Source organism: Actinoplanes sp. NPDC021490 (assembly GCF_055562135.1).
The window spans coordinates 1-114784 of the sequence record NZ_JBVHFW010000013.1; the positions used below are offsets into that span (position 1 = coordinate 1).

Annotated in this window: 94 protein-coding genes, 2 pseudogenes and 1 riboswitch (1 of these 97 cut by a window edge); of the genes and pseudogenes, 51 read left to right on the top strand and 45 right to left on the bottom strand. The window is 71.3% G+C overall.

Annotated features, from left to right (window positions below; genetic code table 11):
• Positions 1 to 1324: 1324 nt before the first annotated feature.
• On the bottom strand, positions 1325 to 1786 hold the full coding sequence (locus tag ACZ3I4_RS30010) for a GNAT family N-acetyltransferase (RefSeq protein ID WP_465385388.1): 462 nt from the start codon (positions 1784 to 1786) through the stop codon (positions 1325 to 1327).
• 48 nt (positions 1787 to 1834) lie between these two features.
• Here ACZ3I4_RS30010 and ACZ3I4_RS30015 point away from each other — a divergent pair, with 48 nt between their 5' ends.
• The 3 genes from ACZ3I4_RS30015 to ACZ3I4_RS30025 all read left to right on the top strand — a co-directional run bounded on the left by ACZ3I4_RS30015 (position 1835) and on the right by ACZ3I4_RS30025 (position 4328).
• Positions 1835 to 2386 carry a hypothetical protein gene (locus tag ACZ3I4_RS30015; RefSeq protein WP_465385389.1) on the top strand — a complete coding sequence of 184 codons (552 nt, stop codon included), beginning with the start codon at positions 1835 to 1837 and terminating at the stop codon, positions 2384 to 2386.
• Positions 2387 to 2554: 168 nt separating this feature from the next.
• Entirely contained in the window at positions 2555 to 3424 is an 870-nt protein-coding gene (locus ACZ3I4_RS30020) for a PAC2 family protein (RefSeq protein WP_465385390.1), read from the top strand.
• Positions 3425 to 3533: 109 nt separating this feature from the next.
• Complete coding sequence (locus tag ACZ3I4_RS30025) at positions 3534 to 4328, top strand: GntR family transcriptional regulator (protein WP_465385391.1); 795 nt, start codon at positions 3534 to 3536, stop codon at positions 4326 to 4328.
• 85 nt (positions 4329 to 4413) lie between these two features.
• Here ACZ3I4_RS30025 and ACZ3I4_RS30030 read toward each other — a convergent pair whose 3' ends face one another.
• The 6 genes from ACZ3I4_RS30030 to ACZ3I4_RS30055 all read right to left on the bottom strand — a co-directional run bounded on the left by ACZ3I4_RS30030 (position 4414) and on the right by ACZ3I4_RS30055 (position 9409).
• Entirely contained in the window at positions 4414 to 4698 is a 285-nt protein-coding gene (locus ACZ3I4_RS30030; protein WP_465385392.1) for a hypothetical protein, read from the bottom strand.
• Positions 4699 to 4860: 162 nt separating this feature from the next.
• A complete protein-coding gene (gene mshC, locus ACZ3I4_RS30035) occupies positions 4861 to 6099 on the bottom strand; it encodes a cysteine--1-D-myo-inosityl 2-amino-2-deoxy-alpha-D-glucopyranoside ligase (protein ID WP_465385393.1) in 1239 nt (412 codons plus the stop codon).
• A 52-nt stretch (positions 6100 to 6151) separates the two neighbouring features.
• Complete coding sequence (locus ACZ3I4_RS30040; RefSeq protein ID WP_465385394.1) at positions 6152 to 6967, bottom strand: SCO1664 family protein; 816 nt, start codon at positions 6965 to 6967, stop codon at positions 6152 to 6154.
• A complete protein-coding gene (locus ACZ3I4_RS30045; protein ID WP_465385395.1) occupies positions 6964 to 7563 on the bottom strand; it encodes a DUF3090 domain-containing protein in 600 nt (199 codons plus the stop codon). The genes ACZ3I4_RS30040 and ACZ3I4_RS30045 overlap by 4 nt, the downstream gene beginning before the upstream one ends.
• A gap of 110 nt (positions 7564 to 7673) precedes the next feature.
• Positions 7674 to 8357, bottom strand: coding sequence for a histidine phosphatase family protein (locus ACZ3I4_RS30050; RefSeq protein ID WP_465385396.1), 684 nt, complete (start codon positions 8355 to 8357; stop codon positions 7674 to 7676).
• Complete coding sequence (locus ACZ3I4_RS30055) at positions 8357 to 9409, bottom strand: LLM class F420-dependent oxidoreductase (protein WP_465385397.1); 1053 nt, start codon at positions 9407 to 9409, stop codon at positions 8357 to 8359. Before ACZ3I4_RS30055 ends, ACZ3I4_RS30050 begins: the two co-directional genes overlap by 1 nt.
• Before the next feature lie 110 nt (positions 9410 to 9519).
• Between ACZ3I4_RS30055 and ACZ3I4_RS30060 the strand changes: the two genes are divergently transcribed.
• From ACZ3I4_RS30060 to ACZ3I4_RS30080, 5 genes are all read left to right on the top strand, one after another.
• Positions 9520 to 10515: an aldo/keto reductase gene (locus ACZ3I4_RS30060; RefSeq protein ID WP_465385398.1), complete on the top strand. Its 996-nt coding sequence runs from the start codon at positions 9520 to 9522 to the stop codon at positions 10513 to 10515.
• 1 nt (position 10516) lies between these two features.
• Positions 10517 to 11689, top strand: a complete 1173-nt coding sequence (locus ACZ3I4_RS30065) for a sensor histidine kinase (protein ID WP_465385399.1) — start codon at positions 10517 to 10519, stop codon at positions 11687 to 11689.
• Positions 11686 to 12327 (top strand): response regulator transcription factor, encoded by a 642-nt coding sequence (locus tag ACZ3I4_RS30070; RefSeq protein ID WP_465385400.1) that lies wholly within the window; start codon positions 11686 to 11688, stop codon positions 12325 to 12327. The genes ACZ3I4_RS30065 and ACZ3I4_RS30070 overlap by 4 nt, the downstream gene beginning before the upstream one ends.
• Positions 12328 to 12390: 63 nt before the next feature.
• Positions 12391 to 13488: a hypothetical protein gene (locus ACZ3I4_RS30075; protein ID WP_465385401.1), complete on the top strand. Its 1098-nt coding sequence runs from the start codon at positions 12391 to 12393 to the stop codon at positions 13486 to 13488.
• Positions 13489 to 13740: 252 nt separating this feature from the next.
• Entirely contained in the window at positions 13741 to 13932 is a 192-nt protein-coding gene (locus ACZ3I4_RS30080) for a DUF5703 family protein (protein ID WP_267563659.1), read from the top strand.
• A gap of 46 nt (positions 13933 to 13978) precedes the next feature.
• Here the strand turns inward: ACZ3I4_RS30080 and ACZ3I4_RS30085 are convergent, their stop codons facing one another.
• Together ACZ3I4_RS30085 and ACZ3I4_RS30090 are read right to left on the bottom strand one after the other, a co-directional pair.
• Complete coding sequence (locus ACZ3I4_RS30085; RefSeq protein ID WP_465385402.1) at positions 13979 to 14653, bottom strand: hypothetical protein; 675 nt, start codon at positions 14651 to 14653, stop codon at positions 13979 to 13981.
• A gap of 22 nt (positions 14654 to 14675) precedes the next feature.
• A complete protein-coding gene (locus tag ACZ3I4_RS30090; RefSeq protein WP_465385403.1) occupies positions 14676 to 15983 on the bottom strand; it encodes a M20/M25/M40 family metallo-hydrolase in 1308 nt (435 codons plus the stop codon).
• A 77-nt stretch (positions 15984 to 16060) separates the two neighbouring features.
• On the opposite strand from ACZ3I4_RS30090, the gene ACZ3I4_RS30095 reads away from it, so the two are divergent.
• On the top strand, positions 16061 to 16639 hold the full coding sequence (locus tag ACZ3I4_RS30095; RefSeq protein ID WP_465385635.1) for a hemerythrin domain-containing protein: 579 nt from the start codon (positions 16061 to 16063) through the stop codon (positions 16637 to 16639).
• Between the two features lie 100 nt (positions 16640 to 16739).
• Complete coding sequence (locus ACZ3I4_RS30100; protein WP_465385404.1) at positions 16740 to 17729, top strand: LysR family transcriptional regulator; 990 nt, start codon at positions 16740 to 16742, stop codon at positions 17727 to 17729.
• Between the two features lie 41 nt (positions 17730 to 17770).
• On the opposite strand, the gene ACZ3I4_RS30105 is transcribed toward ACZ3I4_RS30100, so the two are convergent.
• Positions 17771 to 20314 (bottom strand): ATP-dependent Clp protease ATP-binding subunit, encoded by a 2544-nt coding sequence (locus ACZ3I4_RS30105; protein WP_465385405.1) that lies wholly within the window; start codon positions 20312 to 20314, stop codon positions 17771 to 17773.
• Between the two features lie 131 nt (positions 20315 to 20445).
• On the opposite strand from ACZ3I4_RS30105, the gene ACZ3I4_RS30110 reads away from it, so the two are divergent.
• From ACZ3I4_RS30110 to ACZ3I4_RS30135, 6 genes are all read left to right on the top strand, one after another.
• Positions 20446 to 20826, top strand: a complete 381-nt coding sequence (locus ACZ3I4_RS30110) for a hypothetical protein (RefSeq protein WP_465385406.1) — start codon at positions 20446 to 20448, stop codon at positions 20824 to 20826.
• A 438-nt stretch (positions 20827 to 21264) separates the two neighbouring features.
• Entirely contained in the window at positions 21265 to 22452 is a 1188-nt protein-coding gene (locus tag ACZ3I4_RS30115; RefSeq protein ID WP_465385407.1) for an MFS transporter, read from the top strand.
• A 272-nt stretch (positions 22453 to 22724) separates the two neighbouring features.
• Positions 22725 to 22985 (top strand): hypothetical protein, encoded by a 261-nt coding sequence (locus ACZ3I4_RS30120; protein ID WP_465385408.1) that lies wholly within the window; start codon positions 22725 to 22727, stop codon positions 22983 to 22985.
• A gap of 4 nt (positions 22986 to 22989) precedes the next feature.
• Entirely contained in the window at positions 22990 to 23871 is an 882-nt protein-coding gene (locus ACZ3I4_RS30125; protein WP_465385409.1) for a hypothetical protein, read from the top strand.
• Positions 23864 to 26497 (top strand): FtsK/SpoIIIE domain-containing protein, encoded by a 2634-nt coding sequence (locus ACZ3I4_RS30130; protein ID WP_465385410.1) that lies wholly within the window; start codon positions 23864 to 23866, stop codon positions 26495 to 26497. Before ACZ3I4_RS30125 ends, ACZ3I4_RS30130 begins: the two co-directional genes overlap by 8 nt.
• Positions 26494 to 27204, top strand: coding sequence for a hypothetical protein (locus ACZ3I4_RS30135; RefSeq protein ID WP_465385411.1), 711 nt, complete (start codon positions 26494 to 26496; stop codon positions 27202 to 27204). Before ACZ3I4_RS30130 ends, ACZ3I4_RS30135 begins: the two co-directional genes overlap by 4 nt.
• A gap of 3 nt (positions 27205 to 27207) precedes the next feature.
• Here the strand turns inward: ACZ3I4_RS30135 and ACZ3I4_RS30140 are convergent, their stop codons facing one another.
• Positions 27208 to 28455, bottom strand: a complete 1248-nt coding sequence (locus ACZ3I4_RS30140) for a cupin domain-containing protein (protein ID WP_465385412.1) — start codon at positions 28453 to 28455, stop codon at positions 27208 to 27210.
• Positions 28456 to 28457: 2 nt separating this feature from the next.
• On the bottom strand, positions 28458 to 28709 hold the full coding sequence (locus ACZ3I4_RS30145; protein WP_465385413.1) for a hypothetical protein: 252 nt from the start codon (positions 28707 to 28709) through the stop codon (positions 28458 to 28460).
• Between the two features lie 92 nt (positions 28710 to 28801).
• Between ACZ3I4_RS30145 and ACZ3I4_RS30150 the strand changes: the two genes are divergently transcribed.
• Positions 28802 to 29548: a DUF72 domain-containing protein gene (locus ACZ3I4_RS30150; RefSeq protein ID WP_465385414.1), complete on the top strand. Its 747-nt coding sequence runs from the start codon at positions 28802 to 28804 to the stop codon at positions 29546 to 29548.
• Positions 29530 to 30321, top strand: coding sequence for an aminotransferase class IV (locus tag ACZ3I4_RS30155; RefSeq protein ID WP_465385415.1), 792 nt, complete (start codon positions 29530 to 29532; stop codon positions 30319 to 30321). The genes ACZ3I4_RS30150 and ACZ3I4_RS30155 overlap by 19 nt, the downstream gene beginning before the upstream one ends.
• Here ACZ3I4_RS30155 and ACZ3I4_RS30160 read toward each other — a convergent pair.
• From ACZ3I4_RS30160 to secA2, 5 genes are all read right to left on the bottom strand, one after another.
• A complete protein-coding gene (locus tag ACZ3I4_RS30160; RefSeq protein WP_465385416.1) occupies positions 30298 to 31179 on the bottom strand; it encodes a DUF72 domain-containing protein in 882 nt (293 codons plus the stop codon). The genes ACZ3I4_RS30155 and ACZ3I4_RS30160 overlap by 24 nt on opposite strands.
• A gap of 68 nt (positions 31180 to 31247) precedes the next feature.
• Entirely contained in the window at positions 31248 to 31664 is a 417-nt protein-coding gene (locus tag ACZ3I4_RS30165; RefSeq protein WP_465385417.1) for a TraR/DksA family transcriptional regulator, read from the bottom strand.
• 165 nt (positions 31665 to 31829) lie between these two features.
• Positions 31830 to 32462 carry a nucleoside/nucleotide kinase family protein gene (locus ACZ3I4_RS30170; protein WP_465385418.1) on the bottom strand — a complete coding sequence of 211 codons (633 nt, stop codon included), beginning with the start codon at positions 32460 to 32462 and terminating at the stop codon, positions 31830 to 31832.
• A gap of 23 nt (positions 32463 to 32485) precedes the next feature.
• Entirely contained in the window at positions 32486 to 33055 is a 570-nt protein-coding gene (locus tag ACZ3I4_RS30175) for a winged helix-turn-helix domain-containing protein (RefSeq protein WP_465385419.1), read from the bottom strand.
• 407 nt (positions 33056 to 33462) lie between these two features.
• Complete coding sequence (gene secA2 / locus ACZ3I4_RS30180; RefSeq protein ID WP_465385420.1) at positions 33463 to 35760, bottom strand: accessory Sec system translocase SecA2; 2298 nt, start codon at positions 35758 to 35760, stop codon at positions 33463 to 33465.
• 112 nt (positions 35761 to 35872) lie between these two features.
• On the opposite strand from secA2, the gene ACZ3I4_RS30185 reads away from it, so the two are divergent.
• The 3 genes from ACZ3I4_RS30185 to ACZ3I4_RS30195 all read left to right on the top strand — a co-directional run bounded on the left by ACZ3I4_RS30185 (position 35873) and on the right by ACZ3I4_RS30195 (position 39331).
• Positions 35873 to 36613 carry an ATP-binding protein gene (locus tag ACZ3I4_RS30185; protein WP_465385421.1) on the top strand — a complete coding sequence of 247 codons (741 nt, stop codon included), beginning with the start codon at positions 35873 to 35875 and terminating at the stop codon, positions 36611 to 36613.
• Between the two features lie 66 nt (positions 36614 to 36679).
• Positions 36680 to 38530, top strand: coding sequence for a CheR family methyltransferase (locus tag ACZ3I4_RS30190; protein WP_465385422.1), 1851 nt, complete (start codon positions 36680 to 36682; stop codon positions 38528 to 38530).
• A gap of 66 nt (positions 38531 to 38596) precedes the next feature.
• A complete protein-coding gene (locus tag ACZ3I4_RS30195; protein ID WP_465385423.1) occupies positions 38597 to 39331 on the top strand; it encodes an ATP-binding protein in 735 nt (244 codons plus the stop codon).
• A gap of 3 nt (positions 39332 to 39334) precedes the next feature.
• Here ACZ3I4_RS30195 and ACZ3I4_RS30200 read toward each other — a convergent pair whose 3' ends face one another.
• Both ACZ3I4_RS30200 and ACZ3I4_RS30205 read right to left on the bottom strand, forming a co-directional pair.
• Entirely contained in the window at positions 39335 to 40504 is a 1170-nt protein-coding gene (locus tag ACZ3I4_RS30200; protein ID WP_465385424.1) for a SigB/SigF/SigG family RNA polymerase sigma factor, read from the bottom strand.
• 109 nt (positions 40505 to 40613) lie between these two features.
• Positions 40614 to 43202, bottom strand: coding sequence for a hypothetical protein (locus ACZ3I4_RS30205; protein ID WP_465385425.1), 2589 nt, complete (start codon positions 43200 to 43202; stop codon positions 40614 to 40616).
• A gap of 246 nt (positions 43203 to 43448) precedes the next feature.
• Between ACZ3I4_RS30205 and ACZ3I4_RS30210 the strand changes: the two genes are divergently transcribed.
• Positions 43449 to 43970 carry a hypothetical protein gene (locus ACZ3I4_RS30210; RefSeq protein ID WP_465385426.1) on the top strand — a complete coding sequence of 174 codons (522 nt, stop codon included), beginning with the start codon at positions 43449 to 43451 and terminating at the stop codon, positions 43968 to 43970.
• Between the two features lie 23 nt (positions 43971 to 43993).
• Here the strand turns inward: ACZ3I4_RS30210 and ACZ3I4_RS30215 are convergent, their stop codons facing one another.
• Positions 43994 to 45325: an SGNH/GDSL hydrolase family protein gene (locus ACZ3I4_RS30215; protein WP_465385427.1), complete on the bottom strand. Its 1332-nt coding sequence runs from the start codon at positions 45323 to 45325 to the stop codon at positions 43994 to 43996.
• A gap of 243 nt (positions 45326 to 45568) precedes the next feature.
• Between ACZ3I4_RS30215 and ACZ3I4_RS30220 the strand changes: the two genes are divergently transcribed.
• Entirely contained in the window at positions 45569 to 47047 is a 1479-nt protein-coding gene (locus ACZ3I4_RS30220; RefSeq protein WP_465385428.1) for a glutamate-cysteine ligase family protein, read from the top strand.
• Between the two features lie 7 nt (positions 47048 to 47054).
• Here the strand turns inward: ACZ3I4_RS30220 and ACZ3I4_RS30225 are convergent, their stop codons facing one another.
• A complete protein-coding gene (locus tag ACZ3I4_RS30225) occupies positions 47055 to 57581 on the bottom strand; it encodes a hypothetical protein (protein ID WP_465385429.1) in 10527 nt (3508 codons plus the stop codon).
• 385 nt (positions 57582 to 57966) lie between these two features.
• Between ACZ3I4_RS30225 and ACZ3I4_RS30230 the strand changes: the two genes are divergently transcribed.
• Positions 57967 to 60375 carry a GH92 family glycosyl hydrolase gene (locus ACZ3I4_RS30230; protein WP_465385430.1) on the top strand — a complete coding sequence of 803 codons (2409 nt, stop codon included), beginning with the start codon at positions 57967 to 57969 and terminating at the stop codon, positions 60373 to 60375.
• Positions 60376 to 60519: 144 nt separating this feature from the next.
• On the opposite strand, the gene ACZ3I4_RS30235 is transcribed toward ACZ3I4_RS30230, so the two are convergent.
• The 10 genes from ACZ3I4_RS30235 to ACZ3I4_RS30280 all read right to left on the bottom strand — a co-directional run bounded on the left by ACZ3I4_RS30235 (position 60520) and on the right by ACZ3I4_RS30280 (position 70422).
• Complete coding sequence (locus ACZ3I4_RS30235) at positions 60520 to 61314, bottom strand: alpha/beta fold hydrolase (RefSeq protein WP_465385431.1); 795 nt, start codon at positions 61312 to 61314, stop codon at positions 60520 to 60522.
• Positions 61315 to 61346: 32 nt separating this feature from the next.
• The gene (locus tag ACZ3I4_RS30240; RefSeq protein WP_465385432.1) at positions 61347 to 61739 is read right to left on the bottom strand and encodes a cobalamin biosynthesis protein; all 393 of its coding nucleotides are present in this window, start codon (positions 61737 to 61739) and stop codon (positions 61347 to 61349) included.
• Positions 61740 to 61869: 130 nt separating this feature from the next.
• The gene (locus tag ACZ3I4_RS30245) at positions 61870 to 63219 is read right to left on the bottom strand and encodes a cobyrinate a,c-diamide synthase (RefSeq protein ID WP_465385433.1); all 1350 of its coding nucleotides are present in this window, start codon (positions 63217 to 63219) and stop codon (positions 61870 to 61872) included.
• Complete coding sequence (cobO, locus tag ACZ3I4_RS30250) at positions 63213 to 63812, bottom strand: cob(I)yrinic acid a,c-diamide adenosyltransferase (RefSeq protein ID WP_465385434.1); 600 nt, start codon at positions 63810 to 63812, stop codon at positions 63213 to 63215. Before cobO ends, ACZ3I4_RS30245 begins: the two co-directional genes overlap by 7 nt.
• Positions 63812 to 65929 carry a VWA domain-containing protein gene (locus ACZ3I4_RS30255; protein WP_465385435.1) on the bottom strand — a complete coding sequence of 706 codons (2118 nt, stop codon included), beginning with the start codon at positions 65927 to 65929 and terminating at the stop codon, positions 63812 to 63814. The genes cobO and ACZ3I4_RS30255 overlap by 1 nt, the downstream gene beginning before the upstream one ends.
• A 9-nt stretch (positions 65930 to 65938) precedes the next feature.
• A riboswitch (cobalamin riboswitch) is annotated at positions 65939 to 66061 on the bottom strand.
• Between the two features lie 140 nt (positions 66062 to 66201).
• Complete coding sequence (locus ACZ3I4_RS30260) at positions 66202 to 67776, bottom strand: gluconokinase (RefSeq protein ID WP_465385436.1); 1575 nt, start codon at positions 67774 to 67776, stop codon at positions 66202 to 66204.
• Between the two features lie 16 nt (positions 67777 to 67792).
• Positions 67793 to 69013: a hypothetical protein gene (locus ACZ3I4_RS30265; RefSeq protein WP_465385437.1), complete on the bottom strand. Its 1221-nt coding sequence runs from the start codon at positions 69011 to 69013 to the stop codon at positions 67793 to 67795.
• Positions 69010 to 69510 carry a SigE family RNA polymerase sigma factor gene (locus ACZ3I4_RS30270; RefSeq protein WP_465385438.1) on the bottom strand — a complete coding sequence of 167 codons (501 nt, stop codon included), beginning with the start codon at positions 69508 to 69510 and terminating at the stop codon, positions 69010 to 69012. The genes ACZ3I4_RS30265 and ACZ3I4_RS30270 overlap by 4 nt, the downstream gene beginning before the upstream one ends.
• 64 nt (positions 69511 to 69574) lie before the next feature.
• Entirely contained in the window at positions 69575 to 70090 is a 516-nt protein-coding gene (locus tag ACZ3I4_RS30275; RefSeq protein WP_465385439.1) for an SRPBCC domain-containing protein, read from the bottom strand.
• Positions 70091 to 70095: 5 nt separating this feature from the next.
• Complete coding sequence (locus ACZ3I4_RS30280; protein WP_465385440.1) at positions 70096 to 70422, bottom strand: ArsR/SmtB family transcription factor; 327 nt, start codon at positions 70420 to 70422, stop codon at positions 70096 to 70098.
• A gap of 121 nt (positions 70423 to 70543) precedes the next feature.
• On the opposite strand from ACZ3I4_RS30280, the pseudogene ACZ3I4_RS30285 reads away from it, so the two are divergent.
• The 3 genes and pseudogenes from ACZ3I4_RS30285 to ACZ3I4_RS30295 all read left to right on the top strand — a co-directional run.
• Positions 70544 to 71410 (top strand): annotated as a pseudogene (locus ACZ3I4_RS30285) (helix-turn-helix domain-containing protein); the annotation flags it as partial.
• Between the two features lie 189 nt (positions 71411 to 71599).
• Positions 71600 to 72973, top strand: a pseudogene (locus ACZ3I4_RS30290) (restriction endonuclease); the annotation flags it as partial.
• Positions 72963 to 73514, top strand: a complete 552-nt coding sequence (locus ACZ3I4_RS30295) for a hypothetical protein (RefSeq protein ID WP_465385441.1) — start codon at positions 72963 to 72965, stop codon at positions 73512 to 73514. The pseudogene ACZ3I4_RS30290 and the gene ACZ3I4_RS30295, both read left to right, overlap by 11 nt.
• 83 nt (positions 73515 to 73597) lie before the next feature.
• Here ACZ3I4_RS30295 and ACZ3I4_RS30300 read toward each other — a convergent pair whose 3' ends face one another.
• Positions 73598 to 73816 (bottom strand): hypothetical protein, encoded by a 219-nt coding sequence (locus ACZ3I4_RS30300; RefSeq protein WP_465385442.1) that lies wholly within the window; start codon positions 73814 to 73816, stop codon positions 73598 to 73600.
• Between the two features lie 138 nt (positions 73817 to 73954).
• Complete coding sequence (locus ACZ3I4_RS30305) at positions 73955 to 74719, bottom strand: alpha/beta hydrolase family protein (RefSeq protein ID WP_465385443.1); 765 nt, start codon at positions 74717 to 74719, stop codon at positions 73955 to 73957.
• 53 nt (positions 74720 to 74772) lie between these two features.
• On the opposite strand from ACZ3I4_RS30305, the gene ACZ3I4_RS30310 reads away from it, so the two are divergent.
• Together ACZ3I4_RS30310 and ACZ3I4_RS30315 are read left to right on the top strand one after the other, a co-directional pair.
• Positions 74773 to 75546, top strand: a complete 774-nt coding sequence (locus ACZ3I4_RS30310) for an alpha/beta hydrolase-fold protein (protein ID WP_465385444.1) — start codon at positions 74773 to 74775, stop codon at positions 75544 to 75546.
• Positions 75547 to 75603: 57 nt separating this feature from the next.
• Positions 75604 to 75966, top strand: coding sequence for a hypothetical protein (locus tag ACZ3I4_RS30315; protein WP_465385445.1), 363 nt, complete (start codon positions 75604 to 75606; stop codon positions 75964 to 75966).
• On the opposite strand, the gene ACZ3I4_RS30320 is transcribed toward ACZ3I4_RS30315, so the two are convergent.
• Positions 75956 to 76291, bottom strand: coding sequence for a hypothetical protein (locus tag ACZ3I4_RS30320; RefSeq protein ID WP_465385446.1), 336 nt, complete (start codon positions 76289 to 76291; stop codon positions 75956 to 75958). The genes ACZ3I4_RS30315 and ACZ3I4_RS30320 overlap by 11 nt on opposite strands.
• Before the next feature lie 112 nt (positions 76292 to 76403).
• Between ACZ3I4_RS30320 and ACZ3I4_RS30325 the strand changes: the two genes are divergently transcribed.
• The gene (locus ACZ3I4_RS30325) at positions 76404 to 77237 is read left to right on the top strand and encodes an alpha/beta fold hydrolase (RefSeq protein ID WP_465385447.1); all 834 of its coding nucleotides are present in this window, start codon (positions 76404 to 76406) and stop codon (positions 77235 to 77237) included.
• Between the two features lie 7 nt (positions 77238 to 77244).
• Here the strand turns inward: ACZ3I4_RS30325 and ACZ3I4_RS30330 are convergent, their stop codons facing one another.
• Positions 77245 to 77853, bottom strand: coding sequence for an HAAS signaling domain-containing protein (locus ACZ3I4_RS30330; protein ID WP_465385448.1), 609 nt, complete (start codon positions 77851 to 77853; stop codon positions 77245 to 77247).
• A 126-nt stretch (positions 77854 to 77979) separates the two neighbouring features.
• Here ACZ3I4_RS30330 and ACZ3I4_RS30335 point away from each other — a divergent pair, with 126 nt between their 5' ends.
• Positions 77980 to 78858: a cobalamin-binding protein gene (locus ACZ3I4_RS30335; protein ID WP_465385449.1), complete on the top strand. Its 879-nt coding sequence runs from the start codon at positions 77980 to 77982 to the stop codon at positions 78856 to 78858.
• Between the two features lie 148 nt (positions 78859 to 79006).
• Here ACZ3I4_RS30335 and ACZ3I4_RS30340 read toward each other — a convergent pair whose 3' ends face one another.
• On the bottom strand, positions 79007 to 79780 hold the full coding sequence (locus ACZ3I4_RS30340) for a CDP-alcohol phosphatidyltransferase family protein (protein ID WP_465385450.1): 774 nt from the start codon (positions 79778 to 79780) through the stop codon (positions 79007 to 79009).
• Positions 79781 to 79883: 103 nt separating this feature from the next.
• Here ACZ3I4_RS30340 and ACZ3I4_RS30345 point away from each other — a divergent pair, with 103 nt between their 5' ends.
• The 5 genes from ACZ3I4_RS30345 (at position 79884) to ACZ3I4_RS30365 (ending at position 84154) form a co-directional block, all read left to right on the top strand.
• Positions 79884 to 80858, top strand: a complete 975-nt coding sequence (locus ACZ3I4_RS30345) for a zinc-dependent alcohol dehydrogenase (RefSeq protein WP_465385451.1) — start codon at positions 79884 to 79886, stop codon at positions 80856 to 80858.
• Between the two features lie 3 nt (positions 80859 to 80861).
• Positions 80862 to 81260 (top strand): 6-pyruvoyl trahydropterin synthase family protein, encoded by a 399-nt coding sequence (locus ACZ3I4_RS30350; protein ID WP_465385452.1) that lies wholly within the window; start codon positions 80862 to 80864, stop codon positions 81258 to 81260.
• Entirely contained in the window at positions 81257 to 82276 is a 1020-nt protein-coding gene (locus ACZ3I4_RS30355; protein WP_465385453.1) for a glycosyltransferase family 4 protein, read from the top strand. Before ACZ3I4_RS30350 ends, ACZ3I4_RS30355 begins: the two co-directional genes overlap by 4 nt.
• Entirely contained in the window at positions 82273 to 83040 is a 768-nt protein-coding gene (locus tag ACZ3I4_RS30360; RefSeq protein WP_465385454.1) for a class I SAM-dependent methyltransferase, read from the top strand. The genes ACZ3I4_RS30355 and ACZ3I4_RS30360 overlap by 4 nt, the downstream gene beginning before the upstream one ends.
• 61 nt (positions 83041 to 83101) lie before the next feature.
• On the top strand, positions 83102 to 84154 hold the full coding sequence (locus ACZ3I4_RS30365) for a lysylphosphatidylglycerol synthase transmembrane domain-containing protein (protein WP_465385455.1): 1053 nt from the start codon (positions 83102 to 83104) through the stop codon (positions 84152 to 84154).
• A gap of 17 nt (positions 84155 to 84171) precedes the next feature.
• On the opposite strand, the gene ACZ3I4_RS30370 is transcribed toward ACZ3I4_RS30365, so the two are convergent.
• Positions 84172 to 84864: a RibD family protein gene (locus ACZ3I4_RS30370; RefSeq protein WP_465385456.1), complete on the bottom strand. Its 693-nt coding sequence runs from the start codon at positions 84862 to 84864 to the stop codon at positions 84172 to 84174.
• 157 nt (positions 84865 to 85021) lie between these two features.
• Between ACZ3I4_RS30370 and ACZ3I4_RS30375 the strand changes: the two genes are divergently transcribed.
• From ACZ3I4_RS30375 to ACZ3I4_RS30390, 4 genes are all read left to right on the top strand, one after another.
• Positions 85022 to 85663, top strand: coding sequence for a GTP cyclohydrolase II (locus tag ACZ3I4_RS30375; RefSeq protein WP_465385457.1), 642 nt, complete (start codon positions 85022 to 85024; stop codon positions 85661 to 85663).
• 34 nt (positions 85664 to 85697) lie between these two features.
• On the top strand, positions 85698 to 87623 hold the full coding sequence (locus ACZ3I4_RS30380; protein WP_465385458.1) for a SpoIIE family protein phosphatase: 1926 nt from the start codon (positions 85698 to 85700) through the stop codon (positions 87621 to 87623).
• Positions 87624 to 90220: 2597 nt separating this feature from the next.
• A complete protein-coding gene (recQ, locus tag ACZ3I4_RS30385; protein ID WP_465385459.1) occupies positions 90221 to 92245 on the top strand; it encodes a DNA helicase RecQ in 2025 nt (674 codons plus the stop codon).
• Between the two features lie 396 nt (positions 92246 to 92641).
• Positions 92642 to 93013, top strand: coding sequence for a hypothetical protein (locus ACZ3I4_RS30390; RefSeq protein ID WP_465385460.1), 372 nt, complete (start codon positions 92642 to 92644; stop codon positions 93011 to 93013).
• Between the two features lie 173 nt (positions 93014 to 93186).
• Here ACZ3I4_RS30390 and ACZ3I4_RS30395 read toward each other — a convergent pair whose 3' ends face one another.
• Together ACZ3I4_RS30395 and ppdK are read right to left on the bottom strand one after the other, a co-directional pair.
• On the bottom strand, positions 93187 to 93597 hold the full coding sequence (locus tag ACZ3I4_RS30395; RefSeq protein WP_465385461.1) for a VOC family protein: 411 nt from the start codon (positions 93595 to 93597) through the stop codon (positions 93187 to 93189).
• A 121-nt stretch (positions 93598 to 93718) separates the two neighbouring features.
• On the bottom strand, positions 93719 to 96400 hold the full coding sequence (ppdK, locus tag ACZ3I4_RS30400) for a pyruvate, phosphate dikinase (RefSeq protein ID WP_465385462.1): 2682 nt from the start codon (positions 96398 to 96400) through the stop codon (positions 93719 to 93721).
• Between the two features lie 190 nt (positions 96401 to 96590).
• Here ppdK and ACZ3I4_RS30405 point away from each other — a divergent pair, with 190 nt between their 5' ends.
• Together ACZ3I4_RS30405 and ACZ3I4_RS30410 are read left to right on the top strand one after the other, a co-directional pair.
• Positions 96591 to 97058, top strand: coding sequence for a hypothetical protein (locus ACZ3I4_RS30405; RefSeq protein ID WP_465385463.1), 468 nt, complete (start codon positions 96591 to 96593; stop codon positions 97056 to 97058).
• Positions 97058 to 98167 (top strand): MAB_1171c family putative transporter, encoded by a 1110-nt coding sequence (locus ACZ3I4_RS30410; protein WP_465385464.1) that lies wholly within the window; start codon positions 97058 to 97060, stop codon positions 98165 to 98167. The genes ACZ3I4_RS30405 and ACZ3I4_RS30410 overlap by 1 nt, the downstream gene beginning before the upstream one ends.
• On the opposite strand, the gene ACZ3I4_RS30415 is transcribed toward ACZ3I4_RS30410, so the two are convergent.
• Positions 98115 to 98510: a helix-turn-helix domain-containing protein gene (locus ACZ3I4_RS30415; protein ID WP_465385465.1), complete on the bottom strand. Its 396-nt coding sequence runs from the start codon at positions 98508 to 98510 to the stop codon at positions 98115 to 98117. The two genes, ACZ3I4_RS30410 and ACZ3I4_RS30415, sit on opposite strands and share 53 nt — an antisense overlap.
• 160 nt (positions 98511 to 98670) lie before the next feature.
• On the opposite strand from ACZ3I4_RS30415, the gene ACZ3I4_RS30420 reads away from it, so the two are divergent.
• Complete coding sequence (locus ACZ3I4_RS30420; RefSeq protein ID WP_465385466.1) at positions 98671 to 99876, top strand: cytochrome P450; 1206 nt, start codon at positions 98671 to 98673, stop codon at positions 99874 to 99876.
• Between the two features lie 116 nt (positions 99877 to 99992).
• Here ACZ3I4_RS30420 and ACZ3I4_RS30425 read toward each other — a convergent pair whose 3' ends face one another.
• Positions 99993 to 100670 (bottom strand): hypothetical protein, encoded by a 678-nt coding sequence (locus ACZ3I4_RS30425; protein ID WP_465385467.1) that lies wholly within the window; start codon positions 100668 to 100670, stop codon positions 99993 to 99995.
• Between the two features lie 120 nt (positions 100671 to 100790).
• Here ACZ3I4_RS30425 and ACZ3I4_RS30430 point away from each other — a divergent pair, with 120 nt between their 5' ends.
• Genes ACZ3I4_RS30430 through ACZ3I4_RS30440 form a run of 3 tightly spaced genes read left to right on the top strand, consistent with a single transcriptional unit; the run spans position 100791 to position 104712 of the window.
• Entirely contained in the window at positions 100791 to 102239 is a 1449-nt protein-coding gene (locus ACZ3I4_RS30430) for an FAD-linked oxidase C-terminal domain-containing protein (RefSeq protein WP_465385468.1), read from the top strand.
• Positions 102239 to 103357: an FAD-binding oxidoreductase gene (locus tag ACZ3I4_RS30435; protein ID WP_465385469.1), complete on the top strand. Its 1119-nt coding sequence runs from the start codon at positions 102239 to 102241 to the stop codon at positions 103355 to 103357. The genes ACZ3I4_RS30430 and ACZ3I4_RS30435 overlap by 1 nt, the downstream gene beginning before the upstream one ends.
• Positions 103357 to 104712 (top strand): (Fe-S)-binding protein, encoded by a 1356-nt coding sequence (locus ACZ3I4_RS30440; RefSeq protein WP_465385470.1) that lies wholly within the window; start codon positions 103357 to 103359, stop codon positions 104710 to 104712. Before ACZ3I4_RS30435 ends, ACZ3I4_RS30440 begins: the two co-directional genes overlap by 1 nt.
• Here ACZ3I4_RS30440 and ACZ3I4_RS30445 read toward each other — a convergent pair.
• Positions 104709 to 105083 (bottom strand): VOC family protein, encoded by a 375-nt coding sequence (locus tag ACZ3I4_RS30445; protein ID WP_465385471.1) that lies wholly within the window; start codon positions 105081 to 105083, stop codon positions 104709 to 104711. The genes ACZ3I4_RS30440 and ACZ3I4_RS30445 overlap by 4 nt on opposite strands.
• Positions 105084 to 105220: 137 nt before the next feature.
• On the opposite strand from ACZ3I4_RS30445, the gene ACZ3I4_RS30450 reads away from it, so the two are divergent.
• From ACZ3I4_RS30450 to ACZ3I4_RS30465, 4 genes are read left to right on the top strand one after another with little or no spacing between them, the layout of a single operon-like run.
• Positions 105221 to 107476: a CHAT domain-containing protein gene (locus ACZ3I4_RS30450; protein ID WP_465385472.1), complete on the top strand. Its 2256-nt coding sequence runs from the start codon at positions 105221 to 105223 to the stop codon at positions 107474 to 107476.
• Positions 107473 to 108783 carry a tetratricopeptide repeat protein gene (locus ACZ3I4_RS30455; RefSeq protein WP_465385473.1) on the top strand — a complete coding sequence of 437 codons (1311 nt, stop codon included), beginning with the start codon at positions 107473 to 107475 and terminating at the stop codon, positions 108781 to 108783. Before ACZ3I4_RS30450 ends, ACZ3I4_RS30455 begins: the two co-directional genes overlap by 4 nt.
• Entirely contained in the window at positions 108780 to 109961 is a 1182-nt protein-coding gene (locus ACZ3I4_RS30460) for a tetratricopeptide repeat protein (RefSeq protein WP_465385474.1), read from the top strand. The genes ACZ3I4_RS30455 and ACZ3I4_RS30460 overlap by 4 nt, the downstream gene beginning before the upstream one ends.
• Before the next feature lie 17 nt (positions 109962 to 109978).
• Complete coding sequence (locus ACZ3I4_RS30465; RefSeq protein WP_465385475.1) at positions 109979 to 110188, top strand: hypothetical protein; 210 nt, start codon at positions 109979 to 109981, stop codon at positions 110186 to 110188.
• A 100-nt stretch (positions 110189 to 110288) separates the two neighbouring features.
• On the opposite strand, the gene ACZ3I4_RS30470 is transcribed toward ACZ3I4_RS30465, so the two are convergent.
• Complete coding sequence (locus ACZ3I4_RS30470) at positions 110289 to 112430, bottom strand: rhamnogalacturonan lyase family protein (RefSeq protein WP_465385636.1); 2142 nt, start codon at positions 112428 to 112430, stop codon at positions 110289 to 110291.
• A gap of 204 nt (positions 112431 to 112634) precedes the next feature.
• On the opposite strand from ACZ3I4_RS30470, the gene ACZ3I4_RS30475 reads away from it, so the two are divergent.
• A complete protein-coding gene (locus tag ACZ3I4_RS30475) occupies positions 112635 to 113846 on the top strand; it encodes a cellulose binding domain-containing protein (protein WP_465385476.1) in 1212 nt (403 codons plus the stop codon).
• Between the two features lie 100 nt (positions 113847 to 113946).
• Here ACZ3I4_RS30475 and ACZ3I4_RS30480 read toward each other — a convergent pair whose 3' ends face one another.
• Together ACZ3I4_RS30480 and ACZ3I4_RS30485 are read right to left on the bottom strand one after the other, a co-directional pair.
• Positions 113947 to 114285: a hypothetical protein gene (locus ACZ3I4_RS30480; RefSeq protein ID WP_465385477.1), complete on the bottom strand. Its 339-nt coding sequence runs from the start codon at positions 114283 to 114285 to the stop codon at positions 113947 to 113949.
• 36 nt (positions 114286 to 114321) lie between these two features.
• Positions 114322 to 114784: the 3' end of a hypothetical protein gene (locus ACZ3I4_RS30485; protein ID WP_465385478.1), read on the bottom strand. The gene runs 1727 nt beyond the window's last position; only the last 463 of its 2190 coding nucleotides appear in the window; its start codon lies off the right edge, out of view — the gene reads right to left on this strand; the stop codon is at positions 114322 to 114324.

Sequence of the window (114784 nt, forward strand, 5' to 3'; positions counted from 1 at the left end):
CCGCGAAATCTTCACCCACATCCACACCGCACTACGACAACACGGACTACTCACCACACCACAGTTATCCACAACTTGACTCACAGGAGCTTCAGGCACCCCGCCCAAGATCTCCCAATCCTCCTAAAATGGCTGAGGGCGGGGGTCCCCCGGTTGGGGTGGGCCCTGTTTTCGAGGGGTTGCCTGCCTGCGGGATCCGCCTGACGTGCGCGGGCCCCTGACGTGCGCGGGCGCCTGACGTACCCGGGGCCCATGCCGTACGAGGGGCGCATGCCGTACGAGGGCCGCATGCCGTACGTGGGCCGCATGCCGTACGCGGGGCGCATGCCGTACGAGGGCCGCATGCCTGCGAGGTCCGCCTGCCGTGCCCGGGGGCGTCTGACGTGCGAGGACTGCCAGCCATGCGCGCGGCGCGCTTGCCGTGAGGACCGCCTGCCGTACGAGGACCGCCTGCCGTGCGAGGTCCGCCTGGCGTGCCGGGGCATCTGACGTGCCGGGGCGTCTGACGTGCGAGGACTGCCTGCCATGCGCGGGGGCGCTTGCCGCGCGAGGACTGCCTGCCATGCGCGGGGGCGCTTGCCGCGCGAGGACCGCCTACCGTGCGAGGTCCGCCTGCCGTGCCGGGGCGTCTGACGTGCGAGGACTGCCTGCCATGCGCGGGTGCGCTTGCCGCGCGAGGACAGCCTGCCGTACGAGGACCGCCTACCGTACGAAATCCGTTGCCGTGCGCGGGCCGCATGCCTGCGAGGACTACCTGCTATGCGCCTGATTGCCGGCCCGCCCAGAAGTTATGGGAGTGCTTGGCGTGGGCGCCGGGGTGACGCGCATCCCGAGGTGACTGGGCGCGCGGGCTATCTAGTCGGCCGGCTGAGGTTGTATGTGGCCCGACTGCGGGGCCGGCATGAGTGCGCATGTGGGATGCGGCCACTACCCAACGACCTTGAGCGCTCGGGGATTGCCTCCTTGCGCGGGGCCTGCGGAGTGACCTGCTCCAGGCAGGACCTTTAGGCGCCTAAATCCTGGCGACTTACGCAGATGCGCCGGGCGTTGATCGCCTCCTGCTGTTGACGCAACTCCGGCACTTTGGTTACGGAGCGTGCTGGTAGGCGAGCAGACGTTCCGGGAGTGGATTTGCGTCACCCGCTATCGACTGCGCTTGGCGTTACGTCACGCAGCGTGATTGTCCATTGGGGTACGGCGGAAGATTGCCGGGGACTTCGGATCCGCGCTGACCGCGGCGAGCCCACCAGGGACTCCTCGGGGGTCGTCGCACCCCAGAACTGGTTCGGCCGCTGAACGCCTCGAAGGACCCGGGCGCCGACGGTCAGAGGACGTTGTCCATGACGGTTACCTCGGGTATGGCGGTGAAGCCGATCCTCGCGTAGAGCTCGATCGCCCGGATGTTGGTCGACTCGGTCTGCAGGGAGAGCCGGTGGGCGCCGCTCGCGGTGGCGTCGTCGGTTACGGCCTCGAGCAGGGCTCGGGCCAAGCCGCGGCGGCGGGCGGCGGGGCGGACGTAGAGGTCGCGGACCAGCCATGCCGTGCGCAGGGTCAGGGCGGCCGGCACGGCGGCGACCGTGCAGATTCCGTCTACGCTCGTGCCGGTCTGGTCGGTGCTGGTTGCCACGTAGACGCGGGCGCGGGCGGCGTCCACCTGGTCGCGCAGCCAGGCTGCGGCCGCCTCGGGGGCGGGATTTGCGCCGTAGTGCTGGCGGTACTCGTCCAGGAGCCGGGCGGCGCTGTCCCAAGTTGCGGGGTCGTCGTCGGCCAGCCGGGTCACGGTCACCTACCCATAATCACCCCTATCTCGCTGTAAAGCGGGCATAATTCCATCGTGGCGCACATCGACGAGGTGCTCGGACCGGATGACGACACGGTCACCTTTCTGCAGTCCCGAGCCATGGTGTACGTCACGATGCTGTGGGTCATCGCGGCCGTGTGGGCCACGACTCTGGTGCTCTTCGTCATGCTTCGGCTGGCGCTGGGCGACACCCCGACCGCCGGGGACATCGTGCTCTACTGCGAGCTGGCTCTTGTCGTCCCGGTCGTGACGGCTGCCCTGGTGCTGCTGGTGGCCTGGAACCGGCTGGGCTGGCTGCACAGTTCGATGCGAGGGCTCGACTTCGCCGCCACCGGACGCCGGCCTGTGCACATTCCGTGGGCGGGCATCCAGGAGGTGTCCTTGCGCTATCGCGGGCCCTTCACGGAACTCCTCATCACCCCGGTCGACGCCGACTTCGTCGAGCCGGGCTCGGGACCCGGTCGTGCGCCCCGGATGCGCCGCCGCGCGGGCCGGACGGCCTACCTCGTCGACGTGGGCCTGATGTCGCCGGCCCCTGACGTGCTGCTGGCCGAACTGCACCGGCGACTGCCGACCAAAGTCTGACGCTCAAACAGCCGCCGGAGCCGCGAACCCCTCGGGGGTTTGCGGTAGGCGACGAGGCGTACGGGATGATGGTTTTTGTTGGTTTTGTGGGTTTATGCGGTCGGCGGCGTGAGCGGAGCGCGGCGCGGCCGCCGGGTGGTGTGGTCGGGGTGAACGTAGGCTGTCAGCATGACTGAGTTCGACGGCCTCCCGCTGCTCCGATCCCCCGTGGCCATCGCCGCCTTCGAGGGCTGGAACGATGCAGCGGACGCATCGACCGCGGCCGTGGAACACCTCGAGCAGGTGTGGCAGGCCCGGGAGATCACCACCATCGACCCGGAGGATTTCTACGACTTCCAGGTCAGCCGGCCGACGATCACGATGGCCGAGGGTGAGACTCGCAAGATCGAGTGGCCGACCACCCGGTTCACGGTGGCCAGCCCGCCGGGATCGGACCGCGACGTCGTGCTGATCCGCGGCATCGAGCCGAGCATGCGCTGGCGCACGTTCTGCGAGCAGGTTCTCGAGTTGTGCCACAGCCTCGAGGTCAACCGCATCGTGCTGCTGGGCGCCCTGCTCGCCGACGTGCCCTACACGCGCCCGCTGCCGATCAGCGGCTCGGCGTCCGACCGTGAGGCCGGCGAGAAGTACAACGTGGTCCCGACCCGCTACGACGGCCCGACCGGCATCGTCGGGGTGCTGCAGGAGGCGGCCGGGCGCGCCGACCTCGACGCGCTGTCGTTCTGGGTGCACGTGCCGCACTACGCGAACAACCCGCCCTGCCCCAAGGCAACGCTGGCCCTGCTGAGCCGGCTCGAGGACGTGCTCGACCTGCCGGTGCCGCTGGCCGACCTGGCCGAGGAGGCCGACGAGTGGGAGAAGCGCGTGCGGGCCGCGGCCGAGCAGGACGCCGAGCTGGGCGAATATGTGCGCGAGCTCGAGGAGCGCGTGGGTGACGAGGGCATTCAGCCGCTGACCGGGGACGAGATCGCCAGCGAGTTCGAGAAGTATCTGCGGCGGCGGGGCGGGTCGGCCGGTCCGACAGCCGGATCCTGGTAGCCACGTATCGAGAAGCCCGGTCCCCAAGGGGCCGGGCTTCTGCGTGTCGCAACCCGGAACGTCACACCGCCTGGGGCATCCTAGGAACCTAGGTGAGAGGAGGCCGACGATGACGATCAATCCGGGGGCGGCCGAGTTCCCGCATCGGCAGATCGCCGCCCAGCTGCGCGAACGCATCCGCCGCGGTGACTGGCAGCCCGGGGAGCGCCTGCCGTCCATTCCGGCGATGGCCGAGATGTTCGGGGTCGCCAAGCAGACCGTTCAGCGCACCGTCGACCAGCTCCGGGTCGAGGGCATTCTGATCACAAAACCGGGTTCCGGTACGTACGTCCGCGGCACCCGCCGCCGCCTGAACCGGCTGTCCCGCGGCCGTTACGGGGCGCACCGGGGCTATCACGCCGATCTCGCCGCCCGCTATCGCCAGCAACTGGTTTCCGTACGCCGTGAGCCCGCCCCGCCCGAGGTGGCCGACGCGTTCGGCGTCCGCGACGGCACGGAGATGCTGGCCCGGCGGCACCTGGTGAAGACCGACGAGGCCACGGTCGAGCTGGGCGCCTCCTGGTTCCGGGTGACCGACGTCAGCGGCACCTCGCTGGAACGGGCGGAGGCGTTCGGCCGGCCGCTCTATCAGGAGGCCGAGGAGGTGCTGGGCAAGCGTTACGCCTCGGCCACCGACACGATCACCGCCCGCCAGCCGAGCCGTGACGAGGCCGAGATCCTGCAGATTCGGCCGGACACCCCGGTTCTGCATCTGCTGCACGTGGCCTTCGACGAGACCCGCAAACCGATCGAGGTGGCCCAGGCGACGTGGCCGGGCCCGATGACGACGCTGACCGAGGAATACAAGATCCCGGCGCCGGCCCCGTCCGCGCCGGACACGGACCCGGGGCTGGCACTGGCCTGAAAACGGAAGACCCGAGGGGCCGGCGGCTCCTCGGGTCGACTGATCACGGGAGGGCTGGGGAACAGCCCTCCCGCGGCTACGGCACTCAGAAAATGTCGATGCCGATGCTGTTGCCGTTCAGGATGCCGTTGTTCACGGTGTAGCTGTAACGGTCGCCGCCGCCGAAGAAGTCGTAGCCGCCACCGTGACGGTGGTGGTGACGACGGTGGTGGTGGCTGTAGCCGTAGTAGTCGTCCTCGTCGCACCAGTAGTGGGAGGACGTCGACTTGGCGCCATCGTGGGCGACGGCGGCCTGGGCGGGGCCAGCGAGGGCGAGGCTCGCACCCGAGGCCAGCAGGAGACCGGCGAGGTACATGACCGGACGACGCATGATAATTACCCTTTCGGAAGAAAGTAGGACTTCCCAAAGTCTGGACCTTCGGCCCAACAAATGCGTCGTTTTCCGGCTAAGCCCATCCAATTCGGTCGTAAACTCTAGAACCCGTCCGTAACCTTTCGGCAGCAATTAGGGTCGCCCGTGGCACGGTCTGTGTCAGAGCCGGATTCCCAGCAGGGCGTCGACCGTGCGGGCCATGAGCGCCGGAGCCTGATCGTCGTCGCCCGCGTTCGACAGGGCCGCCTCGGCCCACGCGTCGACGACGGCCAGAGCCGAGGGCGAATCCAGGTCGTTGTGCAGGGCTTCCCGTACGGCCGAGAGCAGCCCCTCGCCCGAGGGCCCGGCCGGAGCGGCGGCGGCCGAACGCCAGCGGGACAGACGCTCCTCCCCCACCTTGAGCACGTCGTCGGTCCACTCGCGGTCGCTGCGGTAGTGCCCCGACAGCAACCCGAGGCGTACGGCCATCGGGTCGACGCCGTCGCCGCGCAGCCGGGACACGAAGACCAGGTTGCCCTTCGACTTCGACATCTTCTCGCCCTCGAGCCCGATCATGCCGGCGTGCACGTAGTGCGAGGCGAACGGCGCCCGGCCGGTCAGCGTCTCGGCGTGCGCGGCCGAGCACTCGTGATGCGGGTAGAGCAGGTCGCTGCCGCCGCCCTGCACGTCGATCGTCTCGCCCAGGCGGCCCAGGGCGATCGTCGCGCACTCGATGTGCCAGCCGGGACGGCCGGGGCCGAGGTCGCCACCGTCCCACGCGGGCTCGCCGTCGCGGGCGCCGCGCCACAGCAGCGGGTCGAGCGGGTCGCGCTTGCCCTCGCGGTCGGGGTCGCCGCCGCGCTCGGCCGAGAGCACCCGCATCTCGTCGCGGGACAGGTTCGACTCGTAGCCGAAGCGCGGAGCGGCCGCGATCGAGTAGTAGACGTCGCCGGTGCCGTCGTCGAGGGTGTACGCGGCGCCGGCCGCGATCAGCTCGCGGACGTGCTCGACGATCGCCGGGATCGACTCGACCGCGCCGACGTAGTGCGCCGGCGGGATGATGCGCAGCGCCTCCATGTCCTCGCGGAACAGGGCGGTCTCGCGCATGGCCAGCACGATCCAGTCCTCGCCGTCGCGGGCGGCCCGCTCGAGCAGCGGGTCGTCGATGTCGGTGACGTTCTGCACGTAGTTGACGTCGTGGCCGGCGTCGCGCCAGAGCCGGTTGACGAGATCGAACGAGATCATGGTGGCCGCGTGACCGAGGTGGGTCGCGTCGTACGGCGTGATGCCACAGACATACATGGTGGCGGTGGAACCGGGTGAGCTGTCGGCGACCTCGCGTCGGGCGGAGTCGAAGAGGCGCGGCGGCAGCGCCGTTCCCGGCAGGGTCGGCACGTCGTGCCCGGTCCAAGCGTCCATGGTCAGACCCTATCCAGGACCGGTCAGAGAAACCCCGGAGGCGTGGGCAAAACTACACCGGCGGCCAGGGGATGGCCGGCCAGTCCTGCGGCGGATCGGGGAACCGGGCGGACCGCAGCAGGCGCCGGGCCCGCAGCCGGATGTGCTGCACCTCGGTGATCGTCAGGTGGTCTTCCAGGGCCTCGCCCAGCGACGCGTCCAGCCGGGCCAGCAGGTCCTTCAGGACGTCGGTGGCCTCGGGCATCAGCGGCTTGCCGGTCCAGCCCCACAGCACCGTACGCAGCTTGTTCTCCACGTGGAAGCTGACACCGTGGTCGACGCCGTGCACCGAGCCGGTCGCCGGGTAGAGCACGTGCCCGCCCTTGCGGTCGGCGTTGTTGATGACCGCGTCGAAGACGGCCAGCCGGGCCAGCCGGGGGTCGTCGGCGTGGGCCAGCGCGTACGCCTCCCCGTCCTCGTCGCGAGCGTTGGCCACCGGCAGCCAGCCCTCGGGCACGTCCCACGCCGGCACGAACCCGATCAGTGACTCGGCCGTCTCGGGCTCGTCGATCCACAGCTGCAGGGCGCCCGCCCCGAGCGGCCCGTCGCGCAGGATCGTCGGCGGCACCAGATCCCAGCCGGTCGCCCGGGAGACCAGATAGGCCGACACCTCACGCCCGGCCAGCGTGCCGTCCGGGAAGTCCCACAGCGGGCGCTCGCCCTGCACGGGTTTGTAGACGCAGCGGCGGGTGAGCCCGTCGAGCGTGATCTCGGCCCGCAGCGTGGTGTTGGACGCGTCGACCAGCCGGCCCTCGATCTCGAGCCGGCCGCGGGTCAGCAGGTCGAGGGCGTCGGCCTCGGCCAGCGCCGAAGCGGGCTCGGTGGTCACCGGTGGTAGCCGTTGTGCCGGGGGCAGAGATGACCGGCCGGGTCGAGCGGCTGGCCGCAGAGCGGGCACGGCGGCCGGCCGGCGGCCACGACGCGCCGGGCGCGGTCGATGAACGCGCGGGTCGCCTCGGGGGTCAGCCGCACCCGGAGGCGGTCGAGGTCGTCGTCGGGCTCGTCATCGTCGTCGGGCTCGTCGTCATCGTCGGTGACGGCGGGCTCGTCGTCGCCCAGCTCGATCTCGACCTCGGCCTCACCGGCCTCGATCGCCTCGATCACCACGGTGCTCGTGTCGACGTCGAAGGCCAGGCCGAGCGTGCCGACCCGGAACTCCTCGTCGACGGGGGTGTCGAGCGGCTCGTTGTCGTGCGTGGCCAGCACCGGCGCCTCGGGCAGCGAGACACCGAAGCGCTTGTTGGCCTCGACGAGCAGTTCCTCGAGCTTTTCGGCGAGCAGCGACACCTGGACCTTCTCCAGCGCGACGCTGACCACCCGGCCGCCGCCGCGTGCCTGGAGGAAGAAAGTCCGCTCGCCCGGCTCGCCCACCGTCCCGGCGACGAACCGCTCCGGCGGCTCGAACGAATGCACCTGGTGGGTCATGCCGACAACCCTATCCACGACGGCACGGGCCCGCGCATCCCGACCGGTCCGGGTTCGCCGAGGGCGCAACGCACACCCACCAGCCGTAACACACCCGTCACACAGAGCAGTCAGACCCCGGCGCCGGCGCCTCCGCCCACGGCCGCGTCCGAGCGGGCGCCGTCCTGCGACGGCGGCGGGATCAGGGACGCCAGGTCGGACGTGTCGTTCAGGCGTACGAGGAAAGGCCTGGTCGGCGTGTAGCGGATGACGCTGATCGAGGCCGGGTCGGCCACGATGCGCTGGAACTGGTCGAGGTGCAGGCCCATGGCGTCGGCCACGATGGCCTTGATCACATCGCCGTGGCTGCACGCGAGCCACAGCGCGTCGGCCCCGTGCGACGCCGTGATCTGCTCGTCCCAGCGGCGGATGGTGGCCACCGCGCGGGCCGACATCGCGGCCATCGCCTCGCCGTTGGGGAAGACCGCGGCACTCGGGTGCTGCTGCACGACCGGCCAGAGCGGTTCCTTGGCCAGCTCCTTGAGCGGGCGGCCCTCCCAGTCGCCGTAGCCGCATTCGGTCAGGCCCTCGTCGGTCACCGCGGACGCGCCGGGCAGGGCCAGCTCGACGGTGGTCCGGCAGCGGATCAGCGGGCTCGTCACCACCGCGGCCAGCGGGAGCGGGCGCAACCGCTCGCCGGCCCGCGCCGCCTGGGCCCGCCCGGTGTCGTCGAGCTCCACGGGGCGGCGGCCGGCCAGCTCGCCGGTGGCGTTGGCCGTCGTCCGCCCGTGCCGGAGCAGCAGAACGGTGGCCACTACTCGGCCACGCCGGATTCTTCGTACGCCTCGGCGACGATCCGCAGCGTGTCCAGCCCGCTCTTCAGGTCGCCCACGTACGGGCTGATCGACAGCGTGCCGACCCCGGCCGCCGCGTACTGCCTGATCCGCTCCTTGATCTGGATCTTGTTGCCGAGGATCGAGGTGCGCTCGATGAACTCCTGCGGCACGGCCTCGGCCGCCTCCGCCTTCTTGCCGCTGAGATACAGGTCCTGCACCTTGGCCGCGGCGTCGGCGTAGCCCATGCGCACGGCCAGCTGGTTGTAGAAGTTCTGCTCGCGGCTGCCCATGCCGCCGACGTAGAGCGACGCGTAGGGCCGGATGACGTCGGCGCACCAGGCCACGTTGTCGCCCACGACCACCGGCACGCTGGGCGCCACGTCGAAGCCGGTCAGCCCGAGGCCCGACTTGGCCCGGCCGCGCTCGATGTGCTGCAGATATTCCCCGGCGGCGTCGGGCGCGAAGAAGATGGCCAGCCACCCGTCGGCGATCTCGCCCGCCAGCTCCAGGTTCTTGGGGCCGACGGCGGCCAGATAGATCGGGACGGCCTCGCGCGGCGGGTGGAAGCCCAGCCGCAACGCCTTGCCGGGACCGCCGGGCAGCGGCAGCGTGTGGTGCTCACCCTGATAGGACACCGGCTTCCGGGCGATCGCCATCTTGACGATCTCGACGTACTCCCGGGTGCGGGACAGGGGCTTGGCGAAACGCACGCCGTGCCAGCCCTCGGAGACCTGCGGGCCGGACACGCCCAGACCCAGCCGGAACCGCCCGCCGGAGAGTGTGTCGATCGTCGCCGCGGTCATGGCCGTCATCGCCGGGGTGCGGGCCGGGATCTGCATCACCGCGGCGCCGAGGTCGATCCGCTGGGTCTGGCCGGCGATCCAGGCCAGCATGCTGACCGTGTCCGACCCGTACGCCTCGGCCGCCCACACGACCGCATAACCCAGCCGATCGGCCTCCTGCGCCATCGCCAAGTGATCGGCGGGCGTGGTCCATGCCGCCTGATAGCCGAGATTGAGTCCGAGCCGCACGTTCTGCCTCCCAGGTACGCCGTCCACCGAAGCCTACTGACCCCCGCGACAGGCAAAGGGCGTGCGCCCGGAGGATTTCGCTCTTGACAATCTCTGAATAAGGTTCACTCATGCTGCAACGACCGCTCGGCCGTAGCGGGCTCGCGGTTTCGCGGCTCGGTCTCGGCACCATGACCTGGGGCCGCGACACCGACCCCGACGACGCGGCGGCGCAGCTCAAGCTCTTCCTCGAGGCCGGCGGCACGCTTCTGGACACCGCCGATGTGTACGGCGACGGCGATGCCGAGTCGGTGATCGGCTCGCTGCTCGACCACCTGGTGCCGCGCGACGAGGTGGTGATCGCCACCAAGGCCGGGCTGACGCCGCACGGATACCGCCGCCGCGACGGCTCGCGCGGGCACCTGTTGCGCTCGCTCGACACCTCGCTGCGCCGGCTCGGCACCGACTACGTCGACCTGTGGCAGGTGCACGGCAACGACCCGATGACCCCGCTCGACGAGACCCTGGCCGCCCTCGACCACGCCGTGAACAGCGGGCGGGTGCGTTACGTGGGCGTCTCCAACTTCGCGGCCTGGCAGACCGCCCGGGCCGCGACCTGGCAGACGGCGTACCCGGGACGGGCCCCGATCGTGGCCGCCCAGATGGAGTACTCGTTGCTCGAGCGCGGCATCGAACGGGAGCTGCTGCCCGCCTCGCAGGCCCTCGGCTTCGGCGTGCTGGCCTGGTCGCCGCTGGGCCGCGGCGTGCTGACCGGCAAATACCGCAACGGCCGCCCGCTCGACTCGCGGGCCGCCACCGAGCATCTCGCGCCGTTCGTGCAGACCTATCTCGAGCCGCGCAGCTCCAGCATCGTGCAGGCGGTGGCCACCGCGGCGGCCGGGCTGGGCGTCTCCCCGATCGAGGTGGCGCTGGCCTGGGTCCGCGACCGCCCGGGCGTGGCCGCCCCGATCCTCGGCGCCCGCACGGCCGGGCAGTTGCAGGGCGCGCTGCTGAGCGAGGAGCTGACCCTGCCCGGCGAGATCGCGAACGCGCTCGACGACGTGTCGGCGATCGACGTCGGCTATCCCGAACGCGAAGGGGTCGGCTACCCGGACGGCGAGGGCTGACTTGTTCCGCCCGCTGATCCGCGCCAAGACGTACCGGCGCGGGGTGTTCCTCCTGCTGGGCGCGGTCATCCTCCTCCCGTACGTCCTGATCGCCGTGCTTCTGGCCCAGGCGATCGCGGTCAGCGGGGACAACGTGGCCGGCGCCTTCGTCACCGCCGCCGTCGCGCTGGTCGTGGCCGTCATCCCGCCGTTCCTGGGCGGCACCCGCGAACTGGAGATCACCGCGGCCCGCGGCCTGCTCGGCTCCGACCTGCCCGACCACGAGCGCGGCCGCCCGCTGGTCCGCGAGGCCCGGCTCCGCTCGGCCCTGTGGTTCGGCCTGCACCTGCTGAGCGGCGCGGTGGTGGCCGTGCTGCTGCTGATCGCCATCCCGCTGGCCCTGCTGGCCTTCACAGAGCGGCTCGGCCTGACCGACGGCGCGCTGATCGGCACCGACGTCGGCCCGCTGCGCGCCGGGAACCTGTGGGGCTGGACCGCCGCGGGCGTGCTGCTGCTGATCGGCTCGGTCTATGTCACGGCCGGGCTGGGCTCGCTGGCCGCGACCATGGCCCCGGTGCTGCTCGGGCCGTCGGCCGCCGACCGGGTGGCCGCCCTCGAGGCCCGCGAGCGGCAGCTGGCCGAACGCAACCGGCTCGCCCGCGACCTGCACGACTCGGTCGGTCACGCCCTCACCGCGGTCACCCTGCAGGCGGGCGCGGCCCGGACGGTCTTCGACAGCGACCCGGCCTTCGCCCGGCGCGCCCTCGGATCCATCGAGGACCTCGGCCGCAACGCCTTGGAGGAACTGGACGCCGTGCTCGGGCTGCTGCGGGAGGACCCCGGCGGACCGACCCTGGCCGACCTCGACCGGCTGCTCACCGGCGAGGTCGACGCCCGGGTGGACGATGTGGACGTGCCGCCGGGAATCTCGCACGAGGCGTTCCGGATCGTGCAGGAGAGCCTGACGAACGCGGCCAAACACGGGTCGGGCCGGGCGACGCTGCGCATCACCGCCCCCGGCGACCTGCTCATCGAGGTCACCAATCCGGTCGGGTCGACCCGGGCCACGAGCGGGGGCCGGGGCCTGGCGGGCATGCGGGAACGCGTACGGCTGCTCGGGGGTGCTCTGACGGCCGGGGCGCAGGACGGGACGTGGCGGGTGGCCGCCCGGCTGCCGAGGGGGGACGACCGGTGATCCGGGTGCTGATCGTGGACGACGACGACCTGATCCGGGCCGGGCTGGCCGCGGTCCTCAACGCCGCCGGGGACATCACCGTGGTGGGCGAGGCGACCGATGGTGATCAGGCGGTCCCGCAGGCTTCCCGGCTCGCTCCGGAGGTGGTGCTGATGGACGTGCGGATGCCCCGCATCGACGGCATCCAGGCCACCCGCCTGCTGCTGGAGCGTCTGGCCGACCCGCCCCGGGTGCTCGTGCTGACCACCTTCGAGAACGACGATTACGTGTACGAGGCCCTGGCGGCCGGGGCGAGCGGCTTCCTGCTCAAGCGGGCACGACCGGAACGGATCGCCGAGGCGGTGCGGCTGGTGGCCCGCGGCGACTCGCTGCTGTTCCCCGAGGCCGTACGCCGCCTGGCCGCGGCCCACCACCGTCCGTCGGCCGGCCGCCTGCCCGGGGCGCCGCTGACCGAACGCGAGGCCGAGGTGCTGGCCCTGATGGCCGAGGGCCTGTCCAACGCCGAGATCGCCGGTCGTCTGGTGCTCGGCGTCGAGACGATCAAGTCGCATGTCGGCAGCATCCTGGGCAAGCTCGGGGTCCGCGACCGCACCCAGGCCGTCGTCGCCGCGTACCGGTCGGGGTTCATCTCCCCCTGACGAGGGAGCCGGTTCCCCCGCCGCCGGGATCCGGCCGGGCCCGGGGGCCGACATCGTCGGGGTATGACAACTGAGAATCCGAGGAACAGGGCACAGAAACTGGCGGCCGGATGGGCCGCCCTCTACGGCACCGTCGCGCTGGTCTGGACCGTTACCGGCAGCGGCTTTCCCTACGGGCCGCACGCCGACAACTCCCAGACCAGCCCGCTGCGCGCCGTCGGCCCGGACGCCGGCGCGCCCGTCTTCGCCGGGGTCCTGCTGCTCGCGGCCGTGGCCCTGCTGTTCATGAGCGGCCGCCGGTCCGCGCCCCGGCCGGTTCGGGTCGCGCTCCTGGCCTACGTCGGGACGGTCGCCGCGGCCCTGCTGGTGGTCGTGCCCGACACCCGCCTGCTGACCCTGCTGGGCTACACGCCGATCCTGATCGTCGGTCTGCCGTTCGGCTGGCCCCCGGTCGACTACTCCACCGTCTTCACCTGGACCCTGGCCAACCAGGCGTTCGCCGTGGCCGGCGGCGTGCTGCTGGCCCGGGCCGCGGTGCGCTGGCACTTCGGCACGTCCGGCGCGTGCGAGGACTGCGGCCGCGACGACCGGGCCGCGAGCTGGACGTCCCGCGACTCCGCCGCGGTGTGGGGCCGCCGCGTGACGTACGTGGCGGCGGCGATCCCCGTGCTCTACGCCCTGACCCGGTTCGCCTGGGCGCTCGGCATCCCGCTCGGCCTGACCACCAGCGCCCTCGACGACCTGCGGGACAGCGGCGCCGTCTGGGCCGGCGTCGGTCTGGGCTCGTTCGCGGTGGCCGGCGCGATCCTCACGCTGGGCCTGGTGCAGCGCTGGGGCGAGATCTTCCCGCGCTGGATGCCCGGCCTGGCCGGCAAGCGGGTGCCGATCCGCCTGGCCACCGTCCCGGCCACCCTGGTGTCGATCTTCGTGATGTCGGCCTCGGTGGCCTTCTACGCCGACCCGGTCTTCTTCGACAAGCTCACCAGCGACACCATGGCCGTCGCCCCCATGCTGGCCTGGCCGATCTGGTCGCTGACCCTGGCCGCGGCCACCCTCGCCTACTACCTCCGCCGCCGCCCGTCCTGCCCCGACTGCGGCCGCGGCCACGCCGCCGCGGGACTGGCGTCCGGGCAGGAAACGGGAGCGGTGGAAAGCCGTTGACCCGACCGGCGACAAAGGCGCCCCACCCGGACAGAGGGGTGGGGCGCTTCGTAACTGAGGGGGAGGCCGGACTTGTCGCCCTGATCACGGATGGTCCTGGACCGCTGCCGGAGCCTTCGTGCCCGGACGCAGTTTGACCAGCACAAGTCCTGTGACAGCCGCGCCAACGTGCACTTCTTGAACTGGCTCGGAGCGAGTTAGCGCAGGTCGCGGTTCTTGTCGGTGCCCGGCGGTTGGCGCATATTAGTTCGCATGGACTACGAATACGCGCCGCTGCGGTTGCCCTCGAATGTCGATCGGTTGACCGCCGCGGCGCAGCTCGCCATTCAGGCGGAGTTCTCGGGGTGGGAGCTGGCCCGCGTCCAGCTCTTCCGGGACGGCACCCGCAAGGTGATGCTCCGCCGCCGCATTCAGCCCAGCCCGCAGCCGGGGCTGAGCTACTGAAAAGGGCCCGTCCGGGTGGACGGGCCCTTTCGGTCACAACCGAAGATCAGTGCTGGTGGCCGGCGTGGTCGTGCTCGTCCTCGTCGGGCAGGAACGGGTGCTCGTCCAGGCGGCCGACCAGCAGGTCGCCCTCCTTGGGGGCGAACGGGCCCTCGCCGTCGGAGTCCTCGAACTCGTCGAGGTCGAGCGGCGCGGCGATCTCGCTGACGGTCAGCAGGCCGTCGAGCGGCTCCAGCTCGGGCACGTCCAGCGACGAGAGCGAACCGTCGCCGGCCTGCAGCAGCTCGAGCACGGCCTCGCCGACGCTCTCGACCGGGCCCGCGTCCTCGTCCTCGGGGACGGACTGACGGCGGGCGTCCTCGGCCCGGCGCAGCAGGGCGGACACGCTGGGCACCCGGTAGTCACGGCGCTGGCGCACCGAGAGCACCTGCGGGTACGGGTCGGTGGAGTCGCCCGGCTCGAAGCCGTTGACGCCCAGGCCGAAACGCTGGTCGGCCTCGTTCGGGTCGATCGACTCGACGTCCCACGGCGTGACTTCCCCGTACGCGTCGAGCAGCTTCTCGTCGTACGCGAAGGAAGCGTTGTTCAAATCGACGTAGGCCTGCCACACGCCGTCGTCGTCGACACGGCCCTCGGCCGCCTTGACCGCCGCGAGGTGCGCCCGGGAGGCCTCGATCACTCGCTCGAGGGCGGCGTCGAGATCGGCGTTCTGGTCGGTCATCGGTTTGGATCCTTCCAACAGGTCAGCTGTTCCGGAGCAGACGGTCGAGCACACGCACGCCGAACTTTAGTCCTTCGACCGGGACGCGCTCGTCGATGCCGTGGAACAGGGAGGCGAAGTTCAGGTCGGCGGGAAGCCGCAACGGGGCGAACCCGAAGCAACGGATGCCGAGCGTCGAGAAGGCCTTCGCGTCCGTGCCCCCGGACATCAGGTACGGCACAGTACGCGCCCCGGGATCCTCCGCGCGCAGCGCCGCCCCCATCGCGTCGACCAGCTCACCGCCGAACTCGGTCTCGACGGCCGGCTGCTGGTGAACGTGCTCGATCTCCACGTCGGGCCCGATCAGCTCGCGCAGCTCGGACAGGAACCGGTCGGCCTCACCCGGCAGCGTGCGGCAGTCGATCGTCGCCGACGCCCGGCCCGGGATGACGTTGTCCTTGTAACCGGCCTCGAGACGGGTGGGGTTGGCGGTGTTGCGGATCGTCGCGCCGATCAGGTTGGCGATCGGGCCGAGCTTGGCGATCGCCAACTCCGGGTTGTCCGGGTCGATGTCGATCTGCAGCGCGTCGCCGACCTGGTCCAGGAACGCCCGGACGGTCGGGGTGAGCACGGTCGGGAAACGGTGCCGGCCGACCCGGGCCACGGCCTCGGACAGGCTCGTGACCGCGTTGTCGTCGTGGATGAACGAGCCGTGGCCGGGGCGGCCGGTGGCGTGCAGGCGCAGCCAGTCGAGGCCCTTCTCGGCGGTCTGCACCAGATAGAGGCGCAGGTCGTCGTTCACCGTGTACGAATACCCGCCGACCTCGCCGATCGCCTCGGTGCACCCGTCGAACAGGTCGCGGTGGTTCTGCACCAGCCACTGCGAGCCATACTCCATGCCGGCCTCTTCGTCGGCCGTGTAGGCGAGCACGATGTCACGCGGGGGCACGTATCCCGTACGGGACCAGTCGCGGACGACGGCGAGCATCATCGCGTCGAAGTCCTTCATGTCGATCGCGCCGCGGCCCCACAGGTAGCCGCCCTTCTCCTCGCCCGAGAAGGGATCGACCGACCATTCGCTCGCGTCGGCCGGGACGACGTCGAGGTGGCCGTGCACGAGCAGCGCCCCGCGGCTGCGGTCGGCGCCGGGGATGCGGGCGACCAGGTTGGCCCGTTTCGGAGCCGACTCGTGCAGCTCGACCTCGATGCCGGCCTCGCCCAGCTTCTCGCCGACGTATTCGGCGGCGGCCCGCTCACCGACCGTGGTGCGCGGGTCGCCCGTGTTGGTGGTGTCGATGCGCAGCAGGTCGCGGCAGATGCCCACGACCTCGTCGGCAGCGGTGGTCTCCATTTGACCTTCTTACCAGCACGTTGTGAGGGAGGTTTGATCGGAGCCGACCCGGGGGTACCAAGCGCGCCGTGTCTTCCCTGAATCTTCCCCCGCTTCCGCCGCTGGGTGGCGAGACGACCGGGCGCAACGTCGTCGACGTGATCACCGAGGAGCACCGCGAGCTGCTCGAGCTGTGCGACCGGCTGAGCGCCGACCCCGCGGACAAGCGCCTGGCCGGTGTCGTGGTGGCCGAGCTGTCCCGGCATCTGAGCGCCGAGGAGCAATACCTCTATCCCGCCGTACGCCGCACCGTGCCCGGCGGCGAGGAACTGGCCGACCGCGAGCTGGCCGAGGACCGCCAGCTGTTGGTCACTCTGCAGCAACTCCAGAAGCAGCTCTCGGCCGAGACCATTCAGAACGTCGCCGAGGCCGTACGCCGCCACGTGGCCGCCGACGCCGAGGAGCTGCTGCCCGTCCTTGTGCAAATGGTGCCGATCGAGGATCTGATCCGCGTCGGCAACCGGTTCGAAACGGCCGAGGAGGCCGCGCCGACCCGTCCGCATCCGGGCACGCCGTCGACGCCGCCCTGGAACAAGGTGGTCGACCCGGCCGTCGCCGTCCTGGACAAATTGCGCGATGCTGTGACCGGCCGGACGACGTACGCGAAGGATTTGTAGGTAATTCACCAGATTCGTTAACCTATTTGTCACATGTGGGGGATCTTTCGATCGTCCGTAGGTCTAGCCTTCGATGTCCTCGTGGTCCTAACGTCACGTTATGAACCTGGAGCTGCGTCATCTCAAGGTGGTCTGCGCCATCGCGGAGACAGGCAGCGTGACCAAGGCGGCCTCGCAACTCGGACTGGCCCAGCCGGCCCTGACCGCGCAGCTGCAGCGCATCGAACGCACTCTGGGCGGCCCCCTGTTCGAGCGGGACCGTCGCGGCGCCCGGCCCACGGCACTCGGCGAGCTGGTTCTCGCCCGCGCCCGGGTGCTGCTCCCGGCGATGAAGGGCCTGCAGGACGAGGCAGCCCGGCTGGCCGGCGCCACCGGGGTCGGCACGATGAGCCGCTACCGGATCGGGGCACTGGGCGGCCCGATCATCGGCGGCATGGTGTCCCGGCTGGCTCAGGCCCAGCCCGATGCCCAGATCACCACCCACGCGTCGTACTACGTCGACGACCTGGCCAACATGGTGCTGGCCGGCAAGCTCGACTACGCGCAGGTCGGGGTCTGCGGCGACGCGTTCCCCTCGGCCGACTACGGCCTGGTCTGGCAGACCATCGCCATCGACGGCATCTGCGCGCTGATGCCCGAGGACCATCCGGGCAGCAAGGGCACCGACGTCGACCTGGCCGAGCTGGCCTCGGAGTCGTGGGTGGCGGCCACCGGCGACGGCTGCTTCGGGGACTGTTTCGCGGCGGCGTGCGCCCGGGCCGGTTTCACGCCGCGGCGCATGCTCGAGAGCGACGTCCGCGGGTGCATCGACATGGTCGAGTCGGGCATGGCGCTCGCCCTCTGCCAGGGCACCTTCCGGCCGCCGGCCGGGCTGACCTCGCGCCCGCTACGCGGGGCCCCGCTGCGGTGGCGTCTCGTGCTCGGCTGGCATCCGGATTCGCAGGCGGCCAACAGCGCGCCCAAGCTGATGGACATGGCCCAGGAGGCTTACCAGGAGGTCGTGGGGCGCAACCCCGAGTTCGTCGACTGGATGGCCGACTATCCGCAGCTGGGCGCGGTCGGCGGGCTGGCCGCCGCGGCCGAGAAATGACAAAGGGCCCGGCCTGAGCCGGGCCCTTCCTCATCGGCACGTCAGACCTTGGCGGGCGAGTTCGCCTCGAAGGTCAGCGCCCCGTCGGCCACGTCCACCTTGACCGTCTGGCCGGGAGCCAGGTCGGCCGCCAGCAGCATGGTCGACAGCCGGTTGTCCAGCTCGCGCTGGATCACCCGGCGCAGCGGGCGGGCGCCGAACTCGGGCTGGAAGCCCTTCTCGGCCAGCCAGTCGACCGCCGCGGTGGTGATCTCCAGGGTGACGTTCTGGTTGTGCAGGCGGCGCCGCGTCTCGTTCAGCATCAGCTCGGTGATCTGGCGCACCTGCTCCTGCTCCAGCTGCCGGAAGACGATGATCTCGTCGATCCGGTTGATGAACTCGGGCCGCAGCTGCTCCTTGAGCCGCCGGTCGAGCCGGTCCCGCAGCTCCTCGTCGGGCGAGCCGCCGCCGGCCGCACCGAACCCGACGCTGCGACGGGTGCCGTTGATCAGGTCGGAGCCCAGGTTGCTGGTCATGATCAGCACGGTGTTCTTGAAGCTGACCGTGCGGCCCTGGCTGTCGGTCAGGCGCCCGTCGTCGAGCACCTGCAGCAGGATGTTGAACACGTCCGGGTGGGCCTTCTCGATCTCGTCGAGCAGCACCACGCTGTACGGGCGGCGGCGAACCGCCTCGGTCAGCTGCCCGGCCTCGTCGTAGCCGACGTAGCCGGGAGGCGCCCCGACCAGCCGCGACACGGTGTGCCGCTCCTGGAACTCGCTCATGTCGAGCCGGATCATCCGGTCCGAGTCGCCGAACAGCGCGTCGGCCAGCGAACGGGCCAGCTCGGTCTTGCCGACGCCGGTCGGGCCGAGGAACAGGAAGCTGCCCACCGGCCGGTCCGGGTCGCCCAGTCCGGCCCGCGACCGGCGGACCGCCTCGGCGACGGCCGCGACCGCGTCGTCCTGGCCGACCACCCGCTCGTGCAGGTGCCCCTCGAGGCGCAGCAGGCGCTCCCGCTCCTCCTCGGTGAGCTGCGAGACCGGGATGCCGGTGGCCCGCGACACGACCTCGGCGATGTCGGCCTCGGTCACCTGGGGCACGCCGTCCTCGGCGGTGACGCCCCGCTCGATCTCGGACTTCAGCTGGTTGATCTCGTCGCGCAGCGCCGACGCCTTCTCGTAGTTCTCCGCCGCCACGGCCTGGTCACGGTCGCGGGACAGCTCGTCGAGCCGGCGCTCCCGTTCCCGTACGCCCGCGTCCGGGGTCTTCACCCGCAGCCGCACCCGCGCGCCGGCCTGGTCGATCAGGTCGATCGCCTTGTCCGGCAGGAACCGGTCGGTGATGTAGCGGTCGGACAGCTCGGCCGCGGCGTCCAGCGCCTCGTCGGTGATCCGCACCTGGTGGTGCGCCTCGTAGTTGTCCCGGAGACCGCGCAGGATCTGCACGGTGTCCTCGACCGACGGCTCGCCGACCAGCACCGGCTGGAAACGCCGGGCCAGGGCCGCGTCCTTCTCGATGTGCTTGCGATATTCGTCGAGCGTGGTCGCGCCGACCACCCGCAGCTGACCGCGGGCCAGGGCCGGCTTGAGCATGTTGCTCGCGTCCATGCCGCCACCGTCGCCCCCGCCGCCACCGGCGCCGACCAGGGTGTGGATCTCGTCGAGGAAGACGATCAGGCCCTCCCCCTCGTTCTGGATCTCGTCGATGACCTTGCGCAGGCGCTCCTCGAAGTCGCCGCGGTAGCGGGTGCCCGCGACCAGACCGGCCAGGTCGAGCTGGATGACCCGCTTGTTCTCCAGGGTCAGCGGCACGTCGCCGTCCACAATGCGCTGGGCCAGGCCCTCGACGATCGCGGTCTTGCCGACGCCGGCCTCACCGATCAGCACCGGGTTGTTCTTGGTGCGCCGGGACAGGATCTCGACGGCCTGCTCGATCTCGTCGGCCCGGCCGATCACCGGGTCGATCTCGCCGCGCCGGGCCATCTCGGTCAGGTCCACGCCGAACTGCTCGAGGGTCGGGGTGTTGGGGTTGCTGGGGTTGCCGCCGCGGTTGCCGGGACCGCCCCGGCCCTGACCGGGCTCGGGAGCGCCCTGCTGCTGCAGCGCCTGGGGGTCGAGCTTGCCGGCCAGCAGACGACCGGCCGCCGAGTCGGGGTTGAGGCCGAGCGCCATCAGGATGTGCTCGGGGCCCACGTACGAGGAGCCCAGCGCCCGCGAGATCTGCAGGCTGTCGAGCAGCGCGCGCTTCGCGGCGGGGGTCAGCGCGACCTGCGCCGGCATCTCTTCGCGCACCCCGGCCGGGCGGCCCAGGGCGGACAGCAGCGACTCGGGGTCGGCGCCCGCGCGGCGCACGGTCTGCTTCATCGGCTCCTGCTGGAGGACCGCCCACAGCAGGTGGTCGGTGTCCAGGTCGGCGACCGGACGATCCGGATCGGCAAGCTCGGCCGCGCGGCGGGCGGCCGCGGAGAGAACCTCACGCGCGTCGCCACTCATGTACTTCGTGATGTCGATGCGCGCCGAGCGGCGCGGGTCCGCCGCACCGAAGAAGCGCGCGAAGAAGTCGTCCCACTGGCCGGGACCAGTCGGTCCCATCGGTCCGATGCTCATCCGTCTTCTCTCTTCTTTGCGTGTCAGTCGTGCGAGCGGGCATACCCACTACACACGCCCCGTATCAGCGCCGTGGCCGGTCCAGCCATTCCCGGATTTCGAAGAAAGTTGACTCGGGTAGGCTCAACTTCATGACCGTACCTCTCGTGATCGTCGACGGGGCCAACGTCGTCGGTTCCGTACCCGACGGGTGGTGGCGTGATCGGGCCGGAGCGGCCGTCCGGCTGCGCGACGCGCTCGCCCCGGTGCTCACCGACGGGCTGCCCGATCTGCCCGGCCCGGTGGAGTTGACGCTGGTCGTGGAGGGTCAGGCCAAGCACACCGAGCAGTCCGGCAACGGCGTGACCGTGGTCAGTGCGGCCGGCTCGGGCGACGACACCATTGCCGATCTCGTACGTCGTGAGGCCGGCGACCGGCGCATCGTGGTGATCACCGCGGACCGGGGACTGCGTGATCGGGTGACGGTCCACGGGGCCGAAGTGAGGGGTCCCTCCAGCGTCCCGCGCCGTTAGGATGTGAGCGTGATCGCCCGCTCGGAAGCCCGCTTCGCGAGCTGGATCACGCCCTCGTTGCCCCTCTATGGCGACGATCACGAGCGCCGCGACTTCGCGCCGTCGGCATCCCCCACTGTGATGCCGGCCTGGACGCCCCCGCCGCTCTGGCCCCCGTGGGCCCTCCAGCACGGCTGACCTTCCCGCGAGGCTCTCTCTCGTCGTCGCTGCGCCAGGGCCGGCACGTGTCCCCCGGTGTGCCGACGACCGAGCGCCTCGGTCCCGCTGCGAGCCGCGCCGATCAACCGCGCCGATCAACCGCTGATCTTGGTGTAGCGCCATCCCTAACCCCCACCCACCCGGGGCAGGGAACGGACCCTACGCCCCCGCGGTGATCGGAAAGCGGTTGTCCACAGGCAGCTCGCCGTTTGTCGCACAGTCGGAAAACGGAGTCGCCCCATGTCCGCCAGCCCCACCGCACAAATCGGCGCCCGCACAGTGCTGCGCCACCCGTACGTCCCCCTCGTCCTCACCGCCGCCCAGGTCGGCCGGCTCCCCCTGGCCGCCTCGCCCCTGGCCCTGCTGCTGTTCGCCCGCGAGTCCCTCAGCCTCGCCGTGGCCGGAGCGCTGGTCGCCGTCTTCACCGCCGGCATGGCCGTGGGCGCCCCCGTCCTGGCCCGCGCCGTCGACCGTTGGCGCCAGCCCCCTGTCCTGTACGGCTCGGCCGCTCTGTCCACAATCGGCTACCTGATCGCCGCCTCCGCCCCGGGCCGCCCGCTGGTGATCGGCCTCGGCGCCGCGCTGGCCGGCCTGGGCACCCCGCCGCTCGAGGCCTGCCTGCGCGCCCTCTGGCCCGTGCTGGTCCCGCCGAACACCGTGCACGCCGCGTACGCGCTGGACATCGCCGTGCAGGAGGTCATCTTCGTGACCGGCCCGCTCGTCACCCTCGGGGCCGTCGCCGTCGGCGGGACGTCCGCGGGCCTGTACGCCGCGGCCGTCCTGCAGCTGGCCGGCGTGATCGCGTTCGTGCGCGCCCCGGCCGTACGGGAATGGCGGGGAACTCGGGCTCACCGCCACTGGGCCGGCCCGTTGCGCTCGGGTCGCCTGGCCGTCATGGTCGGCGGCGTCGCGTTCGTCGGTGCGGCCGTCGGAAGCATCCCGGTCGTGCTCACCGGCTACGCCGAGGCGGCCGGCGACCGTTCCCTGACCGGCTGGCTGCTGGCCGCCCAGGCCGGCGGGGCGCTGATGGGCGGGCTGATCTATACGCGCGCCTCTCCCGGCGGGCCGCGCCGGCTGCCGGTGCTGACCGCGATCTTCGCCGTCGGATATCTGCCGTTGCTGACCGCGCCGGGCACCGCCGCGATGACCGTGCTGCTCGTGGTGAGCGGGCTCATGCTGCCGCCCGTGCTGACGGCCGTGTTCCTGGCGGCCGACCGGCTGGCCCCCACCGGCACCGCGGTCGAGGCGTTCGCCTGGATCATGACCGCGTTCAGCGTGGGCAGCGCGCTGGGGGCGGCGGTGGCCGGTCCGCTGACCGACGCCGGCATCCGGACCGGGTTCGCCTTCGCCCCGGTGGTGGCCGCGGCGGCGATCGTCGCGATGGTCGCCACGGTGCGCGGATCCCGCACTGCCGGGGCGGCCGATTGATCACTGAGGAGTGGCCAGATCCACGCCCGGGGGTGAATGTCGTCGTTCCCAGGGCGGGCGTACGCTTCCCGCGAGCACCCGTGGCCTGTCACTCTCAGGATTCATTCCTGTTCATTCAGGGTCGATCCCCAGCTGTCCGGCAGCGCGGGATCACAGCCCCGGACACGCTGTCCAACAGGGACGCTCCCCCGGGGCGGCCCCCATGGCAGGCCGGAGCCGGGGCAGTAGTCTGGTTTCGACAGTCGGGTTCCCTACAGCAGGAGGCTCCACGGGTGGCCAGTGTCGCCGAAGTCAAAGCGGCTGTGGACGCTGCGTTGCAGCAGGTCACCGAGGGTCAGCAGGCGATACAGGCGGCCCGGGAAAAGCTGGGCGAGGCCCAGCAGAGTCTCGCCGCGGCCCTCGACGGCAGCGGCAACGACGCGGTGGGCGCTGCGCACGCCCAGTTGTCCCAGGCCGACCAGTCCCTCGAGGATTGCCTGGGCGCAACGCTCGTCGCCCTCGAGCAGGCGCAGCAGTACACGGCGACCCTCTGACGAGATGTCACTGATCCAGGACCTCGGCGCCCAGCTCCGCGCGATCTCCGACGAGCTGCCCACCGGTCAGGTCACCGTCGCGCTGGAGAAACTGCGCAGCGCGACGGAACTGCTGACCTGGGTACGCGAGACGTCGCAGGATCCGCTGGGCGTCCCGCAGCTCGGCAACGCGACCGAGCACGCCGAACGGGCCGCGGCCGCGCTGCGCCTCGCCCAGGATTCGATCGCCCGCTATCTGGCGAGCGTCGGCCTCTCGGGCGAGGGCGCGGCGCCACCCGACCGTGATTGGAAGGCGGGTCTCGAGAGGCCCGAGCGCTCCGAACCGGCCGAGCCCCGGGAAGAGACCGAACAGCTGGGGCCGTGGTGGCAGAAGCGGGTGGCCCAGCTGACCGGCGAGCCCGCGCCCGAGCAGGCCGAGCCGGGAAACACCGACACGGCGGAGCTGCTGCGGCGGGTGGCCTCCGGCGTACGCGCGGGCGACCGGGCCCGGCTGGGCCGCGAGCTGCATGACGTGAGCGCGTCGACCGGGCTCGCCCTGTCCGCGGTCAGCTCCCCGGTGCTGCACCGGCTGGCCGGTGACCTGCTCGGGCACGAGCCTCGCCCCGACGACGTGGCCAAGCTGCGCTCGGCCGCCGAGGGCCGGGTCAAGTCGCTGCTGCCGGGCACGTCCCCGGCCGTGCTCGAGACGCTGATCGACCGCATCTGCCGGGTGCCCACCGGCAACCAGCCCAAGGCGCCCAACCACCCGGCCGATAGTGCTGTGACCGCGGGCGTGCTCACCGGTGTGCTGCTCGCCCGTCTGGGCCGCGACGCCGGCACGCTCGACCCGGCCGCGCCCGACCCGGTGCAGCGGCCCGAGCGGAACGACGGCCCCGATCATGGCTGACTCGACCGCGCAGCAGGTGATGGACGTCCGGGCCGCGCTCTCGCACGCGCTCGGCGCCGCCTCGAACGCGCTGGAGGCGGCCCGCCAGGAGTACGGCCGGGCCGTCGAACGCCGCCGCCGTGTGGTCGATGCGGCCGGGGCCCGCCGCCACAAGCTGGCCGGCGCCCGCGACGCCCGGCTGGCCGAGATCGACGACCAGCACCGGGCCGACCTGGCCGCCTACGCCGAAGCCGCCGCCGCGGCGGCCGACCGGGCCGCTCCCGGCGCCGCCGGCGACCCGTGGGACGACTGGCAGCCGACCCCGCTCGACCGGGCCGCCGAGCTGCGTGTCGGCCGCCTCCTGCTGCCGCATCCCGAAGACGTCCCGGCCCTGGTGCCGCTGCTCGACCGCGGCCACGTCGTGGTGCGGGGCGACCGGACCATCGGCGACGAGGTCGTGGCCGGGCTGCTGCTGCGCGCGCTGGGGACGGCGCCGCCGGGGGCGGTGCAGATCATCGGATACGACCCGGAGCACCTGGGCGGCGGGCTCGCCCGGTTCGCCCCGCTGGCCCCGGCCAACGTGCTCACCTTCGTCGGGCCGGGCGGGCTCGGCTCGCTGCTCGACGACCTGACCGATCAGGTCCGCCGGATCAACGAGACGGTCCTGGCCGGCGAGTACACGTCGCTGCGCGAGCTCAACGCGGCCACCCACCGGCGGCCCGAGCCGTGGCGGATCGCCGTGCTGCTGGGCGCGGGCGAGCTGAGCCGGGCCGAGCAGGCCCAGCTGCAGCGTCTGCTGCGCACCGGCGCGGCCTGCGGCGTGCACCTGGTCATCCAGGGGATGCCGGTGCCGGCCACCGCGGGCGTCGAGTTCATCACGGCCCAGCCGGGCGACCACGCGCGGATCAGCAGCGCCGGGTCTCTGCCCGTACGGCTGGACGGGGGCCCGCCGCAGGCGGTGGTGGCGGCGACCTGCCGGCGGATCGCCGAGGCGGTCGCGGCCGGACCGGCCCCGGTCGCCCTGGACAGCCTGTTGCCGCAGGTCGAGTGGCAGGAGAGCGCGGCCACCGGGCTGACCGCGCCGCTCGGCGACAGCCCGCAGGGCATGCCCGTGCCGGTGACGCTGGCCGACTATCCGCCGCACGCGTTGATCGCCGGGCCGTCGGGCACCGGCAAGACCAACCTCATCTACGCCTGGATGGGCGCGCTGGCCGCCCGCTACTCCCCGGCCGAGCTGGCCTTCTATCTGCTCGACTTCAAGGAGGGCGTGTCGTTCGCGCGGTTCGCCCCGGGCCGGCGCGACCAGACCTGGCTGCCGCACGTGCGCCTTGTCGGGGTCAACGTCAACACCGACCGCGAGTTCGGGCTGGCCCTGCTGCGCTTCCTCGGCGACGAGCTGCGCCGCCGGGCCGACGCGGCCAAACGGCACGAGGTGACCAACCTGGCCGAGTTGCGGGCCGAGGATCCGGACGGCTCGTGGCCGCGGATCGTGGCGGTGATCGACGAGTTCCAGGTGCTGTTGTCCGGACGGGACGCGGTGGAGAAGGAGGCCGTCGACCTGCTCGAGGACCTGGCCCGCCGCGGCCGCTCGCAGGGCATCCACCTGATCCTGGCCAGCCAGGACGTGTCCGGCATCGAGGCGTTGTGGGGCCGTCCGGCGCTGGTCGCGCAGTTCTCGCTGCGGATCGCGCTGCCGCGGGCCCGGCGGGTGCTGGCCGAGCAGAACACGGCGGCCGAGTCGCTGCCCCGCTATCACGCGGTGGTCAACGCCGACTCGGGCGCGGTCGAGGCCAACCGGGTCGTACGGGTGCCGGCCGCGGGCGACCGCGAGCGGTGGAACGCGCTGCAGCACCGGCTGTGGCGGCGCCGGCCGGCCGAGATGGGACCGCCCCGGCTGTTCGACGGTGATGTCGTGCCGCGGCTGGCCGACAGCCCCGACTTCCGGCGGCTGGGCCCGGTGGAGGGGACGCCGGCGCCCGTGGTGCTGCTCGGCGAGACCATCGACGTCGAGGCTCGGTCCGCCCGTACGGTGTTGCGCCGCGCCCCCGGACGCAACCTGGCCGTGCTCGGCACGCGCCTGGAGGAGGCGTGCGCGGTGCTGGCCACGGCCGCCCTGTCGCTGGCCGCGCAGTTCCCGCCGGACAGCGCCCGGTTCTCGATCCTCTGCCTCGACCAGGACGCCCGCCCGGCCGCCAAGGCCCTGTGCGACTCGCTGCCCGACTGCGGCTGGTACGAGCACGACAACGCCGACTGGATCCTGGAGGAGGCGGCGAACGAGGCGGCGGCGTCCTGGCCCGCCGACCGGCACCACTTCCTGCTCATCTATGCGGCCGACGCGCTGCCCGGCGGCAAGGGCGCGGCCGACCAGCTGCGCACGATCCTGCGGCAGGGCCCGGAGCGGCGCATCCACGTGATCGGCTGGTGGCGCGGCGCGGGTCTGCTGCGCGACGCCCTGGGCGGCCCCGGGTCGCGCACCGACGCGATCGGCGCGTGGGTGGCCCTCGACGTGCACGGCAGCGAGCTGGCGCCGTTCTATCCCGGCGCCGGCGCCCCGGCCTGGTATCCGCGCCCCTGGCGAGCCCTGCACTTCGACCGCTCAATACATCGCGGGGCCGCGGTCATCATTCCGTACGGGGTGAACTCGTGACACAACAACAGGGAGGGCTGCAGCCGGCTGACTTCGACACCGCGGACTACCGCAGTGTGCTGCGCCGGCTGACCACTTTGGACGAGGAGGCGGCCGTCCTGCGGGCCGAGGCCGAGCGCTGGCACGACGGCCGGGTCGCCGCGGCCGACGAGGCGGTGCGCGGGGCCGATCAGGCCGTCGACGAGGCCCGGCACGCCGTGGCCCAGGCCCAGCGCACGCTGGAAGAGGTGGACGCGCGCGCCGCCGGACTGTGGTCGGAGTACGTGCACAAGGTGGGGCCGGTGGCCGAGCGCTACGGGCGCACGGTCCCGCCCGCCTCGATTCCCCGGCAGCGCACCGACCGCGAGGCCGGCGACTACCTCGACGAGGTGGCGACGAAGCTGAAGTACACGGCCCCGGCCCGGCCGATCAACAGCGGCGTGAAGATGCTGTTCGCGGTGTTCGGTTTCCTGGGCGGGGTGGCCGGCGCGATTCTCAACCAGGTGCTCCGGGGGACGGCGGGAGGCACGGCCGACGGCACGTGGAAGGACGCGCTGCCGGTGGTGGCGCTGCTCGCGCTGCTGGCCTGCCCGGTGCTGGCCGTGGTGGCGGCCAAGCGGGTGGCCGACCGTCGCGGGGCCGGACTGGACGCCGCGACGGTGGCCACTGTGCTGATCACCGGCCTGGTCACGGCCGGCGCGCTGGTCGCCCTGCTGCGGACGGTCTGAGACTCAGCGGACCGGCACGACCAGGGCTTCGTTGAGCAGACGCCGGGCCAGCACCAGCTTGTCGGCGTCGTCGTCGAGAGGCAGATCCCCCACCCGTACGGGCTCTCCGGCGAACGCGGCCCGCAGAGCCGGCGCGCAGTAGGCCGGGAAACGCATCGTGCGCCCCACCAGCCGCAGGACCACGTGCTCGGGCCCGTCGTCGGCCAGCCGCCAGCGCAGCCCCTCGCGTACGCGGAACTGGTCTTCCGCACCGAGACCGGCCGCGAAGTCGAGCTGGGCCAGCGGGCTGACCGGTTCGGGACGGGCGGACGGCCAGTCCCGGGCCTGCAGCCGCGCCGCCACTTCGGCCGGCTCGACGCTGGTCAGCCAGTCGCGGAGCGCCTCGACGGTCTCGGTCAGCTCGGGCTCGATGGCGTCGGGGTCGGAGACGTCCACCGCGTACGGGAGGGTGGCCCGCAGGCGCGCGTCCCCGGCCGCCAGGGCCAGGAGCTCCTCGACGACGGCGTACCGGGTGAGGGCCCGTACGCCGATGGTCAGGTGCAGCGACCGGTGCCCCAGCGCCTCGGCCGAGTGCAGCCAGCCGCGCGGCAGATAGAGCGCGTCGCCGGGCGAGAGCACCACGTCGAGCGCGGGTTCGCCCTGGGCGGTCGCGGTCACCTCGTCGGCGTGCCCGCCCCACGCCTGTTTCTCGAGCGGGTCGGCCAGCACCGGCTCGTGCAGCCGCCAGCGCTTGGTCCCGTCGACCTGCAGCACGAACACGTCGTGGGTGTCGTAGTGGGTGCTGAAGCCCTGGCTGTCGGGCGGCGTCAGATAGGCGTTGACCTGCAGCGGGCGGCGCAGCTCGGCGCCGAGCTGCCGGCTGTAGTCGATCAGCGGCGGCCACAGGCGGTGCAGGCCCTGGAGGACAAGGGTGGCGCCCTCCGCATAGAGCCGCATCACCTGGTCGTCGATGACCTGGTCACCGATCTCGGCGCCGGCGCCACCGCCGCCGGTGAAGCGGCCGGTGGGCAGCACCTTGCCCTGCTGTGCGACGCGCAGGAAGGGGGTGCGCAGCCCCCGCCGGCTGAGCAGTTCGTCGACGGCGTCCGGGGAGAGCAGGTCGGCGAAGCCGTCCGGGCCGGCCAGCTCGCCCGCGCGGGAGAGAAGAGGAGTCCTCCCCCAGTACGCGGCGGCGAACTTGCCCGGCTCGACGGCCACGGCCCGGGAGAGCGCCGGGCGGGAGCCGCCCGGCGCGTTGTCGGTCCCGGGCATTGTCAGGACGCGGAGCCGTCGGCGCCGCCGTCGTGACCGTCGGGGTTGGCGCCACCGTCGGCCGGGCCCTCGCCCGCGGAGCCGTCGGCGCCACCGTCGTGGCCGCCCGGGTTGGCGCCACCGTCGGCCGGGCCCTCGCCCGCGGAGCCGTCGGCACCGCCGTCGTGGCCGCCCGGGTTGGCGCCACCGTCGGCCGGGCCCTCGCCCGTGCCGGTGCCCGAGGCCGAGGTGATGTCGTCGTCGTTCAGTGCCATGAGAGCTCCTTCGTCGGTGGACGTGACAGCACCCGCGACGTACCCCGTGATCATCACGTCTAACCGGCCTGTGACCGGGGTATCCGGCCTGAATGCTGTGGATCGGAACCTCCGGCTGGCAGTACCGGGACTGGAAGGGGCGGCTCTATCCGGAGAAGCTGCCCCAGCGGCTCTGGCTGGAGCACTTCGCCGCGCATTTCCCGACTGTCGAGGTCAACAACGCGTTCTACCGGCTGCCCGAGCGCAAGACGTTCGAGCAGTGGCGCGAGCGCACCCCGGACGACTTCTGCGTGGCGGTGAAGATGAGCCGCTATCTCACCCACATCAAGCGGCTGCGGGAGCCGGCCGAGCCGGTGGCCCGGTTCTTCGAGCGGGCGAGCGCGCTGGGTGACAAGCTCGGCCCGGTGCTGCTGCAGCTCCCGCCGACGATGAAGGCGGACCTGGACGCGCTGGACGAGACCCTGTCGCTGATCCCGGCCGGCACCCGGGTGGCGGTCGAGCCGCGGCACGACACCTGGTGGACCGACGACTGCCGCAAACTGCTGGAACGGCACAACGCCGCGCTGTGCTGGGCCGACCGCAAGAGCCGTCCGATCACTCCGCTGTGGACGACGGCCGACTTCGGATATCTGCGCCTGCACGAGGGGCGGGCGAAGCCGTGGCCGCGCTACGGACGGGCCGCGCTGTCGTCCTGGCTCGAGCGGCTTCCCTCCGTACGGGAGAACTTCGTGTATTTCAACAACGACCCGGGCGGCGCGGCCGTGATCGATGCCGACACGATGTGCGCCATGGCTCAGAGGCGTGGCCTTAAGGTGAAGACGTGCGCTACCTCGAACTGAACGGCCGGGTGCCGGACGCCGCCGAGATCCACCGGCTGGCCACACTCAACTACGGGCACTTCACCTCGATGCAGGTGCGGAGTTCGGGCGTACGCGGTCTGGCCCTTCATTTCGCCCGGCTGGCCGACGGCAACGAGGAGTTCTTCGGCTGGCGTCCCGGCCTCGACGACGAGCACCGGCTGCGCCAGCTCATCCTGCACGCGCTGGGCGACGAGACGGAGGCCTCGGTGCGGGTGTCCTACCTGCCCGGCGCCGACCCGGACGGCCCGCCGGACGTGGCCGTGGCGGTGGCCGATCCGGTCAGCGACGAGCCGGGGCCGCCGATCCGGGCGCGCATCGACCCGGCGTTCCGGCGGGACTGGCCCGAGCACAAGCACTCGGCGACGATGGGCCTGTGGCGGGCGCAGCGGCTCGCGCGGGCGGCCGGCTTCGACGACGCGCTGTCGGCCGGTCCGGACGGGCTCGTGCGCGAGGGCACGACGTGGAACGTGGCCTTCCTCAAGGGCGACGAGGTGGTGTGGCCGCAGGCGCCGATGCTCAAGGGCGTCACGATGGTGCTGCTGCAGATCGCGATGACCATGCAGGGGGTGCCGTGGACCATCCGGCCGGTGCCCGTGTCAGAGCTGCCCGACTTCACCGGGGCGGTCGCGGTCAACTCCCGGACCGTACGCCAGGAAATCGTCTCGATCGACGACCTCAAATACCCGGCCGGCGACAAACTGGCCGCGCTCATGGCCGAGGTCTGGGAGTCAGTCCCCTTCGACGCCCTCTAACAGTTCGATCAGCTCGGTCGCGTTGCGCTGCGCATAGTCGCTGTAGCAGTTGTTCATGAACACCTGGGTCGTCTCGGCCTCGGCGGCCAGGGAACGCAGCCGGGGCGCCCATTCGGCGAGTTCCGCATGCGAATACTCATATCCGAACTTCTCGTGGATGTCCTTGCTGGTCCATTTGGCGCTGTGGCCGTGGAAGCGCACCACGGCCAGATCGGCGGTGGCGGCCAGCACGGGCGGCACGGAACTCTTGTGGCCCTGCGGCATGTCGACGGCGACGAAAGCAAGCTTGTGGGCGCGCAGGAAGTCGAGCGTCTCGTTCTGGTTGGCGCCCTCGAACCAGGAGGCGTTGCGGAACTCGAAAACCGGCCGGATCGGTTTGCACCGCGCGGCGATCTCAAGGATGTATTCCTTGTTGGATTTGCGGATGCCGAACCACGGCGGGAACTGGAAGAGGACCGCGCCCAGCTTTCCCGCCTCGTCCAGCGGATCCAGCGCCGACAAGAATCGGGTCCAGACTTCCTCGTACGCCTGAGGTGGCAGGTCGCCGGGGTAGATGTTCTTCTTGTCCGTCTCGGGCCGCAGATCCTTGTAGATCGCCGACACCTTGGTCGGGTGCCCGGTCAGCAGGCTGAACGCCTTGATGTTGAAGATGAAGCCGTCGGGGGTGCGCTGCGCCCACAGCCGGCTCGTCTGCTCAGCCGGCGGCCCGTAATAAGTGGAGTCGACCTCGACCACCGGAAACTTCCCGGCGTAGTAGGCCAGCCGCTTCTCGGGGGTGTCGGCGCTCACCGGGTACCACCCCGACGCGAGCAGGGTCCGGTCGGTCCACGACGCGGTGCCGATCTCGATGGTGCCCATGACGTCAAACTAATCCGGATACAGCGGGTCCGCCGCGCTCGAGCGGCGGACCCATGGGCATTCCGCGGCTAGCCGGCCCGGCGCTCGCGGTTCTGCTTGCAGTTGACGCACGTGGTGGCCGAGGGGAAGATCTCGAGCCGCTCCCAGGGGATCGGGTTCGAGCAGCCCTCACAGTTGCCGTACGTGCCCTCCTCGAGCCGGTGCATCGCGTGCTCGGCCTGCGTACGCCGGTCGCTCAGGGTCCGCAGCAGCGAGGACGCGGCGTCGCGCTCGGCCGTCTTGGAGCCGCTGTCGGCCTGGTCGTCGCCGGCGGAGTCACCCATCTCGGCCAGCCGGAGCTTCTGGTTCTCGGCGAGCGCCTCCTCGTACTCGGTGCTCAGGTCGTCGAACCGGCCCCGCAGAACCTCGCGGATCTGGTCGATCTCCTCCGCCGTCCGGCCCCTGGCGGCACCCTTGCCCGTGATAACCGCTCCATTGACGAGCATGCGCTCCCCCTGCCCTTCCTCTGCCCCTGCCGGTGGCCCCCGAGGCTCAGCCCCTACACACCGTGAAGCCGGCTGATACCCACCGCTGGAGATCCCAAACGGGCGCTCCGCTGAAAAAGTAACCGGAGCATAACTGTCAGTGGTCGGATCCGCTACAGACTCGCTTCATGAACGTTCGAGCACCATCGCCGGGCGGCGTGGATCATCAACCCGGACGACCACGTCGGCGAAGGACGCCGGGTCGACCTCGCCCGCGTACCGCTCGAAGGCGGGCAGCGTCCAGGCGCTCTCGGCGGGGGTGCGCCGGGCCAGCGCCGCGGCCGACATCTCGAGGTGCACGGTAACGTCGAAGGCCAGACCGCCACCGAGCAGCAGAGGACCGCTGACCAGCAGAATCGCGCCGGGCGGCAGGTCTTGGTAGGGCTGCCGGGCGGCCCGGTCGGTCGCCACGTCCCACAGCCGCGTGAGCACCCGCCCCGAGCCGCCCGGGGCGGCCGGATCGAGCACCTCGCGGGCCAGCCCGGCCTCGTCGAACCAGCCCAGGTAGTACGAGTCGGGGTTGTCCCGGCCGAACTCCAGGCGCAGCGAAGCGGGGCGCAGAAAGTCGGCCGTATCGATCCGTACCGCGGGACGGCCACGGGCGCGCAGCGCGCCCATGAGGGCGTCGGCCAGCGCCTCGGGCCGGGCGGCCGGGGCGCCGTCGAGGGCGACCCGGAGGTAACTGTCGGGTTCCCGACATATCAGCAGATCGGCAAGTTCCTCGACCAGAATCTCGGTCGAAACGGGGCGGACGCGCACGCCGACGAAGGCTACCCGCGCGGCTACTCGTTCGGCTTGATCACGACGTGAGCGTCGTCGCTGAGCCGGTAGCCCACGCCGTAGACCGTGGTGATCAGCGGAACGGCGCCGCCCAGCTTGAGGCGCAGCCGGCGCACGTGCACGTCGACCGTGCGCTCGCCGGTGTGGTCGTAACCCCAGACGCCGGTCAGCAGCTGGGCGCGGGTGAAGACCCGGCGCGGCCGCTCGGCCAGGAACAGCAGCAGGTCGAACTCGAGGCGGGTGAGCGGCAGCGGCTCGCCGTCGACGATGACCTGGCGGGTGCCGGTCAGCAGGCGCACCTCGGGGCCCCCGCGCGCGTCACCGTCGGCATCGTCGGCCACCGGGGCGACGGCCGGCTCGAGCTGCACGGTGCCGTGGCTGACCTCGACGAGCTCGCGGACGGCCTCGATGAGCTTGTGAGCCTGCGGAGAAATCGTGTCGCCGGTCAGCGGGATGGCCACCGTGACGGTCAGGGCGGGTTCCGGCGACCGGCGAACGGCGGTGGAGCCGCGGCCGGCGACGGGGCCGGTGGCATGTCGGGCGAGCCGTGATGAAAGCGCACTGGCCGGCATTTAGTTGATCCCCCTGAAAATACGTTTTGGCAACCGAATACGACCGATCACCCTCCGTAAAGCCGCGGACGATATTTCCGCCAGCGCCGTTGTCGGGTCAACCCGCCAACCACACTGTGGGAAAATCGTTCCACATCCGCCTTGACGACGGAAAATGCATTTCCCGAACGGATTCTGTCAGACTGATTAAGCATTGCCGAACGCGCATCTCGCTGCGGTTACGTGGCTCACTCACCCACGACAAGCGTTTGCGCTGGCCAAATGCTGCGCGGACGACCCTCCGCCGTGGACCGTTCGGGCAGATCCTGAGACGGACGACACACACTCCGTCATCCATTCTTCGTTGCCAGTGCAAAAAGAAACCCGGCCGCTCCCATCGGGAACGCCCGGGTTCTTCGAACTTGTATTTAGTCGTTGCCGCCGGAGGTGAGCCGGCGACCCACTGCCGCGATCAGCCGGTCGAGCTCGGACCCGAACGGGTTGTCGTGCACCAGGTACGTCCACGTGGCGCTGGGCCGCACGATCTCGGCGCGCTCGGGCTCCCAGCCGTCGCTGAGGTCGACCTCCTCGAAGGCCTCGATGGTGCGGGCCTCGACGTCGAGCAGAAGCTTCTGGAAGGCCGGCACGGCCGCCCGGTGGAACTCGTCGAGCGGGTCGAGCTTGCCCAGGGCGCGCAGGTGCACACCCTCACGCACCTCGCTCAGCTCGGCCAGGTGGTCGACCCAGAGCCGGTCGAGGTGATAGAGCGCGATGGCCCGGGCGGCGTCGGAGAGGACGTCCTCGTCGGTCTCCTTGGCCTTCTCGGGCGAGCGCTCGAGCAGCATGATCGCCGCGACCTCGGAGGTGAGCAGGCGCTCGCGGCGCTCGGCCAGGGCCACCCGCTGCTGCTCGATGACGACGCTGTAACGCCAGGTGTTGCGGTGGATCTCGTGGTTGACGCCCTCGGCGACGCGCTGGGCGTGCTCGACCGCGTATTCGACCTGGTCGTCGTGGACGACACCGTCCATGTCCATCCGCGGCGAGGCGGGCAGGATGTCGCCCGCGTGCCGGGTGACCAGCTCGTCCTCGAGGCTGACGAAGAAGACCGAGCCGCCGGGGTCGCCCTGCCGCCCGGCCCGGCCACGCAGCTGGTCGTCGACGCGGCGGCTGTCGTGCCGGCCGGCGCCGATGACGTAGAGGCCGCCCAGCTCGACGACCTCGTCGCGGTCGGACTCGTCGCTGCCGCCGAGGCGGATGTCGACGCCGCGGCCGGCCATCTGGGTCGAGACGGTGACGGCGCCCTTCGCGCCCGCCTCGGCGATGATGCCCGCCTCCTCGGCGTCGTTCTTGGCGTTCAGCACGTTGGCCGGCACACCCACCGCGGCCAGTTGCTTGGCCAGCAGCTCGGACGCTTTGACGTCGAGCGTGCCGACCAGCACCGGACGGCCCTTCTCGTGGGCCAGCTTGATCTCTTCGACCAGGGCCTCGTCGCGGGTCTCATGCGCGGAGTAGATGCGGTCGGGCTCGTCGTCGCGGATGTTCTCGGCGTTGGACGGGATGACCGCGACCTCGAGCTTGAAGTACTCCCGGAGCTGCTCGCCGACGTGCACCGCGGTGGCGGTCATGCCGCAGACCGTCTTGTAGAGCGCGATGTAGGCCTGCACGGTGACCGTGTTGAGGACCTCGCCCTCGGCGGTGGCGCTCAGGCCCTCCTTCGCCTCGACCGCGGCCTGCAGGCCGTCGGGCCAGCGGCGGCGCTGGGCGACCCGGCCGCGCATCTCGTCGATCAGCTCGACGCTGCCGTTGCGCACGATGTAGTCGACGTCGCGGCGCAGCAGGGCGTGCGCGTGCAGCGCCACGTTGACCGCGGACAGGTGCTGGACCTGGTCGTCGGCGTACAGGTCGATGCCGCCCAGTTCCTCCTCGACCTTCTTGAGGCCGGAGTCGGTGAAGGCCACGCTGCGGCCGTCCTCGGCCACCTCGTAGTCCTTGCCCGCCTTGAGCTCGCGCACCAGACTGGCCGACTCGTGCACCGGGTCGCTCTCGGTGGCGGTGCTGCCGGCCAGCACCATCGGCACGCGGGCCTCGTCGATCAGGATCGAGTCGGCCTCGTCGACGATCGCCGTGGCCAGCTCGCGCTGCACCCGGTCCTCCACATCGGTGACCAGCTGATCGCGCAGGTAGTCGAAGCCGGCCTCGCTGACCGAGACATAGGTGACGTCGGCCAGGTAGGCCTCGCGGCGCTCGGAGTGGGTGGACGCCTCGGTGACCCAGGCGACGCTGAGGCCGAGAAGCTTGTAGACCGGCGACATCCACTCGGCGTCACGACGAGCCAGGTAGTCGTTGACGGTCAGCACGTGGACCGGGCCGTGGCCGAGGCGGACGTGCCCGTAGGCGGCGATGGTGGCGGTCAGCGTCTTGCCCTCACCGGTGGCCATCTCGGCGACCTTGCCGGAGAGCAGGGCCATGGCGCCGAGCAGCTGAACGTCGTACGGACGCTGCTCGAGAGTCCGCCACGCGGCCTCGCGGCCGATCGCGCAGAGCTCGGTGAAGTCGGAGGCCTCCTGGGCGGCAGCGGTCAGCGCCTCGTCGTCGAGCTCACGCAACGCCTCTTCACGAGCGTCGATGGCCGGCAGACGTTTCGAGAACGGCGCGAGGTCGACCGTTGTGCCCGGACGCTGCAAGAACTTGCGAAACCGGCTCTTCAGCCGCTGCGACACACCCATGGCGGGCAACGGTACTTCATTTTGCTGAGAGCTTGGTGACGACCTTCCGTTTGCGGATACCTCCTCCCGGGCATGTCGATCCCGCAGGTTCAGGTAATGAGGGGGAGGCAGGGTGCCGAGTCAGCTCGTGTGCCGGCCGGAACGGGGGTTTCCGGTCGCCGCGCTGCGCGTGCGCGGCACCCTCGATCAGGTCACCGGCGACGCACTCCAGCAGGCGGTGCGGTTGCGCCTGGCCGACCAGCCGACGGTGCTGCTCCTCGACGTGGCCGCGCTGCGGATCGGCGACCCGGTGGGTCTGGCCGCCCTCAGCGCCATCGTCTGCCAGGCCTTCGAGTGGCCCGACGTGCCGGTCGTGCTCTGCGGCGCCGACCCCCGCACCACGGCGATGATCTCCTCCGCCCCGGAGTGCGCGGGCCTCGATTTCGCCGGCGACTTCTCGGCCGCCCTCGCCGCCGCCCGCGCCCAGACCGTCCCGCCCCGGATCCGGGTACGCATGCGACCCGTGCCCGACGCCTGCCGCCAGGTGCGTCATCTGGTCACCCAGGCCTGCGGGGCGTGGCAGCGCGCCGACGTGGCGGCGACCGCGACGCTGATCGCCACCGAGCTCGTCGCCAACGTGGTGCGGCACGCACGCACCAGCATGGAATTCACCCTCCGCCCGCTCAGCGGCGACCGGCTGGGCATGACCGTGCGCGACCGCAGCCGCCGGATGCCGAAGCCGACCGACGCCGGGCTGTCCGACCCGGGCGGGCGCGGGCTGCGGCTCGTACGGGACCTGACCGACGCCTGGGGTGTGCTCCCGGTGACCGACGGCAAGGTCGTCTGGACCCGGATGCGGGCGGGCTCTCTTTAGAACGCGCTTTAGAACGCGCACACGCTGCGGGCGGGCGCGCGCGGTGAGGTGCGGTAGCGTCTGCCTGTGCATCCAGCCGACCCTGATTTCGAAGCGCTGCTCGTCTACCTGAAGGAGTCGCGCGGCTTCGACTTCACGGGTTACAAGCGATCCAGTCTCGTACGGCGGGTCGACCGGCGGATGAGTCAGATCGGCGTGACGGGCTATCAGTCGTACGCGGACCATCTGCAGGTCCACCCGGACGAGTTCACCGCGCTGTTCAACACGGTGCTGATCAACGTCACCGGCTTCTTCCGCGACCCCGACGCCTGGGACTATCTCGTCAAGGACGTGCTGGGCCCGCTGCTGACAGACAAGCCGGCCGACTCGGCCATCCGCGTCTGGTGCGCCGGCTGCGCCTCGGGCGAAGAGGCCTACACGCTTGCAATCGTGCTGGCCGAGCTGCTCGGGATCGAGGCGTTCAAGGACCGGGTGAAGATCTACGCCACCGACGTCGACGAGGAACAGCTCAACGACGCGCGCCAGGCGACGTACGGGGAACGCGAGATGGAAGCCGTCCCGCCCGAGATCGCCGAGCGCTACTTCGAGGTGGTCAATGGCCGGCACGTGTTCCGCAAGGACCTGCGCCGGTCGGTCATCTTCGGCCGCAACGATCTGGTGCAGGACGCGCCGATCTCCCGGATAGACCTGCTGACCTGCCGCAACACGCTGATGTACTTCAACGCCGAAACACAGGCCAAGATCCTCGGCCGGTTCCACTTCGCCCTGCGCGACGAGGGCGTGCTCTTCCTCGGCAAGGCCGAGATGCTGCTCAGCCACGGCAGCCTCTTCACGCCGATCGACCTCAAACGCCGCGTGTTCCGGCGGGTGCCCAGGTTGTACGCCCGGCCGGGTGTCGCCTTCGCCGACCCTCCGCCCGTGTCCGGCATGTCGGGAACAGGCCTCGACGAGCTTCGCGACGAGGCGTTCGCGGCGAGCCCGCTGGCCCAGCTCACTGTCACCGCCGACGGTCAGGTCGCCCTGACCAACCGGCAGCTTGAGAAGATCTTCGGGGTGTCGTCGCGCGACATCGGCCGCCCGTTCCGCGACCTCGACCTGTCCTACCGGCCGGTCGAGCTGCGCCGCTACATCGAGCAGGCCCAGCTCGAACGACGCACGCTGCGGGTCCCGGACGTCGACTTCCAGCGCGGAATGGACCAGGTCAGCTTCGAGGTGCAGATCAGCCCGCTCACCGGGGCCGGCGGCAGCCTGCTCGGGGTCAACGTGGTCTTCCGCGACGTGACGGCGGCCCGGCAGCTCAAGGACGAACTGGAGCTGGCCAACCAGCAGCTCGAGTCGGCCTACGAGGAACTGCAGTCGACCAACGAGGAACTGGAGACCACCAACGAGGAACTGCAGTCCACGGTCGAGGAGCTGGAGACCACCAACGAGGAGCTCCAGTCGACCAACGAGGAACTGGAGACGATGAACGAGGAGCTCCAGTCCACCAACGACGAGCTGCAGAGCATCAACGACCAGCTGCGCGTCTCGAGCGCCCAGCTGGACGAGGCGAACGACTTCCTCGAGACCGTGCTGACCAGCATGGAAGCCGGCGTCGCGGTCGTCGACCCCGACCTGCGCGTCCGCATGTGGAACCGCCGCGCCGAGGACCTGTGGGGCCTGCGTTCCAGCGAGGTCATCGGCCAGCACTTTCTCAACCTCGACATCGGGCTGCCCATCGGGCGGCTGCAGCCGATCCTGCGCTCAGCCCTGGGCACAGAGGCGAACAGCGTGGAACTCAAGGTCGACGCGGTCAACCGGCGCGGCCGATCCATCTCCGTCAGGGTCGCCTGCACCCCGCTGCGACGGCCCAAAGGCGGCAACCAGACCGACGGTGCCATCATTGTGATGGAGACTGAGGCAACCGAACCCGGCTGACCCCCCCGTTTGCGGTTCGTGACCGGGGGTAAGCCCGCCGACGTCAGTACTCGGAAAGGCGGGGAGATGACGATCGCGTACGCAGCCGAGTTCGACGGCCGGCATCTGGTCGCGACGGTGACCGGCATGCTCGGCATGCCCGAGGTGTCGAGTCTGCGTCTCCACATCCTGAAGTCTCTCGCCGAGCAGCCGGACGCCCTGCTGCTCGATCTGCCGGCGCTCGAGGTGGCCGAGCCCCTCGCGCTGTCCGTGTTCACCGCCATGAACGCTCAGGCCGCTCGCTGGCCGGGCACGGCGATAATGCTCTGCGCCCCCTCGCCGGCCACCCGCGAGCTCCTCAACGGGTACGCGTTCCGGCAGCTCAACGTGGTCGACAGCCTCGACGCGGCCCGCACCCGCCTGGCCGCCGGTGGGCCCGCCTCGATACCGTCCTTCAGCGACGAGCTGCTTCCGGTCTCCGGAGCCGTCCGGTACGCCCGGGACATGGCCACCGACGCGTGCCTGCGCTGGGACCTGCCCCACCTGCTCGGCCCGGCCGGCCTGCTCGCCAACGAGCTGGTCAGCAACGTCGTCGACCACGCGCACACGATGATGACGCTCCGGCTGTCCCTGCGGCAGCGCTACCTGCAGATCGCCGTGCGGGACGGATCGCCGGTCGAGGTGCGGCCGCCGGTCGGTCCCCCACCCGAATTCGGGCGGGGCCGCGGTCTGATTCTCATCGACGCGACGGCCCACGCCTGGGGTTGCGTGCCGTCCGAGGACGGCAAAGTGGTGTGGGCTTCCCTGCGCCGTGCAGCCTGAGAGCTACTCCACCAGCCGGGCCAGGCCCGTGACCTTGAGGATCCCGGCCACATAAGGCTGGGCGCCGGTAACGGTCAGCGCGACCTCGGCCACGGCGGCGGCCGAAGCGGCGTCGACCAGCACCGCGATGCCGGCCGCGTCGAGCAGCGGCACGGCGGACAGGTCGATCACCACGCGCTTCCGGCCGCCCAGGGAGATCGCGCGGCGCAAACCCAGCCGCAGGCGCTCGGCGGTGTCGCGGTCGACCTCGCCGCGCACCCGGGCCACGACCGCGTCGCCGTCGTGCACCGCCTCGACCTCGACCGGATGCCGCTCGGGACGGGTCTCGACACCCTCCCAGCGCGGCGGGACGTCGCTCAGCATCGCCTCGCGCAGCCAGGACAGGGCCCGGGTGAGCAGCCGCGACACATGCATCTGCGAAATGCCCAGCTCGTCGGCGATCTCGGCCTGGGTGCGGTTGCCGTAGAAGCGCAGCGCCAGCATCCGGCGTTCCCGGGCGGGCAGCCGCATCAGCAGGTCGGCCACAGTGACCCGGTCGTCGACCAGGTCGAGGTCGGCGTCGACCCCGCCGAGCAGGTCGCCGAACTCCGCGCCGTCGTCGCCGCCGCCGAGCGGGGCGTTCAGCGAGGACGGCGAATAACCGGCGGCGGACTCCTGAGCCTCCCGTACGGACTCCAGCGGCAGGCCGAGCCGGTCGGCGATCTCGGCGGCGGTCGGCGTACGGGAAAGGATGCTCGTCAGGGCCAGGGTGGCGTGCCCGACCTCGAGGCTGAGATCCTGCACCCGGCGCGGCACGTGCACCCCCCACGTCTTGTCGCGGAAGTGCCGCTTGATCTCGCCCGAGATGGTGATGACCGCGTACGCCGTGAACGACCCGCGCCCCGGGTCGTAGCGGTCGATCGCCTTGACCAGGCCGAGCCGCGCGACCTGCTCGATGTCTTCGAAGGACTCGCCGCGACCACGGTAGCGCCGGGCCAGGCGTCCCGCGAACGGCAGGCACACCCCGATCAGGGCGTCACGCAGGGCGGCCCGCTCGGGTCCCGAGGCGACGGCGATGCGCTCGGAAAAGGCCAGCGCAGCAGCGTCGAGGTCTTCCAGTCCTCCCTCGGTGACCGGGGCGGCCGCCCGGTCGAGCGCTTCCACCGGAGAAAGAACCGGTTGCTCCTCGGACATCGATCTCTCCCCTCGACAACGCCGGCTCCGGGGCCACGCGTGTGGACTGCGTGGCCCATAGGGACGCTACTGCCCCTGGTAACCGGTGCTCAAACAAACTCGCCGGATGTCACCGTTGGGGCTGATCCGGCGGGTCGTCGGCGATCGGTTTGTTGAGCTGACCCATGTTGGGCGCTTGTAGCTTAGGCCGCGGCGGGCGAGGGCCGAGCATGGACGGGCCGGGCTTTTCGGGCTCGGCCGGGGTCAGGGCGGAGGCCGGGGGGCGGTTGCCCGGACCCGAAGGGTTGGTGGCGGCACGGGGAGCGCCGTTCAGTTCGGAGCCGGCCGGGCCGAAGTGGGACGAGCCGTTGGGGAGGCCGCTCGCGCCGGGGGCCTGGGGGGCGGCGTTGTGCGGGGACGTCGCGCCGTGCGCCTCCTGGCCGGCGGGCTGGCCGGGACGATCCGTGGCCGGCGAGCCGGGGCGGTCGGTGGCTGGACGGCCGGGCAGGCCGGACGGCTCCTGGCCGGACGGCAGCGTTGAAGCGGCGGCCGCGGCCGAGGCGGCCGTTGGCTGGGCGGCGTAGCCGGGGGCCTGACCCAGGCCGGACGGCGGCTGACCCGCGGGCAGGCCGGACGGCTCGTTGGCGGTGGGCGTCGCGGACGGCGGCTGAGGCGCGGATGGCTCGTTGCCACCGCGCAGGCCGGGAAGGCCGGACGGCTCGTTGCCGGCGGAGGGCGCCATGCTGCCGGACGGGTTGGCGGTCGGCCCGGCGGCGGGGTGCGGTGCCGCGAGGCCGGACGCGGTCGGCCCGCTGCCAGGCTGCTGCGCGTTCGGGCCGCCGGGGCCGGGAGGTTGCTGCGCGCCCAAACCCGGAGGCTGCGGGGCGGCGGGCTCGTTTCCGGCGTTCCGGTGCGGGCCGGCCGGCGGCTGAGCGGCGGGCGGCCGGCCGAATGCGGCCGGGGGCTCCGGTGGGTTGAGTGCGGGCGGCGGCTGCGGCGGCTGGTTGAGCGCGGCGGGGGCCTGGGGCGGCCGGTTGAGGGCCGTCGGCTGCTGCGGCGCGGGGCTCGCGGCGGCCGGACCGGCCGACTGAGGCCGACCCGGCGCCCCGGGTACGCCGTTGACGCCGTTGGCCCTGGTCACGGGACGGGCCGGCATGAATTTCGGTGCGTCCAGCGGCCGGTTCTGGTGCCATCCTGGCGGGAGGTGCGGCTTGTTGGGGGCGCCGGGTTCTGCGGGCGAGATGTGCTCTGCTCCCCCGCCGAGGTGAGCCGCTTCGGTGGTGAGCCGGGGTTTGCCCGCGTCGCTGAGCTCTGGGGAAGGTTCCGAGGTGGCGCTGTCCGGGTTCGGGTCGAAGCGAGGCTCGTCCGGGCGGGTGGTGCCCCCGAAGCCAGACTCACCCGCGGTTCGGTTGAGGCCGCTCAGACCGGAATCGGGACGCGACTCGTCCGGGATCCGGCTGATGCCACTCAAGCCCGAGCCAAGACCCGACTCGCCCAGGGTCCCGCTGATCCCGCTCAAGCCCGAACCAGGACCCGACTCGCCCAGGGTCCCGCTGATCCCGCTCAAGCCCGGATCGGGACGCGACTCGTCCAGGGTCCGGCTGATGCCGCTCAGACCAGAAGGAGGGTTCTCCGCGGCCAGGCTGCCGTTGCTGCCGTCCGGGTTCCGGCGCGACCCTTCCACGTCCGGGTCGCCCGGGCCGGAACGGGGTCCGTCCGCGGACAAGCTGCCGGCTGGATCCTGGCGGCCCTGTTCCGCAGACGAGCCGCCCACGGTGAGGCCCGGGTCCAGAGTTGGGCCGCCCAGGCTGAGCCCCGCGTCCAGGGTTGGGCCGCCCACGCTGAGGCCCGGGTCCAGGGTCGAGCCGCCCGGGCTGAGTTCCGCGTCCAGGGTCGGGTCAATACCGGTGAAGCTCAGCGCCAGACGCGGGCCGCTCGGCGCGTCGGCCGTGCCATGTCGGCCGATCTTGTTGGTCGGGTCGCTGGGCCGCGGGTCCGGCGGCGCCTGGTGGGCCGCGACGGAGCCGGCCGAGAACGAAATTCCTACCGGGCCGCCGTGCAGCGTGTCCCGGTAGCCGGCGCCGGTGGCCGGGCTGTCGTCGGTCTCGCGCTGGGCCCGCCGGGGGCGATATTCGGATCGGGCCGGCTCGTCCTCGGCCGGCACATCGATCGGCGCCCCGAAGACGATCGGCGAACCGGACGCGACGGGCGAGCCGAACTCGGTCGGGAAGGGCAAGGCCTCGGGCACCGGGCCGAGATCATCAGCGGACCCGAAAGCGGTAGCCGGCTCCGCCCCGAAGCCGAGGCCGGACCGGAAGTCCGTGGTCGAGCCGGGCGCTCCCGTGATTATCGGTGATCCGGACCAGGGGCTGGCGAGGCCGGGCACGTTCAGGGCGGGGCCGCCGAGGGCGGACGGGGACAGGCCCGCGGCGGCGGCCAGGCCCGAGCCGTTGTAGTCGAAGCCCGATCCCGGTTCGCCGTACGGCTCCCCCAGGCCCTGTCGCGACGCCGCGACCAGACCGGATTCCTCGGCCAGCCCGGCGGCTACCACGACCTCGGCGGCGGCGCGGCCGGCGGCGCAAGGCAGGGGCTGGCCGCAGGCGGGGCAGTCCGTCACGCCGTCCTCAGGGCCGCGGCCTCCGGCGTGCGCGACAAGCATCTCGCGGGCGGTCCGGGCCAGGACGCTCTCCGGATCCACGAATGCCTTGATCGGTGCCACGTCAGCGCCCCCCGTTCGCGCGTGTTCGGCGCCTCGCCGAACACGAAACAAGTTCACCGCCGATTGGTGCCGGTTCGCGCGCTTTTCCGCAATCCGGCTACAGGGGTGGCAGACGTGCACGGTGCGAAGAACCGGCAAACCGGTCTCCGCAGGTCGGCGCGGCCTTTACGGTTCTCCCATATTCACTCACGGTGCCTAGGAGATAACTCTCCGTACTATGTGAGAACCCCTCAGGAGGTGATTCGCATGGATGATGTCGACCTGCACCGCGAGCAGATCCTCCGGCACGTCGGACCCATCATCACCGGGCGGTTCGCCGGCTTCCAGACCTCGTACACGCGTGAGGTCCGGATCGGCCAGCCGCTGCTCATGGCCGTCTTCCTGGCCGCGAGCGTGATCCAGCTGCTGGCCGCGATGCTGCGGATGAAGCCGGGACGCCGCAGTTTCAAGGAGCTGAAGAAAGGGCCCGAGTTCCTCGTGACGCCGGTGCGGGTGCGCGACGACCTGGGTCAGACCTACGAGGTCGAGATGCACGGGCAGTTACCCCAGTCGGCCCTGCACCGCGGTGACCTCGTGCAGCTGCGCACGGTCGACCAGAAGGACCGCACCCTGCCGGTGCGGCTGGTCAGCCTGGTCAACCTGACCACCATGCAGCCGCTCACCCCGCGCATCCCGACGATGTGGTCGCATCTGGGTCCGGCGCTGCTGCTGCAAGCCTTTCTGGGCTTCACCGTCGTCGCCGCGGTCGCCGTCGCGGTCATGCGCTGACCGGGGCCACCCCGGCCGAGGGCCTACAGCTTGTCGAGCGGCACGGCGGTGGCCAGGGCCAGCATGCCGGCGTCGTTCGGGTGCAGGTGGTCGCCGCCGTCGAACTGCGGGTTGACCCGCAGCGGGTCGGCCGGGTCGCGTAGCGCCTGGTCGAAGTCGGCCACCGCGTCGAAGGCGCCGTCGCCGCCGTTGCGGATCCACGTGTTGACCCGCAGCCGCACCTGGTCGAGCGCCGGGGTGTAGGTGGTCCACCCCTTCCACGGGGTGATCGTGCAGACGATCACCCGCATGCCCTGGGCGCGGGCCCGGGTGGCCAGGTGGGTCAGCCCGGCGGTGACGTGGGCCGGGTCGGTCTGCCGCGGCGGCTGCATGATGTCGTTGATGCCGGCGAAGACGATCAGTGTGCGGGCGCCCGCGCGTTCGAGCACGTCCTCGGCGAACCGGGCCTGCGCCGAGCGACCGGCCGTCGAGGTGACGCGGTAGCGCGGATATTGCGCGTCGAGCAGGATGCGGTTGCCGGAGAGCCCCTCGTTGGCCACGCCGTAGGCGGGGGCGCCGTTGGCCACGAGCCGGGCCGCGAGCAGATCGGGCCAGCGCCGGTTCAGTCCGGCCGTCGACTCGGCGCCGTTGGTGATCGAATCGCCCAGGGCGACGATCGTGCCGGGGGCGCCGGTCACCTCGAGGGCCGAGACGTAGAACCAGGCCGTGGCGCCCCGCGTGAAGGCGGTGGCGGCGAGGTCGCCCGCGTGGTCGAGGGTGCCGGGGCTGACGAACGACAACTGCTTGGCGTCGGGGTGGAAGGTCGCCGCGGCCGGTTTGACCGGGGTCCACACCGTGACCAGCACGTCGGCGTCGGGCGGGATCTCGAGCGACAGCGCGTCGCTGAGCACATCGCCGCCGACCGGCACGGTCACGTCGCCCCGGCCGCCGAACGTCACATCGCGCAGGGTGCCCTGCACCGCCGTACCGTCGGAGGGGTTGCTGGTGCCGTCGCGGCGGCCGCCGGAGTGGGCCGAGAGCCCGGCGGTGACGTGGCCGAAACGCACCGGCGCGACGCCGAAACGGTTGCTCAGCCGGACGCGCACCTGCGGGCCGCCGATCGTGGTGTGCACGATGTTGCGGACCGTGTAGCCGAGCGGGCGCTGGAAGTTTCCCGCCGCGGGCGCGGCGGCCCAGGCGGTCGACCATTCCGGGCCAAAGCTCACCGGGCCCGCGCTCGTGATCGCCGGCGCGGCCTGGGCGGACGCCTGCGGCGACGGCGTGGCCGATCGCAGCGATCCGAGCGCCACCCAGGAGACGGTCAGGATCGTGGACAGGACCGAAGCCACCACGACGCCGATCAGCAAGCGCCGCATGTTCAAGATCTTGCCCTCCCCAGGGTCCAGACCCGGATGAAATCCGGTACGGCAGGGTACCGCTGCGATCGTGCCCGCCGGCATCAACCCGGCCTATATCGACGGATTTGAGAGTCACACCACGTGCGATCTCATGCTTTGGGGTCGTCTGGCGCGACACGCCGGGCTGTGCAAGTTTCTAGATTGAGGATTCTCCCGGTTCCCGCCGCGGGAAGACTCAGCGAGTGTGAGAGGTGGTGTGCCGTGGGCGAGGACGTCGAGCAAGCCAACTTCACCCGGGAGGACCGCGCCAGGTACCGGCACAAGATCCGCCGGAGCCTGGACGTGTTCGCGGCGATGCTGCGCGAGTCGCGGTTCGACTTCGAGCGGCCGCTGACCGGCATGGAAATCGAGCTCAACCTGGTCGACGAGAACTGTGATCCGGCGATGCGCAACGCCGAGGTGCTGGGCGCGATCGCCGACCCGGATTTCCAGACCGAGCTGGGCCAGTTCAACATCGAGATCAACGTGCCACCGCGCCGGCTGGCCGGTGACGAGAACGCCGACCTGGAACGCTCCCTGAGAGCCAGCCTCAACAACGCCGAGAAGCATTCCCGTACGGTCGGGGCGCACACGGTCATGATCGGGATTCTGCCGACGCTGCGGCGCGAGCACATGACCGACGAGGCGCTCTCGGCCAACCCGCGGTACAAGCTGCTCAACGAGCAGATCTTCGCGGCCCGCGGCGAGGATCTGGACATCCGGATCGACGGGGTGGACCGGCTCGCCGTCACGACCGACACGATCGCGCCCGAGTCGGCCTGCACCAGCACCCAGTTCCACCTGCAGGTCAGTCCGGCGCAGTTTGCCGCGTACTGGAACGCGGCCCAGGTGATCGCGGGCGTGCAGGTGGCCCTGGGCGCGAACTCGCCGCTGCTGTTCGGCCGGGAACTGTGGCGCGAGACCCGGATCCCGCTGTTCGAGCAGGCCACCGACACCCGCTCGGAGGAGATCCGGGCTCAGGGCGTACGGCCGCGGGTGTGGTTCGGGGAACGCTGGATCACCAGCGTCTTCGACCTGTTCGAGGAGAACGTGCGCTACTTCCCCGCTCTGCTGCCGATCTGCGACGACGCCGAACCGGGCGAGATGCTCGAGCGGGGCGAGATCCCCGAGCTGAGCGAGCTGCGCCTGCACAACGGCACGGTGTACCGCTGGAACCGGCCGATCTACGACGTCGTCAAGGGCCGCCCGCATCTGCGCGTCGAGAACCGGGTGCTGCCGGCCGGACCAACCGTTGTGGACACGATGGCCAACGCGGCGTTCTACTACGGGCTGATCCGTACGCTGGCCGAGGCCGAACGTCCGCTATGGACGCAGATGAGCTTCAGCGCGGCCGAGGAGAACTTCCACGCCTGCGCCCGGCACGGCATCGACGCCACGGTGTTCTGGCCCGGCCTGGGCTACATCCAGGTCACCGAGCTGGTGCTGCGCCGGCTGCTGCCGATGGCTCATCAGGGGCTCGATCGCTGGGGTGTCTCGCAGGGTGAACGCGAGCGCCTGCTGGGCATCATCGAGCAGCGCTGCCTGACCCACCGCAACGGCGCCGTCTGGCAGGTGCAGACTCTGCACGCCCTGGAGGCCGAGGGCCGGGACCGGCAGGGCGCCCTGCACGAGATGCTGCGGCGCTACCTGCCGTTGATGCACGAGAACCTGCCCGCGCACGAGTGGCCGTACCCGAGCTGAACGCGCCTCAGGCGAGCCCCCGGCCCCGGGGCCGGGGCCGCTCGTGGCGGGGCGTGTAAGCCGGGACCCGTACGGGGGTCCGGACCGGCCCGGCGCCCGCGGGCCGGCTCTCGCGCATCGCGATCATCAGGGTCGCCCCGGCCACGATGAGCATGAGCGAGACGAGCGCCGTCCCGGCGATCTGGGCGCCGGTCCTGGGCAGCTTGCCGCTCTTGTCGTCGTCGCCCTTGCCGCCGTCGTCGTCACTGCCGCCGTCGTCACCACCGTTGTCGTCACCACCGCCGGAGGCCTTGGTGCTCAGCTTGAGCATCACCGGGACCGTGTTGTCGGTCGAGTTCCCCTCGGTGCTGGTCGTGCTGATCGTGACCCACATCGGCTGGGTGCCCGGCTTGGCGCTGTTCGACCCGTCGATGGTCAGCAGCAGCTGGTTGCCGTCGAGGCCGGCCGCGTCCGGGGCCGTGCAGACGACGGCGTTCGACGGCGCGTCACCCCCGGCCGCGAAGCATTCGGCCTCGACCGTCGCGGCCTCGGCCTCCGCGCCGACCGAGCCCTCGGCGACCGGGGTGTCGTCCAGCTCGATCGCGGCCGCCCGCACCACCACACCGGCCGGCGGGACGACGGTGAACCGGACGTTGTCGGCGGTGTCGGTGCCCTCGTTGCTGTACGCGATCCGCACCACGACGCCAGTGGCGTCCGGCCCGACCGTCATGGCCGGCTTGTTGTAGGTGACGCTCAGGTTGACCTTGTAGCGGCCGAGCGTGAACTCCGGGATGGCGACGTCGGCGTCGCCGCCGCACGCGCCGTCGGGCTGCGGGTTGGCGCCGAGCGCCTCGTCGACGCAGCCGCCGGTGAGGGTCTCGCCGCCGGTGAGGTCGCTGCTGACGATCACCGGCAGCCGGATCTGCTTGGACGCCCCGGCCGCCAGCGTCACCGTGCAGACGATCGTCCGCGCGGCCGAACCGGCCACACAACCGCTGGGGAGGGCGCCCGCGCTGGTGCCGGCGGGCAGCACGATCGTCGCGACGTACGGGCTGGCGTCGCCCGGGCCCGCATTGGCCAACGTGATCGGCAGGGTGGTGGTCTGGCCGGGCAGGGGCGAGGCGTTGGACGGGCTGCCGACGGTCACGCTGACCGCGAACTCCGTACGGGAGGTGCTGACGAGCATGCCGGACGCGGTCAGCTTGTCGGTGGCGTCGCCGAGGCCGGCCAGCGTGATGCCGTTGGCCCACCAGGCCGCGGTGGACGACGCGCCGGACGCCACGTCGATGCCGATGGACAGCGTCTTGGCCTGGCCCGCGACCAGATCGACGCCGGTGCAGCGGATCGCCGTGCCGCCGATCGTGCAGGTGGCGCCGTCGAGCCGGGCCGACTTGACACTGAAGCCGTCGGGCACGGCGCCCAGCGGCACGGTGAGCGTCAGGCCGGTGTGCGCGACCGTGGCCGACAGCCGGACCGTCGCGGCGCCGGAGGCGCCGGTCGCGATGACCGAGCTGTCCAGCGTGAGCGTGCCGGTCTTGCTGATCGACTGGGCGGCCGGCGTCTCGTCGAGCGACACGTCGAGGTCGCTGCCGCAGGACCTGTTCCCGTCGGCCGACACGCAACCGCCGGTCAGCTTGTCGCCGTTCTTGACCCCGCTGGAGACCACCAGGGGCACCGTCCACGTCTTCGTCCCCGACGCTTCCACGCTGTAGGTACAGGTCAGCACGCTGGCGCTGGTGGCCGTGCAGTCCTGCGCGGCCGTACCGGTGAGCGGGCCGAAGCGGGTGTTGTCCGGTGCGATGAGGGTCGCGGTCCGGCCGGTGGCGTGGGACGGGCCGGCGTTGGTGACGGCCACGCTCATCGACGTCGTGCCGCCGGGTTTGACCGTGGCGCTCGCGTTGGTCGTCCTGTAGGTGACCGCCGCGACCGGCTCGCCGCTGGTGATCAGGTCGGCCAGGCCGGTGGCCGTCTCGCCGCCCGCGGTCACCGTGACACCGGTCGAGCGCCAGGTGAGGCCCGCGGTCGCGCCGGGTGCCACGCTGCCCGTCACGGTCACGGCGGCATTGGCCCCGGTGGCCAGGTTGACGCCGGTGCATCGGATCTCGGTGGCGCCGACCGTGCAGGTCGAGCCGGCCGGGCCGGTGGCGCCGATGACGGTGACTGTGTCCGGCTTGCCGGTCAGCGGAATGGTCACGGTGGCGCCGGTGACCGCCCCGGTCGCGGTGATCCGCAGGACTCCGGAGCCGGTGCGGCCGGGCACGACCGTCGCCGGCACGCCGGCCAGCTGCAGCCGGCCGTTGAGCGGGGTGGCCAGGGTGATGTCCGGGATCGCACTGTCCGACGCCGAGCATGTCGCGCCGGCCGTGGTCCGCACGCATCCGCCGCGGACCGGGTTGGCCGGGTTCAGTGTCGCGTCCGTCGTGAGCGGCAGGGTGACCTGCGAGCGGCCTTGACCGGCCACCGTCATCGGGCAGCTCACCTGGGTCGCCGAGACCCGGGTGCAGGCGCCCGCGGCGGGACCGGTCAGCGGCGGGAAGGTGGTGCCGGTCGGGGCGATCACCGTGTACGTGAGCCCGGTGGCCTGCGACGGCCCGTTGTTGACGGCGGTGAGCGTCAGGGTGCCGGCGCCTCCGGGCAGCACCGTCTGCGGCGCCGGGACGCCGACCGTCACCCGCACGTCGGTCTGCGGCGCGGTGATCGTCGCGGCGCCCGTGATCGTCTGCTCCTTGGACTGCGAGCCTTGCGTGACGGTGACCGCCGGCGACCAGGTGCCGGTCGGGGCCGTGTCCGACACCAGCGAGGTGAGCACGATGTCGGTGGTGCCGCCCGCCGTCACGGAGACGCCGGTGCAGGTGACCGCGCGCTGGCCGACCGAGCAGGAACCCTGGTCGGTGCGGGCCTGCACGATCTGCATGCCGCTGGGCAGGGTGTCGATCGGGATGATCACCGTCATGCCGGTATGGGCCTGGGTCGAGGTGACCGCGACCGTGACCGTGCCGGTGACGCCCGGGGTGAGGCTCGCACCCGGCGAGCTGAGAGTGAGCGCCTGGGCCAGGGTCGCGGTGAGCTGGATGGCCGGCAGCACGGGCTCACCGGCTTCGCACACGTTGTCCCGGTCGAAGTCGACGCAGCCACCGGTGATCGGCTGGGCCGGGTCGGCGTTGGCCGGGATATTGACCGGCAGCGCCCAGGTGACGGGCGCGGCCGCGCCGGCGGGCAGGGTGACCGTGCAGTCCAGCAGCGCGTTGCCGACCAGCGCGCAACCGGTGGGCAGCGGTGTGTCGAACGTGGTGCCGACCGGCGCCTTGACCCGTACGGAGGCATTGGTCAGGTCGCTGAAGCCCTGGTTGTCGAGGGTGCCGGTGATCGTGGCGGTGTCACCGGGGGCCACCGGAGTGGACGGGGCGCTCATCGTGTACTTCACGTCCGGGGCCGGCGCCGAGGTCTGCAGCAGCACACCGGCGCCCTGGCTGGCGCCGCCGGAGCCGTTGGTCAGCGTCGCGATCGGCGCCCAGACCACCCCCGCGGTGAGGTCCGAGGCCGGGTGGATGCGGACCGAGACCAGGTTCTGGTTGGCCCCCTGGGGCAGCGCGATGCCGCTGCAAGTGATCTCGGCGCTGTTCACCGTGCAGAACGATCCGGCCGGGCCGCTTGCTCCGGCGATGTCGACCCGGGCCGGCAGCCGGTCCAGCGGCACGGTCACGCTGAGGCCGCTGAGGGCGCGGTCGGTGGTGCCCCGCAGGTAGCCGGTGCCGATGTCGCCCGGCGTCACGGTGGCCTTCGCGTAGCTCAGCACGGCCTGGTCGGAGAACGGCTTGCCCAGGGTGAACGCGATCGGGTCCTCACAGCTGCCGCCGCCGGGCACGTCGACGCAGCCGCCGGCCACGGAGGCGCCCGCCGTCACGGTTCCGGCGACCTTGATCTTCACCCGGAACTGGACCTGGGCACCGGCCGCCAGGGCCGTGCTGCAGGTGATCTGGGTGGCCGAGTCGGCGACGCAGTAGTTCGCGGCCGTCGTGCCGGACAGGTCGAACGTCGTGCCGGCCGGTGCGGTGAACCGGGCCTGGGCGTTCGGGTTGTCGGAGGTGCCGTTGTTGGTCATCGTGATCGCGGCGTCGCCCGTGCCGCCGGGGAGCACGCTGCCCGCCTCGGGCAGGGCCAGGGCGACGGTCACCTGGGCGTCGGCGGCGCCGACAGTCAGGGCCGCCGGGCGCAGCACGACCGTGTCCCGGCCGGGGTCGCGGATCGTGACGGCCGGTTGCCACGTGGCGCCGGGGGTGGCCCCGGATCCGGCGGTGAAGTCGACGGCCAGGCCGGTCGTGCCGCCGGACGGGAAGTCGGTCGCCGGGCAGGTGGCCGTGCCGGAGGTGATGGTGCAGGGCTGCCCGCCGAGGCGGACGGCGGGAACGGTGACGCCGGCCGGGAGCCCGGCGAGGCTGACGCTGACGCCGAGACCCGGACGGACCGCGCTCGCGGCCAGGTTGACCGTGGCCGTGCCGGTGCGCCCGGGCACGGGCGTGGCCGGGGTGACCGAGGCGGCCGTCAGGACGCTCGCGATCGGAATCCGGAGCCGGAACTGCGGGATGGTCCGGTCGCATGGGCCGGCGGTGTCGAGGTCGACGCAGCCGTCCTTGATCACCGCGCCGTCGTCGGCGTTGCCGGGAATCCGGATCGGCAGGGGGTACGACGCGACCTGCCCGGTGGTGTTGACGTCGATGAGGCAGTTCACGGTCGTCGCCGTGTTGCGGGTGCAGCCGACCGGCATGGTCGTGCCGAAGGTGGTGCTGGTCGGCGCGGTCACCTGCAACGGCGCGTTGAGCCGCGGGATCGCGGTGCCGGTGTTGGCGACCGTGACGGTCAGTGCGACGGTGTCACCCGGCAGCACGTCGTCGTCCGACGGGACGCCGGCGACCGCTGTGTTCAGGACGTATGGCACGGTGCCGACAAGTCCGAGCCGGCTGGAACTGGTCACGGTCTGGGACGGCGAGTGACCGGTGACCGTGATGGCACTGGCGTACCAGCTGTCGCCCGGGGCGGTGCCGCCCGGCGTGTTGACGTCCATCGTGATGACATTGGCTCCGGCGGTCAGGGCCAGGCCGGTGCAGGTGATCGAGGTGGTGCCGTTGGTGTGGCAGCCCGCCGGCGAGGTGGCCGCGGCGGTCCAGCCGGTGGGCAGGTCGCCCAGCGGGATGGTCACGTCGACGGTCTGGTTCCTGGTCGACGTTATGGTCAGCGTGGCCGGGGCCGTGTCGGGGCTGACGCCGGGGTCCAGCGCCGCGCCATCGCCGCGGACCGTGATCTCCTGGTCCAGCCGCGTGGTCAGCGGGATGGCGGGCAGATCCGTGTCGGGCGGGGTCGTACAGGCGCCGTTGTGGTTGATGTCGATGCAGCCGCCGGTGATCGGCTCGGCCGGGTCGGCGGTGGCCGGGACGACGACCGGTACCGCCAGGTTGCGCGTCTGCCCGTTGGTAAGCGACGTGATCGTGCAGGTCAGCGTGGTCTGCGAGCTGTCGGCCACGCAGCCGGTGGGCAGCGGCGTGCCGAACGTGGTGCCGGCCGGGGCGACCACGCCGACCTGGGCGCCGGTGGCGTCGGACGGGCCGGCGTTGGTCAGGGTGACCGGGATCGTGGCGGTCTGGCCCGGCTCGGTCGCGCTGACCACGCCGTACGACGGGTTGACCGTGAACTGCGGGTCGCTGGTGACGGCGAGCTGACGGCCGGCCAGGGCGGCCGAGTTCACGGTGTCGGTGATGGTGATGCCCGTGGTGGTCGCCTTGATTCCGGCCGCGGCGCCGGCCGTGGCTCGTACGGGAATGGTGATGTCCTGCCAGGCGCCCTTGGCGATGCTGGGCCAGGTGCAGCTCACCGTCGTGCCGGACGAGGCGGCGCAGGGGCCGCCCGGGTTGATGGCGCCGAGTGTGAGGTCAGCGTTCTGCAGGGTCACCGGCACCGCGATCGTGAAGTTGGTGAGGGCGCCGTTGTCGGCGGTCACCCGCACCACTGTGTTGCCGCTGTTGCCGGGCACGACGGTGACCGGGGTGACGGTGACCGTGGCGCGGCGCTCCACCGGCTGGCGCAGCGCGATGGCCGGCAGTGCCGCCTCGCACGAGCCGTCGTTGCCGACGTCGACGCAGCCGCCGGTGATGGTGGCGAAGATGTCGGCGTCGGCGGGCACGGCGACCGGCAGGGCCACGCTCGTGGAGCCACCGCTCAGCACGTTCACCCGGCACAGCGTGCGGGTGGTGGTCACCGCCTGGCAGCCTGCCGGCGGCGTGCCGAACGTGGCGCCGGTCGGCGCCGTGACGACGACGACCTGGCTCACGGCATCGGACGGGCCGGCGTTGGCGACGTTCACGGTCACGCCGGCGCTGGTGCCGGGGTCGGTCGAACCGGCCGCCGGCCCCGAGGTGGTGACCGTCAGCGAGGTCTGTGCCGCGCCAATGGCGGCCAGGATGCCGGTGGCCGCGGCGGTCTGAGCGTCGGTGGCGGTGATCGTCAGCGCGGGCGTCCACGTGGCCGGGGCGGCGGCGCCGGTGGCTGTCATGGTGAAGGTGATGTCCGCGCTGTGCCCGGCGCCGCTCAGGTCGACGTCGCCGCAGCTGAAGGTGCCGTTGGGCTGCGGGCTGCAGGTGCCGTTGGGGCCGGTCGCGGTCAGGACGGTCAGGCCGCTCGGCGCGGGGGTGGCGGAGGCGACCACCAGGTTCTGCAGGTTGGACGGGGCGCTGATGGTCAGCGTCGCGGTGGCGGGCGTGGTCGCGCCCGGCGTCACCGTGGCCCGGGTGGTGGTGACGGTGACCTGGGCCTGCAGCGGCGTGCCGACCGGGATGGCCGGCATCGCGGTGTCGGCCGAGGTGCAGACGCCGTTGTTGTCGACGTCGACGCAGCCGCCGGTGAGCCCGGTGCCGGGCTGCACGTTCGACCTGACCCGCACATTGAACGGATAGGCGGTCGCCGGTGCCGCCGCCGTCTGGTCGAAGGTGCAGGTGGCGGTCCTGCCGTCGCCGGCCACGGTGCAGGAGGCGGCGGTGGTGGTGGCCGGGGTGGGCGCGGTGAAGACGGCGCCGTTCGGGGCGATGACGGTGAACGAGGCGCCGACCGCGTCGGACGGGCCGCGGTTGTCGACGCTGACGCTCAGGGAGCCGCCGTCACCGGGCAGGATCGGGCTGGCCGGCGGCGTGACGGTCGCGGTCACGACGCTGCGGGGCGCGCCGATCCGGGCCAGTGTCTGGTCGGGCACGGTTACCGTGCCGGCCGGAATGACGGCGGCGGCGCCCTGCACCGTCCAAGGAGCGGCGGCCGCGTCGGGGGCCGCGGTGAGCGCCAGGTTGATGTCCTGCGGCACCGAGGTGGCGATGGTGGGGATCGTGCAGGTGGCCACATTGGCCGAGATCGGGCAGACGGTGCCGCCGGTGGCCAGGGTCACGCCGGAGACTGTCAGGCCGGCGGGCCGCGGGGTCAGCGGAATCGTCACCGTGGTGCCGGAGAGCGTGGCGCGGGTCGCCGAGACGCTGAGCTTCGCCGTCGCGGTGTCGCCCGGAGTCACGGTGACCGGGCTCGAGGAGAAGCTGATCTGGGATGCGGCCGGCACCTTCAGGGTGATCGGCGGGATCGCGGCGTCGCCCGAGCCGCAGCCGGGATAGCCGTCCAGGTCGATACAGCTGCCGCTGATCGTCTTGTCCGGGTCGGCGTTCGGCGCGACCACCAGCGGCACGGTCAGCTGCGCGGTCGAGGCGCCGACGGCCAGGCCGGTCGAGCAGGTGAGTTGCGTGTTGCCCGCGTTCACCTGGCAGACGGCCGAAGTGTTGGCGTCGAGGGCGCCGATCGCCGTGCCGTTCGGGGCGGTCACGGTGAAGGCGGCGGGAGAGGCGATCGACGGGCCGGCGTTGGTCACGGTCAGCGGGACGTTGGCCGTGCCGCCGGGCAGGACGGTGCCGGGGGCGGGCACCGAGACGGCGGCGTTGAGCGTGAACGAGGACGCGCCCGTGGTGGCCAGGGCTCCGTTGGTGGTGACCTGCTCGTCGCCGGACTGGACAGTGATGCCGTTGGCGGTCCAGATCTGCGCCCCGGCCGCCGACGCGGCGACCTGCACGGTCAGCTGGACGTTCTTGGGCACGGAGGCGGTCAGGTCGACGCCGGTGCAGACGATCGACGGGCCGGTGAGGTCGCAGGCGCCGCCGGCGACCGTGGCGGCGCTCACCGTGAAACCGGTGGGCAGCGCCGACTTCGGGATCGTCACCCGCATGCCGGTCTCAGCCTGGGTCGAGGTGAGCGCGATCCGGCCGGTGCCGCTGCTGCCCGGCGTGATCGTGGCCGGGGTGGCCGCCACGGTCAGCCGGTTGGCCAGCGTCGGGCGCAGCGCGATGTCGGGCAGGGCCGAGTCGGTCGCGCCGCCGCAGGACGAGTCGTTGTCGAGGCTGACGCACCCGCCGGTGATCGGGGTCGAGGCGTCGGCGCCGGCCGAGACCAGCAGGGGCAGCGCGAGGGAGACCGCCGGGTCGGTCGGCGACTGGGTCACCGTGCACCGCAGCGTGGTCGGGGTGAGCGTCTGGCAGGCGCTGCCGACCGCGCCGGTCAGCGGGCCGAACGTCGTGATCGGCGGGGCGACCACCACGAAGGGCGCCGAGACCGCGTTGGACGGGCCCTGGTTGGAGACGTCGACGGTGACGGTGGCCGGCTGGCCGGGGCTCACCGTACGGGCCGCCGGGCCCTGCGCGGCGACGCTGAGGGTGTAACGCGGCACGGCCGAGACGAGAGTGCCGGTCGCCGTGCCGGTCGAGTCGCCCGACGTGGCCGTGACCGGGCCGGTCCAGTTGGCCGTGGCGCCGGGGGCCAGGGTCACCGGCACGGCCAGGGTCGTGGTGCCGGCCGTGCCCCCGGTCATGGCCGGCACGTTGACGGTGCAGCGGAGCGCGCCGACGGCCATCGCGCAGGTGCCGCCGGTCGCGCCGGACGCGCCGAGTGTGTAGCCGGAGGGCGCGGCCGGGAATGTGACCGTCGTGCCGGTGGCCGGGAGCGCGCCCACGTTGGCGATCTTGACCGTGGCGTTGACCCGGGCCCCGCCGGGCGTGGCGGCGGCCGGGGTGATGCTGACGCCGTTGTCGATGTTGACGTCCGGGTCGGTGACGGTGACCAGCCGGCCGTAGCCGTTCACGGCCTTGCCGTTGAGCGTGGTCGCGATGTTGGCCAGATCCCAGGTCGTGCCGGGGGCGGTGTTGAGGGCGGCCGACGTGTTGAGCGTGATCGTGGCGTCCCCGCCCGCCGGGACGGACACGTTGGTGCAGGTGACGTCGGAGGCGTTGACGGTGCACGTGCCGGTGGCCGAGGTGGCCGAGGTGACCCGTACGCCGGTCGGGATGGTGCCGGTCGGAATGGTGACCGTGGTCGAGTCCGCGTCCGACGGACCGGCGTTGGTGATCTTGACCGTGGGGGTGGCGGTCTTGCCGGCGGCCAGAGAGGCGCCGTTCACGGTGATCGTTCCGCCGGTGGTGGACCGGGGCAGGGCGGAGGCGAGCGCGGTGCCGCCGCCATTGATGGTCATCACGGCGCTGCCGACCGTCGGGACCGGGGTGCTCTTCGCCTCGATCGAATTCGCGGCGGGCAGCCAGGCCGGCGCGGCCCCGGTAGCGGAGGACTTCAAAGTGACCGGAAGGGAGACCTTGGCGGTGCCGTTACCTGGCACGGTGACCCCGGTGCAGACGATGTACTGGGCGCCGCTCGTGTCGCAGGAACCGGTCGGGACGCTCGGGGTGCCGAGGGTGTAGTAGGTCGCGTCCGGCTTGGGGATCCGGATCGTGGTGTTGGTCGCGGCCACGTCGCCGGTGTTACTGACCGTGACGGTGGGCGTTCCGGATTCACCCGGTCGCAGGTTGGCCCCGGTGGCGGTGATCGTGCCCAGTTTGATGGTGCCCTGGCAGATCGCCTCGCCGATGACCACGTTCCCGCTTACCGCGGGCCCGGCTGCCTGGAGCAACTGCAGGTCCAAACCCCGCAGGGTATAGACGAACTCGCCGGTGCCGGTGTTCCACGTCGCGGCCCGAGTGTTGACCTTTCCCGTGAGCACGCCCGTCACGCCTACGGTCGCGTTGACGCCGACGTTGGCCGCCAAACCGCCGACCTTGACGTTGGCCGTCGTCGGCGTGGTCGTGATGTCCGAGGCGGTCATCTGACAGGCCACTTTCAGCGCGTCGGCGGTGATCACGCCGCTCAAAAGGCTCAGCCCGGTGACACCGCCCTCGGCCCGGCCGCCCCCGGTCGCCGGTCCGGCATTGGCGATGACGGCGCCGGCCGTGACCACGGTGGCTCCGGGCAGTCCGACACTGGCATTGAGCAAGCCGTTGTCGTCCAGAGTCCGCCCGTCCCTCCAGCCGGCCTCGGGCGGCACCGAGGCGCCGAGCGGAAGCCCGAGCAGCGTGAGGTTGACCCGGATGGCCGACGCGCTGGAGTTCACCGAGGTGGCGGCGTACGCGGCGCTGGGCACCGTGAACATCGCGACAGCCACCACGGCGGCCACGAGAAGGGCGAGCCGCTTGACCGGAATAGGCCGATGGAAGAACACCAGTCGATCTTCTAGGCGTCATGCCGCATAAGTCCGTCGTTCGCCGAATGTCTCGACATTCCTTGCTTTTATCCGCCGCCGGAATTGCGCGAATCAATTACCCCACCAGCCCCGGCAGCCACTTCGGTGATGCCCGGTTATCCGTCTCGCGCACACCGACTGCTCATTCCACATGAGAACGCGCGAGCACAGTGCCGAAAGCGCGCGGCCATCCCTCAGCCGTCCGGAGAAACGCCTCCACGCTTTACACACCAATGGTTTCCGGTTTCCGGACTCAGCGATCGATCACTCACGATACGTGCCGTCCATGCGCCGTTCACCCCTCCGGAGGCGCGAAAACCGGTCTCGTGAAGTACGTTTTGCGCAACATTTGAAAGGATGACGCATGTCGATTCCGAGAATTCGTCGGACATTAACCGCCGCGACGGCCTTCACGATGATCCTGACAATCGGCGCCGCGGCGTCGGCCGAGGCCTCCCCAGCCGCGCTGGTGGCCGATCCGGCGGCGTACGTGGACCCGTTCGTCGGAACCACCCGCGGGGGCAACACCTGGCCCGGCGCGACCCGCCCGTTCGGCATGATGGCCTGGAGCCCGACCGCCACGACCGGCGACCAGACCGGTGCGCCGGCCTCCAACGGATACGACTACAACGTCACCCGGGTGCGCGGCTTCAGTCTGACCCACGTCAATGGCGCGGGGTGCTCGCCGGGGGCCGCCGGGGACGTGCCGATCCTGCCCCACGTGGGCCCGATCGACTCCTCTCCGACCGCCGACACGCGGGACGCGAAGTACGCCTCGACATTCAGCCACGCGAATGAAAGCGCTACCCCTGGGCGGTATGCCGTGACCCTCGACTCGGGGGCCCGGGCCGACCTCGCCGTCAATACCCGGGCGGGCGTCGGCGACTTCACCTTCCCGGCCGGTTCGCCGGCCAGCCTGCTGTTCCGGACGTCGAATTCGCTCAATGGCAGCGAGGACGCCGCCATCGACATCGACCCCTCCACCCGTACGGTGGAAGGCTGGGTTCTGACGGGCGGATTCTGCGGCCGGCGGGGCAACGGCGGGGGCGCGGCCAATCCCAACCGCCGCTCCTATTACAAGCTCTATTTCAGCGCCGTCTTCGATCGGGACTTCGCGACCACGGGCACCTGGCAGAACTCGGCGCTCAACCCGGGGGCCACGACGGCATCCGGAGGCGAGGGCTATCTGACCGGCGCCGACCGGGCGGGCAAGGGCTCCGGCGGCTGGGTCGGCTTCGATACGGCTACCGACAGTGATGTCCGCATGCGGATCGGGATCTCGTACGTGAGTGCGAGCGGGGCCGCGGCCAACCGTGAGACCGAGGTTCCCGACGGTTCGACGCCATCGACCGTGGGCGATGCGACGCGGGACGCCTGGAACACCGAACTGAAGCGCATCCGGGTCGGCGGCGGCACCGAGGACCGAACGAGGGCCTTCTATACCGCGGTCTACCACTCGCTGATGCAGCCACAGACGATGAACGATCTCGACGGACAGTATCTGGGCGCCGATCTGTTGGCGCACCGGCTTCGGGCCGGGCAGAAAGCGGCGTACGGAACCTTCTCCGGATGGGACCAGTACCGGGCGCAGATCCAGCTGCTGGGGCTGCTGCGACCGGACGTGGCCGGCGACATGGCGACCTCGATGGCCGACTTCGCGGCCCAGAACAACGGCATCTGGGACCGGTGGCTGCACCTGGGCGCGCCGACGCATGTGATGACCGGCGACCCGGCCGCGCCCACCCTGGCCACCTGGTACGCGATGGGCGTGCGCAACTTCGACGCCCGGGCCGCGCTGGACTCGCTCGTCCGCCAGGCCACCGTGCAGAACCCGGACGCGCTGTCGGACGCCGGCTGCCCCGGCCAGTGCACCGGCCAGCGGGCCACGCTCGACACCTATCTGGCCCTGCGCTACGCGGCCAACGACATCTGCCACTGCTGGGGCGGGACGGCCGAGACCCTGGAGAACTCGCTGGCCGACTTCTCGCTGGCGATGTGGTCGCAGCGGCTCGGCCTGAACTCGCGTCAGCGTGAGCTGCGGCCGCGCGGCGACTACTGGAAGAGCACGTACAACCCGGCCGTGGGCTATCAGGCGGCGCGGCGTGCGGACGGCTCCTGGCAGGCCGGGTTCACGCCGTCGACCGATGTCGGGTTCGCCCAGGGCTCGAGCGCCACGTACACCTGGATGGTGCCGCAGGACGTCTCCGGGCTGGCCACGCTGATGGGCGGCCGGTCGGCGGCGGCCGCGCGGCTCGACACGCTGTTCCACGACGAGAACGGCAACTGGGCCGTGCTCGGCGGCAACGCTCTGCGCTACGACCCGACGAACGAGCCGGGGATCCACGCGCCATGGCTCTACAACGGGCTCGGGCAGCCGTGGAAGACCCAGGAGACCGTACGGCAGATCGTCGACACCGCGTACGGCGTGGGCCCCGGCGGCCTGCCCGGCAACGACGACCTGGGCACGATGAGCGCCTGGTACGTGTTCGCCGCGATCGGCCTGTTCCCGCAGGTGCCGGGGCGCGCCGAGATGCTGGTCGGCAGCCCGGTCTTCACCCGGGTCGAGCTCACCCGCGGCAACAACGTGCGCCTGGTCGTCAACGCGAACAGCACCGACAAGTACGTCGGGAGCGCCCGCTTGAACGGGTCGGGGCTGAACCGGTCGTGGCTGCCGGAGTCGTTCGTCCTGCGCGGGGGCACGCTCGACCTCACGCTGGGCGCGACCGCCGGCACCTGGGCCACCGCGCCCGACTCCTGGCCCCGCGACCACTGACCTTCCCCGCCGGGGGGCGTCGACCCGTGGTTCGACTTCCGCGATGCCTCGAATCAACCCCCGGGCTGACGCCCCCGGCACCGGGCCCGGCCTACCGTCTCGGGCATGACCCTCAACCTGCTTCAGCCCTTCCCCCGCCCGGCGTCAGACGGTCGCCAGAAAGGAGGCCAGCGCCTCGTCGAAGGCGGCCGGCTGTTCGAGGTTGGGCAGGTGGCCGGCGTGCTCGACGATGACCAGGGCCGCGTGCGGGATCAAGGCCTTCATGGCCTCGGCGTCGGCGACGGGGGTGAATTCGTCGTCGCGGCCGACCACGATCAGCGTGGGCACCGAGACCGTGGTCAGCAGCTCCCGATAGTCGTCGCGCTCGGCCCGGCCCCGCAGCGCGGCGGCCGCACCGGCGGCGGGAGCGCTCGTCATCATGGCCATGACGTGCTCGGCCACGGCGGGCATGGCGTCGACGTTGTAGGCGGCGAGCATCTTCGACAGGTTCTCCTTGGCATACCCGATCGTCCCCTCGGCCTCGAACCGGTCGGCCGTCTCGCGGCGCAGCTCCCGGCCCTCGGGCGTGTCGGCCCGCGGGAAGGTGTCGGCCAGGATCAGCCCGCGGATCCGGTCCGGGAACTGCCGGTAGCACTCCATGACGATCTGCCCGCCCATCGACAGCCCGCCCAGCACGAAATCGCCGATCCCGAGGCGGTCGGCCAGCCCGGCCACGTCCCGGGCAAAGGTCGGCAGCGGCGTCGTGCCCGCAACCACGGTCGTCGCGCCGTAGCCGCGCAGATCCGCGGTGATCACCCGCCACCCCGAGCCGGCGAGCGCCTCGACCTGCGGCCGCCACATCGAGCGGTCGAACGGGTGCCCGTGCACCAGCACCAGAGGCCGCCCGGCCCCGGAGTCGTCGTAGCCGATCGTGATCCCGTTGACCGCCGCTTCGCTCATACAACCGACGCTAGGTCCCGGGGAGGTGCGGGCTAAACGGCCAATCCCGGGGTCGCGGCTATCGCGACGGTCACGGCCGGGAAGACGCGCTTGGGCAGCAGCAGTGAGCTGCCGGGGCCGGTGGCGCACAGGGCGGCGGCCTCGGCCACGCTCGGGGTGCCGACTGCGGCGGCCACCCTTGCGCTGGGGGCGGGGACGTTGCGGGCGGCCAGCTCGGCGGCCGGGAACAGAACCAGCCGCCAGCCGCGCGCCAACGCCAGGTCCCGCACGGGTGCATCGGCGCCGCGGCGATCCAGCGTGGCCAGCACGGTGACGTCGGACGAGGCCAGCCCGGCCGAGGACAGGGCTGCGTCGACGGCCGCACGCAGCTCATCCGCGGACGCCGAACGGCGTGCGCCGACGCCGACGCCGACGGCCACCGTCATCGCGCGCCGACGCGCCCGGCGGCCCGGCCTTCGCGACCAGCCGCGGCCCGGCCTTCGCGACTGGGCCGGCCATCGTGACCGGGCCGGCCTTCGCGACCAGCCGCAGGCCGGCCGGTGGGGCGAGGGGCGGTCACAAGCCGGTGACCAGGCGGGAGGCGAAGCCCGGGTTGCCGGCCCAATGCAGGTGCAGATATGAGGCCTGCACCGACGGGGTGGCGAAACCCTCGGGGTCGGCGCCGCGCCAGGCCCAGGCGGCTCCGGTGGCCGGGGAGAGCAGGAGGCCCGAGCGGGGATGGACGGTGGTGCGGTGGAATTCGTGGCCGGTGACCCGGGTGCCGGCGGGCGCCAGCGGGCTGTCGGTGAGGGCCACCGCGTCCCGGTAGCCCAGGGTCAGCGTGGGGGTCATGGCCGCTTCGGCGTCGATGACGCCGCACATGGGGGCGCCGTCGAGGGTCTGGCAGAGCCAGAGCAGGCCGGCGCATTCGGCGACGATGCGGCCTCCGTCCGCGGCCAGGCCGGCCACGGCGCGGCGCAGGGGCTCGTTGGCCGAGAGCTCCTTGGCGTAGACCTCGGGGAAGCCACCGCCGACGACCAGGGCCCGCGTGCCGTCGGGCAGGGACTCGTCGCGCAGCGGGTCGACGGTCACGACCTCGGCGCCCGCGCCCTGCAGGAGCTCGGCCGTCTCGGCGTACGCGAACGAGAACGCGGGACCGCCGGCCAGCGCCACCACCGGCCGGTCGGCGACCGGGTCGGCCGCCCGCGGCGACCAGGGCGTGGCGTCCAGCGGCGGGGCCGAGCGGGCGATCGCCATGACCTCGGCCAGGTCGATCGACGATTCGATCAGCGACGCGAGGGCGTCCACCGACTCGCGGGCCTCGGCGCGGCGTTCGGCCGCCGGCACCAGGCCGAGGTGGCGCGACGGGGCGGCCACGGCGTCGGCGCGGCGCATCGCGCCCAGCACGGGTGTGCCGACCTCTTCGCAGGCCTCGCGCAGGATCGCCTCGTGCCGGTCGGAGCCGACCCGGTTCAGGATCACACCGGCCATCCGGACACGGCCGAAGCTGCGGAAGCCGTGCACCAGGGCGGCGATCGAGCGGCCCTGCGCCGCCGCGTCGACCACCAGGATCACGGGGGCGTCGAGCAGCTGGGCGACCTGGGCCGTCGAGCCGGTCTCGCCCGCGCCGGTGCGACCGTCGTACAGGCCCATCACGCCCTCGATCACCGCGAGCGACGCGCCCTCGGCACCGTGGGCGAACAGCGGCCCGATCAGGTCCTCGCCGACCAGCACGGGGTCGAGGTTGCGGCCCGGCCGGCCCGCCGCGAGCGCGTGATAGCCGGGGTCGATGTAGTCGGGTCCGACCTTGAACGGGGCCACCGGCAGGCCCCGGCGCACGAAGGCGGCCAACAGCCCGGTCGCCACCGTCGTCTTGCCGTGTCCCGACGCGGGCGCGCCGATCACGACGCGCGGCATGGTCACCATTCGATGCCCTGCTGCCCCTTGCGGCCCGCGTCCATCGGGTGCTTCACCTTCGTCATCTCGGTCACCAGGTCGGCCGCCTCGAGCAGGGCCGGCGCCGCGTCCCGCCCGGTGATCACCACGTGCTGGGTGCCCGGACGCTCGGTCAGCGTGGCCACCACGTCGTCGACGTCGATCCAGCCCCACTTCATCGGGTATGTGAACTCGTCGAGCACCAGGAACTTGTATGTCTCGGCGGCCAGGTCGCGCTTGATCTGCGCCCAGCCCTCGGCGGCCTCGGCGGCGTGGTCGCGCTCGGTGCCCGCGCGCTGGATCCACGACCAGCCCTCGCCCATCTTGTGCCAGGTCACGGGGGCTCCCCCGGCCTGGCCGAGCGCCTTGAGCGCGGATTCCTCGCCGACCCGCCACTTCTCCGACTTCACGAACTGGAATACGCCGATCGGCCAGCCCGCGCTCCACGCGCGCAGCGCCATGCCGAACGCGGCGGTCGACTTGCCCTTGCCGTGTCCGGTGTGGACGGCGAGCACGGCCTGCCGGCGGCGCTGCCGGGTCGTCAGGCCGTCGGCGGGCACGGTCGTGACTTTTCCCTGCGGCATCAGGCGACCCGTCCCATCTGCAGGCTCTCCAACGGCATCACGTCGGCGCCGAGCGCGGTGGCCAGGCGTGCGGCCAGCCCCAGGCGGATCGGTCCGGACTCGCAGTCGACGACCACGGTGGAAACCCCGGCCAGAGCGGGTGCCACCCGTACGGGATCGGGTCCGCTCGTCGCCCGGCCGTCGGTCACCACGATCAGCAGCGGACGCCGGCGCGGGTCCCGGCGGCGCTCGGTGGCGATGGTCGCGGCCGCCCTCTTCAACCCTTCGGCCAGCGGCGTACGCCCTCCCGTGCGCAGGGTCGCCAGCCGGAGCACCCCGACCTCGTGGCTGGACGTGGGCGGCAGCACCTGCTCGGCCTCGTGCCCGCGGAACGTGATCATCCCGATCCGGTCGCGCCGCTGGTAGGCGTCGCGCAGCAGCGACAGCACGGCCGTCTTGACCACGGTCATCCGCTTGCGGGCGGCCATCGAGCCGGACGCGTCGACCACGAACAGCACGAGGTTGGATTCGCGTCCGACGTGCACGGCCTCGCGCAGATCGCGGGGGCCGACCTGACGCGCCCCGCGATGCAGGGCGGCGCGCAGCGTGGCCGGAAGGTGCGGCGCCCCGGAGAGCCGTCCGCGCGGCACCCGCGACCCGACGACCCGCCCGCGCCGCGACAGCGACGGCGAGCGGCGCCCGGCGTGACCACCCTCGCCGCGGCGGGCGATGCTCAGCGTCCTCGTGCGGTAGGCGGTGCCAGGCGCGACCGCGGCGGCGGCGGCAGCACCCCGGCCACCGGACGCATCGTCACCGGACGCATCGTTACCGGGTGCATCGCGGCCGGACGGATCATCGCGTCCCGGCGGATCATCGCCGTCCCGGCTGCCCGTCGTCTCGCCTGCCCGAGGCGGAAACGCACCGTCACCCGATTTATCGGATATGTCGGGTGACGCGGAGCGGTCGGGCGAACCGTCGTCCGGGCCCGGCCCTCCCCCGTCCGGTCCGCGTCCCCCACCACCGGGGTCGTCGTCGGGGTCGTCGTCCGGCGAGTCGTCCCGCCGATCGGCCTCGAGCTGCGCGTCCGCCTCGGCCAGCGCCTCCTCGAGCCGTTCCTCGTCGGTTCCCGGCGGGTCCAGCGGATCCTTCCGGCGCCGGTGCGGCAACGCGAGCCGGGCCGCATCCCGGACGTCCTCCGGGGTCACCCGCTCGCGCCCCTGCCAGGCGGCCAGGGCCACGGCGCACCGCGCCACCACGATGTCGGCGCGCATGCCGTCCACCCCGTACGCGAGGCTGATCCGCGCGATCCGGTCAAGCTCCCCGTCCGGCAGCACCACCCGAGGCAGCAGTTCGCGGGCGGCCACGATTCGTTCCGCCAGCGCGACCTCGTCGCCGGCGAACCGCTCGGCGAACGCGTCGGGCGAAGCCTCGTAGGCCAGCCGCCGCCGCACCACCTCGGCCCGCTCGCGCGGCTCCCGGGGCGCCGCGACGTTGACCACGAGCCCGAACCGGTCCACCAGCTGCGGCCGCGGCTCGCCCTCCTCGGGGTTCATCGTGCCGACGAGCAGGAAGCGGGCCGCGTGCTTGACCGACACGCCGTCCCGCTCGACGTGCGCCCGGCCCATCGCCGCCGCGTCCAGCAGCAGGTCGACGAGGTGATCGGGCAGCAGGTTGACCTCGTCGACGTAGAGCACCCCGCGGTGGGCCGCGGCGAGCAGCCCCGGCTCGTACGCCTTGACCCCGTCGGCCAGCGCACGCTGAATGTCCAGCGTGCCCACGACCCGGTCCTCGGTCGCCCCCACCGGCAGCTCGACCAGCGTGGCCGGGCGTCGCAGCGCGGGGGTGTCGGTGGCGTGCGGGCCGTCCGGGCAGAGCGGGTCGGGCTCGGCCGGGTCACAGGCGAACCGGCAGCCGCGCACGACGGCGACGTCGGGCAGCAGCGCGGCCACGGCGCGTACGACGGTGCTCTTGGCGGTGCCCTTCTCGCCGCGGACCAGCACTCCGCCCACGGCGGGTGAGACGGCGGTCAGCAGCAGGGCGAGGCGCAGGTCGGGCAGCCCGACCACGGCCGAGAACGGGTACGGCGTCACGTGGATCCCTTCTGCGCGGGTGTCCACGCCCGCGCGGGCAGATGGCACGAGCGGCCGGAGTCTCCTGACTCCCGGATCATCGCTCGCCGCGCGCCTTCCGGCCGTACGGGCCGTGGCATTCACGCGGGTCGCTCCCCGGTCACAGTGGCGGGACCGTCCCGGATTCGCACCGGGTTCCTCCGCTTCCGCTCGCCCGTTACTCTTTCTCACCGGCGCGCGCGCCGTCAACGCGGGGTGATCAGCGCCGCCCTCCCGAGCCATGGCGAGCCGTCAGACCCGGGTCAACCGCGAGCCGTCAGGCCCGGGTCGCGCGGCAGCTCTCAGGCCCGGGTCGCCGGCACCGCCTTCTCCGTCGTCGGCAACGGCTGCGGGGCCAGCTTGTCGAGCTCCTTGACCACGTCCAGCACGGCCAGCGCCGACGTCTCCACGAGCGGCCGCAACCGGGCGTACAGCTTGGCGTTGACCGGGTCGGGTTCGGTTCGCGCCCCGATCGGGGTCAGCTCGGCCGCGGCCTCGAGGTCGGGCAGTTCGCCGATGGCGTGGCGGGCGAGCAGGCAGGCACCGAGCGCCGTGCCCTCCGGCGTCTCGGCCACCGACACCGGCAGGTCGAGCGTGGCCGCCAGCACCCCGACCCAGAGCTCCGACGCGACCGCCCCGCCGGTGGCGCGTACGGAGGTCAGCGGAATGCCCTCGGCCGTGAACGAGTCCTTGACCAGGGCGAGCTGCTGGCAGACGCCCTCGACGGCCGAACGCACGAGGTGGGCCCGCCCGTGCTCGCGGCGCAGCCCCAGATAGGCGCCGCGCAGGCCGGGACGCCACCAGGGCGCCCGCTCGCCGAGCAGGTAGGGCAGGCACAGCAGTCCGTCGCTGCCGGCCGGCGCGCTCTGGGCCTCCATCAGCAGGGCGGCGTCGCGCTCGTCGGCGTCCTCCCCTTCGGCGCCCGGCCGCTCGAACCCGCTCGCGAAGCTCTGCCCGGCCCATCGCACCACCGAGCCCGCGTTGTTGACCGCGCCGCCGATCACCCAGCGGTCGTCGGTCAGCGCGTAACAGAACAGCCGGCCCGCCTTGTCGGCCGTCGGGCGGTCGACCACCGTCCGCAGGGCGCCGCTCGTGCCCAGCGAGATCGCCGCGACCCCGGCCGGGGTGGCGCCGACCCCCAGGTTGGCCAGCGGACCGTCGGCCGCCCCGATGATCAGCGGCGTCTCCGGGTCGAGGCCCGCGGCCTGGGCGACGTCGGCCCGCAACCGCAGCCGGGTGGTGGTGGGCAGGACCTCGGCCAGCTGTTCGGCGCGCACCCCGGTCAGTTCGAGGGCTTCCGGGTCCCAGCGGCGCTCGTGGATGTCGTACATGCCGGTGCCGCTGGCGATCGACAAGTCCACGGCGAAGGGGGCATCGGCCAGCCCGGCCAGCATGAGTTCCTTGACGCCACCCCAGCGCGGCGTCCCGCGCAGCGTCTCGGGATCGTTGTCCCGCCACCAGACCAGTTTGGTCAGCGGCGACATCGGGTGGACCGGCGTCCCCGTACGGGCCTGGAGCCCTTTGCTCCGGCCCTCGGCCACGAGGCGCTCGCTCTGTTCGCCGGCCCGTCCATCGGCCCAGGTGACGAGCGGGCCGAGCGGGCTGCCGGCCGCGTCCATCGGCACGACACCGTGCAGGAACGCGCTGAGCCCGATGGCGATCACGTGGTCCCCGTTGTCGCGGCAGGCGGCGGCCACGTCGATCAGCGCCTTGACCGCGGCGTTGCGCAGCGCGAACGGGTCGAGCTCGGCCCGCCCGGAACCGGGCACGCTCAACGTGTAATGGACGCTGGTCTGGGCGCGGAGACTGCCGTCCGGCCCGGCGGCGACGCCCTTGGTCGCGGTGGTCCCGGTGTCGATCCCGATCACAACATCCATGCCCCCAACCTATCCGTCACCGCAGCCGCAGGGGGAAGCCAGCGGCCCCTGGCGGTGTCACCTCCAGCTCGGTGGCGGCCCCGGGGATCAGAGCCGCGTGCCCCGCCACGGGCAGCCAGGCCCCGTCCCGTACGCGATAACGCAGTTCGCAGTCGTCGCCGGCCACGACGATGCCCAGCCGGCCGGGCAGTCGCGCGTGCAGGATGAGCACATCACCGCCGGGCGTTCTCATGCGCGAGGACACCCCTTTCCCGTACGCCCCCAGGTAGTGCACGTCCGGCGTCGTGCCCGGCGCGCCGATCAGGCCGAACGCGCGCGCCTGACCGTCCAGCGCCAGAGTCTGCACGACCAGCCTCCGCCCGTCCGCGAGCGCACCCCGCAGCAGCCACTGGGTCGGGCCGGTAAAGGCGTGATAGCCGTACGGGTCCAGGTATTCCGCCCGCTCCTCGAGGTCCCACCGCTGCTTCTCGGCCTCGGAGATCCGGACCGGCCAGGCCCGTTCGCCGCCCGGCAGGGTCTGCTCGACGCGTTGCGGCGCGATGACGACATCGGACGTGTCCACGGCCGCGCCCATGTTGAGCAGCGGCACCGCCCGCCGTCCGGCACACAGCCCGAACCGGGCGGCCCCCCGGGGCGGGGCGATGGTCCGGACGACGGTGTCGCCGTTCCACTCAAGCCACGAACGCTCGATCCGCCCGTCCCGATCGATCCGGTAGTCCGCCGAGAACGACACCGGCTCCCCCGCCGTGTGCACGACCAGCACGTCGCGTTCCGTCCCGGCGAGCATGGCCGCGGGCGCCACCGAGCCGCGCCCGACCATCAGATAGCCGAAGACCGCCCGCAGCTGCCCGCCGTCGGTTTCCACGAAGCCCTGATAATCGCGCCCCGGGTCGCTCGACCGCTGCGTGACCACGGCCACCGGTCCGGCCGGGGTCGACCCCACCCAGCGCACCTCCGGCTCGCCGAGACCGTCGGTCATCGCCGGCCGCCAGGCCCGCCGGATCCGGGCGAGCAGTTCCGGGTCGTCCGCCAGGTCCCCCGCGACCGGCTGAGGCGCCCCGCGCAGGACCGGCACCGCCGCCGCGGCCGCGATCGTCGCCAGCGCCCCGCCGAGGACCGTCCGCCGCCGCACCACCTTGCGGCGGCCACCCTTGCGAACCCGGTCGAGCAGGTCGGGCGCCGGGTCGAGGTGGTCGGTCGCCCGCACGAGCACGTCCCGCACGTCGGTGTCGGTCATCGCACTCCCCCATCGCTGACCAGGGACGACCCCAGCACCTGTTTGAGCCGGTCGAGCCCGCGCGACGCGTTGCTCTTGACGGTGCCCTCGCTGCAGCCGAGCGCGTTCGCCACCTCGTGCACGGGCAGGTCGTCGAGGTAGCGCAGCACCACGGCGGCACGCTGCTTGGGCGGCAGATCCCGCAACGCGTCGAGCACCGCCGCGCGGATCGCCACCTCGTCACCGTGATCGCGGCCGGCCCGCTCGTGTTCGCGGCCCAGCGGCGTCTCGGGCCGCCGGGCACGCCACCGCCAGCGGTTCGTCGCCCGATTGACCAGGGCCCGGCGCGCGTACGCCTCCGGCGCCCCCTCGATGCGGCGCCAGCGCACGTACATCTGCTCGAGCACCTCCTGCAGCAGGTCCTCGGCGGCGTGCCGGTCCCCCGTCAGCAGGTAGGCGACCCGCAGCAGCCCCGTCGATCGGCTGCGGACGAAGTCGTCGAACCCTGCTCCGGCCATCCCCGTCGTCTCCCCCTGGTCGTCTCCCCCTCTCAGGACAACCGGGCGGCCTCCGGGGTTGCTTCTAAACGCCGAGAATCTTCCCGTACGCCTCCTGGAGCCCTTCAAAGCCGTAATTCATCGCGTCACGCCCGCGGATGACACCGTGCGGCTCGCCGTCCAGCAGGCTCCGCAGCACGACCGCGCAGAGATGCCAGCCGCTCGCCACGGACGCCGGGTCCCCCGGTCCCGCCAGCGTGTGGCGAAGCGTCATCAGCGTCCCGTCCCCCGCCGCCTCCAGCTCCCACCGCAGCAGATCCGGCCCCCACGAGTACTCGAGCACCTTGGGCGCCTCGACCACCCGGATCACCGCCGGCGTCTCTTCCCGCACCTCGCCGTCCACCATGGTGAAACTGGTGGCCCCCAACTCGTTCAGATCGCGAGCCGGCACGAACGGCGCCCACTGATCAAGCTCGGCCGGATCGGTGAGCGCCGCCCACACCACCGCCGGCGCCTGCCGGAACTCCCGCACGAACACCAGCGTCCACGGCTCCCGGTCCCCTTCGAGCCGGGCACCCCCGGCCGCATCAACGTCCTTCATCCCGTTCACTCCTCATCCCGCGGCCTCGCCGCGTCGGCCCGCTCGAGGTGCCGCTCCAGCCTCCCGAGGTGATCGGTCCACATGCGCCGATAGGGCGCCAGCCAGGCGTCGAGCTCGCGGAACGGCCCCGGCTCGAGCCGATAGACCCGCTGCTGGGCCCGCGTCTCGGCCGTGACGACCCCGGCTTCCCGCAGCACCCGCAGATGCTTGGACACCGCGGGCTGACTCATCCCGAGCGTGGACACAAGCTCACCGACTGTGCTCTCCCGAAGCCGCAACACATCGACAATCCGCCGACGGGTCGGCTCAGCAAGAGCAGCCAGAGCATCCATCCCCTCAACATGCCATAGCAGTTATATAACCGTCAAGGAATACACTTTCGATGGACCACCGTATTGCTCCGCCCACTGAGGGGTATGCTGACCCGACCGTGACCACAGTGGAGTGCGCAGGGTGACTGGGGAAAAGTTCGCCGACAGCTCCACGGTCCGCCGCATTCAACTCGGGGCCCGGCTGCGCGAACTGCGCGTGGCGAAGGGCCTGACCCGCGAGGCAGTCGGCCTCACGATCCGGTGCTCCGAAGCGAAGATCACTCGCATGGAGCTGGGGCGGGTCGGCTTCAAAGAACGTGACATCGTCGACCTGCTCGGGCACTACGGCGTCGACGACCCGATCGAACGGGCCCGCCTGCTCACCCTCGCCCGCAAAGCCAACGAGCCAAGCTGGTGGCACGCGTACGGCGACGTGCTCGACAGCTGGCTCCACACTTACCTCGACCTCGAGCGAGCAGCCGAGCTGATCCGGACGTACGAGGTCCAGTTCGTGCCCGGGATGCTTCAGACCGAGAAGTACGCCCGCGCCGTGATCGGCCTCGGCCACGACGCCGCCGGGCCCGAGGAGATCGACCGGCGGACGAAGCTGCGCATGACCCGCACGGAGTTGCTGAGAAGACCAGACGGGCCCCACATGTGGGCCGTGCTCGACGAAGCGGTGCTACGCCGCCCGGTCGGCGGCCGCGAGGTCATGCGTGAGCAGATCGAGTCACTTCTCGAGAGTTGCGCACATCCGAACGTGCACATCCAAGTGATGCTTCTCGAGTCGGGGGCGAACGCCGCCATCGGGGGAAGTTTCAGCATTCTCCGGTTCCCGTTCCAGGAATTGTCCGACGTCGTGTACATCGAGCACCTCACGAGCGGCCTTTACCTGGACAAGGACGAGGACGTCGACCTCTACAGCGCGGCTAACTCTCGGCTGCTCATCGCCGCCGAGCCGCCGAGCCGCACGCCCGACATTCTCCGCTCGGTCCTCGCCGATCTGCCAAGAATCTCCATGTCCGGCGGGCCGCGCACAGATGCCGAGCGGGCCGAAGACGACACGAAAAATCTCCCTGAACTGCCGCGCAAGACCGCGGATCCCCGCCGGGAACCTCGGCGAGAGTCGCCTGGAAGCGCACCGGCACAGGCCCCCGACGGCAGCGAGATCGGCTTGGCCCCCGGCCTTCGCCCGCATCAGAGCGAGGCGCTGGCCGCGATCGAAGCCGCGATAGCGGCGGGCCACCACAGGATGGGCGTCGTACTGACGCCGGGCTCTGGACGTTCAGCCGTGATCGCACACCTTTTCAGCCTGCTGCTGGAGAAGGGTCACGCCCGCCGACCGCTCTATCTGACGTTGCGCGTCACTCTCGCCGCCCAGATGGCCGAGGTCATCCGGAATCGTAGCCTCGGTGAGGACGGACCGCTCGGCAGCCGGTTCCCTGTTCAGCTCCTCGAACCCGGCGCGGTGCCGTCGACTGAGCTCGGCACGATCACCGTCGCCACCACTGCGGCGTTCCGGGCTCTTGACGAATTTCCTCCCTTCGACCTCGTGGTTACCGACGACGTGGACCCCGGCCGCCCCGGGGCCGGCTCCGAAATGGCCGGGCTGATCGACCGGCTGAGCGCCACTGTGATCGCTTTCAGCTCGATCCCGCCCGCCGGTCCCGAGGCGGCCGAGTCGCTGATCTTCCGCTACGACCTCCAGGACGCGATCGCCGACGGCGTGCTGTCCTATCCGTCGACATGGGCGCCGGTCGAAGCCGGCGGCAGATGGCCCGATTTCGACGTGCACGACCCGGTTCACGGCGGGCGCCGAGTCATCGTGCACGGGGTGGACGACGACCGTGCGGCGATTCAGCGCCTTGCGGCGGGGCTCGATGCGGTCGGCGTCCGGGTCACGGCCAAGGTGTCGGACAAGCCGCCGGAGGCCGCCGCCGGTGACGTGCTGGTCGCCGTACTCTCGCCCAACAGCGTCAAGACGCCCCTACTGGACGACTATCTGACCCGCTCACTGGAGCGTCGCGGCGTCGACATCGTGCCGGCCGTCATCGAGTTCTGCGCCGCCCCTTCGTCCATCAGTAGTCGTTTCCCGGTGGACGTCACCGCCGGCCTCGACGGCCTGCTGCGTCGCCTGCAGGCCAGCGCGATGCTGAACGTCGGCAAGCTTCCGGCGGCACGGTTCGAGCAGCTCGTGGCCGACGTTATGACCAGGCTCGGGTTCAACCTTTCGACCCCCGCCTCCTCCTGGCGCTCCGATCAGGGCGCCGATCTCGTCGCGACGTTCCAGGACCCGGACCGGTTCGGCATCGCGACCCCGTACCTCGTCCAGGTCAAACAGACCCAGGCGTCGCTGCGTGATGTTACGAAGCTGGCCGGACTCGTACGCGACGCCGGGGCGCCGTGGCGCGGGATGATCGTCACCCGGAGCCAGCTGACCAGCGTCGCGGAGACTCAGCTCGCAAAGCTGCCGGACGACGGGCTGGACATCCAGGTGGTCGACGGCCCGCGGCTGCGTTCCCTGCTGTTGCGTTATCCCGACCTGATCGCCGGCTATTTCCATGCCGGGTGAGCCGATGGATTCCCTCACTTTGCGCCGGCAGCTCGCAGGCTGCCCGCCGGGCAGGCTGGGATGGCAGCAGTTCGAAGTGGTCGCTCTGGACGCGCTCTGCCACCTGCTGGTGCCGCCGCTCACCGCACCGCGGGTGCAGGAGCGCTCGTTCTCGGGAATCGACCGCCGCGACGCAGTCTTTCCGAACCGCATCACCGACACGGAGCAGCCGTGGGGTCTCCTCCGCCACGATCATGACGCCCGCTTCGTGCTCGTGGAGTTCAAGAACTACGACAAGGAAGAGATCGGCAAGGACGAGGTCGATCAGACCCGGAACTACATGAAGCCGACGCTGGGCGGGTTATCGATCATCGTGTGCAACAAGCCGCCGCACGAGTCGGCTCTGAGACGCCGCAACATGGTCTTCAACCAGGAGAAGAAGGTCATTTTGTTCCTGACTACGCGCCACCTGCGGGAGATGCTCGACATCAAGGACCGCGGCGGCGATCCAAGCGTCTTCATCCTCGACGCCGTAGACAGCTTCCTCATCCAGCACGAATAGCATGCACAGCCTCTGGCCGAGCCACGTCGGACCGCCTCGCGCGTACGAGCGACGCACCGACCAATAACTCCCATGCCCGCGGGTCAGGCGCAGCCGGGGCCGGCGGCCTGGCCGCGGACGATCCGGTAGGACGAGATGTCGCCCTTGAGGTAGCCGGTCAGGTCGCCGATCGCCTTGGGGGCCACGCCGTGGAGGCCGACGTAGGCGACGATCGCGGAGTCGACCGCCCGGCATGTGGCCTTCTCGGCGACGATCCGGGCCTGCCGCTCGGAACCCTTCGGGTCGAACTGAGAGTAAGACACAGCAGCAATACTCAGCGTAACCGCAGCGGTGACCGGGATATGAATGAAGCGCACGCCAGCAGCCTAGGCAACATTACTGAGAGTGCCGACCTGGCCGAACGGACGAGGAAAATGTCCCTGCGTATTGAAACGCTAAAGTTAGGCCACCGGGACGTTTGCCTGCAGGAAGGCCAGGATCTGGCCTGACACCCGGGCATACCGTCCGTCTCCCGGGCGCAGAAACTCTCCGTGACGAGCGTCGCGAAGGGTGACGAAGCGTTTGGCGGGGAACGGCGCCAGCTCGTAGGCGTCGCGCCCGGCCCGGAGGGGCACGACCGGGTCGCGGTCGCCGTGCAGGAACAGCAGCGCGGCCGGCGGGCCACCGAAGGCGGCCGGGCGGCGTCCGCTGATCGTCACCCCGGCCCGCAGGTAGGCCGCATGCCCGGGGCCGAACAGGCCCAGCGTCGTGGTGCCTCCGGCCGAGAAGCCGACGGCCCCGACCCGGTTGACGTCGAGGTGTCCGGCCAGCGGATCGCCGGCCGTGCGGTTCAGGGCGCGTACGGCGTCGATGACGAACGCCGCGTCGAGGGATTGATTACCGATGTCCCGGCGGTCGACCAGCACTCGGCCGTTGGTGTGCGGGTAGGCGGGGGCCGCGACCACGTAGCCGGCCTCGGCCCAGCCCGCGGCGAGCGGCGCGAACTGCCCGGGCAGGCCGCCGAGGCCGTGGCTGAACAGGATGATCGGGTGCCGTCCGGTCAGGCGGCCGCGGTACCAGAGGGTGGTCGGCAGGGGGCGGTCGGCGCCGCGCGCGAGGGTGAGCTGCCGGGTGACCACGGCCTGCTGCGCCGACGCCGGCCGGGCCGGACCGAATCCGTCCAGCAGCAGGGCCAGCAGGACCAGCACGACCGCGAGTCTGCGCACGCCGTGAGCGTAGAAACGTGACGCCAGGAGGGCGATCGCCGTTGTGGGTGACTATGAGACGACGAACATTGCTGGCCGCGGGCGCAACCGTCGGCGCGGTCGCCGGTTGGGCGGGCTATCGCAGCCGATCGGGCGAATCGGAACCGGTCATCCCGCACGCCCCGGTGGGTGACGAGCGGCTCGAAAGGCGTGATTCACGGGCCCGCGGCCGGCTCGTCGTTTTCTACACGGCGGTTCCGGCGGGTCACGGGTCGGGCCGGGGCCTGCCCGTCTGCCTGGTGCTGCACGGCGCCTCGAAGACGGCCGCAGATTTCCCGGCGCTCGGTCTGGGCCGTTTCCTGACCGATGCCGTACGCCGCGGCAAGGACCCGTTCGTGCTGGCCGGCGCGACCGGGGACCGCCTGCAGTGGCGCCCGCACGGCGGCGACGATCCGCAGCGGATGGTGCACGAGGAGATCCCCCAGTGGTGTGCCGGGCGCGGCTTCGACACGTCGCGGATCGCGCTGCTGGGCTGGTCGATGGGCGGGTACGGGTCGCTGCTGCTGGCCGAGGCCTATCCGGGTTTCGCGCGGGCGGTCGTCGCGCTGTCCCCGGCCGTACGGGAATCCGATGAGATCTTCACCGCGGCGCCGAAGCTGCGGGGCACGCCGGTGGGTCTGTGGTGCGGCCGCCAGGACGGCCTGTACGACGACGTGCGGGCGCTCGCCGGCGCCCTGCCCGAGCCACCCGCCGCGGGGTCCTTCGGGGACGGCCGGCACAACTTCGGCTACTGGTCGCGGTGCCTGCCCGCCGGGATGGACTTCGTGAGTGAAGCTTTACGACGCTGACGCGGGTTCCGTACGGTTGTGACACAGAGCAACGGTCCCATCACGCTGGAGGATCCCATGCGTCGTGCCGTTTCCGTACTCGCCCTCGTCCTCGCCGGCCTCTGGTTCGCCACGCCCGCGCAGGCCTTCGCCCACAACGCCGTGCACAACTCGGCCCTGCACGCCCTGCTCGACGCCCTGACCCTGGTCGTGGTGTCCGCGCCGGTGTGGACGGCGCTGCTGTGGAGCGGCGGCAACCGGTGGTGGCTGGCCGGTCTGATCGCCTTCGTGCAGATTCCGGTCGCGGTCATCGGGTTCGTGCCGATCGCCAACCCGTACCTGCATTTGTCGCTGTTCGTGATCGCCATCGCCCTGACCGGCGTCTCCCTGCACCTGGTGCGCCGGCAGGCCCGCGCGGCCGCGGCCCCGATCAGGCCCTGACCCACTCCCCCGCCGGGGTCCGCACGGCCAGGCCGACCACGGTCTGGCCGTCGCGCACCAGTTCGACGTCGGGGCAGCCGTCGGCCGGCGCGTGCCATCCGCCCCCGGGATCGCGGACGGCGTTGTGCCGGCAGTGTTCCTCATCCGCGTAGCCCCACGCCATCAGCAGTTCGCGGCCGCCGATCGAATACCGGCCGACGGTGGCCACCCGGTCGCCCTCGGGACGCCGGAAGTAGTCGGCCCGCAGTCCCGGCACCGGCTCACCCTCGAAGGGGGCGTCGAGCACGGTCCGGTGCGGCGTGAATTCGCTCAGGTCCGGAAGCACTCGAACATCGCAGCACACGACCCGCACCGAGGCGGTCATTTCACAACCGACCGGCACGGTTGAGTGATCTGGTTTTAACCTGCCCGTGAAGTGTGATGCGGACAATGACCGAGTGGTGACCGAGACGATGATGCCGGTCAACGGCATCGAGCTGTGTGTGGAGACGTTCGGCGAGCCCGGCGATCCCGCCCTGCTGCTCATTGCGGGCGCGTCCGGTTCGATGGACTGGTGGGACGACGAGTTCTGCCGTCGCCTGGCCGCGGGCGGGCGTCACGTCGTCCGCTACGACCACCGGGACACCGGCCGGTCGACGTCGTTCCCGGCCGGCGAGCCGCCCTACTCCGATGTGGATTTGGCGCACGACGCGCTGGGGGTGCTCGACGCGCTCGCCATTCACCGGGCTCACCTGGTCGGCCTGTCGATGGGTGGCGGGCTGGCCCAGCGCATCGCCGTCGAACGCCCGCACCGGGTCCTGTCCCTCACCTTGATCGCGACGAGCACAACCTTCCCCCCGTACGGGATGAGCGTGCCCGGCGCCGAGCCGCAGTGGTCCGACCGGCGCTCGGCGGTCAACGGCATCGTGGCCGCCGCGCGTCACCTCGGGGGCCTGTTCACGGCCGACGACCCGCATCTGCGCCGCCTGGCCGAGAGGGTCTTCGACCGTACGCAGGACATGGCCGCGGCCCAGACGAACCATCACCGCTGTGCCGGCGGCCCGTCCGTCCGCGACCGCCTCGGCGAGATCACCGCGCCCACGCTGATCCTGCACGGCACGCAGGACCCGCTGTTCCCGCCACCGCACGCCGAGGCCCTGTGCGCCGAGATCCCCGGTTCCCGGCTGGTGTGGCTCGAGGGGGTCGGGCACGAGTTCCCGCCCGCGGCGGTCTGGACCCAGGTGATCGACGAGATCATCGGTCAGGCCGGCCGTCGTACGCAGCCGGCCTGACCGGCGGTTACCCGCGCCGCAGCGCGTCGAGCATGCGCATGCCGGCGAACAGCGAGCCGCCGACCGCGACCATGTAGCAGAACAGCAGCCCGGCCGCCCCGGCCGTGCCCGCAAGCAGGAAGAAGAACCCGGCGGCGACCGCGGCCGCGCCCGAACCGATGGTGAGGAACCAGCCGGTGGCCTTCTCGGCCGGGGTCCAGCGGGGCGACGCGCTCGCCATCAGCATCCCGGCGAACGGCCCGACCCCCGGCATCACGAACGCGCCCGCGGTCATCAGCCCGATGGCCGTGTATTCGGCCGCGCCGCCCGCAGCCGCTCCCCCACCGGTGGCGGCCGGCGGGGGAGGCGGGATCAGGGCGGGCAACCGCAGGTGCGGGGGCAGATGGCCGCGCCGGGCGGCGGCCACCAGAGCTTCCGGCGGTCCTAACCGGCGCAGAATCTCGGCCGGGTCCTCGATCGGCGACGCCGGCGACGTGCGACGCATGGCGATGTAGTCGGCCACCGTCGTCATCAACTCGTCACGCAGCTCGGGCGCGAGGTCCTCGCTCTGCGCCCACAGCGCGGCGAGATAATCCAGGACGATCACGTCCGTGTGCTCGAGCGGTGCCGTCGTCATCGTTCTCCCCCTGCCAAGTCGGTAGGACCAGCATCGACGCCGGCGCGGCGGCAGACATCCGCCCCCGGACCGGATCACGACCGGGCGCTACGACTTTCGGCTGATCCCACGGGCAATACTGAGGTCATGCGCCTGGTATCGCTTCTCCCCTCGGCCACCGAGATCGTCTACACGCTCGGGCTCGGCGACCAGCTCGTCGGCGTGACCTTCGAGTGCGACGAGCCCGCCTCGGCCCGCCAGGAGAAAACCGTGGTGGTCGGCGGCCGGGACACGCGCGACATGACTCCCGGCGAGATCGATTCCTACGTACGGGGCCGGCTCGCCGAAGGCGGTGACCTCTACACCCTGCACGCGGACGCGCTGGCCGGCCTGGCCCCCGACCTGATCCTGACGCAGGACCTGTGCCGGGTCTGCGCGCTGCCGTCCGGCCATGTCACGGAGGCGCTCGACCACCTGGGCTGCCGCGCCGACGTGGTGTCGCTCGATCCCTACAGCCTCGACGAGGTGCTGGAGACGATCGCGGCGGTGGGTTCGGCGGCCGGAGTGCCCGACCGGGCGGCCAAGGTGATCGCCGGGCTGCGGGACCGACTGGCCCGGGTGGCGCAGGCGGTCGCGCCGCGGGAAAAGCCCAGGGTGGCGATCGTCGAGTGGGTCGATCCCCCGTTCACCGCCGGCCACTGGGTGCCCGATCTGGTGACGGCGGCGGGCGGCGAACCGGTCGCCGCCAACGCGGGCAAGAGATCGGTCGAGACCACGTACGCCGACCTGGCGGCCGCCGCGCCCGGGATAGTCCTGGTCACACCGTGCGGCTTCCACCTCGACGGCGCGACCGAACAGGCCCGGCTGGTGGCCCCGCACTTCCCCGAAGCCCAGGTGTGGGCGATCGACGCGGACGGGCTGATCGTGCGCCCCGGCCCCCGACTGGTCGAAGGCGTCGAGGCCATTGCCGCCATCCTGCACCCGGAAGTATTCGGTTCGCATCCCGCGACGTTCCGCGTGCAATAGCCGAGGTGCCACGGCGCGAACTGGGATTGTTTCAATGATTTCTGCCGTCGCGGTGGGTGGGTGGCCACCGTGACCAGAGTCAAAGGGCAACGACAGTAATTTCATTCGATGCCCACCGGGCGAAAGCAAGCCGCCAAGAGAAGCAGCCTCAGTGAGCAAGAGCCGGCTGACGCTGAGGACCCGCCCACCGCTCCCGAGCCGCCGCCCGGATCCGCGACGCCTTGTAAAGCCACAGCGAATCCCGCCCGAACGACCAGGTCAGCGACCCCAGCGCAACCCCCAGCGCCACCATGGTCAGAGCCGTAGGCAGCAGATCCGCCGTAACCAGAGCCAGCACGATCCCTTGCAGCGCGGCCACGACCTTGCGCGAGAACCGGGGCGGCAGGGCCGCGTTCAACCACGGCATCCCCCACGCGGCGGCCACGAACACATAGCGGAAGGCGCCGATCGCCACCCACCACCAGCCGAACCGGTCGCCCGCGTAGACGCTGAGGACCAGGATCAGGAAGGCGTCGATCTCCATGTCGAAGCGGGCGCCGAGGGCGGTGGTGTTGCCGGTGCGGCGGGCCACCTGGCCGTCCACGCCGTCCAGGGCCAGCGCCACGCCGGCGATCGCGACCAGGACGGGCGTGCTGACGGGGTGGGCGAACGAGGTGACGACCATGGCGGTCACGGCGCCGACCAGCAGGGCCCGGGCCAGGGTGACCGCGTTGGCCGGGCCGATGTGGGCCATGCCGGCGCGGTCGAGGCCGGTGCCGAGCAGGCCGCAGAGGACCAGGCCGTACGCCGCTCCGGCGATCAGGCCGGTGGCGGTGAGTCCGAGGGTGCTGCCGAGCAGGGCCAGCAGGGCGAGCTGGGCGGCCAGTCCGACCACCGGCGCGCGCGAGGAGCCGCTGCCGGGTGCGGTGGTTAGTGATGACACCGTGGCCTCCATTTGCAAGATCGGCCGCCGCGTATGGTTGCCGTCGTCAGCGCTTAACACGCGCCCGGACGGCGTTCGGTTCAGCGGGCGGAAGGAACAACCCATGACGAGTGACGCGTACGCGTTCTGGATCGCCGAGCCGGGGCGGGGTGAGATCCGCCCGGTGACGGTCGGTGAGCCGGGCGGGGACGAGGTGCTCGTGCGCACCCTGCACACCGGGGTGAGCCGGGGAACCGAGACGCTCGTGTTCACCGGGCGGGTGCCCGCCAGCCAGTGGTCGGCGATGCGGGCCCCCTTTCAGGAGGGCGACTTCCCCGCCCCCGTCAAATACGGCTACCTGAACGTCGGCGTCGTCGAGCAGGGTCCGGAAGGGCTGCTCGGCAAAACCGTCTTCAGCCTGCATACCCACCAGACCCGATTTGTCGCACCTGTCGCGATGGTTTCTGTTGTGCCCGAGGGTGTGCCCGCGCACAGGGCGGTGCTGGCGGGCACGGTCGAGACCGCGGTCAACGCCCTGTGGGACGCGCGCCCGGCGGTCGGCGACCGGATCGCGGTGGTCGGCGGGGGCATGGTGGGTGGTTGCGCCGCCGCGATTCTCGCGCGGTTTCCCGGCGTACGCCTGCAGCTCGTCGACGTCGATCCGGCGCGCGCCGGCCTGGCCGCGCGGCTCGGCGCCGATTTCGCCACCCCGGACGACGCGCTGGGCGACTGCGACCTGGTGATCCACGCCAGCGCCACCCAGGCCGGTCTGACCCGGTCGCTGGAGCTGGTGCGCGGCGAGGGCACGGTCGTCGAGCTCAGCTGGTACGGGGACAAGCAGGTCAGCGTGCCGCTGGGTGAGTTCTTCCACTCGCGCCGGCTGACCATCCGGGGCAGCCAGGTCGGCGGGATCGTGCCCGGCCGGCACCGCACCTACGCCGACCGGCTGGCGCTCTCGCTGGAACTTCTGAAGGACGACCGGTTCGACGCTTTCCTCACCGGGCACTCCGATTTCGCCGAGCTGCCCGACGTGCTGCCCCGCCTCGCGGACGGTAGCCTTCCCGCCCTCTGCCACGTGATCAACTACCCCGAGGAGTAGCCCTTGTTCAGCGTCACCGTCCGCGACCACATCATGATCGCGCACAGCTTCACCGGCGAGGTCTACGGACCGGCGCAGAAGCTGCACGGCGCGACTTTCGTGGTCGATGCCACCTTCCGCCGGCCCGAGCTGGACGACGACAACATCGTGGTGGACATCGGCGCGGCGAGCGAGCAGTTGCACGCGATCTGCGGCGGGCTCAGCTACCGCAACCTCGACGACGAGCCCGACTTCCTGGGCATCAACACGTCGACCGAGTTCCTGGCCAAGGTGATCGCCGACCGGCTGGCCGACCGGATCACCGCCGGTGACCTCGGGGCGGGCGCGTCCGGGCTGACCGGGCTCGTCGTGACCCTGCACGAGTCGCACATCGCCTGGGCCTCGTACGAGCGCGACCTGTGACCTTGTGGGCGGTGCTGCCGGGCGGCATCGACGACCCGGCAGCGCCGAGCGGCGGCAACCGCTACGACCGTACGGTGCTGTCGCTGCTGCCCGACGTCCACGAGATCGCCGTTCCCGGCTCGTGGCCCTCCCCGGGACCGGCCGCCGCCCGCGCCCTGAACGCCGCCCTGACCGAGATCCCCGACCGCTCCGCCGTGCTGATCGACGGGCTGGTCGGGTGCGGGGTGCCGGAGATCCTCGCGCCGCACGCCACCCGGTTGAGGCTGATCGTGCTGGTGCACCTGCCGCTGAGCGACGAGACCGGCCTCGACCCGGCGACGGCGGCCGATCTGCGGTCCCGGGAGCGACAGGCCGTGCATCTGGCCACCAAGGTGGTCGCCACCAGCCGGGCCGCCGCCGATCGAGTGGCCGAAATGCACGATCTCGTACGCGTGGAGGTCGCCCCGCCCGGGGTCGCGCCCGCTCCGCTCACCAAGCCCGACCCGACCGGCCGGCGACTGCTCTGCGTGGCCGCGGTCACCCCGCGCAAGGGCCAGGATCTGCTGGTCGCCGCCCTCGAGAACGAGCTGGCCGGGCTGGACTGGCAATGCATGTTCGCCGGGGCCCTGCTCAAACCGGTCCCGTACGTTGATTCCCGCCTGCTCTTCGAGGGCGCCTTGCACGGCGCCGCGCTCGACGAGGCGTACGGGAAAGCGGATCTTCTGGTTCTGCCGTCGCGAGCCGAGACGTACGGCATGGTCGTCACCGAGGCTCTCGCCCGTGGCATCCCGGTGCTGGCCACCGACGTGGGTGGCGTGCCCGAGGCGCTCGGCGAAGCCCCCGGCGGCACCCGGCCCGGCCTGCTGATTCCGCCCGATGACCAAGGCGCGCTGACCGCCGCGCTGCGGTCCTGGCTCACCGACGGACGGCTGCGCGAACGGCTGCGCGCGGCCGCCGAAGCCCGCCGGGAAACCCTGCCACGCTGGGAAGACACCGCTTCCGCACTGTCCGCCATCTGTTTAGGAGATCCCCGATGACTGGAGAGTTCAGCGAGTCCTGGCTCGGCCTGCGCGAACCCGCCGACGCCGAGGCCCGCGCGGCCGACCTGGTGGGAATGCTGCCGGCCGACATCCACGTCGTCCGCGACCTGGGCTGCGGCACCGGCTCGATGGCCCGGTGGCTCGCGCCGCGGCTGCCCGGGCCGCAGCACTGGATCCTGACCGACCTCGACCCGAAGCTGCTGCACTACGCGACGAAGCATGTGCGGCTGCCGGGCGTCAGCGTCGAGGGCGCACTCAGCAATGTGACCGCGCTCACCGTGGATGCTCTCGACGGCACCGACCTGGTCACCTGCTCGGCGCTGCTCGACCTGCTGACCGAGGAGGAGATCGACGCACTGGTGGCGACCCTGGCCGAGGCCCGCGTGCCGGCGCTGTTCACCCTGTCGGTCGCCGGGGACGTGCGCCTGGAGCCGGCCGACCCGCTGGACGCCACCATCGCCGAGGCGTTCGACGAGCACCAGCGCCGCGTGACCGGGGGGCGCCGCCTGCTCGGGCCGGACGCTCCGGCGTACGCGGGGAAGGCTTTTGAACTGGCGGGCGCGACGGTGGTCACCCGCCCGAGCCCGTGGCAACTCGGACCGCGGATGCCGGAACTGACCGCGGAATGGCTGCGCGGCTGGACCGGAGCGGCCTCTGAGCAGCGCCCTTCGCTCGATCTGGACGACTATCGGGCGGGTCGGCTGGCGTCGTTGCCGAGCGCGTCGGTCGGACATGTCGATCTTTTGGCGGTCTTCGGCTGAACCCTTTGTGCCCGTCCTGGCGTACTAGGGGAAAGACGGGCGAGACGAAGGGAACGGCGACGTGGGGCGTATCTGGGCTTGGGCACGGATTCTGGGCGGGGCGGGAATCCTGATCTTCCTGCTGTGGAAGCTCGGCACCGGCGCCTTCGTCGACGGCCTGCGCGTGATCGACGGGCCGGCGCTCACGCTGGCCTTCTCGATCGGGGTCGCCACCACCGTGTTCAGCGCCTGGCGCTGGTGCCTGGTGGCGCGCGGCCTCGGCCTGCGGCTCTCCTTCCGCACGGCGGTCGCCGACTACTACAAGGCGCTGTTCCTCAACGCCGCGCTTCCGGGCGGGGTGCTCGGCGACGTCGACCGGGCCGTGCAGCACGGCCGCGACGAGGGTGACGTGGCCAAGAGCGTGCGGGCCGTGGTGCTCGAGCGCACGGCCGGGCAGCTCGTGCTGATCGGCGTCGGCGTCACCGTCCTGCTCACCGTCCCCTCCCCCGTTCTCTCCGTCCTCAGGCAGCACGGCTTGACCGCTCTCGTCGTCGCCGGCTCGCTGCTTCTGGCCGGTCTCGTGCTCGCCCTGGCCTTCCGGCGGCTGCGGCAGGGCGGCTCGCGGGTCGCGTCGGCCGTGCGCACCGGCGTGGCCGAGATCCGCACCGGGCTGCTGGCCCGCCGCAACTGGCCGATCGTGACCCTGGCCTCGATCGTCGTGCTGGCCGGTCACCTGGCGACGTTCGTGGTGGCGGCCCGCGCGGCCGGCTCGTCGGCGTCGCTGACCCGCCTGGCGCCGCTGATGCTGCTCGCCCTGCTGGCCATGTCGCTGCCGCTCAACGTCGGCGGCTGGGGTCCCCGCGAGGCCGTCACGGCGTGGGCGTTCGGCGCCGCGGGCCTGAGCGCCACCCAGGGCCTGACCACCGCGGTCGTGTACGGGCTGTTCGCGTTCGTCGCCGCCCTGCCGGGCGCGATGGTCATCCTGGTGCGGGCCGCCGCCAAGCTGCGGACCGCCGCCGCGGTGCGGGTCGCCGCGCCGATCTCCCCGGTGCCGTACGGCGCCGCCGCGCTTCCCGCCACCCCCGTCGCGCCCGAGCTTCTCCTCGGCCGCGAGCTGGCGCGTGCCGGCGCCTAACCTTCATGCGTCATCCACTAGCTTGGGACGAACCGGTCGGTCAGGGCGTACCGCAGCAGCACGACGTCGCCGATCTGGCGCACCTCGGCCAGCGTCGCCCGCCGGCCCGGCCCCCACGGGAAATCGCCGTCGCTGACGAACCGCGGCGCCCGCGAGTCGCCGACGAAGAACGGCGCCACCACGAGTTGCAGCTCGTCGGCCAGGCCCGCGGTGAGGAACTGGGTGTGCATCGTGCCGCCGCCCTCGACCATGAGCCGGCGCACCCCGCGGGCCGCCAGGTCGGCCGTGACCAGGTGCAGGTCGACCGGATCGCCCCCATCGACGATGGTGGCCACCTCGCCCAGGCGCTCCTTGGCCGACGCGCACGTGCCGCTCGCGCAGTAGACCAGTTTGTCCACATCGCCCGCCGAGAAGAACTTCGCGGCCGGATCGATGTCACACCGGCCGGTTACGGTGACCTTCAGCGGATTGGGCGCCTCGCCGCGGGCGACCCGGGCCGCCCGCCGCTCGGCCGAGCGCACCAGCAGGCGAGGGTCGTCCTGCCGGATCGTCGCGGCCCCGACCAGAATGGCGTCGCACCCGGCACGAACGGCATCGACACGGTCGAAATCGGCCTCGTTGGACAGCAACAGCCGGTCACGAGTCGCGTCGTCCAAGTAACCGTCAAGGGACATGCCGCAACTCAGCAAGGTGTAAGGACGCTCAACCACCGATGACGCCTCCGTTAGAGCGACGATCGTCACCCAGGCCGAACAGTTGCGTCCAAGATAATCCGCGACACGATTACAGGCACGTTCGCGGTCTGTTGCGGTGCCGTGACTCCAGCACGGGTATAGCGGATCAACGGGGAACCAACGAGGAGGACCGATGTTAGAAGCCACGTTGCGGCAGCAGGTGACAGTACCGCTGCGATTCGGCGACGGGTATGCGACCACCGCACAGGTGATGACCTTCGACGGTCTCGTCGACGGCAAGGAGCACCTGGCGCTCGGTCTGGGCGACTGGCAGCGGGCGCTGAAGAAGTCCGCGGCCGGCGGGCGGGCGCCCCTGGTGCGCCCGCACAGCGAATGCCTCACCGGCGACGTGTTCGGCAGCCAGCGCTGCGACTGCGGCCCGCAGCTGCGCGAGGCCGCCGAGCGGATCGCCGACCAGGGTGGCTTCCTGCTCTACCTGCGCCAGGAGGGCCGCGGCATCGGCCTCTACGCCAAACTCGACGCCTACGCGCTGCAGGACTCGGGCCTGGACACGTACGAGGCGAACGTGGCGCTCGGCCGCGGCGAGGACGAACGCGACTATTCGGCCGCCGCGCAGATGCTGCTCGCCCTGGGCGCCGACCGGATCCGGCTGCTGAGCAACAACCCGGACAAGGCGATCCAGCTCGAGAAGAACGGCATCGACGTGACCCAGCGCGTGCCGACCGGGGTGCACATGTCCGCCGCCAACGTGCGCTACCTGGCCACCAAGGCTTCCCACACGGCTCACACGATCGATTTACCTCTGGCCGAGTGACGCACCACCTGCCGGTGTCCGGCAGGATGAGCTGATGGCCGACGACCCCTCGCTGCTGCTCACCGCGGTCGACCAGGTGCCGTTCATCCTGGCCGTCTGTGAGGGGCCGGAGCTGCGGGTGCTCACGCTGAGCGCGGCGACCCGGGCGGTGGTGCCGGGTCGCGAGTTTCTGGGCCGGCCGATCCGCGAGGTGCTCAGCGATCTCGTCGGGCAGCAGTTCGTCGACGCGTACCACGAGGTGTACCGCACCGGGGAGCCGATAAACGGGCGGGAATGGCGGGTTCACCTCGCGGCGCCCGACGGGTCGGTGCACGAGATGTTCGCCAACTTCAGCATCACGCCGTGGACGGCCGGGGGTGTCCGCCGGGGCATGATCGGGGTCGGCTTCGACGTGACCGAGATGGTGCGGCAACGGCAGGACGCCGCCGACCGGGCGACCGACCTGCGGCAGCGCTACGAGCAGAGCCGCGCCGTGGTGACGGCCCTGCAGCGCGAGCTGCTGCCGTCCGGCCTGCCGGTCCTGCCCGGGGCGCAGGTCGCCGCGAGCTACCTGCTCGCCGAGGCCGACACGGCCGCCGGCGGCGACTGGTTCGACGCGGTCCCGCAACGCGACGGCCGGATCGCCCTGATCGTCGGCGACGTGGTCGGGCACGGCGTGAGCGCGTCGGGCGTCATGGGTCAGCTGCGCGCGGTCCTGCAGGACAGGCTGGAGGACGGCGCCGGCATCGCCGAGGCGCTGGCCGCGGCCGACCGCTTCGCCGCCCGGGTGCCGGCCGCGCACGCGACCACGGTGGCCCTGGTCGTCCTCGACCCGGTGAACGGCGAGATGACGTACTGCACGGCCGGCCACCCTGCGCCCCTGGTCGTCACCCCCGGCGGTGAGACGCGCTATCTGGCCCTGACCGGCGGGGCGCCGCTCGGGACAGGAGGCGATTTCCCCGTACGCCCCGACCGCCTCGGCCCCGGCGACCTGCTCCTGCTCTACAGCGACGGCATCCTCGAGCGCCCCGGCCGCGACCACGCCGGCGGCGCCGCCGAACTGGCCCAGGTCGCCGCGGACAGCGCCGCCGGCCGGGCCCTGCACGACCCGGCCGCGACCCCCGCCGAACGCGTCTGCACCCAGACCCTCGAACTGCTGGTGCGCGTCACCGGCCACACCGACGACATCACGCTGCTGGCCGTCCAGCGCGTCCCCGTCATCCCCGACCTGGAACTGACCCTGCCCGCCGCCCCCGCCGAACTGCGCGCCACCCGCCACGCCCTGGGCGACTGGCTGACCAAGATCGGCGCCACCGCCAAGGACATCTTCGCCCTCCAACACGCCGTCGGCGAACTGCTGGCCAACGCCGTCGAACACGCCGGCGCCTCCTCCCCCCACGCCACCGTGACAGTGCGAGCCACCCTCACCCCCACCGGCGAGGTGCAGGCCTCGGTCCGCGACCAGGGAACCTGGCAGCCCCCCAGACCACAACGCAACCGGGGCCGGGGCCTGGCCCTGGCCGCCCAACTGGTGTCCAAACTGAAGATTGAAAACGACACCACCGGAACCCTGGCCCACCTGACCAAGCCCCTGAACCGCCCAGCCCGCCTTCTCGACAGCCCCCTCACGGCCCCCGCCCCCACCCCGGAGACAGCCACCGAGGAACCGGACTTCCGCATCCTCGAACTCCCCGGCGGCGACGAAACCCAAATCCGCATCGAAGGCCCCTTGGACGCCACCACGGCGGCCTTGACCCGCCAGGAACTCCTCCGCCGAAGCCGGGGCGGCACAGTCCCCCTCACGGTGGACCTCTCCGACGTAACCCACCTCTCCAGCGCAGGCGTCTCAGCCCTGCACCACGTGGCCGGCCAGCACGAGGCCCAAGAAGCCCCACTGAGCCTGGACGCCAAACCAGGCACACCCGCGCACAAAATCCTGGCCCTGGTCTCCCTGCAACAAATGAGCGGAAACCAGCAATAGTCCGCACACTGAAAATCCCGCGGATTTCGCCTTTCCCACCGCAACCACAGAATGACGAGTTGCACCCACCCGACACAAAGCAACGGCATCGAGTGTCACCGCAACCATCCCCGGACGGCAACCAAAGAAATCCATTGAGACGCAACCAGGCCGCACTACACACAAAGCCCAACCAATTTCGGGGTCAACTTCACAACGACCCGAAACGCACCGCAGAAAAGCGCTCGCAAACCATCGGGCGGCGCCGGCCAACAGCCGAACCGGGATGAGGCAGGCACGGACCGTTGGGGCCCGGGTCCCAACCGATGACGCCGAAGGAGGGACCGCAGGCGACGGGCCGGAGCGAAGGGCGGCCGAGCGAGGGGGCGCCGCGGGCGAAGGTCCGCAGGCCGGAGAAGGACGAGGGATCGCACGGCGAAGGGCCGCAGCGCAAAAGGCCACAGCACGCCCCTCCCGCTTCCTCGAGGCGTCCGGGGTCGCGGTGCCGTCCACGCGAGCGAGGGGCAGGCCAGCCTTGGGGGCGAAGGGCCGCAGGCCGGGAAAAGCCGGGGAGCCACACGGCGAGGAGCCGCAGCACGAAGACCCACAGCACACCCCCTTCCCCTTCCTCGAGGCGTCCGGGGTCGCGGTGCCGTCCGCACGAGCGAGCGGCAGCAGAGCGAAGGGATCGCAAGGCGAGGGGCGGCAGGGCTTGGGCGAAGGGCCGCAGGCCGGGGAAGGCCGAGGAGCCGCACGGCGAGGGGCCGCAGCGCGAAAGACCACAGCACGCCCTCCCCGCTTCCTCGAGGCGTCGTGGTTCGCCGTGTCGTCCGCGCGACCGAGAGGGCCACAGGGCGAAGGGCGGCAGGGCCAGGGGGCGAAGGGCCGCAGGCCGAGGAAGGCCAAGGGCCGCAGGCTGGGATGGTCAAGGGCCCGGCACGGCGAGGGCCGCAGCGCGAAAGACCACAGCACGCCCTCCCCGCTTCCTCGGGGCCCCGGTTCGCAGTGTCGTCCGCGCCGCAGATCGACAGGGCCGCAGAGCAACAGGGCGAAAGCCGCAGCACCCTCGGCTTCCTCGGGGGTCCCGGTTCGCGCTGTCGTCCGCGCAAGTGAGACGGCGCAGAACGGCAAAGCTGCAGCGCTGCAGGGCGAAAGGCCGCAGGCCGCAGGCGCAGGGCCGCAGGCCGAGGAAGGCCAAGGGGCCGCAGGCTGGGGAAGGCCAAGGGGCCGCAGGCTGGGGAAGGCCAAGGGACCGCACGGCGAGGGCCGCAGGGCGAAAGGCCGCAGCATCCGTGCTTCCTCGGCGACCCCGGTTCGCGGTGTCCGTCCTCGCGAGCGAGAAGGCGCAGAGCGGCAGGGCGGCAGAGCCGCGGGCCGCAGAGCCGCGGCCCGAAGGGTCGCCCGCCGGGGAAGGCCGAGGGCCGCAGGCTGGGGACGGCCAAGGGACCGCATGGCGAGGGGCCGCAGGGCGAAGGCCGCAGCACCTCCCTGCCCCGCGTCCCCAAGGCGTCCCGGTTCGCGGTGTCGTCCGCGCAAGCCAGACGCCGCAGAACGGCAGGGTCGAAGGCTGTGAGCGAAGGGCCGCAGACCGGGGAAGGCCGAGGGACCGCACGGCGAGGCGCCGCTGGGCGAAAGGCCGCAGCACGCCCCCTTCCCGCTTCCTCGAGGCGTCCCGGTTCGCGGTGCCCTCCGCGCAAGCGAGGAGCCGCAGAGCGAGGGCCCGCAGAGCGAGCGCCCGCAGAGGGAGGGGCCGCAGAGCGAGGAGCCGCAGAGCGAGGAGCCGACGCCACATGAGCCGAGGCCTCCGGCGGAGCCGCAGCTTGCCGAACCGAAGTCGCGGACGCCGGCACTTGCTGTGTGGTCGGCGCCGAACACGCCGGGGGCACTAGCGTCGACGTCCCCTCCCGGTGCGCAGGCTGCTGAGCCGGGGTCACCGCCGTTGTCGCCGCCCGCCGGGCCTGCGGCGCAGGCCTCGACGCCTGCCGCGGCGTTGACGACGACCCGGCCGATGACCTAGGCCGCACCACTCGCTCCGGCCCCGCATCCCCGGGCCGGCTCGAGTCGTCGCGGCGGGCATCCCCCACCGGACCACTGCCTCGCACCCGGGCTAACTTCTCGGCGTGGCGGCGCTGCAGACCCCAAGCGCGTTGCCGCTCATGTACACGCCGAAATTCGTCATTACCCGGCGAATAATTGCGCGCCAAGGTTCGATCGCGCATTCGTGCAACATCGCCCCGGCTGAACAACGACAACTGACCCATGCACAATTATCTCGCAACCTAAATGCGCAACGTCAGTATTCGATCATGCCAAAAACCTCGGGCGGCGCTGAAATCCGCGCGTTCCAGCTCCGCGGCGGAACCACCGCCGAATCACGTGCCGGCTCGCCATGTCTGCCACCCGCTCGCAGCCAAACAAATGACCCGATCGCACCCCGGACAAATAATAAGTCGATAACGGCGCAGGCTTCCCTCTGCGCCGGCCCCTCGTCCGGCGCCGGAAGACGATCATTCAAGGCGGCCCCTACACCACCCGGCCCGCGGCGCCCTGGTTATCCACACTCCGGGGTTATCCACAGGGCTTCGCACCTGACCGGCGATTCTCTGTACTGTCGCGGGGTGACTTCGGCAGACCAGGTTTCCGCGTCCGGCTCGGCGACGGTCGACGTCCTCAACAGGGTGTTCGGCTATCCGTCGTTCCGTGGGCAGCAGCACGACATCATCGAGCACGTGTCCGCCGGTGGCGACGCGCTCGTGCTGATGCCGACCGGTGGTGGCAAGTCGCTGTGCTACCAGATTCCGGCCCTCGTGCGTCCCGGCACCGGTGTGGTCATCTCGCCGCTGATCGCGCTGATGCAGGACCAGGTCGACGCCCTTCGCCAGGTCGGGGTCAACGCCGGCTTCCTCAACTCCGCGCAGGACTACGACGAGCGCCGCATGGTCGAGGCCGAGTTCGTCAACGGCGACCTCGATCTGCTCTACGTCGCGCCCGAGGGTCTGGGGGTGGCGGCCACCCAGCGGCTGCTCGACCGGGGCAAGATCTCACTGTTCGCGATCGACGAAGCGCACTGTGTGTCGCAGTGGGGTCACGACTTCCGCCCCGATTATCTGGGGCTGTCGATGCTGCACGAGCGCTGGCCCGACGTGCCGCGCATCGCCCTCACCGCCACCGCCACGTCCGCCACCCGCGACGAGATCGCGACCCGGCTGCAGCTCACCGACGCGCGGCATTTCACTGCGAGCTTCGACCGGCCCAACATCCAATACCGGATCGTGCCCAAGAACGAGCCCCGCAAGCAGTTGCTCGAGCTACTGCGTACGGAGCACGCCGGCGATTCCGGCATCGTCTACTGCCTGTCGCGCGCGTCGGTGGAGCGGACGGCCGAGTTCCTCGTGCAGAACGGGGTGGCCGCGCTGCCCTACCACGCCGGCCTCGACAATCGGATCCGTGCCGCCAACCAGTCGCGCTTCCTTCGTGAGGACGGGCTGGTCATGGTGGCGACGATCGCCTTCGGCATGGGGATCGACAAGCCCGACGTACGCTTCGTGGCCCACCTCGACCTGCCCAAATCCGTGGAGGGTTATTACCAGGAGACCGGCCGGGCCGGGCGCGACGGGATGCCGTCGACGGCCTGGCTGGCGTACGGGCTGCAGGATGTTGTGCAGCAGCGCAAGATGATCGACAGCTCCGACGGCGATCTCGCCCATCGGCGCAATGCCGCGCAGCACCTCGACGCGATGCTGGCGCTCTGCGAGACCGTGACGTGCCGGCGGGCGCAGCTGCTGAACTACTTCGGGCAGACCGCCACGACCGACAATTGCGGCAATTGCGACACCTGTCTGGTGCCGCCGGAGTCGTGGGACGGCACGGTACCGGCGCAGAAGCTGTTGTCGACGGTGCTTCGGCTGCAGCGGGAGCGCGGGCAGAAGTTCGGGGCTGGGCAGTCGATCGACATCCTGCTGGGCAAGGAAACCGACAAGGTTCAGAAGTTCCGGCACAACGAGCTGTCGGTGTTCGGCATCGGCGCGGATCTGCGCGAGTCGGAGTGGCGCGGGGTGGTGCGCAAGCTGCTGGCGGCCGGGCTGCTGGCCGTCGAGGGCGAGTACAGCACGCTGGTGCTGACCGACGCGAGCGCCGAGGTGCTGCGCGGGCAGACCAAGGTGATGATGCGACGGGAGGCGCCGGCCAAGGTGCGGGCCCCGAAGCAGCGCGCTACCGCGGCGCCGGCCGCCGACCTGTCACCGGCTGACGCGTCGACCTTCGAGCGGCTGCGCACGTGGCGGGCGTCGGTCGCCAAGGAGCAGGGCATGCCTGCGTACGTGATTTTTCACGACGCGACGCTGCGGGCGATCGCGGCGCTCAACCCGAAGACGCTGGGCGAACTGGGCACGGTGAGCGGCGTCGGGCAGAACAAGCTGACCAAGTTCGGCCAGGCCGTCCTCGACACGCTCCACGACCCGGAAAGCACCCCGGCGCCCGCAGCCGCCCCCGCGGCGACCGCCCCGAGGGCGCCACGCACGCGCCCGGCCGTTTCCTCCCGTTCTGCCGCTTCCGAGCCGGATCAGGGTCCGGCCTTCACGTTCGACGAGGAGCCTCCCGACTTCGACTACGACAGCGAGCCGCCACCTCCCGACCACCGCTGATCCCGCCGCCGGTCCGCAAGGCTGGATCAGCCGACCGCGACCAGCCCGCCTTGAGAGGCGGCCAGGCGGTCGCGGTGGCTGGCGGTCGCGGGCCGGGCAGGCGGGGGGTGAGCCGGGCGGGGCGAGCCGGGGCGGGCGCCGCGCCGGGCGTGGGCGAGGCCGGCCGGGCGCCGGGCGTGGGCGAGGCCGGGCGGGCGCCGGGCGTGGGCGAGGCCGGGCGGGCGCTGGGCCGGCGGGGGCCGGGCGGGCGCTGGGTCGGGCGGGGGCCGGGCAGGTGCTGGGCCGGTAACCGCTTGGTCGGAAAAGATGACTGGTGGGCTGTTTCGGGGCTGGCGCGGGGGCCGTACCGTGCCTGCGGTACATGCTCGGTGAAGATCGAATGTAGGGGGACGCAACGTGGGGGCACGGCTTGTCGTGGCGGGCACCGTTCTTGTGGCTTTGGCGGGACTGGGGTCGCTTTCCGGCTGCTCGGACGATGCGCCGGAGAAGGCGGCGGCCGTCGAAGAGACCGCCGGGAGCCTGCCCAAGGGGGACGAGGCGACCTACCTGAAGGCGATGCGCGCGCTCGACGCCAATCTGGTGGCGGATGAGAAGACCGCCATCGACAACGGGTACAACCTTTGCATGGACGCGAAGAACGGCATGTCGTCCAGCGAGCAGGTGAACGACGCGGTCAGCCTGTTCCAGGTGGACGCGAAGAAGGGCCAGCGGATCCTGTCGATCGCCACGGCCAACCTGTGCAAGACCACGCCGTCAGCCGCAAGCTGACAAGGCCGGCGGCTGACAAGGCCGGCCGCTGACAAGGCTGGCCGCTGACAAGGCCGGCCGCTGACAAGGCTGGCCGCTGACAAGGCTGGCCGCTGACAAGGCTGGCCGCTGACAAAGCGCTGGCTGATCGGGCTTGGCCGGGCGTCCGACACGGCGCCCGGCCCGGTGGTCTCTTACTGCGGCGCGACCACGTCGATCATCCACGGGGTGCCGTACTTGTCGATGAGCTGGCCGTAGAGGTCGCCCCACATCTGCTTCTCGAACGGCAACTGGACGGTCCCGCCGTCGGCCAGCTTTTCCCAGATGTCTTCGAGCCCTTCGCCCAAGTCGCCGCTGAGGCTGACCGTGATGGTGTTTCCGGGGGTGTAGTCCATGCCGGGCGCCGTGTCGGACGCCATCAGCAGGTAGCCCTTGTCGGTGGTCAGCATCGCGTGCATGACCTTGTCGGCGATGGCGGGATCGGGTGCGCCGAATTCGCCGAACGTGTTGATTCTGATCTCGCCGCCGAAGACCGAGTGGTAGAACTCCATGGCCTCGCGCGCGTTGCCGTTGAACGTCAGGTAAGGATTGAGCTGAGACGCCATCGCAGACTCCATCGGCTGAAATGAAACTGTCAGCGCCGACGCTAGACCTCCGCACGGGCAAAAGACCGCCGTCCGGGTGACCAGCACCCGGACGGCGACAAGAAGCGACCGGAGAAAACGGTCAGCGGTGGTCGGATCCTGCCGATTCCACCGCCGCGCGACCGGCCTCGAGCCGGGCGATCGGCACCCGGAACGGCGAGCAGGACACGTAGTCCAGGCCGACCTCGTGGAAGAAGTGCACCGACTCGGGGTCACCGCCGTGTTCGCCGCACACACCCAGCTTCAGGCCGGGCCGCTGCGCCCGGCCCTCCTCGGTGGCGATCCGCACGAGCCGGCCGACGCCGTCGCGGTCGATCGACTCGAACGGTGAGATGCCGAAGATGCCCAGTTCGAGGTAGCGCCAGAAGAAGGCGCCCTCCACGTCGTCGCGGGAGAAGCCCCACGCCATCTGGGTCAGGTCGTTGGTGCCGAACGAGAAGAACTCGGCCGCCTCGGCGATCTGCCCGGCGGTCAGCGCCGCCCGCGGCACCTCGATCATGGTGCCGATCAGCACTTCGACGCCCGAGTCGCCGACCACCTCGGCGATGATCTTCTCGGCTTCCGCGCGTACGGTCTCCAGCTCTTGGACGGCACCGACCAGCGGCACCATGATCTCGGGGCGCGGGGTGCCCCCCTCGGCGGCCAGGGCGACCGCGGCCTCGGCGATCGCTCGCACTTGCATGGCGAAAAGACCGGGAATGACCAGGCCCAGCCGTACGCCGCGGAGGCCGAGCATCGGGTTCGACTCGTGCATGCGGCGCACGGCGGCCAGCATCCGCTCGTCGCGTTCGGACTCCTCGCCGCGTGCCTTGGCCACGGCCACCTGCACCGCCAGTTCCTCCAGGGAGGGCAGGAACTCGTGCAGCGGCGGGTCGATCAGCCGTACGGTGACCGGCAGCCCGTTCATCTCGCGGAAGATCTCGAGGAAGTCGGCCCGCTGCAAGGGTTGCAGGGCGGCCAGGGCCTCGTCCCGCTCGGTCTTGTTGTGCGCCAGGATCAGCCGTTCGACCAGTTCGCGACGATCGCCGAGGAACATGTGCTCGGTGCGGCACAGGCCGATGCCCTGCGCCCCGAACCGGCGCGCCCGGGCGGCGTCGGGGCCGGTGTCGGCGTTGGTCCGCACCCGCAGCGAGGCGCGGGAATCGGCGTGCGTCATGATCTGGTGCACGGCCGCCACCAGCGGCTCGTTGGCCAGGGCCGGGTCGAGGTCGCCCTCGAAATACTGCACGACCTCGGACGGGCGTACGGGAACCTCGCCCAGGTAGATCCGGCCGGTGGTGCCGTCGATCGAGATGACGTCGCCCTCGCGCACGACCTGGCCGTTGACCGTGAACTGGTCGCGGCCGACTTCGACCCGGTCGGCGCCGCAGACACACGTCTTGCCCATGCCGCGCGCGACGACGGCCGCGTGCGAGGTTTTGCCGCCGCGTGCGGTCAGGATGCCCTGGGCCGCGATCATGCCGGCCAGGTCGTCGGGGTTGGTCTCGCGGCGGACCAGGATCACCTGCTCGCCGGCGGCGGCCTGTTCGACGGCGTGGTCCGCGGTGAAGACGACCTTGCCGTAGGCCGCGCCGGGCGAGGCGCCGACCCCGCGGGTCAGGACGGCCGGGTCGGCGGACAGGTCGAAGCGCGGGAACATCAGCTGGGCGAGCTGCGCCCCGGAGACCCGGGTGACCGCCTCGTCGAGGTCGATCATGCCTTCGTCGACGAGCTGCGCGGCGATCGTGAAGGCGGCGGCCGCGGTGCGTTTGCCGACGCGGGTCTGCAGCATCCACAGCTTGCCGCGCTCGATCGTGAACTCGATGTCGCACAGGTCGTGGTAGTGCCCCTCGAGCGTGGCCATGATCTGCAGCAGCTCGTCGTACGACTTCTTGTCGATCTTTTCGAGGTCGGCCAGCGGGAGGGTGTTGCGGATGCCGGCCACCACGTCCTCGCCCTGCGCGTTCTGCAGGTAGTCGCCGTAGATGCCGCTTTCGCCGGTGGCCGGGTCACGGGTGAACGCGACGCCGGTGCCGGAGTCGGGGCCGAGGTTGCCGAAGACCATCGCGACGACGTTGACCGCCGTGCCGAGGTCGGCCGGAATGCGTTCCTGGCGGCGGTAGAGCACGGCCCGGTCGGCGTTCCACGACTTGAACACCGCCTCGATCGCCAATTCGAGCTGGTGGCGCGGATCCTGCGGGAAATCGTGACCGACGTGCTTGACGAAGACTTTCTTGTACGCGGCCACGAGCGCTTTCAAATCGGACGCGTCGAGCTGCACGTCGTCCTTGACGCCCTTGGCCACCTTCGCCTCGTGCAGCGCGTCCTCGAATTCTTCGCCGGGCACATCGCAGACGGTCTTGCCGAACATCTGAATGAGCCGGCGGTACGAATCCCACGCGAACCGGTCGTTGTCCCCGGCCTGACGGGAGAGGCCGGCGACCGATTCGTCGTTGAGCCCGACGTTGAGGACGGTCTCCATCATGCCGGGCATCGAGAACTTCGCCCCGGAGCGTACGGAGACCAGCAGCGGGTCGGCCGGGTCGCCGAGTTTGCGGCCCATCGCCTCCTCGAGCGCGGCCAGGTGCTGATCGATCTCGGTGTCGAGGCCCTCGATGTGGGAGCCCTCGGCCAGGAATCGCTGGCACGCCTCGGTGGTGATCGTGAAGCCGGCCGGGACCGGCAGGCCGAGGTTGGTCATCTCCGCGAGATTGGCGCCCTTGCCCCCGAGAAGGTCTTTCAGATCCCTGTTTCCCTCGGCGAAATCGTAGACGAACTTCTCCATCGCCAGCCACCTCCGGTTTGGATTCCTCGGCCAGACTGGTTCCTGCCCCAAGGTTCGTAAGGCTATGCAGATGTTGGCCTAATAGTTAACAGTCGGGTGGGGTTTTCCACAGGCATACGACACCCCCTGTTCGGTAAGCGCTTTCTCCGCGCAGTTCCGCGCAGCGAAACGGGCGGGTACCGTGTCCGCGGTGGAGGGTTTGCGGCGGCGGTGCGAGGCGAGACTGCGCGGCGTCCGGGTTCCCGACCCGTTCGATCTCGACGAGTTCTGCGACGAGGTGGCCGCCCGCCGGGGCCGCCGGCTGATCCGCCAGGCCGTGCCCGGGCTCAGCGCCGAGGCGCCCTGCGGGTTGTGGATCGGCACCGACCGGGCCGACCACGTGTTCTTCGATCCGGGCACCTCGCCGCTGCACGCCGAGCACATCGTGCTGCACGAGCTCTCGCACATCCTTTGCGGACACTCGGGTTCCGACGCCGCGCTGGGCACCCTCTTCCCCGACCTCGAGGCGGGCGCCGTGCGGCGCATGCTCGGCCGCGCCGGCTACACCGACGAGCAGGAGCGGGAGGCCGAGATGATGGCCTCGCTGATCCGCGGCCGGTCGGCCCGCGCGCCACGCACTATGCTGGCCCGGACGACGGACGCCCTGGGCCTGACGTAATGGTCCTCTCCGCCGCCCTGCTGACCTTGCTGTGGGGGCTGGCGGTGACGCGGCTGCCCGGCCTCTGGCGAGACCGGCCGCAGCGCGCACTGACCGCCGCCGTGATCGCCCTCGCGCTCTCCCGGACCGCCGCCTATCCGGACGTCGCCGACGAACTGGACGAGATGCGGGCGGGCGCGCTGCAGCATCTGGCCGCGCTGGTCGCGGCGTACTTTCTGTTACGTTTCCTGCTGCTGGTGACCGGTCGTGGGCTGCGCTCGCACGTGGCCTCGGGCGCCGTCGTGCTGGTCCTGCTGGTGGTGGCCGCGGCCACGTTGCTCGTCGCGCCCGAGCTGGCGGCCGGCCCGCTGACGCTGCGGACGGTCGGATACTGGGTCACGCTCGACCTCTACGTGGGGGTGGCGCTGGCCGCGGCCGCCCGGTTCTTCCGGACAATCGCCCGGGAGATGCCCGCGCTCTGGTCGAGGACGGCGCTGCGCGCGCTCGCGGCCGGTGCCGGCCTGCTGGCCCTGGATGCGGTCTTCCGGGCGGTGGTGATGGTAATGCTGGGCGCCGGCGTCGCCGTCGACCTGGCCGCCCTCGATCCGCCGGCCGAGTTCCTTCAGGCGGCCAGCGCGCTGCTGATGGTCACGGGCGGGGCGGTGACCGCGTTCCCGCGGGCGCGCTCGGCCCTGGCCGCGTACCGGTCGCTGATCGTCCTGCGCCCGCTGTGGAAAGCCATGCGGGACACCTTTCCCGAGGTCATCCTGTTTTCGCCGCGCCGGGCGATGGTCGAGCTGGCGGGCGTCGACGACGTGCATCTGCGGCTGTACCGGCGGGTCATCGAGATCCGCGACGGCATGCTGGCGCTGCGCGGCTATCTGCCCGGCGAGCACGAGGGCGGCGGGCCCGAGGCCGAGGCCGCGCGGATCGCCACGGCGCTGCAACGGCGGGCCCGGGGCGCCGAGCCGTCGGATCGGGCGGGCGGCTGGGCCGAGGTCGGACCGGAGATGGCCGACGAGGTGGCGTGGCTGAGCCGCGTGAGCCGGGCGTACCGGAAACTGGGGAAACGGCCGGTCAGCTGCCCGCCTGCCGCTCCGACTCCCAGACCTTCCGGATCAACTCGTTGATCAGGTCGCGCCCGCGCGGCGAGACGTCGGCGGCGCGCATCGCGATCTCGGTGACCCCGGCGGCCCGGATGCTCTGCAGCAACTCAAATTGATGGTCGATGCGGGCGGTCTGCTCGTCGTCTATGAAATACGCCACCGGCACGCCGAAGTAGGTGGCCAGCGCGGTCAGGTGCGCGACGGTCGGATTGTCACGCCGGCCGGTCCGCAACTGCCAGATGTAGGTGTGCGAGATCGCCACGCCCTGACCGGAGCGAACCGCCTCGGCCACGGCCATGTAGCTGGGCTCCGGCTTGTGCTGCTTGAACAGCCGGTCCAGTTTGGCGGAGATGGAGAAGGCGCCCACCACGCCCTCCTCCCCCGATGGTGACGTCCATGAGCAGGAGCGCGAACCGCGCTCATGCACATCCCCCGATGTAGGACGCCATAAACTGTGGTTGATGAAACCACGAGCAGCCTAGAACACGACACTGCTGCGCTCAAGCCCCAGCTTGTATGGTCAAGTTGTGGCGGACATTGTGGAAAGTCGCGAAGTTTCGACACTCCTGGAAGAGCTCACCACTTCGGTGGGGCGCGCGGATCCGTACGGCCACTACACGCGACTGCGAGAGATCGGCGCGTTCGTCCGCGCCGGCGACGGCACCCTGATCGTGACCCGGTTCGCCGAGTGCGCGGCCGTCGCCCGCGATCACAAGCTCGGCAAGATGCCGGTCGAACTGCTGGCCCACGCCGGGCTGGCCGACTGGGCCGACCACCCGGCGCTGTACGGATACTTCACGAGCCTGCTCGGCATCAACCCGCCCGATCACACCCGGCTGCGCCGGCTGGTCAGCTCGAGCTTCACCGCCCGGCGGGTGCAGGCGCTGCGACCGGCCACGGAGCGGATGGTCGACGATCTGATCGACGCGATGGAGGCGGAGACCGACTTCGTCGCAGCGTTCGCGTTCCCGCTGCCCTGCAACGTGATCAGCGAGCTGCTGGGCGTCCCGCCGGCCGACCGGGCCCAGTTCCAGCATCTGGTGCAGGACTGGTCGGCGGTGCTCGACGACATCACCCCCGAGGTGCTTTCAAAAGCCAATCCGGCGGCCAAGGCCGTACGGGAATATCTGGCTTCTCTGGCCGCCGAGCGACGCCGCCGTCCGCGCGAAGACCTGATGAGCGCCCTGGTCGGCCACGAGGAGGCGGGCGACCGGCTCACCGAGGACGAACTGCTGACGATGGCCGGGCTGCTGTTCGCGGCCGGCTTCGAGACCACCACCAATCTGCTCTCCAACGGGCTGGTGGCGCTGCTGGAGCATCCGGAACAGCGGCCCGACCTGGTCGCCGATCCGTCGTCGGCGGTGCAGGAGTTGCTGCGCTACGACTCGCCGGTGCAGAACATCGACCGGACGGCCCTGGAGCCGACCACGGTGGCCGGGGTGCGGTTCGAGCCCGGTGACCGGATCGTGGCCTACACCGGCTCGGCCAATCGGGACGCGCGGCGCTTCCCCGATCCCGACCGGCTCGACCTGCGGCGGGGTGACAACACGTCGCTGTCGTTCGGCGGGGGCATGCATTACTGCCTGGGCGCGCCGATGGCCCGGCTGGAGGCCGAGATCGCCTTCCCGCGGCTGTTCGAGCGGCGGCCGGCAATTGAGCGGGCGGAGGGCGCGAGGCGGCGCGACAGCCTGACCATCCGGGGCTTCGACACGCTGCCGGTGCGCACTGGCTGAGCCGAAAAGGCGGTTCCAAAATTAAGACGCCGCTGCGAATTCCACGGGGGAAGAACTCGCAACGGCGCACTCGGAACATTAGACGACACAGGGCCTTCGTGTCTATCCCGTACGGGTCACGAGACGCGCTGGACGACGCTGCCGACCAGCCTCTGCCAGTCGGCGTCGAAGTTCGGCGACGGGCTCGAGGTGTTCAGCCGATAGATCGCGTACGTGTCCACGAGAACGACGTTGCGGCTGTTCAGCACGGCTACGGCGGTGTCGGCCGCGCCCGGGTGGGCCGGATCGTACTTCTTGTGCCGGACCACCACGAAACCCTTCCAGCCGGACTCGTCGAGCGTCTTGATCGAAACAGTTTCGGTGTACGCCGGCTCCGACTTCTCGTCGTTGACGGTGGCCGGCACGGACACGTCGGCCGGGCAGCCGTCGGCTACCGCCCGCAGCGCCGTCTGAGCCGCCGTGGCCAGCGACTCGTCGGCGTAGACCAGCGCGGTCTGGTCGAGCGTCTGGGCGCCCTTCTGCCCCTCGTCCACGAAGGACGCGGTCACGACCTCGCCGCCGGGCGGCACGCTCGGGGCCTTGGTGGTGCCGCCGCAGATGCTCACCAGCTGGTTGGGGTCGGCGCTCTGCTGCGGCGCGGCCCACGTCGGGCCGATCTCGGTCGCCTGCAGCAGCGCGCCGCGCATGGTCGTCACGGTGAGCAGGGTCGGCTCGGGGGCCGGGTCGTCGTCGCCGGAGCAGCCGGCCACCAGCAGGAGGGCACAGGTCCCGATCACCACAGCGCGAGCGAACATCGGGCCATAATCCCAGACCCGCGAGCCGGGCCGAGGGCGGTGCCGGAACTACTACGGGGATCGAACGACAGGATCGCGCTCAGTGAGCACTCGGGTTAGGTTGTCGGGGAGGGAGGCCTCATGGCAGACATCGACGCCCTGGCGAGACGACTGCGGTCCGAGCTGGGCCCCGAGCAGGTCATCACCGACCGGCAGGAGCTGCGGACGTACGAGTGTGACGGCCTCGCCCACTACAAAGTCATCCCGGCCGTGGTCACGCTGCCGCACACCGCCGCCCAGGTCGCCGCCGTGGTCCGGGCCTGCGTGGCGGCCGGGGTGCCGTTCGTCGCCCGCGGCTCGGGCACGGGCCTGTCCGGCGGCGCGCTCCCCCACGCCGAGGGCGTACTGATCGTGACCGCGCAGATGCGCCGGATCCTCGAGGTCGCGCCCGAGGACGAGCGGGCCGTCGTCCAGCCCGGCGTGATCAACCTGCAGGTCACCAAGGCGGCCACCCCGCACGGCTACTACTACGCGCCCGACCCGTCCAGCCAGCAGATCTGCTCGATCGGCGGCAACGTGGCCGAGAACTCGGGCGGCGCCCACTGCCTCAAGTACGGCTTCACCACCAACCACGTGACCGGGCTGCAGATCGTCGCGCCCGACGGCGACCTGGTGCGGCTGGGCGGGCGAGCCCTGGATCCGCCGGGGTACGACCTGATGGGCGCGTTCGTCGGGTCGGAAGGCACCCTGGGGATCGCGACCGAGGTCACCGTGAAGCTGACCCGCCTGCCCGAGTCGGTGCGCACGCTGCTCGCCGCCTTCCCGGGCATCGACCAGGCCGGGGCGGCCACGTCGGCGATCATCGGGGCGGGCGTGGTGCCGGCCGCCATCGAGATGATGGACGCGCTGGCCATCGAGGCCGCCGAGGCCGCCGTCGCCTGCGGCTATCCGCCCGGCGCGGCAGCCGTGCTGATCGTCGAGCTGGACGGGCCGTCGGCCGAGGTCGAGGCGCAGTTCGAGCAGGTCACCAAGCTGTGCGAGGCGAACGGCGCGTTCGAGATCCGGATCGCGGCCGACGATCTCGAGCGGGCGCTGTTCTGGAAGGGCCGCAAGTCGGCGTTCGCGGCCGTCGGGCGGATCAGCCCCGACTACATCGTGCAGGACGGCGTGATCCCGCGGACCGCGCTGCCCGAGGTGCTCCGCCGCATCTCGGAGGTGGCCGCGTCGCACGGCGTACGGGTGGCCAATGTCTTTCACGCCGGGGACGGCAACCTGCACCCGCTCGTGCTGTTCGACGCCGGCGTCGACGGCGAGGCCGAGCGGGCCGAGACGGTGTCCGGGGCGATCATCGACCTCTGCATCGAGTACGGCGGGTCGATCACCGGAGAGCACGGGGTGGGCATGGACAAGGCGAAATACATGCCGCGGATGTTCGGCCCCGACGACCTCGACACGATGCAGCTCGTCCGGTGCGCCTTCGATCCGCGGATGCTCTCCAACCCGGGCAAGATCTTCCCGACGCCCCGGTTGTGCGGCGAGAAACCCGGCTCCGATCTTCGCGAGCGCTTCCCGGACGTCGAGGTGTTCTGATGGGCGGCCTCGACGAGCTGACCCGGCCCGCGACCGATGACGATCACGTCGGCGGGGTGCCGGCCCGCCTGGTCGCCGCGCCGTCGTCGACCCGGGAAGCGGCCGCCGTGGTCGCCGCGGCCCAGGGCCTGGCCGTGGTGGTGCGGGGCGGCGGCACCAAGCTGCACTGGGGTCCACCCCCGCGCGAACTCGACCTGATCATCGACACCGGGCGGCTGGCCGGCCTGGTCGAGCACGCCGCGGGCGACCTGATCACCGTGCTCAAGGCGGGCACGCCGCTCGGTGACCTGTCGCTCGGCGATCAGCAACTCGCGCTCGATCATCCGCCCGGGGCCACGGTCGGCGGCACGGTGGCGGCCGGCACGAGCGGCCCGCGGCGCCTGCACTACGGCACCGCGCGTGACCTGCTGATCGGCATCACCGTGGTGCGGCCCGACGGCACGATCACCCGGGCGGGCGGCAAGGTGGTCAAGAATGTGGCCGGCTACGACCTGGGCAAGCTCTACACCGGGTCGTACGGGACGCTGGGGCTGATCACCGAGTGCGTGTTCCGGCTGCATCCACGGCCGCCGGCGCACGCGTACGTGCGGTCGACCGCGCCGGTCCAGGCGGTCCCCGCGATCCTGGCCGCCCGGGTGGCGCCGGCGGCGATCGAGGTCGACTCGGCCACCGGTGAGCTCGCCGTGCTGCTCGAGGGCACCCAGGAGGGCGTACGGGAAAGGGCTGCTCTGATCGGGAAACTGCTCGCCGGGGAGATCACCGAGGAGGCGCCGGGATGGTGGGGCCGGCCGCCGTGGCCCGCGGACGGCATCGGAATGAAGCTGTCGGTGCCGCTGTCGAAGGTCTCGTCGCTGATCGACACCGGGCCGGCCGTGCGCGGGTCGGCGGGCACCGGCGTGCTCTATGCCGCGGCGCGGGACATCACCGAGGTGGAACGGCTGCGGGCGCTGTGCGTGCGGTGCGGCGGGCATGCCGTCGTGCTGACCGCGCCGGCCGACGTACGCGACATTCTGGACATGTGGGGACCCGTGCCGGGGCTGGCCCTGATGCGGCGGATCAAGGACCAGTTCGATCCCGGGCACCGGTTCGCGCCGGGCCGATTCGTGGGAGGCATCTGATGGTCGACGCCACTTGGGGAACCGGGGAGCCGCCCCGCGATGTGCTCGGGCCGCTGGCTTCCGGCGCTTTCGACGAACACCACCCGCCGCGGGCCGATCAGATCGCCGATTGCGTGCACTGCGGTTTCTGCCTGACCACCTGCCCGACGTACGTGTTGTGGGGTGCTGAGGCCGATTCCCCGCGCGGACGCATCTATCTGATGAACGAGGGATTGAACGGCGAACCGCTCAGCGAGTCGATGGTGTCGCATTTCGACAAATGCCTGGGCTGCATGTCGTGCGTGACGGCCTGCCCGTCCGGCGTCCAATACGACCGGCTCATCGAGGACACGCGGGCCCAGGTCGAGCGGCGCTTTTCCCGCGGCCCGGCCGATTCCCTTTTGCGCAAGGCGATTTTCGCGCTCTTCCCCTATCCGCGCCGCTTGCGACTGCTGCGCGGACCCCTGCGGGCGTACCAGAGCACGGGCTTGCAAAAACTGATGAAACGCAGCGGCCTGCTCGACCGTCTCGGCCCCACGCTGGCCACGCTGGAGTCGCTCGCGCCCCAGCTGCGCAAGGTCCCTTCCCCGCCGCGCCGGGTGACCGCCCGCGGCCCCCGCCGGGCCACCGTCGGCATGCTGACCGGCTGCGTGCAGGGCGCTTTCTTCCCCGAGGTCAATTCGGCCACCGTACGCATTCTGGCCGCCGAAGGCTGCGACGTGGTCATTCCGCCCGGCCAGGGTTGCTGCGGCGCGTTGAGCGTCCACAATGGCCGTCGCGACGAGGCCGAGAATTTCGCCCGCCGCCTGATCGACACTTTCGCCTCGGTCGACATGGACTACTTCGTCGTCAACGCGGCCGGCTGCGGCTCCTCCTTGAAAGAATACGGAGAACTGCTGGCCGACGACCCGGCTTACGCCTCCCGGGCGGCGGCCTTCTCGGCCAAGGTCCGCGACCTGGCGGAACTGCTGGACGAAATGGGCCCGGTGGCGCCACGACACCCGCTGCCGTTGACGGTCGCCTATCACGACGCCTGCCATCTGGGCCACGCCCAGGGAATCCGCACCCAGCCCCGCGCCCTGCTACGCGGAATCCCGGAACTGCAATTGCGCGAAATCGCCGACCCCGAGCTGTGCTGCGGTTCGGCCGGAATCTGGAACATCCTGAACCCGGTGCCCGCGGCCGAACTGGGCGACCGCAAGGCCGCCACCATCCTGGCCACCGGCGCCGAACTGCTGGTCACGGCCAACCCGGGTTGCATGATGCAAGTGGCCGCCTCCTTGCGCCGCCAAGGGGCCGAATTGGCGATGGCGCACACGGCCCAGGTGCTGGACGCCTCGATCCGCAACCTGGGCGCCGAGTCGCTCCGCGTTTAAAGTCCGCGCTCGATGGTGCTTCGCTCGACGCAGAACTCGTTGCCCTCGGGGTCCTGCATGGTCACCCAGCCGAGGCCGTCGGGGGTGCGGTGGTCCTCGAAGAGCTTGGCCCCCAGGGAGGTCAGGCGGTCGACCTCCTCGTCGCGGGTGCGTTCGTCGGGCACCCAGTCGAGGTGCACGCGGTTCTTCACGGTCTTGGCCTCGGGCACCCGAATGAACAGCAGGCCGGGCACGGACCCGGGGGCCTCGATCAGGACCTCGTCGTCGCCGGGGTTGTCGTCGTCGCCGAGCGGCCAGCCGGTCACCGCGCTCCAGAAGCGGGCCAGCTCGTACGGCTCGGAACTGTCGACCGTCACGTGTCGCAGAATCATGGTCAAACCCTAGAGCGGCTGTTGACTGTCAGGCGCTGTCCGTCAGAAGTTGGTGTCGGATGGTGGCTCATGCAGCACGGTGCGGGGAGAGTCACAGCTGGGGTGGCCGAGCTCCGAGAAGAGACAGAGGAGTTCCGGTGGAAGAGTTCAGGCTGGAGATCTTCGCGCGGACCTCTGACTACACCGAGCTTCGATTTTCTCGTAGCGGCGAGACGCCCAAGATTCGCGGTTTGGACCAGGATACGGTCGACGATTTGGTTGCTCTCGTGGACCGCGCCTACGGCGAGGACTCCGTAGCCCACCGGGTGTTCGGTTCGACGGACCTGCGGGATCTTGGCGAGAAGCTGTACGACTTTCTCGACGGTGACGAGCGTTGGCTGGACCAGGTGTCGGCGCACCCGCGGGGCGTTGCGTTGCGGATTTCGGCGCAGGAACGGTTGCGGCATCTTCCGTGGGAACTGATCGCCCGCAACGGTTCCTACCTGGCGGTGAATGAGCGGACGCCGCTGCTGCCGATGCGTGCTTCCAGCGGATCCGCTGCCGCGGCCGGCGAGGTCGCACCCCACAACCGTCCGCTGCGGGTGTTGTTCATGGCCACCTCGCCCGAGGGCGTGGAACCGGTGCTGCATTACGAAGGCGAGGAGGCCGGCATTCTGGCGGCGACGGCCAACTCGGGCACGGAGTTGGTTGTCGAGGAAAGCGGAACGCTGGAAGGGCTGAGGTTCACCGCGGAGTCGTACGGTGCGGGGTACTTCGACGTTCTCCACTTGAGCGGACACGCCATGATCGACGCGGGGCAGCCGAAGTTCCTGGTGGAGAACGAACTTGGCGGCCTCGTGCTGGCATCGGTTGACGACATCGCCCGTGCGATGGTCGGTCAGTGGCCGCGGGTGGTGTTCGTTTCCGGATGTCTGACCGGCGGCTCGCCGGGCGCCGGAACGATCCCGTCGATGAGTGAGAGCCTGGTGCAGGCGGGCGCCCCGATGGTGCTGGGCTGGGCGTTGCCGGTGGGCGACGTGTCGGCCACGGCGTTCGCCACGCACCTTTACCACGCGCTGGCTGCCGGGCAGCCGCTCGGCCGGTCGGTGGTGGCGGCCCGCCAGCGGCTCTACGCCGCTCAGAGCCGCAGCTGGCATCTGCTGCGCGTGTACGCCGATGGGTCCCCACTGACGCCGGTGGTGACGCCGCTCAATGCTGCCGGCCGCCAGCGGGTGCGGGTTCGTCAGGCAGCCGCCGAGTTCCTGGACCCGCAGACACGGATCTCCCGAGTTGCTTCCCGGGCCGGCTTCGTGGGCCGGCGGCGGGTGATTCAGCGATGCCTGCGCACGCTCAAACAACCGTTCGGGCTGCCGGGCGCGGCTCAGGCGCTGGTCCTTCAGGGCATGGGCGGGTTGGGCAAGAGCACGCTGGCATCGCGGCTGTTGGAGCGGATGCCGACTCACCAGCGCGTGGTCTGGTTCGGCCGGGTCGATCTCACCAAGTTCCGGGAACTGACGTCGGTAGTGGCCTTCAACACTCTCGATCAGCAGGAGGAGGCGGCTGCGACGCTGGCCCGAGATGAGGTTGATCTGTTCGTGCGGCTTCGTCATCTGTTCGACGGGCCGCTCGGCCAGATTCCTTGCCTGTTCGTGTTCGACGACTTCGAGGACGGAAATCTCGAGGAACGCGACGGAGGCTATGTGCTCGCGCCGGAGATGGCGCAGATCCTGCCCGCGCTGCTCAGAGCCATCGACGAAACCAACAGCCGGAGCCGGGTCATCATCACGAGCCGCTACCGCTTTCCGGCACCGTACGGAGCAACGCTGCGCGTCGAAGCCCTCGAAACGCTGACCGATGTCGAGCAGACCAAAAAGGTAGCGAACCTGCTCAACCTGCGTCCGCAGTCTTCTGTCCCGGCCGACATCAAGGATCGAGCCATCCGCGCCGCCAGCGGCAACCCGCGGCTGCTCGACTGGCTCGACAGGATCATCGCCGATGATCGGCTCGACGTCGGCAATCTGATCGCGGCCATCGAGAGTGAAGCCGACCGGTTCCTGCGGGAAGACATTTTCGCCCAGAAGTTGCTCGACACCCAACCGGCCGACCTGCAGAAAATGCTGGCCAAACTCAACCCAGTGGAACTCCCCGTTCCCGCCGCAACCGTGCACGCCGTCCACAACCACCCCGAGGCGGCCGGCCACATCAGGCGAGCGGCCGAACTCGGGCTGCTCGAGGAAGGCACCGACCCGGAGACCGGCGAGCCACGCTACTTCGTCTCCAACGTCCTGCGTCCTCTGATCCGCCCGCTCATCACCGATGACGAATACCGCGAAGCGTGCGCTGCCGCCGCCGAGTCCCTCTACCGGATCTGGGTTCTGGAGAAGCCGGCCGCAGAAACCGACGGACAGCCATGACGTCGGTGGTGCGGTGGGTGGAGGTGCATCGGCTGGCGGTGGACGGTGGCAAGGCGGAAATCGCCCGCGAGGTGGGCGGCAGGGTTGCTCGGGTGTGGTTGTCCCGCTCGCGGTTCGCTGATGTGGTCCGGCTGGCGGAACTGACCCTGACCCTGGGCGAGGACCCCGGTGCTCTCTATCAGTTGGGGTGGGCGAAACGTGCTACCGGCTTTCCGAGGGAAGCACTGGCCGCCTATGACCGGGCGCTGCGTCTGTATCGCGACGGCCACGACCGCGGGAACGAAGCGGCCACGCTGAGCAGCATCGGCCTGGTGCACAACGGGCTGGGTGACCGGCAACGGGCACTGGACTACTACAACCAAGGCCTGCCGATCGTTCGCGAGGTCGGCAACCGGGCCGGCGAAGCGGCCACGTTGAACAACATCGGCGGTGTGCACGACAAGCTGGGTGACCGGCAACGGGCACTGGACTATTACGGCCAGGCTCTGCCAATCATGCGGGAGGTCGGCAACCGGGCCGGCGAAGCCACCACGTTGAACAACATCGGCAGCGTGCATAACAAGCGGGGCAACCGGCAGCGGGCACTGGACTACTACAGCCAGGCCCTGACGATCCGGCGGGAGGTCGGCGACCGGGCCGGCGAAGCCACCACGTTGAACAACATCGGCAGCGTGCATAACAAGCGGGGCAACCGGCAGCGGGCACTGGACTACTACAGCCAGGCCCTGACGATCCGGCAGGAGGTCGGCGACCGGGCCGGCGAAGCCACCACGTTGAACAACATCGGCATGGTGCACAACGGGTTGGGTAAGGGGCAACGGGCACTGGACTATTACAGCCAGGCCCTACCAATCATGCGGGAGGTCGGCAACCGGGCCGGCGAAGCGGCCACGTTGAACAACATCGGCAGCGTCCATAACAGTATGGGTGACTGGCAACGGGCACTGGACTACTACGGCCAGGCCCTGCCGACCATGCGGGAGGTCGGCGACCGGGCCGGCGAAGCGGCCACGTTGAACAACATCGGCAGCGTGCACAACAAGCTGGGTGACCGGCAACGGGCACTGGACTTCTTCGATCAAGCCTTGCCGATCCTGCAGGAGGTCGGCGACCAGGCTGGCGAAGCAGTCACGCGGTACAACTTCGCCGTAATTTTCCAGGAGCGGGGTGAGCTGGCCAGGGCGGTGGCCGAGTTGGAACAGGTTGTGGAGTTGGACCAGAACGTCGGCCATCCCGACCTGGAGTCCAGCAGCGCCCTGCTGAAGCAGGTCCGCGAGCAACAGGCAGCCGGCGGGTCTGGGTCATGACGTCGGTGGTGCGGTGGGTGGAGGTGCATCGGCTGGCGGTGGCCGGCGGGAAGGCTGCAATCGCGCGCGGGGTGGGCGGCGGGGTTGCCCGGGTGTGGCTGGTCCGCTCACGTTTCGCTGATGTGGTCCGGCTGGCGGAACTCACCCTGTCCCTGGGCGAGGACGCCGGCGCTCTCCACGACCTGGGATGGGCAAAACTTGCTACCGGTTTTCCGAGGGAGGCACTGGCCGCCTATGACCGGGCGCTGAGTCTGTACCGCGACAGCCACGACCGCGGGAACGAAGCAGCCACGCTGAGCAACATCGGCAGCGTGCACAACGGGCTGGGCGACTGGCAGCGGGCGCTGGACTACTACGGTCAGGCCCTGCCGATCATGCGGGAGGTCGGCGACCGGGCCGGTGAAGCGGCCACGTTGAACAACATCGGCATGGTGCACGACAGTCTGGGTGACTGGCAGCGGGCGCTGGACTACTACGGTCAGGCCCTGCCGATCATGCGCGAGGTCGGCAACCGGGCCGGTGAAGCCACCACGTTGAACAACATCGGCATGGTGCACGACAGTCTGGGTGACTGGCAGCGGGCACTGGACTACTACGGCCAGGCCCTGCCGATTCGGCGGGAGGTCGGCGCCCGGGCCGGTGAAGCCGCCACGTTGAACAACATCGGCAGCGTGCACGACAGTCTGGGCGACCGGCAGCGGGCACTGGACTACTACGGCCAAGCCCTGCCGATCGTGCGGGAGGTCGGCAACCGGGCCGGTGAAGCCGCCACGTTGAACAACATCGGCATGGTGCACAACGGGCTGGGTGACCGACAGCAGGCACTGGACTACTACGGCCAAGCCCTGCCGATCATGCGCGAGGTCGGCAACCGGGCCGGTGAAGCCACCACGTTGAACAACATCGGCGGCGTGCACAACGGGCTGGGTGACCGACAGCAGGCACTGGACTACTACGACCAAGCCTTGCCGATCGTGCGGGAGGTCGGCGACCGGGCCGGTGAAGCGGTCACCCGGTACAACCTCGCCGTGATCTTGCAGGAGCAGGGTGAGCTTGACAGGGCGGTGGCCGAGTTGGAGCAGGTTGTGGAGTTGGATCGGCAGGTCGGCCACCCCGACCTGGAGTCCGACACCGCCCTGTTGAACCAGGTCCGCGAGCAACGGGTCGGCGAGCGATAGGCACTCGGCGGGGCTGAGTGAGTTTCCAGACCCGCCGGCTGACGGCTGATACCGCCGAACGGTCATCGCATTTCGGGCGGTCGACGCGCATGGAGTCCGAAGAGCAGGTACCGCGCTTCTCGCAGGAGAACGTACAAATGTGCGACAAGCTGATGGGTGATCCCAAGGCGATCGAGGGCATGCGCATGGCTGGAAGAACATCCAGCGGCACACGCATGCGCACCTGATGCCGGAGAGCCCGAAGCCAGCGCGTCGGGCTGTGAACGCACTGCTTGGCGGGCTCTCCGGCATCGACGGCCCAGGGACGGCCCCCGGACCATGGGTGACCTAGGAAATCGCGAATGAAGGGTGCGGCGGCTGGTTGTAGGCCGTGTTTTGCCAGGCCAAGGCCTCGCGGTACTGGATGTCGTGCAGCAAGGTCAGCACTCGGCGGTCGGTTTGGATCGGGGTTGAGTAGATGCGCAGGACTGTGTTGTCCGAGGTCGGCCAGATGACCTCCTCGCGCCAGTCGCCGAGCAGGTCGCCGCTCAACGACGGGGTTGCCTTGGTGCCGTTGTTGGAGTGCACGCCCGACGCCGTGAGCAGGCGTGTGTCCGCCGACGTGCCGTACTTGTCGATTCGCGTCTGGTCGAGCAGCTCCCGTTGCGGGTCGCCGTCCCACCAGATCACGAAGTTGGCCGAGCTTGGCTTGCGTGAGGCGACGACCGCACCGGACGGGGACCGTACGCCGTCGACCGCGGACGACCACGACTCGGCGCCGGGGCTTCCGGACCAGATGTCGGCCGACACGCCTCGCCCGTTGTCGCCGCTCGCCGGTGTGCTCCACAGGATCTGGCCCGTACGGGCGTCCGCGAACCACGACGACGGCTTGCTGGCGTCCTCGTCGACCTTGAAGACTTCCAGGCCCGTACGGGAGGGGTCGAGGTCTCCGACGTGCATGGCGTCGCCGTGGCCGTAACCGGTGTTCCACAGCTTGGCGCCGTTGTCGTCGATGGCGAGCGAGCCGTACACGATCTCGTCCCGGCCGTCGCGGTCGACGTCGGCCACCGAGAGCTGGTGGTTGCCCTGGCCGGCGGTGCCGCTGTTGGTCGAGCTGTTGCTGTCGAAGGTCCAGCGGCGGGTCAGCGTGCCGTTGCGGAAGTCCCAGGCCACGACGACGCTGCGCGTGTAGTAGCCGCGAGCCATGATCAGGCTGGGGCGGCTGCCGTCGAGGTAGGCGGTGCCGGCCAGGAAGCGGTCGACCCGGTTCCCGTACGAGTCACCCCAGCTCGATACCGTGCCGCGCGGCGGTTCGTAGTTCACCGTGGACAGGGCGGCGCCGGTGCGGCCGTCGAACATTGTCAGGTATTCGGGGCCGGCCAGCACGTAGCCCGACGAGTTGCGGTGGTCGGCACTCGAACTGCCGATGACCTGCCCGGTGCCGGAGACGGTGGCGTCGGCCGTCTTCATGGCCACCTCGGCCCGGCCGTCGCCGTCGTAGTCGTACACCTGGAACTGGGTGTAATGCGCCCCGGCCCGGATGTTGCGGCCCAGGTTGATGCGCCACAGCCGGGTGCCGTCGAGCTTGTAGGCGTCGACGTAGACCGGGTCGGTGACGCCGGACTGCGAGTTGTCCTTGGCGTTGAGCGGATCCCACTTGAGCACCAGGTCGAGCTGCCCGTCGCCGTCGAGGTCGCCCGTGCTCGCGTCGTTGGCGGCGTACAGGGAACTGTTGGGGTTCTGGATCGGAACGTCGAGATAGCCGTTCGCGAAGGTGAGGGCGGGCCCTTCCGACGCCTGCTCAACCCCACCCAGCACAGCCCGTACGGTGTAGGACGCGTTCGCCGCGGCCCCGGCGTCCAGGTAGTTGGTCGACGTCGTGATCGGTGAAGCGTTGACCTTGGTGGTGCCGCGGTAGACGTTGAAGCTGATGCCGGACGGGTCGGTGGCCAGCCAGCGCCAGCTCACCAGGTTGCCCGAGCCCGAGCGCACGCTGATCACGCCGCGTCCGAGTCGTTCGCGCTGCTTGCCGTCCGCGGGCGCGACCGTGGTGGGCGGTGGCGTCGTGGGCGGGGTCGTGGTCGGTGGTGTGGTGGTGGGTGGGGTCGTGGTGGGCGGCGGGGCCGTCGTCGGCGGGCTGGTCGGCGGCTGGGTCGAGCCGGTGCAGGCGACGCCGTTGAGGGTGAACGACGCCGGGGTCACGGCGTCGCCGGTCGCGTTGAAGCCGAAGCTCGCGCTGCCGCCGGTCGCGATTGAAGCGTTCCAACCGGCGTCGCGCACCGACACCTGCGCGCCCGACTGGGTGACCGAGCCGTTCCACAGCGAACTGATCGTCTGTCCACCGGGGAACGCGAACGCGAGCGTCCAGCCGTTGACCGGGTCGCCCAGGTTGGTGACGTCCACGGTGGCGCCGAAGCCGCCCGGCCAGGAACTCGCTGTCGAGTAGCGCACCTGGCACCCAGCGGCCGCATCGGCCCTGGTCGCGACCATGATTCCCGCGCCGGCGGTGGCGACGGCGAGGACGGCCGCGATTGTTCCTCTTCTGGCCACGAGAGGATCCTTCGCATAGAGGGGGATGAATGGGAGCGTTCCCAGGGTGGCGCGTTACGGCCGTGTGGTCAAGGTTGGATTGGGAGCGCTCCCATGTCATAGTGCGGAAATCCACCGTTATCAATCCGTACTCGAGAGGCCCCCATGCACAGACTTCGAGCCGCCGCGCAGGCTTCCGCAACGCTCCCTGCCGCCCCCGCACGCCGCCGACGGCTGACCGTTGTCGCCGCCGCGACCGCTGTCCTCGCCACCTCGGCCATGACCGCCGCCAGCCGGGCCGACGCCGCGGACACTGCCTTCAACGCCGCCGACCGGGCCGACATTGCGGGCGCTGCCCTCGACGCCGCGGCCGGATGCCAGGTCCGCTACACCGTCTCGAGTTCGTGGCCGGGTGGCTTCGGCGCGGCCGTCGACATCACCAACCTCGGCGACCCGGTCTCTTCCTGGGCGCTCACCTTCTCGTTCGCGACCGGCCAGACGATCACGCAGCTGTGGAACGGCTCCGCCACCCAGTCGGGAACCGCGGTCACCGTACGCAACGCCTCCTGGAACGGCGCCCTGGCCACCAACGGCACCGCGAGCTTCGGCTTCAACGGCTCCTGGACCACCAGCAACCCCGTGCCGTCGTCGTTCGCCCTCAACGGCGTCGCCTGCACCGGCGGAACCATCCCCACACCGCCGCCCACGACACCCCCGACCACCCCGCCCACGACACCTCCGACCACGCCTCCGACCACGCCGCCCACCGGCTCCGCGGTCAGGATCATGGCGCTGGGCGACTCGATCACCGGCTCCCCCGGCTGCTGGCGCGCCCTGCTCTGGCAGAAGCTGCCCGCCGCCAAGGTCGACTTCGTCGGCACGCTGCCGGGCCAGGGCTGCGGCTTCCCGTACGACGGCGAGAACGAGGGCCACGGCGGCGCGCTGGTGTCCGCCGTCGCCGCCCAGGACCAGCTGGTGGGCTGGCTGGCGGCGAGCAAGCCCGACGTCGTGCTCATGCATTTCGGCACCAACGACGTCTGGAGCAACTTCGCGCCCGAGACGATCCTGGCCGCGTATACGAAGCTGGTCGGTCAGATGCGCGCGTCCAACCCGAACATGAAGATCCTGGCCGCCCAGATCATCCCGATGAACGCGTCCAACTGCGCCGACTGCGGACAGCGCGTCGTCAACCTCAACGCGGCCATCCCGGCCTGGGCCGCCGGCCTCTCCACGGCGGCGTCCCCCATCAAGGTCGTCGACCAGTGGACCGGTTTCGTCCCGGCCACCGACACCTACGACGGCGTGCACCCCAACGACGCCGGCAACGCCAAGATCGCCGACCGCTGGTACCCGGCCGTCAGCGCTCTGCTGCCCTGACCGGACCCGGCCTGCCGCCCCCAGCAGCAGGCCGGCCACCGGCGGGTTCCCGGCACAAGCGCCTGATCGCGGCCGAAGTTCACGGCATGACGGGCCGCCGTCATCCCGCCCGCAAGGACACGAGTCCGCAATACAGCATCGGCGTGACGAACCAGGCCGTCAGCGCGGCGACCGTCGCGGCTGTTCCCGGTAGCGCCCACAGCCGTGTCAGCCAGACGCACAGCGGAACGGCGATCACCAGGCTGGCCGCCAGGAACAGCACGGCTATCGGGAACACCCTGGCGCCGGAAGGCACGCCGGTTATGCAGTTGTTCGCCGCGGTGCACGAGGGGTCGTCGGGGACCGCCAGCAAGTAGATAACCGGCGGCACCAGCGCCACGGCGTACCAGCAGGCCAGCACGATCCAGCGGCGACGCCGGGCATGGGCGGAATCGATCACCGCCACACGGTAGAGGCGAGCCGCCAGTCCGGGCTCTCAGCGCCAGGCGCAGGTGATGTCGCGGTAGGGCGGGGCGGCCGCGGTCGCGGACTGCGGGCCGGTGAGCCGGCGCTGGATCGTCTCGGCCCGTTCCAGCGTCTTGCCGTTCCAGGTCCAGCGGGTCTCGACGGTCGAGGCGGCCAGGATCGCGCCGGTAGCCGGGTCGCGGTCGAAGGCGGCGCTGCCCGTGACCAGTTCGGGGCGGCCGTCCCGATTGACATCGGAGCAGCCGATGCCGGCCGTGCGGGACAGCGCCGACGCCGACTCGAACCGGGCGTTGATCAGCGCCAGTCCGTCGGAGGTCAGCGAGAGCAGGTGGACGGCCGGGCCCGACCGCAGGGCGATCTCCTCGCCCGGCTCGCCGTCGAGGTCGGTGCCCTCCAGCACGGACGGCCGGTCGAACGGCAGCAGCACGTCGGAGGCGCGCCCGGCGGCCAGGATCGCGCGCGCCGTCCACCGG

Bases quoted from the DNA above. Each gene is read 5' to 3' on its own strand.
- ACZ3I4_RS30020 (WP_465385390.1), top strand. From the start codon at position 2,555: ATGACTGAGTTCGACGGCCTCCCGCTGCTCCGATCCCCCGTGGCCATC.
- ACZ3I4_RS30025 (WP_465385391.1), top strand. From the start codon at position 3,534: ATGACGATCAATCCGGGGGCGGCCGAGTTCCCGCATCGGCAGATCGCC.
- ACZ3I4_RS30030 (WP_465385392.1), bottom strand. From the start codon at position 4,698: ATGCGTCGTCCGGTCATGTACCTCGCCGGTCTCCTGCTGGCCTCGGGT.
- mshC (WP_465385393.1), bottom strand. From the start codon at position 6,099: ATGGACGCTTGGACCGGGCACGACGTGCCGACCCTGCCGGGAACGGCG.
- ACZ3I4_RS30045 (WP_465385395.1), bottom strand. From the start codon at position 7,563: ATGACCCACCAGGTGCATTCGTTCGAGCCGCCGGAGCGGTTCGTCGCC.
- ACZ3I4_RS30060 (WP_465385398.1), top strand. From the start codon at position 9,520: ATGCTGCAACGACCGCTCGGCCGTAGCGGGCTCGCGGTTTCGCGGCTC.
- ACZ3I4_RS30075 (WP_465385401.1), top strand. From the start codon at position 12,391: ATGACAACTGAGAATCCGAGGAACAGGGCACAGAAACTGGCGGCCGGA.
- ACZ3I4_RS30080 (WP_267563659.1), top strand. From the start codon at position 13,741: ATGGACTACGAATACGCGCCGCTGCGGTTGCCCTCGAATGTCGATCGG.
- ACZ3I4_RS30085 (WP_465385402.1), bottom strand. From the start codon at position 14,653: ATGACCGACCAGAACGCCGATCTCGACGCCGCCCTCGAGCGAGTGATC.
- ACZ3I4_RS30090 (WP_465385403.1), bottom strand. From the start codon at position 15,983: ATGGAGACCACCGCTGCCGACGAGGTCGTGGGCATCTGCCGCGACCTG.
- ACZ3I4_RS30100 (WP_465385404.1), top strand. From the start codon at position 16,740: ATGAACCTGGAGCTGCGTCATCTCAAGGTGGTCTGCGCCATCGCGGAG.
- ACZ3I4_RS30105 (WP_465385405.1), bottom strand. From the start codon at position 20,314: ATGAGCATCGGACCGATGGGACCGACTGGTCCCGGCCAGTGGGACGAC.
- ACZ3I4_RS30110 (WP_465385406.1), top strand. From the start codon at position 20,446: ATGACCGTACCTCTCGTGATCGTCGACGGGGCCAACGTCGTCGGTTCC.
- ACZ3I4_RS30115 (WP_465385407.1), top strand. From the start codon at position 21,265: ATGTCCGCCAGCCCCACCGCACAAATCGGCGCCCGCACAGTGCTGCGC.
- ACZ3I4_RS30125 (WP_465385409.1), top strand. From the start codon at position 22,990: ATGTCACTGATCCAGGACCTCGGCGCCCAGCTCCGCGCGATCTCCGAC.
- ACZ3I4_RS30130 (WP_465385410.1), top strand. From the start codon at position 23,864: ATGGCTGACTCGACCGCGCAGCAGGTGATGGACGTCCGGGCCGCGCTC.
- ACZ3I4_RS30140 (WP_465385412.1), bottom strand. From the start codon at position 28,455: ATGCCCGGGACCGACAACGCGCCGGGCGGCTCCCGCCCGGCGCTCTCC.
- ACZ3I4_RS30145 (WP_465385413.1), bottom strand. From the start codon at position 28,709: ATGGCACTGAACGACGACGACATCACCTCGGCCTCGGGCACCGGCACG.
- ACZ3I4_RS30150 (WP_465385414.1), top strand. From the start codon at position 28,802: ATGCTGTGGATCGGAACCTCCGGCTGGCAGTACCGGGACTGGAAGGGG.
- ACZ3I4_RS30160 (WP_465385416.1), bottom strand. From the start codon at position 31,179: ATGGGCACCATCGAGATCGGCACCGCGTCGTGGACCGACCGGACCCTG.
- ACZ3I4_RS30165 (WP_465385417.1), bottom strand. From the start codon at position 31,664: ATGCTCGTCAATGGAGCGGTTATCACGGGCAAGGGTGCCGCCAGGGGC.
- ACZ3I4_RS30175 (WP_465385419.1), bottom strand. From the start codon at position 33,055: ATGCCGGCCAGTGCGCTTTCATCACGGCTCGCCCGACATGCCACCGGC.
- secA2 (WP_465385420.1), bottom strand. From the start codon at position 35,760: ATGGGTGTGTCGCAGCGGCTGAAGAGCCGGTTTCGCAAGTTCTTGCAG.
- ACZ3I4_RS30195 (WP_465385423.1), top strand. From the start codon at position 38,597: ATGACGATCGCGTACGCAGCCGAGTTCGACGGCCGGCATCTGGTCGCG.
- ACZ3I4_RS30200 (WP_465385424.1), bottom strand. From the start codon at position 40,504: ATGTCCGAGGAGCAACCGGTTCTTTCTCCGGTGGAAGCGCTCGACCGG.
- ACZ3I4_RS30210 (WP_465385426.1), top strand. From the start codon at position 43,449: ATGGATGATGTCGACCTGCACCGCGAGCAGATCCTCCGGCACGTCGGA.
- ACZ3I4_RS30215 (WP_465385427.1), bottom strand. From the start codon at position 45,325: ATGCGGCGCTTGCTGATCGGCGTCGTGGTGGCTTCGGTCCTGTCCACG.
- ACZ3I4_RS30230 (WP_465385430.1), top strand. From the start codon at position 57,967: ATGTCGATTCCGAGAATTCGTCGGACATTAACCGCCGCGACGGCCTTC.
- ACZ3I4_RS30235 (WP_465385431.1), bottom strand. From the start codon at position 61,314: ATGAGCGAAGCGGCGGTCAACGGGATCACGATCGGCTACGACGACTCC.
- ACZ3I4_RS30240 (WP_465385432.1), bottom strand. From the start codon at position 61,739: ATGACGGTGGCCGTCGGCGTCGGCGTCGGCGCACGCCGTTCGGCGTCC.
- ACZ3I4_RS30245 (WP_465385433.1), bottom strand. From the start codon at position 63,219: ATGGTGACCATGCCGCGCGTCGTGATCGGCGCGCCCGCGTCGGGACAC.
- cobO (WP_465385434.1), bottom strand. From the start codon at position 63,812: ATGCCGCAGGGAAAAGTCACGACCGTGCCCGCCGACGGCCTGACGACC.
- ACZ3I4_RS30260 (WP_465385436.1), bottom strand. From the start codon at position 67,776: ATGGATGTTGTGATCGGGATCGACACCGGGACCACCGCGACCAAGGGC.
- ACZ3I4_RS30265 (WP_465385437.1), bottom strand. From the start codon at position 69,013: ATGACCGACACCGACGTGCGGGACGTGCTCGTGCGGGCGACCGACCAC.
- ACZ3I4_RS30270 (WP_465385438.1), bottom strand. From the start codon at position 69,510: ATGGCCGGAGCAGGGTTCGACGACTTCGTCCGCAGCCGATCGACGGGG.
- ACZ3I4_RS30275 (WP_465385439.1), bottom strand. From the start codon at position 70,090: ATGAAGGACGTTGATGCGGCCGGGGGTGCCCGGCTCGAAGGGGACCGG.
- ACZ3I4_RS30280 (WP_465385440.1), bottom strand. From the start codon at position 70,422: ATGGATGCTCTGGCTGCTCTTGCTGAGCCGACCCGTCGGCGGATTGTC.
- ACZ3I4_RS30295 (WP_465385441.1), top strand. From the start codon at position 72,963: ATGCCGGGTGAGCCGATGGATTCCCTCACTTTGCGCCGGCAGCTCGCA.
- ACZ3I4_RS30310 (WP_465385444.1), top strand. From the start codon at position 74,773: ATGAGACGACGAACATTGCTGGCCGCGGGCGCAACCGTCGGCGCGGTC.
- ACZ3I4_RS30315 (WP_465385445.1), top strand. From the start codon at position 75,604: ATGCGTCGTGCCGTTTCCGTACTCGCCCTCGTCCTCGCCGGCCTCTGG.
- ACZ3I4_RS30330 (WP_465385448.1), bottom strand. From the start codon at position 77,853: ATGACGACGGCACCGCTCGAGCACACGGACGTGATCGTCCTGGATTAT.
- ACZ3I4_RS30335 (WP_465385449.1), top strand. From the start codon at position 77,980: ATGCGCCTGGTATCGCTTCTCCCCTCGGCCACCGAGATCGTCTACACG.
- ACZ3I4_RS30345 (WP_465385451.1), top strand. From the start codon at position 79,884: ATGACGAGTGACGCGTACGCGTTCTGGATCGCCGAGCCGGGGCGGGGT.
- ACZ3I4_RS30360 (WP_465385454.1), top strand. From the start codon at position 82,273: ATGACTGGAGAGTTCAGCGAGTCCTGGCTCGGCCTGCGCGAACCCGCC.
- ACZ3I4_RS30375 (WP_465385457.1), top strand. From the start codon at position 85,022: ATGTTAGAAGCCACGTTGCGGCAGCAGGTGACAGTACCGCTGCGATTC.
- ACZ3I4_RS30380 (WP_465385458.1), top strand. From the start codon at position 85,698: ATGGCCGACGACCCCTCGCTGCTGCTCACCGCGGTCGACCAGGTGCCG.
- ACZ3I4_RS30395 (WP_465385461.1), bottom strand. From the start codon at position 93,597: ATGGCGTCTCAGCTCAATCCTTACCTGACGTTCAACGGCAACGCGCGC.
- ppdK (WP_465385462.1), bottom strand. From the start codon at position 96,400: ATGGAGAAGTTCGTCTACGATTTCGCCGAGGGAAACAGGGATCTGAAA.
- ACZ3I4_RS30410 (WP_465385464.1), top strand. From the start codon at position 97,058: ATGGTCCTCTCCGCCGCCCTGCTGACCTTGCTGTGGGGGCTGGCGGTG.
- ACZ3I4_RS30425 (WP_465385467.1), bottom strand. From the start codon at position 100,670: ATGTTCGCTCGCGCTGTGGTGATCGGGACCTGTGCCCTCCTGCTGGTG.
- ACZ3I4_RS30430 (WP_465385468.1), top strand. From the start codon at position 100,791: ATGGCAGACATCGACGCCCTGGCGAGACGACTGCGGTCCGAGCTGGGC.
- ACZ3I4_RS30435 (WP_465385469.1), top strand. From the start codon at position 102,239: ATGGGCGGCCTCGACGAGCTGACCCGGCCCGCGACCGATGACGATCAC.
- ACZ3I4_RS30440 (WP_465385470.1), top strand. From the start codon at position 103,357: ATGGTCGACGCCACTTGGGGAACCGGGGAGCCGCCCCGCGATGTGCTC.
- ACZ3I4_RS30445 (WP_465385471.1), bottom strand. From the start codon at position 105,083: ATGATTCTGCGACACGTGACGGTCGACAGTTCCGAGCCGTACGAGCTG.
- ACZ3I4_RS30455 (WP_465385473.1), top strand. From the start codon at position 107,473: ATGACGTCGGTGGTGCGGTGGGTGGAGGTGCATCGGCTGGCGGTGGAC.
- ACZ3I4_RS30460 (WP_465385474.1), top strand. From the start codon at position 108,780: ATGACGTCGGTGGTGCGGTGGGTGGAGGTGCATCGGCTGGCGGTGGCC.
- ACZ3I4_RS30470 (WP_465385636.1), bottom strand. From the start codon at position 112,430: ATGGTCGCGACCAGGGCCGATGCGGCCGCTGGGTGCCAGGTGCGCTAC.
- ACZ3I4_RS30475 (WP_465385476.1), top strand. From the start codon at position 112,635: ATGCACAGACTTCGAGCCGCCGCGCAGGCTTCCGCAACGCTCCCTGCC.